This is a genomic window from Streptomyces sp. NPDC058052 (assembly GCF_042885515.1).
In the GTDB taxonomy this organism is placed as follows: Bacteria; Actinomycetota; Actinomycetes; order Streptomycetales; family Streptomycetaceae; genus Streptomyces.
Map to the genome: position 1 here is coordinate 1 of NZ_JBHVRX010000009.1, position 112,480 is coordinate 112,480.

A 112,480-nucleotide genomic window follows, 5' to 3' on the forward strand; every position below is an offset into this window, starting at 1 on the left:
GCCCGGGCGGGATGCCCGGGCCGGCCGTCGCCGTTCGTGCGAGGAGGAGGCGCGTCAGGCGTCGACGCCGGACTTCCCCGCGGGGTGCGCCTCCGCGTCCTTCTCGGCGGCCTCCAGGGCGGCCTTCTCGGACTGCTTCTTGGAGGCGATCAGGCTGGTGATCGTGGTGATGACCAGCACGCCGCCGATGACGGCGAGGGAGACCGGGATGGAGATCTCCGGCACGTGCACGCCCGACTCGTGGAGCGCGTGCAGGACCAGCTTCACGCCGATGAAGCCGAGGATCACCGACAGGCCGTAGCTGAGGTGGACCAGCTTCTTCAGCAGACCGCCGATGAGGAAGTACAGCTGGCGCAGACCCATCAGGGCGAACGCGTTGGCGGTGAAGACGATGTACGGGTCCTGGGTCAGGCCGAAGATCGCGGGGATCGAGTCCATCGCGAAGAGCACGTCGGTCATGCCGATGGCGAGCATGACGACCAGCAGCGGCGTCATGATCTTCTTGCCGCTCTCCACGATGAAGAGCTTGGTGCCGTGGTAGCGGTCCGCGACGCCGAACTTCTTCTCGATGGACTTCAGGAGGCGGTTCTCGTCCCAGTCGTCCTCGTCCTCGTCCGCCATGGCCTCCTTGACGAGCTTCCAGGCGGTGTAGATGAGGAAGGCGCCGAAGAGGTAGAAGACCCACGAGAAGCTGGCGATGATCGCGGCGCCCGCCGCGATGAAGATCGCCCGCAGCACGAGGGCGATGAGCACACCGAACAGCAGCACCCGCTGCTGCAGGTGGGACGGCACGGAGAACTTCGCCATGATCAGGATGAAGACGAAGAGGTTGTCGACGCTGAGCGACTTCTCCGTGATGAAGCCCGCGAAGAACTCGCCGCCCGCCTGTCCGCCGCCCCAGATGGTGATGCCCACGCCGAAGAGGACCGCGAGAACGATCCAGACGACGGTCCAGATCCCGGCTTCCTTGACCGACACGTCATGGGGCTTGCGCCCGATGAAGAAATCGACCGCGATCAGGGCACACAGACCAAGAATGGTCAGCACCCAGATGGTCATCGAAACGTCCACTGCGCCTCCGGCTTCGTACGGCTACTGATCAGCGTCGTCGCTGCCGGAGGTCTCTTCCACCCGGGGCCGCTCACGCGACCGCCGGGCCGACGCCCCGGGACCGGATGTCCTTGATCCGTCCGTATTGACGGGTACGCCGCGCATGGGGAGTACTCCCCTCCGCTCCCCAGAGAGTACCCGAAGAACCAAGAGAAGGTAAAGAGAAGGGTAAAGCGGCCCCAAAAGAGCAGGTCAGTCGAGGTTTCGCCGTCGAGCCTCCGCGACCTGCCCGAGGACCTGCCAGAGCACCGCGCTGCCCGGCGGGACCGTCGGCGGCTCGTACGTCCAGGCGTGTCCGACCCAGGGGTCGGCGAGGTGGTCGTCGGGCACGGGGGTGAGCCGGAGCAGCGAGCGCCACAGCGGGTCGAGCACCGGCCCGTACGCGGCGGCGTCCGCCCGGTCCGCGACCATCAGCAGGTGGACGCCGACGGAGGGCCCCTCGTCGGCGAGGTAACGGAGTCTCGTCACGGCCCGGTCGTCGAAGCCGTGCGGGAAGTCGTGGACGACGAGCAGCTGGCGGGACGGGTCGAAGGAGGGCGGCAGGTCCTCGGAGGCGTCCCCGCGCACCGCCATCTGGAGCAGGTCCACCCGCTCGGTGAGCTGGGCGAGGACGGCGGTCACCCCGGCCGCCCCGTGGGCCGGCGGACCGGCCAGGACGCCGGTCTCGGCCAGCGGGGCGAAGGCGGCGGCCCCGGCGCCCGCCGGGTCCAGGACATGGACCGTGAGGGCGCCGGCGGGGTGGGCGGCGAGCAGCCGGGCGGTGTGCGCGACGGCGCTGTCCAGGGCGAGCCGGCGCAGCTCGGCCTCGTCGAGCAGCCCGGCGGCCGAGGTGCGGCCGGGCCCCGAGTCCACCCAGAGCCCGCGCTCCAGCGGGAGACGGACCAGGAAGGGGATCCTGAGGCCGGTCCGCTCGGGCACGTGGAGGTCGCCGAGGCGGACCGCCATGGGCGGCTCCTCCGGGGCCCGGTAGGCGTGCCAGACGGGGTTGTCCCAGCGGGCGTAGGCGACGGGCAGCGCCGGCTCGACGACCTCGGACTCGGCCGCGAGCTGCGCGAGGTCCCGGTCGAGGACCTCCTGGGCGCGGCTCATCAGCTCCTCGTGCGTGGCGCGGGCCTCGGCCCGGGCGGCGTCGCCGGCCCCGCCGACACGGGTGCCCGGGTCGGCGAGGACCTGGTCGATCGCGCGGTCGAGGCGGTGGTCGGCGAAGTCGCGGGCGCTGCGGTAGGCGGCGACGGTCCGGGCCAGGTCCTCGAACATGCCCCACACCTGGTTGTACAGCCGCTCGTCCATGCTCCAGCCGGTGGCGTCCCCGGCGACCGGAGCCGGGCGGGACTCCGCCGGCCCGGCCGGCGGCTCCTGCGGCGGGGGCGGGACGGCTCCGGTTCCGGTGGCCGGACCCGGCCCCGGCGCGGCCGGCCCGGGGGCCGGGCTGCGGCTCGGGTGGGTGTAGCTGATGGTGGTGGACGAGGAGGCGGCGGAGTCGGCCGGCGCGGTCTCGGGGACCAGGGGCGGCGGCACCGGCGCTCCGGCCGGGGCGACCGCGCCCAGGACGGCCGCGGCGAGGTCGGCCGCGGCCGGGGCGCCCTGGTCGGCGAGGAGGTCGGCCAGCCCGCCCTCGTACCCCTGTCCGACGGCGCGGACCTTCCAGGTGCCCTGGCGGCGGTAGAGCTCCAGGGCGACGACGGCGGACTCCTGGTCGAGGCCGGTGATGGTGTACGTGGCGACGGCGGCGCCCGCCGGGCCGGCGACGGACACGAAGGGGGCGGCGGCGGCGCCGAAGCGTGCCGGGGCACCCGCGCCCGGCGGCAGGGCGAGGAGCAGCGAGAGCCGGTGCACGGTGTCCGGGAGGGCGGCGAGGTCCACCGCGATGCGATGCTCGGCCGCGGCCTCGCCGGGCACCTCGACCCCGGGACGGACGGGGGCGCCGGGGTGGGCGATCCACTCGGCGCCGGCGACGCGGCCCCGCTCGTCGCCGAGGGTGGCCCCGGCGACGACCGGGTGTCCGGCGGACACCCGGAGTTCGAGTCGGGTGTCGGGCAGGGGGTGGTTCTGCCCCCGGACCAGCTCGGCCGTCATCTCGACTCTGTTCCCCTCGGCGCTTCTCGGTCGTTCATGCGGGAAGCTCCCGGCGGGCCGGTGCCCGTCGGGAGCTGCGGTGCGGTGTCGGGGCCGCGGAACCGGCCCCGCGGGTCCGCCTACAGGTGCGGCAGGATCGCCGGCATCAGGTCCTGGAAGGTGCGGCCGTTGGCCGGGTTGCCCAGGGCGGTCATCTGCCAGCCGGAGCCGGCCCGGTGCACCTTCGCCATGATCTGCGCGGTGTACTGGCCGCCGCCGTCCAGGGTGTAGCGCGCGAGCTCCTGGCCGTTCGTCTCGTCGACGATCCGGCAGAAGGCGTTCTGCACCTCCTGGAACGTCTGCCCGGTGAAGGAGTTCACCGTGAAGACGATCTGGTCGATGTGGACGGGCACCCGCTGGAGGTCGACGAGGATGGCCTCGTCGTCGCCGCCCTGGCCCACGCCGCCCACGAGGTTGTCCCCGGTGTGACGGACGGAGCCGTCGTCGCTGACCAGGTGACGGAAGAAGACCACGTCCACGGGCTGCTTCTCGGCGAAGAGCACCGCGGAGGCGTCCAGGTCGATCTCGCGGGTGCGCGAGCCGAAGAGCCCACGGCGCGGCGCCGCCTGCCAGCCGAGCCCCATCCGCACCTGGGTGAGGCTGCCTCCGCCCTGCTTCTCCAGGCTGATGGCCTGCCCCTTGGTCATGTTGACCGTCACGCGCTGCCCCTCTCGTCGTTGTGGCAGCACCCTACGCAGGCCCACTGACAACGTGCCGGGTGCGGCCCGGTTTTGTGTCGGTCTTGCAACACACCGGGCCGCCTCCGTTCACGCCAGTCCCGCCTCCTTCATCTGGCGCAACTCCTTCTTCAGTTCGGCGACCTCGTCGCGCAGCCGGGCGGCCACCTCGAACTGCAGCTCGGCGGCGGCGGCGCGCATGCGCTCGGTCATCTCCTCGATGACCGAGGCCAGTTCGGCGGCGGGGCGGTCGCCGAGCTCCAGCGTCGAGCCGCCCTTGGCGGCCGCCTTGCCGGCCTTCGCCTTCGGGCCGTGGGCGGCGAGCGAGGGCACGGGGGACTTGGCGCCCTTGCCGTCCTTGCCCTGCCGGTAGCCGGTGCCGAGCAGCTGCTCGGTGTCGACCTCCTCGCGCGCGATGGTGGCGACGATGTCGTTGATCTTCTTGCGGAGCGGCTGGGGGTCGATCCCGTGCTCCTTGTTGTAGGCGACCTGCTTCTCGCGGCGCCGGTTGGTCTCGTCGATGGCCTGCGCCATCGCCGGGGTGACGGTGTCGGCGTACATGTGCACCTGGCCCGACACGTTCCGCGCGGCACGGCCGATCGTCTGGATCAGGGAGGTCCCGGAGCGCAGGAAGCCCTGCTTGTCGGCGTCGAGGATGGCGACGAGGGAGACCTCGGGCAGGTCGAGGCCCTCGCGGAGCAGGTTGATGCCGACGAGGACGTCGTACTCGCCGGCGCGCAGCTCGCGCAGCAGCTCGATGCGGCGCAGGGTGTCCACGTCGCTGTGCAGGTAGCGGACCTGGATGCCGAGCTCCAGGAAGTAGTCGGTGAGGTCCTCGGCCATCTTCTTGGTGAGGGTGGTGACGAGGACGCGCTCGTCCCGCTCGGTGCGCACCCGGATCTCGTGGACCAGGTCGTCGATCTGGCCCTCGGTGGGCTTGACGACGACCTCGGGGTCGACGAGGCCGGTGGGGCGGATGATCTGCTCGACGAAGCCGTCGGAGCGGGACAGCTCGTAGGTCCCGGGGGTGGCGGAGAGGTAGACGGTCTGGCCGATCCGCTTCTGGAACTCCTCCCACTTCAGCGGGCGGTTGTCGAGGGCGGAGGGCAGCCGGAAGCCGTGGTCGACGAGGGTCCGCTTGCGGGAGGCGTCGCCCTCGTACATGGCGCCGATCTGCGGCACGGTGACGTGCGACTCGTCGATGACGAGGAGGAAGTCCTCGGGGAAGTAGTCGAGGAGGGTGTTGGGCGGGGAGCCGGGCTCGCGGCCGTCGAAGTGCATCGAGTAGTTCTCGATGCCGGAGCAGGAGCCGATCTGGCGCATCATCTCGATGTCGTAGGTGGTGCGCATGCGGAGCCGCTGGGCCTCCAGCATCTTGCTCTGCTTCTCCAGCTCCGCGAGCCGCCCGTCGAGCTCGCGCTCGATGTCGTTGACGGCCCGCTCCATGCGCTCGGGGCCGGCGACGTAGTGGCTGGCGGGGAAGACGTACAGCTGCTGGTCGTCGCTGATGATCTCGCCGGTCAGCGGGTGGAGGGTGGAGAGGGCCTCGATCTCGTCGCCGAACATCTCGATGCGGACGGCGAGCTCCTCGTACACGGGGAAGATCTCGATGGTGTCGCCGCGGACCCGGAAGGTGCCGCGGGTGAAGGCGAGGTCGTTGCGCGTGTACTGGATGTCGACGAAGCGGCGGAGCAGCTGGTCGCGGTCGATCTCGTCGCCGACCTTGAGCGGGACCATGCGGTCCACGTACTCCTGCGGGGTGCCGAGGCCGTAGATGCAGGAGACGGAGGCGACCACGACCACGTCCCGGCGGGTGAGCAGGGAGTTGGTCGCGGAGTGGCGCAGCCGCTCGACCTCCTCGTTGATCGAGGAGTCCTTCTCGATGTAGGTGTCCGACTGCGGGACGTACGCCTCGGGCTGGTAGTAGTCGTAGTACGAGACGAAGTACTCGACGGCGTTGTTCGGCAGGAGCTCGCGGAACTCGTTCGCCAGCTGGGCGGCCAGGGTCTTGTTCGGCGCCATCACCAGGGTGGGGCGCTGGAGCTTCTCGATCATCCAGGCCGTGGTGGCCGACTTGCCGGTGCCGGTGGCGCCGAGCAGGACGACGTCCTTCTCGCCGGCGCGGATGCGCCGGTCCAGCTCGGCGATGGCCGCCGGCTGGTCACCGCTCGGCTGGAAGGGGGAGACGACCTCGAAGGGCGCCACCGAACGTTCGATCTTGGAAACGGGCCGCATGCCACCACCGTACGACCCGGCACCGACAGTCGGGGGGTGATCGCCGCGCGGCCGGGGCACGGCGGCCCGGTGTCACCAGTCCTGGGAGCGGTGCCCACCGCGCGGGGCGGAGCGGCGGGAGCCGCGTCCTGTGGGGCGGGCGGTCCAGTTCGCGGGCTCTCCGTAGCTGGGGACGTGCCGGGGGGCGGGGACGCCGGGGCGGTACGGCGCGCGTGCCGGGGTCCGCTGCCAGTCGGGGTCGCCCATGACGAGCAGCGGGTCGAACATGACGACGACGGCGGCCAGGATGAGGAAGACGGCGGGGCCGATCAGCATGGGCAGGAGCAGCGAGCCGGCGGTCGCGCCCGTGCCGGCGGCCGGGGTGGCGTGCAGGTGGACGCTGACAGCCGCCATGGCGGTGTAGTGCATGCCGCTGACGGCGATGCCCATGACGAGGCTGGCCCCGAGGCTGGCGAGGAAGCCGTGGACGGAGACCGCCGCCCAGAGGGCGGTGGTGGCGGCGACGACGGCGATGACCACGGAGAGGGCGACGGTGAGGGTGTCGTACTCGATCCGTCCCGGCAGCCGCATCCCGGCCATGCCGAGATAGTGCATGGTGGCGACGCCGAGGCCGGTGATGGTGCCGCCGGTGACGAGGGTGAGGGCGGTGGCGCCCCGGTACCCGACGATGAAGATGCCGATGCCGACCATGACGACGGCGACGGCGAGGCTGGCGAAGGTGATCGGCCGGTCGTAGTCGATCGGCGCCTGCTGGACCGAGAAGCCCATCATGGCGATGAAGTGCATGGTCCAGATGCCGGTGCCGATGGACGTGGAGCCGAGGGCGAGCCAGCCGGCCTTGAAGGAGTCCTGGTGGCGCAGCGAGCGGGTCGTGCATCTCAGCCCCAGGGCACCGCCGAGGCAGGCCATGAGAAAGGCCGCCACCGGCGTGACGAGCCCGTAGCTGAATCCGTCGACCGTGCCCTGCATGAGCGTGTGCCCTCCCACCCCTGGCGCATGGACGTCCGAAAACAGTCGGTACCGCTGGGTAGTACTACCGGGGCGAGATTATGGCCCGTGAGGGGGCCGGCGGGCACCTGACCGGGGATTTTCCGGTCGTGAGACCGGAGCGAGACCGGTCCGTGACCTCCGGAGGGGGTCGCGCCGCCGGATCGCCGCCGTTCGGCCGTTCTGGCCGGAGGGCATCGGTGACCGGGGCCGCCGGCCGGGAGGTGACCCGTGCGACGGACGGGGCTGTCGGTGACGGGCCGTACGGTGGGGGCATGGACATCGAGGACGGACCGCGGGGCGTGACCGCCGAGTGCGCGGTCGTGGGGAGCGGGATCGGCCCGCTCTTCCTGGCGGCCACGGCGCGCGGGCTCGTGCGGGTCGAGTTCCATGCGGACGAGGACCGCCGGGAGCGGATGCCGGAGCGGCTCGCCGCGCAGCTGGGCGCCACGGTCGTGGAGCGCTCCACGGGGCTGCTGGCGGAGCCGGTCCGGCAGCTGGACCGGTACTTCGCGGGCGCGCTGCACGTGTTCGACCTGCCGCTGGACTGGTCCCTGACGACCGGCTTCAACCGCCGGGTGCTGCGCGAGCTGACGGCCGTCCCGTACGGCACGGTGGTCGGCTACGGGGACCTGGCGCGGCGCGTCGGACAGCCGGAGGCCGCGCAGGCCGTGGGCGCGGCGATGGGCGCCAATCCGCTGCCGGTGGTCGTGCCGTGCCACCGCGTGGTGGAGAGCGGCGGCGGGCTCGGGGGCTTCGGCGGCGGCCTGGAGACGAAGCGGAGACTCCTGGCACTCGAAGGCGTGCTGCCGGAGCCGCTGTTCTGATCCCCGGGGCCGCGTCCGGCCGGAGGGCGGGACGAGCGCGGGGGCCGCTGTCGTGATCCCCGGGGCCGCGTCCGGTCGGAGGGCGGGACGAGCGCGGGGGCCGCTGTTCTGATCCCCGGGGCCGCGTCCGGTCGGAGGGCGGGGGGGCGTGCCCGGCGCGGGTGCCGCCGGGGCGCGTCCCCGGGCGTTCCCATCGGATGGGGGGACTGGCACACTCCGGTAGTGACCAAAACGCCCGACGCCCCTGACACGACCGTGTCCGGAGGCGCGACCGCCCCCGTCTCCCCCGCCGCTCTGCAGGCGCTCCGCCGCCGCGTCCAGGCCGTGCTCGTCGCGACCCAGATCCTCGGCGGTCTCGGGATCGCCACCGGTGTCGCGCTCGCCGCCGTCCTCGCCACCGAGGTGAGCGGGACGGACGCGCTGGCCGGGCTCGCCTCGACGGCGACGGTCGCCGGGCCCGCGCTGCTCGCGATGCCGCTGGCGGCGCTGATGGCGCGGCGCGGCCGGCGGGCCGGGCTGGTGCTCGCCTATCTGCTGGGCGCGCTCGGGGCCGGGGTCGCGGTGCTCGGCGCGGTCGTCGGCAGTTTCCCGGTGCTGCTGGTGGGTCTGGTGGGCTTCGGGGCGGGTTCCTCGGCCAATCTCGCGGCCCGGTTCGCCGCCGCCGACCTGGCGGAGCCGGACCGGCGGGCGCGGTCCATCTCGACGGTGGTGTGGGCGACCACGGTCGGCGCCGTCCTCGGCCCGAACATCGCGGCGCCGGCCGGGCGGAGCGTCTCGGGCCTCGGCATACCCGTGGCCGCGGGCCCGTTCCTGTGGGCCGCGGTGGTGTTCGTGGTGTCGGCGCTGGTGGTGGCGGTGCTGCTGCGGCCCGATCCGCTGCTGACGGCGCGGGCGCTGGCCGCCGCGGACGAGGGCGCGGCGGCGGACCTGCCGGAGAACCGGTCGCTGCGGGCCGGCCTGCGCGCGGTCCGGGAGTCGCCGCAGGCGCGGATCGCCCTGGTCACGGTGGCGGCCTCGCACGCCGTGATGGTGTCGATCATGTCGATGACGCCGGTGGCGCTGACCCATCACGGGGCCGGCATCGAGCTGATCGGCCTCGTCATCAGCGTGCACATCGCGGGCATGTACGCGTTCTCGCCCGTCATGGGCTGGCTCGCGGACCGGCTCGGCCGGCTCGCGGTCATCGGTCTCGCGGTCGGGCTGCTGGGGATCGCGGCGCTGCTCGCGGGGACGGCCGGGGCGAGCCACACCCGGGTCACGGCCGGCCTGTTCGTCCTGGGGCTCGGCTGGTCGGCCGGTCTGGTGTCGGGTTCGGCGCTGCTGACGGACTCGGTGCCGCAGGCGGCGCGGGCGGCCGTCCAGGGCCTCTCGGACACGGTGATGAACACGGCCGCGGGCATCGGCGGCCTGGCGGCCGGGGTGATCGTCTCCCAGGCGGGCTACGGGCCGCTCAACGCGGTCGCCGCCTGTCTGCTGCTGCCGATGGCGGCGCTGGCCCTGCGGGGCGTGGCCCGCAGGGCCTGACCACGCGCCCGGTCAGGGCAGCGTGATGTGGTACGCCTTGCGCAGCGTCTCGTGGACGGTCCAGGTGGTCCTGTCGCCCTCGCGCAGGACGCAGGCGTCGCCGGGCCCGATCTCCATCGTGGCGCCGCCCTCGACGGCGACGGTGGCCCGGCCGCTGACGACGACGAAGAGCTCGTTCGCCTCGGTGTCGGTCACGACGCCGGGGGTGATCTGCCAGATGCCGCGCAGCTGCTTGCCGTCGGCGGACTCCCACAGCACCTTGCCGGTCACCTCGGGGGTGCCGGACACGATCTGACCGGGGTCGAGCGGCTCGGCTTCGAGCTCGGCGTCAGGGATGTGGACGGCGAAGGAGGGGAGGTCGTGTGTCGTCATGGGCGGTGACTGTAGCCGGGCTCCCGGTCGGCGCAGAACACCGGGACGGCGGAAGGAATCCCTCCGTTCACTGCTCTGACCAGGCACGTTCTCTCCCGTCCTCGGCGACGACGGATTCCGCACCGGGACCTTGCCCGCCGCTGCGGCGGGGTCCGGCGCGGCGCGGCCCCGCACTCCGGACGCCCGGAAACCGAATCCGTACCTCACTCGCACCCGCGTGCGAAAGGGGGGTGGCGGGAGATCGCCAGAGGTGTTTGCGGGACGGGCGGGCGCGCCAGAAATGGACCATGACCACGACCACACTGGTGTCCGAAGAGGTACGGGACGCGCTCCACGAGGGCCGGCCCGTCGTCGCCCTCGAATCCACGATCATCGCCCACGGCCTCCCCCGCCCGCGGAACCTGGCCGTGGCGGTGGAGCTGGAGGAGTCGGTCCGGGAGCGCGGCGCCGTGCCCGCCACCATCGCCGTCCTCGACGGGGTCGCGCGGATCGGCCTCGACCGGGCGGGCCTGACCCGGATCGCGGAGGACCCGTCGGTGCGCAAGCTCGGCCACCGGGACCTGGCGCCCGCGCTCGCCACCGGCGCCTCCGGGGCGACCACGGTCTCGGCGACGGCCCGGCTCGCCGACGCCGCGGGCATACGGGTCTTCGCCACCGGCGGCCTCGGCGGGGTGCACCGCGAGTGGCGCGAGACCCAGGACGAGTCCGCCGACCTGCGGCTGCTCGCCGAGGTGGGCGTCACCGTGGTGTGCGCGGGCGTGAAGTCGATCCTCGACGTCCCGGCCACGCTCCAGCGCCTGGAGACGCTGGGCGTGACCGTCGCCGGGTACGGCACGGAGACCTTCCCCGGCTTCTACCTCTCCTCCTCCGGGGAGCCCGTCGACTGGACCCTGCGCAGCCCGGCGGAGGTCGCCGCCGTCATACGGGCCCGGGAGGCGCTCGGCCGGCCCTGGTCGGCGCTGGTCGTGGCCAATCCGGTGCCGGAGGCGGAGCAGCTGGACCCCGCGCTGCACGACCGGGTGCTCGCCCAGGGCCTCGCCGAACTGAGGGAGAAGGGGATCGCCGGGCAGGCGGTGACGCCGTTCCTCCTGGAGTACCTGACCACCCACACGGACGGCGCGTCCCTGGAGGCCAACCTGGCGGCGGTGCGGGGCAACGTCCGCCTCGCCGCCGAGATCGCGGGAGCGTACGCCGCGGGCGAGCGGTGAGCGCGCGCACCGGGACGAGGGGGCACGGGAGGTCGGGCCGATGAACCGGACCGGAGCGCTGCTGGTCGTCGGGGACGTCGTCACGGACGTGGTCGCCCGGCACCGGACCCCGCTCGCGCCGGCGACGGACACGGCGGCCGCGATCCGCACCCTGCCGGGCGGCGCGGGGGCCAACGCGGCGTGCTGGGCGGCCCGCTCGGGCCATCGTGACGTGCGGATCCTCGGCCGGGTCGGCACGGAGTCCGCGGGCTGGCACGAGCGGGCGCTGGTCGAGGCGGGCGTCCGGCCGCTCCTCGTGGCCGACCCGGACGCCCCGACGGGCACCGTGATCGCCCTGGTGGACGCGGCGGCGGAGCGCACCTTCCTGACCGACGGCGGGGCCGTGCTGCGCCTCTGCCCCGCCGACTGGTCGGCCGGACTCCTGGACGGCGTGGCGGCGCTCCACCTCTCCGGCTACCTGTTCTTCGCCCCGTCGAGCCGGGCGGCCGCCCTCCTCGCGCTGCGGGACGCCCGGGCCTCCGGGACCCCAGTGAGCGTGGACCCGGCGTCGGCCGGCTTCCTGGCCGGACTGGGACCTGAACGGTTCCTCGCGACCGTGGAGGGCACGTCCCTGCTGCTCCCCAACGCCGACGAGGCCCGGCTGCTCACCGGCGCGCCGGACGCGGAGACGGCGGCCGGAGAGCTGAGCCGCCGCGTGCCGCTGGTCGTGGTGACGCTGGGCGCCGCCGGGGCGCTGGTCGCCGAGGGCGGTGCGGTCACCGCGCGGGTGGCGGCCCCGCCGGTGGCGCCGGAGCGGCGGGTGGACTCGACGGGTGCGGGGGACGCGTTCACCGGGGCGTTCCTCGCCGCCCGGCTGGCCGGCGCGGACCCGGCGGAGGCGGCCGCGGCCGGGTGCGCGGCGGGCGCCGAGGCGGTGACGCTGATCGGCGGCCGGCCGCCGTCAGTCTGAGTCGAGCCCCGGGAGCCCGGTCCAGGCCGGGTGCCGCGGATCGTCCGCCCGGACGACGACGTCGGCCGTCCCGGACGGGTCGGTCTCCGTCTCGTACCGGGCGAAGGCGGGCAGCGTCCAGGACTCCTCGGCGCGCCGCGCGAGGGCGGCGGGCGACAGGCGCAGATGGACGCTCAGATCGAAGGGGAACCAGTGCCCGAGGAGGAACGGCCCGTGGAGCACCAGGACACCGCCGGGCGGCAGCGTCGCATAGGGGGTGCGGGTCGCCCGGTCCTTCACCGGATCCCACAGGTCGGGCAGGATCCGCCCGTCCCCGCCGGGCTCCAGCGGGGTGAACACCTCCCGCCACAGGGCACCGGTGTCGGTCCAGCCGTCGTAGTACGCGTCGGGGTCCTGGCGGCCGTGCTCGTACCGCAGCGACGCGGGCCGCAGGAACCCCCCGGTCCCGACGACGCGCACCGGGCGCCCGCGGTCCTGGAGCTGTTCCGCGAGCAGCGCGGCCAGCTCCTCCCCGTGGGCTGCGGGGGCTCCGTCGACGGCGACCTTCAGCCGGTCGCCGCCGTCGCCGGGCACCAGCCGGTCCACGTGCCTCGCCAGCCGCCCGGCCATCCGGCCCCAGGTGATCGCCTCGTATCGCATCCCGCCCATTCTGCCCTGCGCCCGCCGCCCACCACCGGTCCCGACCGTCCGCCCCGGGCCCCACGGGTCCGCCCCGAGCCGCCCGGCACCGCCCCCGGGCACCGGTACGGCCCCGGCCGCGGGCGTGCGGCGAACGGACTCCGTGGGCCCCGAGCTTGACCTTGTCACTGGCGTCACGGTTCCACCCTCTGCCCCATGGACACCACCGCCACCCCGGCCACCTCCGTCACCCCGACCGACCCCACCGACGGCCACCGCTCCCCCAGGGTCGTCCTCGTCACCGGCGCGGGCACCGGCATCGGCCGGGCCACCGCACGGGCCTTCGCCCGGCAGGGCGCGACCGTCGTCGCCGTGGGCCGCAGGCCCGGACCTCTGCGGGAGACCGCCGCCGAGGCGCCGGCCGCCATCCACCCGTACCCCGCCGACATCACCGCCGAGGGCGCGCCCGAGGAGCTCGTCCGGGCGGTCCTCTCCGCCCACGGCCGTCTCGACGTCCTCGTCAACAACGCGGGCGTCGCCGGCGGCGGCCCCCTCGGCACCCTCGACCGGACCGTGATCGTCCCCCTTCTGGAGACCAACCTGCTCGCGCCCGTGCTGCTCACCCAGGCCGCCGTGCCCGCGCTGCGCTCCTCCCGGGGCGTGGTCGTGAACGTGACGACGACCGTCGGACAGCGCGGCTGGCCGAGCAGCTCGGTCTACCCGGCGACCAAGAGCGCCCTGGAGACCCTGACCCGCTGCTGGGCGGTCGAACTCGCGCCCGCCGGGATCCGGGTGGTGGCCGTCGCCCCCGGCGCGATCGAGACGCCGATCGCCGACCACATGGGCCTGACGCCGGAGCAGCGGCGGGCGACGCGGGCCTGGCAGGTGGCGCACACCCCGCTCGGGCGGGTCGGCCGGCCCGAGGAGGTCGCCTGGGCGGTCACCGCGCTCGCGGCACCCGAGGCCGCCTTCCTCACCGGGACCGTGCTCCCCGTCGACGGGGGCGCGCTGGTCGCGTGATACGACTGGACGGATGCGCATCGGTGAACTGGCCCGCAGGACGGGCACGTCGGCGCGGGCCCTGCGCCACTACGAGCAGGCGGGACTCATCGGCTCGGAGCGCGCCGCCAACGGCTACCGGGTGTACGAGGAGGGCGTGGTCGTCCGCGTCGCCAACATCCGGCACCTCCTCGACGCCGGGCTCACCCTCGACGACGTGGCGGCCTTCCGCTCCTGCCTCGACGGGGACCTGCCGTCGGTGCGCCCGTCCGCCCGCGGCCTGGAGATCGCCCGTGAACGGCTCGCGGTGCTCGACGCCCGGATCGCGGCCCAGACGGCGGCCCGCGACCGGCTGGCGGCGACGCTCGCCGCCCGGCTCGACGGTGACGCGACCACCCCTCGAATGTCATGATCTGACGGACCGAAGGATCTTCGGGCGCTCGGGAACGGCGGTACGGGAGGGGCGACCGGTCATGGACGCGGCACTGATAGCGGTGGCGGGCACGCTCCTCGGCGTGATCGCCACCCACTGGTTCCAGGGACGGATGACCCTGCGCACGGCGGCACTCGCGCGAAGCGAGCAGCTCCGCCAGGAACGGATCGCCGCCTTCAGCTCCTTCGCCGGTGCCGTCGTCGAGTACCGCCGCAGCCAGAACGACCGCTGGTTCCGCGCGGTCGAGGGGCCCGGCTCCGAGGAGGCCGAGGAGTCGCGGCACGCCTCCTACCGACAGCGGACCGCCGCCCACCAGGCCCTCTTCCGGGTCCAGTTGATCTGCGACGACGCGGAGCTCCGGCGGCTCGCCGAGGCCGCGTTCGTGGAGACCCACTGCCTGCACGAGGCGGTCGGCGCCGAGGACCGCGCCCACCGCTCCGAACAGGCCAAGGAGGCCCTGTCCCGGTTCATCGCGGCCGCCGCGCCCGGACTGCGCTGAGGACGGCGGCCATGGACCTCGTCGCCCCCGTCGTCGTGGAGCCGCTGCGCCGCCGCCGCTGCTCGGAGTGCCGGCGGGGCCCGCTGGAACGCATGATCGTCGAGTACGGCCGCCCGGTCTGCCTGGACTGCGCCGACCTCGGCCACCTGGTCTTCCTGCGCCGGGGCGACACCGCGCTCACCCGGCGCGCCCGCGAACGCAGCGCCCTGTGGGCGGTGGTGGTGCGCCACAACCGGCGCCGCACCCGGTACGAGCGGCAGGGGCTGCTCGTCGAGGAGGCGGCCCTCGCCCTGGCGGAGACGGCCTGCCTCGCCGACGCGGAGGCCCGGGCCCGGCGGCGCGCCCGGGACGCGGAGCGGCGCGCGGTCCGGGACGCCGGGATCACCGAGGCCCTGCGGGTGGAGATCCTGCGGCTCTTCCCCGCGATGCCGCCGGAGCGGGCGGCCGAGATCGCCGGCCACGCCGCGGCCAAGGGCAGCGGCCGGGTGGGCAGGACGGCCGCCGGGCGCGCCCTCGACCGGGGCGCCGTGACGGCCGCGGTCCGCGCCTCGGTGCGCCACGTGGACACGCCGTACGACACGCTGCTGATGAGCGGGGTCCCCCGCCACCGGGCCCGCACCACGGTCGCCCCGGCCATCGAGACGGTGCTGCGGACCTGGCGCCCGCCGGACCTCCGGGCGCGTGGACGCGCGGACGCGCCCGGCGTGACGGACACGACGGGCGCGGAGGGGGCGCCGGGCCGGACGGACCGCTGACGGCTCGGACGTCAGCGGGGCCGGCCCCGGCGTGGGAGGTCCGGGGTCAGACCTGGTCGGCCGCGCGGCGTGCGCGGCGGTACAGCAGCGCGCCGCCGAGGAGGAGCGCGGCGCTGCCCGTGGCGGCGTAACCGACGCTCTCGCTGCCGGTGGCGGCGAGCGACACGGTGCTGGTCTCGCCCTGCGGCGCGGGGGCCGGGGCGGGGATCACCGGCTTCTCCTGCTCGGCGACCGGCTTCGGCGTCACGTGGCGCACCGGGGTCTGCGGGCGCGGGGTCGAGATCTCGACCTGCGGCTCCTCGGGGGTGCTCGGGGCGTTGACCCCGGTGTTGCCGACGGCCGGGTTGCCGATGCCCACCACGTTGACCGAGTTGCCGACGACGTTGACCGGCAGGTCGATCGGGAGCTGGAGGCCGTTCCCGGACAGCACGCCCGGGGAACCCTCGGTGTGGCTCTCGGCGGTGGCACCCCCGCCGTTGACCGCGCCGCCGTCGGCGGAGCCGCCGCCGCGGGTGTCCGTCTGCTCGCCGCCGCGCGGGGTCACGGCCTCGTCCTTGTGGGCGCGGCCGGGGCCGGCGTCCCGGGACTCCCCGGCCGGGGCCGAGGTGTTGGCGCACGAGTTGCCCGCGGCCGGGTTCAACAGCCCGACCACGTTGACCGTGTTCCCGCAGAGGTTGACCGGTACGTGGACCGGCAGCTGGATCGTGTTGCCGGAGCCGACTCCCGGCGAGCCGACCGCGGCTCCCTCGGCACCCGAGTCCGCGTGGGCGGCACCCGCCGACAGCGCGAGCGCACCACCTGTGACCAACAGTGTGGCCAGACCACTTCGGCGCATCTGCCTCATGGCTTCCTGCCTTCCGGAGTTGCACGGGCAAGTGCCCGTACCGGAATAAACGCGACGAACGCGTTTGCCGGATCCGGCCGCCGGTGGGTTTCACTCCTTCGAGGGAGGCTCCGTTCGAGTGGCCGCTAGCGTCCGAGGAGTCCGGTGAGGGCTCCGACCGGGTCGGCGTCGGGGATGCCGCGCGGCCACCAGTCCTCGCGGCCGAGGTCCGATTCGTACGGATACCACAGGCCGTCCTTGCCCAGCCGGAGTTGGAGCGACGCCGTGGAGAGGCGGTTGCGCCAGGGGCGGAACGCCGGGAGGTCCGCGGCGAGGAGGGCGGGTCTCGCCCGGTCGAACGGACCGGCGGGCGGGTCCCAGGGCTCCTCCAGGACCGCGAGCCCCTCCGCCCCGCCCTGACGCCAGGCGGCCACGGCGCGGGCGAGGTCGGTGGGGGTCCGGTCGAGCGCGTCGGCCAGGTCCCGGTAGAGCGCGCGGGTCGAGGCGGTGAGCCCGGAGCCGGGGTGGGCGGCGGCGAGCCGGACCGCGTCCTGCCACGGGGTGAGGTCGGCGACCGGGTCGTGTCCGGTGGCGAGGAAGGCGTGGGCGCGGGCGGCCGCCTCGCCGGCCAGCAGGTCGAGCGCGAGGGGGTCCGGGGCGTGCGGGTCCGGCGGGAAGACGGCAGGGCGGCCGGGCCGGTCCGGGAGCGGCAGCGGCGGGGGCAGCGGAAGCACGGGCCGGGTGGCGCTGAGCACGTCCCGGGCGGGCACGGCGGGGAGGACGGGCGCGGTCGTGCCGGACTCGGCGGCGGACCGCGCCGCGTTGCGCCAGGAGAGCTCGGCGAGCAGCTCGCCCTCGCCGCGGCCGCGCATCAGGAAGAGGGCGAACGGGTCCTCGTCGAGGAGGCGGGCGGCCTGGTAGCAGAGGGCGGCGGCGTGCTTGCAGGGGAAGCCGTCGTCGGGGCAGGAGCAGTCGGGCAGCAGGTCGCCGGGGGCGGGCAGCAGCCCCTCGACCGCCTCCAGGGCGTGCGGGACCTCCTTGTCGAGGAGGGCCGCCATGTGCTCGGGCCGGGCGGTGGCCTCGTCGAGGAACAGCTCCCAGCCGTCGTCGCCGAGGGTCCGCATCCGAATCTCGGTGCGGTACGGGCGGATCCGGCTGCCGTGCACATAGGCGACGACCCGGCCGGGGGTGACGGTGATCGCGTCGACGTGGCCGCGCTCCGCGTAGGCCCGGCCGCGGCCGAGGCGGGCCTGGTCGAGCGCGGTGTGCTCCAGCGCGGCCACCCAGGCGTTGCCCCACCAGGTGGCGGCGAAGCGCCCGTCCGAGGTCGCGCGGGGCGGGACGGCCGGGAAGGTGCGGCGGCGGTCGTCGTGACGGGGGCCCGTCGCGCGCGCGGGGCGGGCGGCCCGGGCTCCGGGGCGGTTCACGCGGACCTCCTCAGGGAGACCAGATCGGCCAGTTCGCGGTCGGTGAGTTCGGTGAAGGCGGCCTCGCCGGAGCCCAGGACGGCCTCGGCCAGGGCCTTCTTGGCGCGGAGCAGTTCGGCGATGCGGTCCTCGACGGTGCCCTCGGTGACGAGCCGGTGGACCTGCACGGGCTGGGTCTGGCCGATCCGGTAGGCACGGTCGGTGGCCTGGTCCTCGACGGCCGGGTTCCACCAGCGGTCGTAGTGGACGACATGGCCGGCGCGGGTGAGGTTGAGCCCGGTGCCGGCGGCCTTGAGGGAGAGCAGGAAGACGGGCACCTCGCCGGCCTGGAAGCGGTCGACCATCCGCTCCCGCTCGGCCACGGGCGTCCCCCCGTGGAGGAGTTGGCCGGTGATCCCGCGCGCGGCAAGGTGGTCGGCGAGGAGCCGGGCCATCGTCACGTACTGGGTGAAGACGAGCACGGAGCCGCCCTCGGCGAGGATCGTGTCGAGGAGTTCGTCGAGGAGGGCGAGCTTGCCGGAGCGGGCGGCGAGGCGGGCGGTGCCACCGCCACGCGGGGCACCCTCCTTGAGGTACTGGGCGGGGTGGTTGCAGATCTGCTTGAGCGAGGTCAGCAGCTTCATCACCAGGCCGCGCCGGGCCATCCCCTCGGCGGCCTCGATCAGGCCCAGGGTCTCGCGCACCACCGCCTCGTACAGCGATGCCTGTTCGCGGGTGAGCGGCACCGGATGGTCGGACTCGGTCTTCGGCGGCAGCTCGGGGACGATGCCCGGATCGGACTTGCGGCGGCGCAGCAGGAAGGGACGGACGAGGCGGGCGAGCCGCTCCACCGCCTCCTCGTTCTCCAGCTCCTCGTGGTTCTCCGCCGCGCGGGCGTGGCGCGAGCGGAACGCCTTGAGCGGGCCGAGAAGTCCGGGGGTGGTCCAGTCGAGGATGGCCCACAGCTCGGAGAGGTTGTTCTCGACGGGTGTGCCGGTGAGCGCGACCCGGGCGGGCGCGGGAAGGGTGCGCAGGGCCTTGGCGGTGGCGGAGAAGGGGTTCTTCACGTGCTGGGCCTCGTCGGCGACGATCATCCCCCAGGAACGCTCGGCCAGCTGGGCGGCGCGGGTGCGCAGGGTGCCGTAGGTGGTGAGGACGATCCCGCCGTCGAGGTCGCCGAGGTCGCGCGCGGTGCCGTGGAAGCGGCGGACGGGCACCCCGGGGGCGAACTTGGCCGCCTCCCGCTGCCAGTTGCCGAGGAGGGAGGCCGGGCAGACGACGAGGGTGGGCTCGCGGCGGGCCCGGCGCAGGTGGAGGGCGAGAAGCGTGACGGTCTTCCCGAGGCCCATGTCGTCGGCGAGGCAGCCGCCGAGGCCCAGCGAGGTCATCAGGTCGAGCCAGGCGAGGCCCCGGAGCTGGTAGTCCCGCAGGGTGGCGGTGAGTCCGGGCGGGGGCGCGGCGGGCTCGGGGCCGGCCAGCAGCCGGTCGCGGAGGACGGCGAGCGCGCCGACGGGCACGGCGGGGACGGTCTCGCCGTCGACCTCGGCGCTGCCGGTGAGGGCGGCGGCGAGGGCGTCGACCGGCTCCAGCAGGCCCAGTTCGCGCTTGCGGGCCTTGCGGACGAGGTCGGGGTCGACGACGACCCAGCGGTCGCGGAGCCGGACGACGGGGCGGTGCGCCTCGGCGAGGAGGTCCATCTCGCCCTGGGTGAGCGGATCGCCGTCGAGGGCGAGCTGCCAGTCGAAGCGGAGCAGTTCGGTGCTGTCGAAGAAGCTGGTGCCGTCGGTGGCGGAGCCGGGCGCGGAGCGGGCGGGGCGGACGACGGCGGAGGCGCTGAGCGAGCGGGCCAGGTCGCGCGGCCAGTGCAGGGCGACCCCGGCGTCGGAGAGCCGGGCCGCGGCGGGGCCGAGCAGCTCGTACAGCTCGGCCTCGCCGACGGCGAGGACGTCGGGCGCGTCCCGCTCCAGGAGCCGGCCGAGCGGGGGCCAGACCCGGGCGGCCCGGCGCAGCGCGAGGAGGGCGTCGATGCGGGCGCGGGGGCCGAAGTGCTCGCCCTCCCCCGCCCACAGGGCGGCGGCGTCGATGACGAGGGTCGGGTCGGCGAGGCTGTGCACCTGGAGGATGGCGGCCGCGGCCTGCCGCTCGGGCCCTCCCTCGGCCGCGTCGGCGGTGTCGAAGAGCTCGGCGGCGGAGAGGTCGAGCCGGAGCGAGATCCGTACCCCGGCGTCCATGCCGGCGGCGGCCTCGGCGGCCCAGGCCCGGGCTCCGGGCAGGTGCTGCGGCTCGGCCGCGGCGAAGGGCGCCCCGACCGCGTGCACGGCGGCGGGGGTACGGGGCAGGGTGTCGGCGACCGCGTCCAGGAAGGCCCGCACCAGCGCCTCCGGGTCGGGCAGGCCGAGCGGGCCGGATCCGGCGACGGGCACGGCGTGCGCCTCGTACGGCATGGCGGCGGCGACGGACCGCAGGTGGGCGATGTCCTCGGCGTCGAGCGGCCCGGCGCGCCAGGCGTCCAGGTCGTCGGCGGTGAGGCCGGGCAGGAGCCGGCCGCGGGCGACGAGGTGCAGGGCGTGCAGGGCGGCCGCGCCCCAGCAGGCGGTGGCGGGGTGGGCGGCGGGGCTGTGCCGGGCGGCGACGAGCAGGGGCAGGGCGGTGGCCACGGGCAGGGTGACGGCGGGGACCTCCCGGCCGCGGGCGCCGGTGCCGTGCCGGCGGGCGACGGTGATCCGGGTGGCCTCCGCCCCGGCGAGACCCTCGGGCGCGGGCAGCACCGCCCCGTCCGGGGACCAGAGGGCGACCCGGCCGTCCCGGGGCAGCGCGGCCGGCAGGAAGACGGCGGCACGGGCCGTCCAGAGCTCCGTCATGGTGCCGCCCTCCCTTCCCCCGGGATCCACCGGGCCGGCACGGGGTTTCCGACGCCGGTGTCCTCGACCTTACGGGCGCGGTCTGACAACGCCCGCAGGCGCGCGTCCCCCGACCGGCCCAACAGCGGATGACAGCGGCCCGCGGGGGAGGGAAGGTGGCGTCGACCAGGGCTTTTCGCCGCCGGGGCTGCCGCCGACCGCCTCGCTCGCCCGACCGAAGGGGTTCCGCCATGTCCGTTCGCCGGCGTCTCACGACCGCCACCGGGGCCGTGCTGCTCACGCTCACGGTCGCGGGCTGCTCGGGCCTCGGCCGCACCGCCGTCGGCCCCGTCACCTACGAGACGCGCGGGGAGAAGGTGGTGCGGGTGATGAGCCCGCCCGTGAAGGGCTGCCACCGGCTCCCGCTGGGCGCGACCCGGGTGGAGAACGGCACCCTGATCGACCTGATCCTCTACCGGACCCCGCACTGCCGGGGCGAGGAGCCGATCTACCTGCCCACCAACAGCACCGACTCCATCGCCCCGGGCACCCTGCCCTGGCGCAGTTACTCCCTGGTCCACTGAGCCGCGGGCCGCCGCCTTCCCCCTCGCCTCCGTTCCCTTCGCCGCCGCGCGGGTCCATGCTGGAAGTGCCCACAGGGATCCGACGGGAGAAGGCGCCGTCATGCGTACGGGTAGCGAGCCGGCCACCGCGCGCAGCGCACTGCGGCTGCGGTTCTGGCTGAGTGCCTGGGGAATGGTGTGGGCGGTCTTCGGCACGGTGGTCTTCGTGCTGGTCGGCCGTCCCGGCTGGGCGGTGGCCTGCGGGGTGCTGTTCCTGGTGGTCGCCGTCGACATGTCGATGGTCCTGCGTCATCTGCGCCAGGGCCCGCACTGGCAGCCGGGCCGGGACGTCCCGCCGTACGAGCCGGACCACGGCGACGGACGCTCCCGCGGCCCGTTCGAGGCCGACCGCGGCGGATGGCCCCGCGAGCCGGGGGACGACACCGGGTGGCCCCGGGGGCCCGGGGACGGCGGCCGGGGGCACTGAGGCCCGGCGGTCAGTCCTCGGTGCCGAAGCCGGCGGCCCGGACGTACTCGGGCCTGGGGTCGAGCGCCGCGGCCAGCCGGAAGTGCCGGGTGGCCCGGGCGTCCTGCCCGGAGCGCTGGAGGGTGCGGGCGAGGGCGAAGTGCGCGAAGGCGTTGTCCGGCTCGCGCTCCAGCACCAGCTCGAACTCCAGCTCCGCGGGACGCAGCTGGGCGGCGGCGAAGAACGCCCGGGCCCGCAGGAGGCGGGCGGCGGTGTTCTCCGGGTGCTCGGCGATCACCGAGTCCAGCAGCTTCACGGCGCCACGGGGGTCCCGTGCGGCCAGCAGCTGCTCCGCGGCACGGAAGTCGATGACGTGCGTCTCCGGGTTTCTCTCCGCCATGAACTGCATCCTTCCCACGTTCCGGGCCGGGAACACCGGACAGGGTGTCCCGGGCGCCGGATCCTCTCGTCCGGGTCGGGCAGGTCCGGAGGAAGCCGTCTAGCTCTTCTCCCCCGCCCGTCGTGCCAGCTCGTCCCACACCTTCCGCACCTGCGGTTCCAGCGCGTCGAGCGGGCCGTCGTTGTCGATCACGAGGTCGGCGATCTCCAGCCGGGCCGCGCGCGTCGCCTGGGCGGCCATGCGGGCGCCGGCCTCCCCCTCGGCCATGCCCCGGAGCCGTACCAGCCGGTCGAGCTGGGTCCCGGGGGCGGCGTCCACGACGACCACGAGGTCGTAGAGGGGCGCGAGACCGTTCTCGGTCAGGAGGGGTACGTCGTGGATCACCACGTCCCCGGGGCCCGCCGCGCTCTCCAGCTCGGCCGACCGGGCCCCGACGAGCGGGTGCACGATCGCGTTGAGCGTGGCCAGCCGTTCGGGGTCGGCAAAGACGATGGAGCCGAGCTTCGGCCGGTCCAAGGTGCCCTCGGCGGTGAGGACGTCCTCCCCGAAGGCGTCCACGACGGCCGCGAGCCCCGGCGTGCCGGGCTCGACGACCTCGCGGGCGATCCGGTCCGCGTCGATCAGCACGGCCCCGTACGAGACGAGCAGCCGCGACACCTCACTCTTGCCGGCGCCGATTCCGCCGGTCAGGCCCACCTTCAGCATGGGCGGCAGCTTAGGGCCTGGCCGCGCCGGGCTAGGAGTCGCCCTCCCGTTCGGCGAGGAAGCGCTCGAACTCGCGGCCGAGTTCATCGGCCGAGGGCAGGTCGACCGGTTCGGCGACCAGGCTGCCGCGGGTCTCCGCGCCGGCCATCGCGTCGTACTGGTGCTCAAGGCCCTGGACCAGGGCGACCAGCTCCTCGTCGCCGGCGCCGATCTGGCGGTCGATCTCGGTCTGGGTACGGCGGGCCTCGGTGCGCAGCGTGTGGGCGACGCCCGGGAGGACGAGCCCAGTGGCGGCGGTGACGGCCTCCAGGGCGGTGAGCGCCGCGTCCGGGTAGGGGGAGCGGGCCACGTAGTGCGGGACGTGGGCGGCGACGCCGAGGGTGTCGAAACCGGCCTCGGTGAGCCGGAACTCGATGAGGGACTCGGCGCTGCCGGGCACCTGGGCCTCGTCGAAGGGGCTGCGGTGGCCGGGCATGAGGTCGGTGCGGTTGCCGTGCGGGGTGAGGCCGACGGGCCGGGTGTGCGGGACGCCCATGGGGATGCCGTGGAAGTTGACCGCGAGCCGTACGCCGAGCCGTTCGACGACCTGGGCGACGGCGGCGGCGAAGCGCTCCCACTCGACGTCCGGCTCGGGGCCGGAGAGGACGAGGAAGGGGGCGCCGGTGGCGTCCTGGACGAGGCGGACCTCGATGGTCGGCGTCTCGTACGCGCTCCACCGGTCGCGCCGGAAGGTCAGCAGGGGGCGGCGGGCGCGGTAGTCCACCAGCCGGTCGTGGTCGAACCGGGCGACCACCTGGTTCGGCAGGGTGTCGAGGACCCCCTCGACGATCTGCTCGCCGGTCTCTCCCGCGTCGATGTAGCCGTCGAAGTGGTACAGCATGACCAGTCCGGTCGACTCCTGTGCCAGGGCCAGATCGACCACGGCCAGGCCCTTGGCGTCCCACTCGTACAAATCCTGGGGATCAAGCACGGTTACCGCTCCTCCTCGCGTCTCCCGGAAGAACGCTCCGGAAGGCAAGGTCATTCCCGCCCGGGGCCCGTTCGGCGCCGGACACGCGACCGGGGCCCGCTCCCCCGGGAGGGAGCGGGCCCCGGTGTACTGCTAGCGACTAGCGCCGCTCAGCGGTGAGCCTGTTCAGCTCTGGCCGCCGGCGAGCTTCTCGCGGAGGGCGGCGAGGGCCTCGTCCGACGCCAGGGCGCCGGCGCTGTCGTCCGACTCCGAGGAGTAGGAGCCACCCGAGATGCCCGCACCGGCGTTGCCGGCGGCCGGGGCGGCAGCGCCCTCGGCAGCGGCGGCCTCGTCGGCCTCGCGGGACTTGATGACCTGCGCCTGGTGCTGCTCGAAGCGAGCCTGCGCCTCGGCGTACTGGGCCTCCCACGCCTCGCGCTGGGTCTCGTAGCCCTCGAGCCAGTCGTTGGTCTCGGGGTCGAAGCCCTCGGGGTAGATGTAGTTGCCCTGGTCGTCGTAGGACGCGGCCATGCCGTACAGGGTCGGGTCGAACTCGACCGACGCCGGGTCGGCACCGAAGGACTCGTTGGCCTGCTTCAGGGACAGCGAGATCCGGCGACGCTCGAGGTCGATGTCGATGACCTTGACGAAGATCTCGTCGTTGACCTGGACGACCTGCTCCGGGATCTCCACGTGGCGCTCGGCCAGCTCGGAGATGTGGACCAGACCCTCGATGCCCTCGTCCACGCGGACGAACGCACCGAACGGAACCAGCTTGGTGACCTTGCCGGGGACGACCTGGCCGATCTGGTGCGTGCGGGCGAACTGCTGCCACGGGTCCTCCTGCGTCGCCTTCAGCGACAGGGAGACACGCTCGCGGTCCATGTCCACGTCGAGAACCTCGACGGTGACCTCCTGGCCGACCTCGACAACCTCGGACGGGTGGTCGATGTGCTTCCAGGACAGCTCGGAGACGTGGACGAGACCGTCGACGCCACCCAGGTCCACGAAGGCACCGAAGTTGACGATCGAGGAGACGACGCCGGAGCGGACCTGACCCTTCTGGAGGGTCGTGAGGAAGGTCTGGCGGACCTCGGACTGGGTCTGCTCCAGCCAGGCACGGCGGGACAGGACCACGTTGTTGCGGTTCTTGTCCAGCTCGATGATCTTCGCCTCGAGCTCCTTGCCCACGTAGGGCTGGAGGTCGCGGACGCGACGCATCTCGACCAGGGAGGCCGGGAGGAAGCCGCGGAGGCCGATGTCGAGGATGAGACCACCCTTGACGACCTCGATGACGGTACCGGTGACGATGCCGTCCTCTTCCTTGATCTTCTCGATCGTGCCCCAGGCGCGCTCGTACTGGGCGCGCTTCTTCGAGAGGATCAGGCGGCCTTCCTTGTCCTCCTTCTGGAGAACGAGGGCCTCGATCTCGTCGCCGACCTTGACGACCTCGTTGGGGTCGACGTCGTGCTTGATCGAGAGCTCGCGGCTCGGGATGACACCTTCGGTCTTGTAACCGATGTCGAGCAGGACCTCGTCCCGGTCGACCTTCACGATGACGCCGTCGACGATGTCGCCGTCGTTGAAGTACTTGATCGTCTCGTCGATCGCGGCGAGGAAGGCTTCCTCGTTACCGATGTCGTTGACCGCAACCTGCGGGGTGGTGCTGGTGGCGGTGGTCTCGGTGCTGCTCGTCATGTGGGAAAGGGCTCCGGTTACGGACAGAAAGTCGTAGGTACTGCTACGCCGAGAGCCCGTATCGCACTGAAGAAGCCAGACAGCTGATGAAGCGCCTTCCGAAGATCGGAGGCGCCTCGAAAACCGAGGGGACTGCAACAGGTGCGAGCGCGGCCTGCTCCGTCTGAGGCGCGCAGGCCCGCAGCGCAACCTTTAGCATACGGGGGCGGCCGGACAGGGTCAATGCGCGAAGCGCCCACCCGGGACAGAACCACGCAAACCCGGCATGATTCGTGTCCGTTCGCGTCCACCCGCGCCTCATCGGCGGGGTCCGCCGGCAGGCGGCACTGAGCGCAAACTACATCGGCGGGCGAGATGAACCAAGAGTACGAACACGAAGATCCCCTCTCCTCGGACGAGGAGGAGGCGGAGGCGACCCGGCGTGACGCGGGGGACGCGGAGAGCAGCCGGGCGAGCCGGGGCTGGTGGGACCGGAACGCCGACGAGTACCAGAACGACCACGGCGCCTTCCTCGGCGACGACCGGTTCGTGTGGGGGCCGGAGGGCCTGGACGAGGCCGAGGCCGGGCTGCTCGGGCCGGCGGAGGAGCTGAAGGGGCTCGACGTCCTGGAGATCGGCGCGGGCGCGGCGCAGTGCTCGCGCTGGCTGGCGGCGCGGGGCGCCCGCCCGGTGGCGCTCGACCTCTCGCACCGGCAGCTCCAGCACGCCCTGCGGATCGGCGGGGAGGTGCCGCTGGTGGAGGCGGACGCGGGGGCGCTGCCGTTCCGCGACGGCTCCTTCGACCTGGCGTGCTCGGCGTACGGGGCGGTGCCGTTCGTCGCCGACCCGGTGCGGGTCTTCCGCGAGGTGCGGCGGGTGCTGCGGCCGGGCGGGCGGTGGGTGTTCTCGGTGACGCACCCGATCCGCTGGGCGTTCCCGGACGAGCCGGGGCCGGAGGGCCTGTCGGTCGCCGCCTCCTATTTCGACCGCACGCCCTACGTCGAGCAGGACGAGGCGGGCCGGGCGGTGTACGTGGAGCACCACCGGACGATCGGCGACCGGGTGCGGGACGTGGTGGCCGGCGGCTTCCGGCTGGTGGACCTGGTCGAGCCGGAGTGGCCGGCCTGGAACAGCCAGGAGTGGGGAGGCTGGTCGCCGCTGCGGGGGAACCTGATCCCGGGCACGGCGATCTTCGTGTGCGAGCGGGACGACCGGCCCGACGCCGGCGGCGGAGGGTTCTGACTCCGACAGTCGTACTTATGGGCGGGCCTGTGGACAACGCGGCCCGTCCTTTTCCTTTCGCGTACGAGACTGAGTGCGTGATCCGACACGACGCACTCGATCTGCTTCCCGTCCGCCATGCCGTTCCCGGGCTGCTGGCCGCGCTCGGCGAGCGCGGCACGGCGGTGCTGCACGCCCCGCCCGGCACCGGCAAGACGACGCTGGTGCCGCTGGCGCTCGCGGGGCTGATAGGGGACGGGCCGGAGCGGCGGGTGCTGGTGGCCGAACCGCGACGGATGGCGGTGCGGGCGGCGGCCGCCCGGATGGCGTGGCTGCTGGGCCAGGAGGTCGGAGGGGCGACCGGCGCGGTCGGCTTCGCGGTGCGCGGGGAGCGGCGGGCCGGTCCGGCGACCCGGGTCGAGGTGGTGACGACGGGCATCCTCCTCCAGCGGCTCCAGCGGGACCCGGAGCTCGCGGGGGTGGACGTGGTGCTGCTCGACGAGTGCCACGAGCGGCATCTGGACGCCGATACGGCCCTGGCGTTCCTGGTGGACGTACGGGCCGCGCTGCGGCCGGAGCTGGGGGTCGTCGCGGCCTCGGCGACCAGCGACGCGGAGGCGTGGGCGCGGCTGCTGACCTCCCAGGAGGGCGGCGGTCCCGCGCCGGTGGTGCGCAGCGCGGGCGAGGGGCACGGGTTCGCGGTGCGCCACACCCCGCCGCCCTCGGGGATCCGGCCGGCGCACGGCACCTGGGTGGATCCGGCGCTGCTGCGGCACGTGGCGGCGACGGTCCGCGAGGCGCTGGCGCGGCACGAGGGCGATGTCCTCTGTTTCCTCCCCGGCACCGGGGAGATCGCGCGGACGGCGGGACTGCTCGACGGGGTGGACGCCGAGGTGCTCCAGCTGCACGGGCGGGCTCCGTCGGCGGTGCAGGACGCGGTGCTGCGGGGCGCGGGGCCGGGCGGGCGGCGGCGGGTGGTGCTGTCGACGTCGGTGGCGGAGTCGAGCCTCACCGTGCCCGGGGTGCGGGTCGTGGTGGACGCGGGGCTGGCGCGGGAGCCGCGGATGGACCATGCCCGCGGGCTGGGGTCGCTGGCGACGGTGCCGGTGTCGGCCGCGGCGGCGACGCAGCGGGCGGGCCGCTCGGGGCGTGAGGCGCCGGGCACGGTGTACCGGTGCTGGGCGGAGGCGGAGGAGAGCGGGCGGGCCCGGTTCCCCGCGCCGGAGATCCGGATCGCGGATCTGGCCGGTTTCGCGCTGCGGGCCGCCTGCTGGGGCGACCCCGCGGCGGAGGGACTGGCGCTGCTCGACCCGCCGCCGGCGGGGGCGCTGGCGGCGGCCCGCTCGGTGCTGGTGGCGATCGGGGCGGTGGACGAGGCCGGGAAGGCGACCGGCCGGGGGGTGCGGATGGCCCGGCTCGGCCTGCATCCGCGGCTCGGCCGGGCGCTGCTGGACGGGGCGGCCGAGGTGGGGGCGCGGCGGGCGGCCGAGGTGGTGGCGCTGCTGAGCGAGGAGCCGCCGCGGGAGTACGGGGACGACCTGGCGGCCGCCTGGCGCGAGGCCCGCCGGGGCGGGGACGCGTACGGGGCGCGCTGGCGGGCGGAGGTGCGGCGGCTGGAGCGGGCGGCGGGCGCGGCCGGGGCGGAGGCCGGCGCGGGGGCGGATCCGGGCGCGGGGGCCGGTGGTGGGGACGACCGGGTGGCGGGGGTGGTGACGGCGCTGGCGTTCCCGGAGCGGGTGGCGCGGGCGCGGGAGCAGGGCGGGCATCTGATGGTGTCCGGGAGCGGGGCGCGGCTCGGGGAGGGGTCGGGGCTGCGGTCGGCGCGGTGGCTGGCGGTGGCGGTGGCGGACCGGACGGCGCGGGACGCGACGGCGCGGGTGCGGCTGGCGGCGGTGGTGGACGAGGCCGTGGCGCGGCGGGCGGCCGGGCATCTGTTCCGCGCGGGCGAGGAGGTGCGCTGGGAGGACGGCGACGTGGTCGCGCGGTCCGTGGAGCGGTTGGGGGCGGTCGAGCTGGCGGTCCGCCCGCTGGGGGCGGGGGCGGATCCGGTGCTGGTGCGGGAGGCGTTGCTCGACGGCCTGCGGCGGGAGGGGACGGGGCTGCTGCGGTGGGGGCGGGAGGCGGTGGAGCTGCGCGAGCGGCTGGCGTTCCTGCGCGAGGCGGTCGGCGGGGCGTGGCCGGACGTGGCGGAGGAGGCGCTGGTGGAGCGGGCGGAGGAGTGGCTGGAGCCGGAGCTGTCGCGGGCGGCGCGGCGGGCGGATCTGGGGCGGATCGACGCCGGCGAGGCGTTGCGCCGGCTGCTGCCGTGGGCCTCGGGCGAGGCGGGGCGGCTCGACGAGCTGGCGCCGGAGCGGATCGAGGTGCCGAGCGGTTCGCGGATCCGGGTGGCGTACGGGGAGGGGCGGCCGGTGCTGGCGGTGAAGCTCCAGGAGATGTTCGGGCTGGCGGAGACGCCGAGGGTGGCGGGGGTGCCGGTGCTGGTGCACCTGCTCTCCCCCGCCGGGCGGCCGGCGGCCGTCACCGCCGATCTGGCCTCGTTCTGGCGGGACGGCTACCGGGCGGTGCGGGCGGAGCTGCGGGGGCGGTACCCGAAGCACCCGTGGCCGGAGGACCCGTCGGCCGCGGCGCCGACCCGGCACACGAGCGCGCGGCTCAGACGGGAGGAATGACGGCCTCGGGGAGCGCCTTCGGGGCGGCCGCGGGGGCGGGGCGGCGGGAGCGGGACTCCAGCCAGAGCGCGAGGGCGAGCAGGAGGAGGGCGAGGACGGTGAAGCTCCAGGGGAGCCAGGAGACGAGGAGGAGGACGGTGGTGCGGTTGGAGGAGACGAGCTCGACGGTGTCGGTGACGTAGTCCTCGCGCATCTTCACGTGGCCGGCGAAGACGGTGACGGTGTCGGAGCCGGTCAGGGCCTTGGCGCCGCGGAGCTCCTCCTTGTGGATCTCCTCGCCGTTGACGGGGGCGCCGGTGACGGGCTCGACCCAGAACATCCGCTTGGTGGTGTACCAGCGGGAGAGGCCCATGCTCGCGATGACGTCGGGGGTGATGCCCTCGACCGGCATGGCCTTGGGCATGGGCACCTGGGTCCAGGGGATGGTCTGCTCGTAGTAGTAGACCTCCAGGCCCCGGAAGGTGCGGGTCCCCACGTAGTGGATGGGGGACGAGGTGCGGGTCTGGGCGTCGAAGTAGAGGTAGTCGCGCTTCTCGGTGAGGAAGGGCCACTTGTACTCGATGCCCTCGCGCTCGACCGGGTCGCCGTCGACCATCTCGCCGGGCACGTTCACCGGGTCCTGGGTGTGTGCGTCGAACACGTACCGCTCGGGGATCTTGGAGACCATCTTGCCGTCGGGCCCCATGACGTAGGAAAGGCCGTCCCAGACGACGACGTCGCGGTCGGTGCCGCGCTCGATCCGCTTCGACTCCTCCACGTTGCCCTTGAGGGTCTGGACGATCGTGATCTTCTCGACCTCGCGGGTCTTGAGGGTGCCGTAGTCGAGGAGGGTCGCGGGGCGGGCCTCCAGGACCACCTCCTGGTACTGGTTCGGCGGGATCTTGGCCAGCCGGGGGAAGGCGTACCAGCGCAGGGTGGGGGCCATGGCGGCGAGGAAGACCGCGAGGGAGAGGAGGACGAGGCTGGCTCGGCGGCGCACGGGGGCTCCCTACTTCTTCGGGCCGGGGTCGGCGGTGAGCAGGGGTCTGGGCGAGGTGGGGCCGTCGGGCGGCAGGTCGACCACGGAGACGAGCAGGACGAAGAGCAGGACGGGTACGAGTCCGATGGCTGCGGCGACCAGGGCGCGCATGTCGGCCTCCCGGCAAGTGATCTGATGGGTCGTCAGGGCTGGGGCACCGTAGCAACGCGACCGTGAGATGAGAACAGCTCGTGGCGGGCCGAACCGAAACGCGCGCCGCCCCCGGCGTCCCGGGAGGGACGCGGCGGGGGCGGCGCGGAGGAAGGGAGGAGCGGATCAGCCGGCGGGAGACGGGCTCGTGGAGGGCGAGGCCGACGCGGAGCCGGACGCGGTGGGCGACGGGTCGGCCGTCGGCGCCGGGTCCGTGGTCGGCTCCGGGGTCGGGTCCGGGGAGGCGGGCGGCGTGGTGGCCGGGGCGGTCACGGTGAGCGTGAGCTTCACCGTGGCGCCGCCGGGAGCGGTGAGCCAGAGGACGTAGCCGCCGGCCTTCTCGCCCGCCACCAGGTCCTTGATCGACAGGCGGCCCTGGGAGTCGGTCTTCAGGACCTTGGTGCGGATCGGGTTGCCCGCGGCGTCCTTGCCGAAGGACGGGCCGTCGGCGCTCTGCGCCGAGGAGTCCGTCGAGTCGGTGACCACCGCGGTGACGCTCACACCGGGGGCGAGCGCGCCGCCGAGGCGGGCCTCGACCGTGACGTCGGCGTACCCGGCGCCGGTCTCGGCGGTCAGGGCGGCGTCGCCGACGCGGGCGAGGGCGTCGGCCTTGCGGACCTCGACGGTCGCCTTCACTTCGGCGGCCGGCAGCGAGCGGCCGGGGACGGTGGCGCGGATGGTGAAGGGTTCGGCCTTCACACCGGCGCGGAGGGCGGGGGCCTTGGCGACGCCCTTCGCGTCCGAGACGACGGTGACCGTGGAGGCACCGGCCGGGAAGCGGGCGTCGGTGGTGGCGGGGAGCGCGAAGCGGACGCTGACGCCGGCGACCGGGTTGCCCGAGGCGTCCACGGCGGTGACGGACGCGGCTTCGGCGAAGGTGCTCTCGGTGACCGCGGTCAGCACCGCCGTACCGGCCTTGAGGCGCGCGACCTTGACGGTCGGCGGGACCTCGACGGGCTTGGTGACGGGCGGCCGGGTCGGGTCCGTGGTCGGAGGCTTGGACGGCTCGGCCGGCTTCGACGGCGTGGTCGGCGGCTTGGACGGCTCGGTGGGCCGCGGCGACGGCTTGTCCGGCGACGGGGTGGGGCGCGGGGACGGCGCGTCCGGCGAGGCGGGCGACGTCGGGCGGTGGGTCCCGCCGGGGCGGGTCCGGTCGCTGCGGTCGACCGGGAGCACGCCCGTGCCGTCCGGGACGGTGTGGGCGCCGCGCCCGTAGTACTCGAACCAGGAGAGGACGGTGGTCAGATACTCCGTGGAACGGTTGTAGCTGAGGATCGCCCGGTCGAGGTCGGCCTTGACGGCCAGGTCCCGGCCGCCGGCGCACAGGTACATGCCCGCGGCCTGCGCGGCGTCGTAGATGTTGTTGGGGTCCTTCTTCCCGTCGCCGTTGGCGTCCTGGCCCCAGACGGCCCAGGTGGACGGGATGAACTGCATCGGGCCGACGGCGCGGTCGTGGGTGGTGTCGCCGTCGAAGGCTCCGTCGTCGGTGTCCGAGATGTTGGCGAAGCCGACACCGTCGAGGACCGGGCCGAGGATCGGGGAGAAGGTGGTGCCGTTGCCGTCGACGCGGCCGCCCCGGGCCTGGCCGGACTCGACCTTGCCTATGCCGGCGAGGAGTTGCCACGGCAGGTTGCAGGAGGGGTCGGTGGCGCGGACCGACGCCTCTGCGCGCCGGTAGGCGGCGAGGACGGTCGAGGGTATGCCGGCCTCGGCCGGGCCGGTGACGACCGGGATCTGGGGCGAGGTGGGCGCACCGGCCAGGTTCGGCGGCTTCAGCGGCGGCAGGTCGGTGTAGTACGGCGAGTCGCCGGTCGCCGAGCCGCCGTTCACACCGCCGGCCGGAGACGTGGAGTCGCCGGCGCCGACGGCGTGGTCGCCGTTGAGGCCGTCGGCGGGCGGCGGGATCGCTCCCGGGCCCTGCGAGGCGGCCAGCGCCGCGACCGCGGCGGCCACGATCGCTCCGCTCGTGGCGCCCCTGCGCAGGCGGCGGCCGAATTGCGCTGCCATACGGTGCTCCCCTCCCCAATCGACTGCGGCCGCACGCTCCCCGCGCGTGGCCTCAGGCGACCCTATGCGATGTCCGTATCACAGAGCACCAGGGCCTGACCGGGTTTCACGCTTTCGTCACCCCTTGGTCGCCCGGCGGCCGGACACGGAGGTCCGTATTCCGGAGTCGGGGGGCGGTCCACGGGACCGGGGCGAGTCCACCCGTGAAACGTCATGAGGCCGTCGCGGGAAGCGTCGCGGAGCGGTCCCGGGAACCGTCGCGGGGGTGCGGCGCCTCTTGCCAGGCGGGCCGATCATCCGTACGACCTGGAGGTTCCTTCCGTGCCCTTCACCCTGAGTCACGCCGCCGCCGTCCTGCCGGGGCTGCGGCGGGACGGGACGGCGCGCGGACCGCTCGTCGCCTCCGCCCTGGTCGCCGGCAGCTTCTCCCCGGACCTCACCTACTTCGCGGCGACGGCGGTCCCCGAGGCGATGACGTTCGGGGACGTGACCCACTCCCCCGTCGGGCTCGTCACCGTCGACGTGGTCATCGCGGCCGCCCTGGTGGGGCTCTGGCTGACGGTCCGTGAGCCGCTGGTGGGGCTGCTGCCGGGGCGGTGGCGCGGGCGGGTGTACGCGGTGGTGCGCGGCAGGCCGTGGCGGGAACGGCGGCCGGCGGGGCTGGTGTTCTGGTTCGCCGTGTCGGCGGCGCTGGGCGCGACCACGCACGTCGTCTGGGACACCTTCACCCACATCGACCGCTGGGGGACGCGGACGCTCCCGTTCCTGGCGGAGATCGTGGCCGGGTTCCCGGTCTACCAGTACGCGCAGTACGGGGGTTCGGCGCTGGCGCTGGGTCTGCTCGGCTGGTTCACGGCCCGGGCGCTGCGGTCGGTGCCGGCCGGGACGGAGCCGCCCTCCGCGGTCCCGGCGCCGGGCCGGCGGGGGCGGCGAACGGCGCTGCTGCTGATCGGCGGCTGTGTGCTGGCCGGGATCGCGCACCGGGTGCTGCGCTGGGCGGCGTACTGGGGCTGGGACCGGATCGAGAACCCGCTGGACATCGTCCCGACCGCCTGTTTCGGGGCGGGCGCGGGGCTCTTCGCGGGGCTGCTGCTGTACGGGACGGCGTTCCGGCTGCGCCCGCGGGGAGCGACCCCGGCTCCTGCCCCCGGTCCGCGAACGCGGGAGGCAGGGGAAGGGGAAGGCGCGGGGGAAGAGGGGGACGGAGGGGGTGCGGACCCGGCCGGCCGTACGGCGCGCTCCCGTCCGGGCGCCCGCTGATCCCTGCCTCCGGGGTGCGGACGCCGGGTCGTCGCCGTACCCCGGGCGGGTACGGCGGTGGCCGCACCCCCGCGCGGGGGTGCGGCCACCGGTGGAGCGGGAGGTGATCAGTGCGCGGCGGAGTCCCAGTCCGGGCCGACGCCGACGGAGACGTCGAGCGGGGCGCGGAGGTCGGCGGCGGCCGACATCCGCTCGCGGACCAGCGCCTCGACCTGCTCGCGCTCGCCGGGGGCGATCTCCAGGACGATTTCGTCGTGCACCTGGAGGAGCATCCGGGAGGCGAGGCCGGCCTCGGTGAGGGCCTGGTCGACCTTGAGCATGGCGACCTTGACGATGTCGGCGGCGGTGCCCTGGATCGGGGCGTTGAGCGCCATCCGCTCGGCGGCCTCGCGGCGCTGGCGGTTGTCGCTGTTGAGGTCCGGCAGGTAGCGGCGGCGGCCGAGCATCGTCTCGGTGTAGCCGGTGGCGCGGGCCTCGTCGACGACCCGGCGCAGGTAGTCCCGCACGCCGCCGAAGCGCTCGAAGTAGGTGTCCATCAGGCCGCGGGCCTCGCCCGGGTCGATGTTCAGCTGCTGCGAGAGGCCGAAGGCGGACAGGCCGTAGGCGAGGCCGTACGACATGGCCTTGATCTTGCGGCGCATCTCGGCGTCGACGGCGGACCGCTCGACGCCGAAGACCTGGGAGGCGACCGTGGTGTGCAGGTCCTCGCCGGAGGCGAACGCCTCGATGAGGCCCTCGTCCTCGGAGAGGTGGGCCATCACGCGCAGTTCGATCTGGCTGTAGTCGGCGGTCATGAGGGACTCGAAGCCCTCGCCGACGACGAAGCCGTGCCGGATGGCGCGGCCCTCGTCCGTCCGCACCGGCACGTTCTGCAGGTTGGGGTCGGTGGAGGAGAGGCGGCCGGTGGCGGCGACGGTCTGGCTGAAGGTGGTGTGGATCCGGCCGTCGGCGGCGACGGTCTTGATCAGGCCCTCGACGGTGGAGCGGAGCCGGGCCTGCTCGCGGTGGCGGAGCATGATCACCGGCAGCTCGTGCTCGGTCTGGCCGGCCAGCCAGGCGAGCGCGTCGGCGTCGGTGGTGTAGCCGGTCTTGGTCTTCTTGGTCTTCGGGAGGTTGAGCTCTCCGAAGAAGACCTCCTGGAGCTGCTTGGGCGAGCCGAGGTTGAACTCGTGGCCGACGGAGGCGTGGGCCTCCTTGACGGCCTGCTGCACGGCCCCGGCGAACTGCTGCTCCATCGCCTCCAGGTGGTCGCGGTCGGCGGCGATGCCGTGCCGCTCCAGGCGGGCGAGAAGGACGGAGGTGGGCAGCTCCACGTCGTGCAGCAGCTCCCGGGCGCCGACCTCGTCGAGCTTGGACCCGAAGGCGGTGCCCAGGTCGAGGACGGCGCGGGCCTGGGTCATCAGGGCCTCGGCCTCGGCATGGTCCTCGGCGCCGAAGGCGAGCTGGCCCTCGGAGGCGGCGGCGGGGGCGAGCTCGCGGCCGAGGTACTCCAGGGAGAGCGCGTCGAGGGCGAAGGAGCGGCGGCCGGGCTTGACCAGGTAGGCGGCGAGCGCGGTGTCCATGGTGACGCCGGCGACGCTCCAGCCGTGCTCGGGGAAGACCCGCAGGGCGCCCTTGGCGTTGTGCAGGACCTTGGGGCGGTCGGGGTCGGAGATCCACGCGGCCCAGGCCCGCTCGTCGGCCTCGTCGAGCTCACTCGGGTCGAACCAGGCGGCCTCGCCCCCGGCGCCGGCCAGGGCGACCTCGGAGACGCTGCCGGTGCCCAGCGCCCAGCTGTCGACGGTGGCGACGCCGAGGGGCTGCTCGCCGTGGGCGGCCAGCCAGGGGGCGAGCTCGCCGGCGCCGAGGACGGTGAAGTCGAGCTCGACGCCGGGTGCGGGGGCCGGCTCGGCCTCCTCGGCGGAGCCGGGGTCGACGGCGAGGAGCCGCTCGCGCAGCGAGGGGTTGCGGATCTCCAGGGTGTCGAGGACGAGGGCGACGGCCTTGCGGTCGTACGGCTCGCGGGCCAGTCCGGCGACGGTCAGCGGCAGCTCGACGTCCCGGACCATCTCGGTGAGGACGCGGTTGAGCTTGACGGACTCCAGGTGGTCCCGGAAGTTCTGCCCGGCCTTGCCCTTGACCTCGTCGGCGCGCTCCACCAGCTCGGCGAAGGAGCCGAACTGGTTGATCCACTTGGCGGCGGTCTTCTCGCCGACGCCGGGGATGCCCGGGAGGTTGTCCGACGGGTCGCCGCGCAGGGCGGCGAAGTCGGGGTACTGGGAGGGGGTGAGGCCGTACTTCTCCTGGACCTTCTCCGGGGTGAAGCGGGTCAGCTCGGAGACGCCCTTGGTGGGGTAGAGCACGGTGGTGTGGTCGGAGACCAGCTGGAAGGAGTCCCGGTCGCCGGTGACGATGAGGACCTCGAAGCCCGCGGCCTCGGCCTGGGTGGCGAGGGTGGCGATGATGTCGTCGGCCTCGAAGCCGTCGACGGCGAACCGCGGCGCGTTCATGGCGTCGAGGAGTTCGCCGATCAGCTCGACCTGGCCCTTGAACTCGTCGGGGGTCTTGGAGCGGTTCGCCTTGTACTCGGGGAACTCCTGCGAGCGCCAGGTCTTGCGGGACACGTCGAAGGCGACGGCGAAGTGCGTGGGCGCCTCGTCGCGCAGGGTGTTCGCCAGCATCGACGCGAAGCCGTAGATCGCGTTGGTCGGCTGCCCGGTCGCGGTCGTGAAGTTCTCCGCGGGCAGCGCGAAGAACGCCCGGTACGCGAGCGAGTGCCCGTCCATGAGGAGCAGGCGGGGGCGGGTGTCTGCGGGGTTCTTCGATGCTGTCTCGGCCACGGGACGATCCTGCCACGGACCGCCGACAATCCCGTCCTCACCGGTCGGGGTGCCGGGCTGTCGGCGGCGCGTGACAGGATCGGAGACGTACGCCACAGGTCGATCGCTCAAGGGAGAGCGCGATGGTCAGCAAGCCGCCGGCGGGCGACCCGGTCCAGGACGCGCCGCAGGTCACGTCGCCGCAGCACGCCGCCGCGGGTCTGCCCGCCATCGGGCACACCCTGCGGATCGCACAGGAGCAGATGGGGGCCGTACGGACGGCCCGGACGCTGCTCAAGGTCAATCAGAAGGACGGCTTCGACTGTCCGGGCTGCGCCTGGCCGGAGGGCGACAAGCGTCACCTGGCGGAGTTCTGCGAGAACGGGGCGAAGGCGGTCGCCGAGGAGGCGACGCTGCGCCGGGTGACGCCGGAGTTCTTCGCCGCGCACCCGCTGGCGGAGCTGGCGGAGCGGAGCGGTTACTGGCTGGGGCAGCAGGGCCGGATCACCCGGCCGATGTACCTGCCGGAGGGCGGGGACCGCTACGAGCCGGTGACCTGGGAGCGGGCCTTCGCGGTGATCGCGGAGGAGCTGACCGCGCTCTCCTCCCCCGACGAGGCGCTCTTCTACACCTCGGGCCGGACGAGCAACGAGGCCGCGTTCCTGCTCCAGCTCTTCGCGCGCGAGTTCGGCACCAACAATCTGCCGGACTGCTCGAACATGTGCCACGAGTCGTCGGGCTCGGCGCTGACCGAGACGATCGGCATCGGCAAGGGCAGCGTCACCCTGGAGGACCTGCACCGGGCGGACCTGATCGTCGTGGCGGGGCAGAACCCGGGGACGAACCATCCGCGGATGCTGTCGGCGCTGGAGAAGGCGAAGGCGGCCGGGGCGAGGATCATCTCGGTGAACCCGCTGCCGGAGGCGGGCCTGGAGCGGTTCAAGAATCCGCAGACCCCGCAGGGCATGCTGAGGGGCGCGGCGCTCACCGATCTCTTCCTGCAGATCCGGATCGGCGGCGACCAGGCCCTCTTCCGGCTGCTGAACAAGCTGGTCCTGGAGACGCCCGGGGCGGTCGACGAGGAGTTCGTGCGGGAGCACACCCACGGCTTCGAGGCGTTCGCGGCGGCGGCCGGGGAGGCGGACTGGGAGGAGACCCTCGCGGCGACGGGGCTGTCCCGCGGGGAGATCGAGCGGGCCCTGGAGATGGTGCTGGCCTCGGAGCGGACGATCGTCTGCTGGGCGATGGGCCTGACCCAGCACAAGCACTCCGTGCCGACCATCCGCGAGGTGGTCAATCTGCTGCTGCTCCGGGGGAACATCGGGCGGCCGGGTGCGGGCGTGTGCCCGGTGCGCGGGCATTCGAACGTGCAGGGCGACCGGACGATGGGCATCTTCGAGCGCCCGGCACCGGCCTTCCTGGACGCGCTGGACAAGGAGTTCGGGATCGTCTCCCCGCGCCACCACGGCTTCGACGTGGTGCGGTCCATCCAGGCGCTGCGGGACGGCGAGGCGAAGGTCTTCTTCGCGATGGGCGGGAACTTCGTCGGCGCGACCCCGGACACCGAGGTCACCGAGGCGGCGATGCGGAAGGCGCGGCTGACCGTGCACGTGTCGACGAAGCTGAACCGCTCGCACGCGGTGACCGGCCGGCGGGCGCTGATCCTGCCGACGCTGGGGCGCACGGACAAGGACGTGCAGAAGAGCGGGCGCCAGTTCGTGACGGTCGAGGACTCGATGGGCCTGGTGCACGCCTCGCGGGGCAATCTGCCGCCGGCGAGCCCGCACCTGCTCTCCGAGCCGGCGATCGTGGCGCGGCTGGCGCGGGCGGTGCTGGGCGCCGGGTCGGCGACGCCGTGGGAGGCGTTCGAGGCGGACTACGCGGCGGTCCGGGACCGGATCGCGCGGGTGGTGCCCGGTTTCGAGGACTTCAACGCGCGACTGGCGGCGGACCCGGGCGGCTTCGCGCTGCCGCACGCGCCGCGGGACGAGCGGCGCTTCCCGACGAAGACCGGCAAGGCCAATTTCACGGCGGCGCCGGTGGAGTACCCGGCGGTGCCGGAGGGGCGGCTGCTGCTCCAGACGCTCCGCTCGCACGATCAGTACAACACCACGATCTACGGTCTGGACGACCGCTACCGGGGGATCCGGGGCGGCCGCCGGGTGGTGCTGGTGCATCCGTCGGACGCGGCGGCGCTGGGGTTCGCGGACGGGGACTACGCGGATCTGGTGAGCGAGTGGCCGGACGGGGTCGAGCGGCGGGCGCCCGGTTTCCGGGTGGTGCACTATCCGACGGCCCGGGGGTGCGCGGCGGCGTACTACCCGGAGACGAACGTGCTGGTGCCGCTGGAGTCGACGGCCGACATCAGCAACACCCCCGCGAGCAAGTCCGTCGTCGTCCGTCTGGAAGAATCTCCGCAACCGTCCGCCTAAGCGCTTGCTCAGCCAGCGGGAGGGCGGGAAGGATCAGCCGTACGACGACGAACGGAGCCGGGTCATGGGTGAGCAGCAGCACGTGAAGTTCCCGCAGGAGGTCATCGACGAGTACGCCGCGCTCGGTGTGGATCTGCCGGCGCTCTTCTCGGCGGGACACCTGGGGAACCGGATGGGCGTCCAGATCCTGGAGGCGTCGGCGGAGAAGGTCGTCGGCACGATGCCCGTGGAGGGGAACACCCAGCCGTACGGGCTGCTGCACGGCGGCGCCTCGGCGGTGCTCGCGGAGACCCTCGGTTCGGTGGGTTCGATGCTGCACGGCGGCTCGTCGAAGATCGCGGTGGGCGTGGACCTGAACTGCACCCATCACCGGGGGGCGCGGAGCGGTCTGGTGACCGGCGTGGCGACCCCGGTGCACCGCGGCCGGTCGACGGCGACGTACGAGATCGTCATCAGCGACGAGCAGGGCCGCCGGGTCTGCTCGGCCCGCCTGACGTGCATGCTGCGGGAGATCGGCCCGGGCGACGCGGGCGCCCTGCCGGAGCAGGGGAAGCTCAACGGCGCCTGAGCCGGGGCCGGTCGGCCGGTTTCACCGAAGGGGGCGGTACGCGGAGGCGTACCGCCCCCTTCGGCGTACCCGGGGGCGGATTCCGCGCCGCCGCCGGGACCGCCGGATCCGCGTCCGGTCACCGTCCGCGCTCCGACTCCCGGCCCCGTATGTCGTTTTCACGCCAGCCTCTCCCAACTCCCGGGCCTCGGAGGTACGTTCGAAAGTGGTGGGTTCCGGCCGACCGTGAGGGGGTCCGCGCGTTCCCCCGGCAGGCCGATTTCGTCACGCTCCGTGATCGAGTGCGGGGAGTGTCGGCGAGGGTCCGAAGCTTGACATCCGTCCGCTCAGTTCGGGCGCCCCGTCCGATATCCGGAGAGTCGCCGAAGTTCCCCGTCAGTACCAAGATTCCCTCAAGCCCCTTAGCGGAACTGGGCGTTCTCACGATGTGAACACCGTGTTACAGACCGCTATGCCCTGATTTACCCGGACCTCTCAGCCCCGCTCGACCCGTCGGCATAACAAGACAGTCACATCCTTCCCTCGCCGCTCCCCGACCCTCCCCACCTGCGCTTAGAGTCACCGCCAGTCACCGCGCCACTGGGCGCGACCTACTGCACGGCCTCGTACCAGCTCTGAGTACGGCCCGGCAATCACCAAACGGCACCTCTTGCTCCGCAGCTCCACGGCACCGCCTCGGCAGAGGGGGCCGCGCCAGGGAAAGGACCCTTCGTGCGAAACCGTTCGTTGCTCATACTCACCACCGCGGTCACCGCGGGAGCACTCACCCTCACTGCCTGCGGTTCGCGCGACGACAAGGGCGGCGACAGCTCGGGCGAGGGCGGCGGCGTCACCGTCACCATCGGTCTGGACGCCCCCCTCACCGGCGAGCTCTCGGCCCTCGGCCTCGGCATCAAGAACTCGGCCGACCTCGCGGTCAAGACGGCCAACAAGAAGGAGTACGTCAAGGGCGTCACCTTCAAGCTGGTCACCCTGGACGACCAGGCCCAGCCCTCGGCCGGCCAGCAGAACGCCACCAAGCTGGTCGCCGACAAGAGCGTCCTCGGCGTGGTCGGCCCGCTGAACTCCGGCGTCGCCGAGTCGATGCAGAAGGTCTTCGACGACGCCAAGCTGGTGCAGGTCTCCCCGGCCAACACCAACCCGGCGCTCTCCCAGGGCCCGAACTGGGCCTCCGGCGACAAGAAGCGCGGCTACAAGTCGTACTTCCGCACCGCCACCACCGACGCCATCCAGGGCCCCTTCGCGGCCCAGTACGTCTTCAAGGACGCCAAGAAGACCAAGGCGTTCATCATCGACGACAAGAAGACCTACGGCGCCGGCCTCGCGGGCACCTTCAAGGGCGAGTGGGAGAAGCTCGGCGGCAAGGTCGTCGGCACCCAGCACATCGACCCCGAGACCAAGGACTTCTCCGCGGTCGCCACCCAGGTCAAGAACTCCGGCGCCGACGTCGTCTACTACGGTGGCGAGTACCCGGCCGCCGGCCCGCTGGCCAAGCAGATCAAGGAGGCCGGCGCCAAGGTCACCGTCGTCGGCGGTGACGCGCTCTTCAGCCCCGAGTACGTCAAGCTGGCCGGTGCCACCGCGGCCGAGGGCGACTTCGCCACCTCCGTCGGTGCCCCGATCGAGTCCCTCAACTCCGCCAAGGAGTTCCTGGCCAACTACAAGGCCGAGAACTACAAGGAGGCGTTCGAGGCGTACGGCGGCTACTCCTACGACTCGACCTGGTCGATCATCGAGGCCGTCAAGAAGGTCGTCGACGGCAACGGCGGCAAGCTCCCCGACGACGCCCGCTCCAAGGTCGTCGAGGCCCTGCAGGGCGTCTCCTTCGAGGGCGTGACCGGCTCGGTCGCCTTCGACGAGTTCGGTGACACCACCAACAAGCAGCTCACCGTCTACCAGGTCAAGGGCGGCGCCTTCGCGCCGGTCAAGTCCGGCACCTTCGGCGAGTAACCGAGCACTCCGGCAGCCGGTCCCCGGCTGCACCCCACTCAGCACCACCTTTCATCGCGCGGGGGGCCGCACACAACCGGCACCCCGCGCGGTGTCATATCCGTCGAAAGTCTCGGAGGACAATGCGGTGAACGAACTGCCGCAGCAGCTGGTCAACGGCCTGCTACTGGGATCCATGTACGGGCTGGTCGCCGTCGGCTACACGATGGTCTACGGCATCGTCCAGCTCATCAACTTCGCCCACGGCGAGATCTTCATGACCGGCGGCTTCGGGGCCCTGACGGTCTGGCTCATCCTGCCCGGCGGCACCAGCATGTGGGTCGCGCTGCCCCTCATGATCATCGGTGCCGTGATCGTCGCGACGACCATAGCCGTCGGAGCGGAACGATTCGCCTACCGCCCGCTCCGCGGCGGCCCGCGTCTCGCCCCGCTCATCACGGCCATCGGCCTCTCGCTCGCCCTGCAGTACGCCGTCTGGGTCTGGTACCCGGAGGCGAAGTCCGCCCGGACCTTCCCGCAGATCCCCGGCGGCCCGATCGAGCTCGGCTCGGTCACCATCCAGACCGGTGACGTCTTCCTGGTGATCGCGGCCCCGATCTGCATGGCCTTCCTCGCCTTCTTCGTCATGCGCACCCGCACCGGGCGCGGCATGCAGGCCACGGCGCAGGACCCGGACACCGCGAAGCTGATGGGCGTCAACACCGACCGCATCATCGTGATCGCGTTCGCCCTCGGCGCCATCTTCGCCGCCGTCGGCGCCGTCGCCTACGGCCTCAAGTACGGCGTCGTCGACTACAAGATGGGCTTCCTCCTCGGACTCAAGGCGTTCACCGCCGCCGTCCTCGGCGGCATCGGCAACATCTACGGCGCCATGATCGGCGGCCTCGTCCTCGGCGTCGCCGAGACGATGGCGACCGCCTACGTCGACCAGATCCCCGGTATGGAGCAGCTCGGCGGCCAGTCCTGGGCCAACGTCTGGGCCTTCGTACTCCTCATCGTCGTCCTCCTCGCCAGGCCCCAGGGTCTGCTCGGCGAGCGCGTCGCGGACAGGGCGTGAGCACCATGACCACCATCTCCGAGAACCCCCAGGCACCCGCCGCCGCGGAGACCGTGAAGACCGCCGACCGCGGTCTGATCAGCCTCCTTCCGGAGGGGATCGCCCGCGCCGTCGTCCTCGGCGGCTCCGTCCTCACCGTCGCCAGCTGTTTCCTCGCCTGGACCTGGGACGCCAGCTTCCCGGGCGACCTCACCGTGTACGGCTACCCGGCCGGCCTCCAGCTCCAGGTGCTGGTGCTCGGTGTCCTCACCGCCCTCTTCGCCCTCTCCTCCTACGGGATCAAGGGCACCCGCTGGCTGACCCCGGCCGGCGCCGACGGCGCGATCCGCTTCGCGGCGCTCGCCACCTTCGCCACCGCCCAGTTCACGGTCGACGCGATCAGCCTCGAACTCGGCGGCCTGGTCAACCTGGAGCCCGGCGGCGTGGTCGTCGCCGTCACCACGCTGATCACGCTGCTGGCCGCGCTGTGCCTGCCCTTCACGCGCCCGGACGTGCAGCCGGTCGACCCGGAGGACACCTTCTGGGACCAGCTCACCCAGCGCCGGCGCAACAAGTTCGCCGTCGCCCGGGCCGCCTTCTCCGCCCCCCGCCCGGTGAAGAAGCTCCGCCCGCTGCCCTCGGCCGTCGAGATCCTGATCATCGCGGGCATCCTCGCGGTGGCGCTCGGCGTCTTCACCTACGGCATCGGCACCGAGTACGACGAGCTGTTCCTCGGCTTCCTGATCACGGCCGGTCTCGGCTTCGCCGCGGTCGGCGCCTCCGGTCTCCTCAAGCAGGCCACGCAGCTCACCTCGAAGCACCAGAACCTGTCGATCGCGGGCGCGTTCATCGCCGCGGCGCTGTTCCCCTTCACCCAGACCGACGACCAGTACGCGACGCTCGGCGTCTACATCCTGATCTTCGCCACGGTCGCCCTGGGCCTGAACATCGTCGTCGGCCTCGCCGGCCTGCTCGACCTCGGCTACGTCGCCTTCCTCGGCGTCGGCGCCTACGCGGCGGCCCTCGTCTCGGGCGCCCCGACCTCCCCGTTCGGCGTGCACTTCCCCTTCTGGGCGGCGATCCTGGTCGGCGCCGCGGCCTCCGTGGTCTTCGGCGTCCTGATCGGCGCACCGACCCTGCGGCTGCGCGGCGACTACCTCGCCATCGTGACGCTCGGCTTCGGTGAGATCTTCCGCATCACGGTGATGAACACCGACGGCACCTCGGGCCCGGACATCACCAACGGCTCCAACGGCATCGCGTCCATCCCGAACCTGAACTTCTTCGGGTTCGACTTCGGCCAGGCGCACACCATCGCCGGCTTCACCATCGGCCGCTTCGCCAACTACTTCTTCCTGATGCTGCTGATCACGGCGGTCGTCGTGCTGGTCTTCCGGCGCTCCGGCGACTCCCGCATCGGCCGCGCCTGGGTCGCGATCCGCGAGGACGAGACCGCCGCGCTGGCGATGGGCATCAACGGCTTCCGGGTGAAGCTGATCGCCTTCGCGCTCGGCGCCGGCCTGGCCGGTCTGGCCGGTACGGTGCAGGCGCACGTCACCTACACCGTGACCCCGGAGCAGTACCTCTTCGCCGGTCCCATCCCGCCCAACTCCGCCTTCCTGCTCGCGGCCGTCGTCCTCGGCGGCATGGGCACGATGAGCGGTCCGCTGGTCGGCGCGGCCCTGCTGTTCCTCATCCCGAACAAGCTCCAGTTCATGGGCGAGTACCAGCTCTTCGCCTTCGGCGTCGCGCTCGTGCTGATCATGCGCTTCCGTCCGGAGGGCATCGTCGCCGACAAGCGCCGTCAGCTGGAGTTCCACGAGCACGACGAGCAGCCCGCGGCCGCTACGCCCGCCAAGGCAGGTGCCTGAACCATGACGACGACCACCACCAAGGCCGACACCACCGCGGAGCCGGCCGCCCGCGAGACCGTGCTCGACGCGCGCGGGGTCACCATGCGCTTCGGCGGTCTGACCGCCGTCCGCGATGTGGACCTCACCGTCAACAGCGGCGAGATCGTCGGTCTGATCGGCCCGAACGGCGCCGGCAAGACGACCTTCTTCAACTGCCTGACCGGTCTGTACGTGCCCACCGAGGGCGAGGTCCGCTACAAGGGCCAGGTCCTGCCGCCGAAGTCCTTCAAGGTCACCGCGGCCGGCATCGCCCGTACCTTCCAGAACATCCGTCTCTTCAACAACATGACGGTCCTGGAGAACGTGCTCGTCGGCCGGCACACCCGCACCAAGGAGGGCCTCTGGTCCGCCCTGCTGCGCGGCCCGGGCTTCAAGAAGGCCGAGGCGGCCTCCGAGAAGCGCGCGATGGAGCTCCTGGAGTTCATCGGCCTGGCGCACAAGGCGCAGCACCTCTCCAAGAACCTGCCGTACGGCGAGCAGCGCAAGCTGGAGATCGCCCGTGCGCTGGCGAGCGACCCGGGCCTGATCCTGCTGGACGAGCCGACCGCCGGCATGAACCCGCAGGAGACCCGCGCGGCCGAGGAACTCATCTTCGCCATCCGGGACATGGGCATCGCCGTGCTCGTCATCGAGCACGACATGCGCTTCATCTTCAACCTGTGCGACCGGGTCGCCGTGCTCGTGCAGGGCCAGAAGCTGATCGAGGGCGACAGCCAGACCGTCCAGAGCGACGAGCGGGTCATCGCCGCGTACCTCGGCGAGCCGATCGAGGAGGCCCCGAAGGCGGAGCCCGCGAAGGCGGACGCCCCTGCGGAGGCGGAGGCCGGGACCGAGGCCCCGGCGGAGGCCGAGGCCGAGGCCGACGCCCCGGCGGAGACCGGGACCGACGCCCCGGCGGACGACGAGGCCGACGAGGACGAGGCCCCGGCGGACGACGCCGCTCCGGCCGGGGAGACCCCGGCCGAGGACGACACCCCGGCGGACGCGGCGGACGCCGCGAAGGACGCCGCTCCGGGCAAGGAGAACGACGCATGACCGCACTGCTCGAAGTCGAGGACCTGCGCGTCGCCTACGGAAAGATCGAGGCCGTCAAGGGCATCTCCTTCTCCGTGGAGGCGGGCGAGGTCGTCACCCTCATCGGCACCAACGGCGCCGGGAAGACCACGACCCTGCGGACCCTCTCCGGGCTCCTCAAGCCGGTCGGCGGGCAGATCAAGTTCGAGGGCAAGTCCCTCCGCAAGATCCCCGCGCACAAGATCGTCTCGCTGGGTCTGGCCCACTCCCCCGAGGGCCGGCACATCTTCCCGCGCATGACCATCGAGGAGAACCTGCTCCTCGGCGCCTTCCTCCGGAAGGACTCGGCCGGCATCGCCAAGGACGTGCAGCGCGCCTACGACCTCTTCCCGATCCTGGGCGAGCGTCGCAAGCAGGCGGCCGGCACGCTCTCCGGCGGTGAGCAGCAGATGCTCGCCATGGGCCGGGCGCTGATGTCCCAGCCCAAGCTGCTCATGCTCGACGAGCCCTCCATGGGTCTCTCGCCGATCATGATGCAGAAGATCATGGCGACCATCGCCGAGCTGAAGGCCCAGGGCACCACGATCCTGCTCGTCGAGCAGAACGCCCAGGCCGCGCTGGCGCTGGCGGACCACGGTCACGTGATGGAGATCGGCAAGATCGTGCTCTCGGGCACGGGCGGCGACCTCCTGCACGACGAGTCCGTCCGCAAGGCGTACCTCGGCGAGGACTGACGGTCCCGGTACGACGAACGAGTAGGCCCGCCCCGCATCGCGCGGGGCGGGCCTTCTCGTCGTACGGAGGGCGGTCTCACTGCCCCTTGGCGGCCTTCTTCTCCTCGGCGTCCTCGATGACGGCCTCGGCGACCTGCTGCATGGACATGCGGCGGTCCATGGAGGTCTTCTGGATCCAGCGGAAGGCGGCCGGCTCGGAGAGGCCGTACTGGGTCTGGAGGATCGACTTGGCGCGGTCGACCAGCTTGCGGGTCTCCAGGCGCAGGGTGAGGTCGGCGACCTCCTGCTCCAGGGCGCGCAGCTCGGCGAAGCGGGAGACGGCCATCTCGATGGCGGGGACGACGTCGCTCTTGCTGAAGGGCTTGACCAGGTAGGCCATGGCGCCGGCGTCGCGGGCGCGCTCGACCAGGTCGCGCTGGGAGAAGGCGGTGAGCATGAGGACCGGAGCGATGGACTCGCCGGCGATCTTCTCGGCGGCGGAGATGCCGTCGAGCACGGGCATCTTCACGTCGAGGATGACCAGGTCGGGGCGGTGCTCACGGGCCAGCTCGACGGCGGTGGCGCCGTCGCCCGCCTCGCCGACGACCGTGTAGCCCTCTTCTTCCAGCATCTCTTTGAGGTCGAGGCGGATGAGGGCCTCGTCCTCGGCGATGACGACGCGGGTGGTCAGCGGCGGCACGTGGGACACGTCGGCGTCTTCGGCGGGCTGGGGCGACTCGGGGGCGGTCACAGGGGCTCCTCGTTGCGGGGCAGTGCGCAGCACGAGAAAGCCTACCTAGCTGCTGGCCAGAGTGGTGACCGGGTACACTGCCACTGGCATCGCACGACAATGCCGGGTTGGCGCAATTGGCTGACGCTGAGGTCTCAAACACCTCTGTCCGAAAGGACGTGTGGGTTCGAATCCCATACCCGGCACCACTCCAGAAGCGGACGTTCACTTTCGCGTGATCGTCCGCTTTTCGCTCCGCACGGCCAGGGCCGATCCCGCACAGTGATCGCATGTCCTTCCACAGCGCAGAGGTACGACAGCGAGCGCTCACCCTGCTGCGGGATGGTGCCAGGAATACGGACGTGGCCCGCAACCTTGACATCCCTCTGGGCACGGTCAGTTACTGGAAGCACATGGACCGTGCGAAACGCGGGGAATGTGCAGGCCGGAAGGTTCGGGCCTGCCCACGGTGCGATGGGCGTGAGCTCGACACGTCGGCGTACGCGTATCTCCTCGGTCTCTACCTCGGCGACGGCCACATCAGCCGGCCCCGACAACACCGAACCGCGAGCCTGCGGATCACTCTCGACAATGCGCGGCCAGGCGTGCAGCAGGAGGCCGAAGCATCCGTGCGTGCGGTATTTCCGGACAACGCGACGTGCTGGGTCCAGAAGATCGGGTGCCGCGATCTCAAGGTCTGCTTCAAGCACCTCGTCTGCCTCTTCCCGCAGCATGGGCCTGGCAGGAAGCACGAACGACGCATCATTCTCGAAGCCTGGCAACAGGAGATCGTCGAGGGCCACCCCTGGCGCCTCCTCCGGGGGATGATCCATTCCGATGGCTCGCGGATCACCAACTGGACGGCGAAGACAATCGGCGGCCGGACGAAGCGGTACGAGTACCCCCGCTACTTTTTCACCAATACGTCAGACGACATCGTGCGGCTGTACACCGACGCGCTGGACCGCGTGGGTGTGCCCTGGCGGAGCAGGCGCCGGACGACAGGGGCGCAGGACATCTCCGTGGCACGGCGTGAGGCCGTCGCCCTGGTGGACGCCCACGTGGGTCCCAAGCACTGACCGCCGTCGCCCGGCCCCGGTCGCAGGTCCCGTGTCAGGTCAGGTTCTTCGGGGGCCAGTTGAGGATCCTCTTCGGGCGGGGTGGGGCGTAGGTGCGCACCTTGGAGGTGGAGAGGCCGAGGCGGACCAGGGACTCGGCGATCGTGACGGCGGCGGCCACGCCGTCCACGACGGGGACGCCGGTCCGCTCGACGACGCGCTCGGCGAGGCCGGCCATGCCGCCGCAGCCCAGGCAGATCACCTCGGCGCGGTCGTCCTCGACCGCGCGGGCCGCCTGCTCGACGATCGCCTCGACGGTGTTCTCCTCGTCCTCCTCCAGGGCGAGGACGGGGAGTCCGCTGGCCCGCACGGAGGCGCAGCGGGCGCTGAGGCCGGCGGCGTGCAGCCGTTCCTCGATCAGCGGGACCGTGCGGTCGAGGGTGGTGACGACGGAGTAGCTGCGGCCGAGGTACATCGCGGTGGTCGCGGCGGCCTCGGTGATGTCGACGACGGGGACGTCGAGGAGTTCCTGGAGGCCCTCGCGGCCGTGCTCGCCGTAGCCGGCCTGGATGACGGCGTCGAACGGCTCCGGGTGGGCGCGGACGGTCTCCATGACCGCGATCGCGGCGAGGTAGCTCTCGTAGTTGCCCTCGACGGACTCGGCTCCGAAGGCGGGGGTGAGGGGGACGATCTCGGTGCCGGGCGAGGCCGCGGCGGCCGCCTGGCGGCCGATGGCGTCGGTGATCGACGGCGTGGTGTTGACGTTGACGACGAGGATGCGCATGGGGCGGCTTTCGGTGGGGTGGGCGGGTGGCCGGCTCATTCGGCGGGGACGGCGATGGCCTCGCCGTCCACGTCCCGGATCGGGGCGGTGCGGTCGGCGACGACCGCGTACACCGCGGCGCCGAGGACGGCGCCGACGAACCAGGAGAAGCCGGCGACGGCGTGGAAGGACGGCACGAGGGCGACCGCGACGGCGACGGCGGCGCTGGGCACGAAGGCGGCGACGGCCCGCGGGTTGAAGCCGCGGCGGTAGTGGTACTCGCCGTCCGGGTCCTCGCTGTAGAGGTCGGGCACGTTGACCCTGGCCTTCCTGAGCAGCCAGTAGTCGGCCATGATCACGCCGAAGAGGGGGCCGAGGAGGGCGCCGAGTCCGCCGAGGAAGTAGTTGACGACGACCGGGCTGTCGTAGAGGTTCCAGGGCAGGATCACGAGGCCGAGGACCGCGCTGACCACGCCGGCCCTGCGGAAGTCGAGCCTGCGCGGGAAGAGGTCGATGAGGGCGTAGATCGGCGCCACGAAGTTGGCCAGCAGGTTGACCGCGACGGTGAGGGCGATCAGCGCGAGCGAGGCGGCCGCCAGGAGCGCCATGTTCGGGATGGTCCGGACGATGTCGGTGGGGCTGGTGACGACCCGGCCGTCGAGCGTGAACTGGGCGCCGCTGAGGACGACCACGATGACGGCGAAGAAGAGCATGTTCACCGGGATGCCGACGACGTTGCCGCGGACGATCGAGGCGCGGCTGCGGGCGGAGCGGGTGAAGTCGCAGAAGTTGAGGACGAAGGTGCCGTAGATGACCACCCACAGCGCGGCGGCCTGGAGGATCTGGAGCCACATCTCGCCGCCGGTGAGCGGGGCGTCGACGGAGAAGGAGATCGAGCCGTCGGCGCGGACGAACATCCAGACGGCGAGGGCGCACATGGCGATCAGGGTGGTCGGCGCGGCGAAGGCCATGTAGCGGCGGATCATCTGCATGCCGTAGCTGACGATGGCGAGCTGGACGGCCCAGAGGGCGAGGAAGGTGGTCCAGCCGAGGGCCGACTGGCCGAGGAAGGTGTTCTCGTCCAGGGGGCGCAGGCCGGGGAACATCGCGATCAGCAGGGCGCCGAGGACGGTGGAGGCCAGGTAGGTCTGGATGCCGAACCAGGCGATGGCGACGACGGCGCGGACGGCGGCGGGGATCTTGGCGCCGCGGATGCCGAAGGCGATGCGGCTCATGACCGGGAAGGGGACGCCGGTCTTGTGGCCCATGAAGCCGGAGAGGGTGAGCAGCAGGAAGAGCAGGACCGAGGCGAGGACGAAGGCCGCCAGGATGCCCCAGACGTTGAGGCCGAGGGCGAAGAGGCCGAGGGCGAAGGCGTAGTTGCCGAGGCTGTGCACGTCGTTGGCCCAGAGGGTGAAGACGTTGTACGCGCCCCAGCGCCGGCCTTCCTTCTTGGTGGGGGCCAGGTCGTAGGTGTAGAGGACGGAGCCGGCGGTCCCGTCGGTGGTCCCGGTCCCGTCGGTGGTCCCGGTCCCGTCGGTGGTCCCGGTCCCGTCGGTGGTCCCGGTCCCGTCGGTGTTCCCGGTCTCGTCGGTGTTCCCGGTCCCGGGCGGCCGGGTGGCGTCCACGGCAGTCATCAAGGGCCCTCGCGTGTGCTCGGGGGCCGCCGCGGGACCCGTGGGCGCGCTTCGGGGGAAGCGGCTCCCGGCAGGGGGTCCGGGCGGCCGGTGGAGGTAGGGGGCGGGGTTGGAGCATTCCACAAAGTGGAAGTTGCTTTCCGCCCGACAGAACGTAGTTTTCGCCAGGAGCAGCCGTCAAGGGTTCCGGAGGCGTCACTTCCAGCTTGGTATCCGACCTGACCGGAAACGCGAGAACCCCGCCACCGAAAGCCTGGTGGCGGGGTTCTTCTTGGTATACCGTCGCGCGTACGCGAGGTCCGCGGGCTAGGAGAGCGGGTCTCCGATGTGGTGGACGCGGACCAGGTTGGTGGAGCCGGAGACCCCGGGCGGGGAGCCGGCCGTGATCACCACGATGTCGCCCTTCGCGCAGCGTCCGATCCGCAGCAGCTCCTCGTCGACCTGGGCGACCATCGCGTCCGTGGAGTCGACGTGCGGGCCGAGGAAGGTCTCCACGCCCCACGTCAGGTTGAGCTGCGAGCGGGTCGCCGGCTCCGGGGTGAAGGCCAGCAGCGGGATCGGCGAGCGGTAGCGGGAGAGCCGCCGCACGGTGTCGCCGGACTGGGTGAAGGCGACGAGGAACTTCGCGCCGAGGAAGTCGCCCATCTCGGCGGCGGCGCGGGCCACCGCGCCGCCCTGGGTGCGCGGCTTGTTCCGTTCGGTCAGCGGCGGCAGCCCCTTGGCGAGGACGTCCTCCTCCGCGGCCTCCACGATCCGGCTCATGGTGCGGACCGTCTCGATCGGGTGGCGGCCGACGCTGGTCTCGCCGGAGAGCATCACGGCGTCGGTGCCGTCGATGACGGCGTTGGCGACGTCGGACGCCTCGGCGCGGGTCGGCCGGGAGTTCTCGATCATCGAGTCGAGCATCTGGGTGGCGACGATGACCGGCTTGGCGTTGCGCTTCGCCAGCTTCACCGCGCGCTTCTGGACGATCGGGACCTGCTCCAGCGGCATCTCGACGCCGAGGTCGCCGCGGGCGACCATGATGCCGTCGAAGGCGGCGACGATCTCCTCGATGTTCTCGACCGCCTGCGGCTTCTCGATCTTGGCGATGACCGGAAGGCGGCGGCCCTCCTCGTCCATGATCCGGTGGACGTCCTCGATGTCCCGGGCGGAGCGGACGAAGGAGAGGGCGATGACGTCGGCGCCGATGCGCAGCGCCCAGCGGAGGTCCTCGACGTCCTTCTCGGAGAGCGCGGGGACGGAGACGGCGACGCCCGGCAGGTTGAGCCCCTTGTGGTCGGAGACCATGCCGCCCTCGACGACCCGGGTGTGGACGCGGGGGCCGTCGACGGAGGTGACCTCCAGGGTGACCCGGCCGTCGTCGACGAGGATCCGCTCACCGGCGGTGACGTCCTCGGCGAGGCCGGAGTAGGTGGTGCCGCAGCAGTGGCGGTCGCCCTCCATCGGCTCGACGGTGATGGTGAAGTCGTCGCCGCGTTCAAGGAGTACCGGACCCTCGCGGAAGCGGCCGAGCCGGATCTTCGGGCCTTGAAGGTCGGCGAGGACCCCGACGCTGCGGCCGCTCTCGTCGGCCGCCTTGCGGACCCGCCGGTAACGCTCCTCGTGCTCGGCGTAGGTGCCGTGGCTGAGGTTGAAGCGGGCCACGTCCATCCCGGCCTCGATCAACGCCTTGATCTGGTCGTATGTTTCGGTGGCGGGCCCAAGGGTACAAACGATTTTCGCTCGGCGCATGAGGCGAGCCTAGGGCCTTACCCATCAGTAGCCGGTGGGCTGGGCATGACTACTCAACAACCTTTCCGTGAAACGTTGTTGACAAGACTTGAATCTGTGCGCCGGCGTGCTCCGATGAGCGTTTTCCGTGCCCCCGGACCCTCCGTCTCAGAGTGCGGGCGGCAGCATCGTGAACCGCGCCACGACCTCGGCGGTGACCGTCCGCCGCTGCGGTTCGAGGTCGAGCACCGGTGCCCCGCCCGCCTCCTCCGCCGCGTACCCGACCGCCATCGGCGCGAAGCCGCCGCCCCTCGGCATGCCCGGCTCCGGCAGCCCGGCGTCCGAGAGTTCGAGGAGTGAGCCCAGCGAGGTGCCGAGCGCCTCCGCGTAGGCCCGCGCCCTGCGCACGGCCTCCGCGACCGCCAGCCGGCGCGCCTGCGCGTACGCCTCCGAGTCCGGGCGCAGCTCCCACCACGGCCCGTCCACCTCCGTCTGCTCCCGGTCCGCGAGCTCCGGCACCAGCTCGCCGAGGACCGTGAGGTCGGTGAGCTCGACGCCGATCCGCACCCGTCCCCGGTAGGCCCGCACCTGCTCGCCCCTCCCCCGGCGGGACGGCTCGGGGGCGATCGAGAAGCCGCCCGTCTCCACCTTCCCCACCGCGGTGCCGCGCGCCCTGAGGAGGCCGAGGACCTCGGTGTTGCGGCGGGTGAGGTCGGCGAGCACGGCGGAGCGGTCGCCGCCCCGCGCGGAGACGGTCAGCCAGAACCGGGCCAGCTCCGGCTCGACCTCCAGGCGGCCCTCGCCCCGGACCGTCACCTGGGGCGCCGCGGGGGTGGGGTGGGTGTGCGTCACGGCGGACTCCTCCGGGCCGGGGATCGGTGGCATACGAACACTTTCCCACTCCGTAACCCGATAGGGCTGTTGCCGCGGATGCGTCTGAGCCAGAATCTACGCGCGTTGTGCACCTGAGACAGCGCCACGAACCGAGGAGTACACACATGCCGCTGAACCGCCGGACCTTCCTGGAGAGCTCCGCCGCCATCGGAGCGGGAGCCGCCCTCACCGCCGGTGCCGCCTCCCCCGCGGCGGCCCAGGACCGCCGTCCCAGGCCGGCCAAGCGGTACTCCTTCACCGTCATGGGCACCACCGACCTGCACGGCAACGTCCTCAACTGGGACTACTTCACGGACAAGGAGTTCGACGACAAGGCCCACAACGACGTCGGCCTCGCCAAGATCTCCACCCTGGTGAACCAGGTCCGCGCGGCCAAGGGGCGCCGCAACACGCTCCTCATCGACGCGGGCGACACCATCCAGGGCACCCAGCTCTCGTACTACTACGCCAAGATCGACCCGATCACGAAGGCCGGCGGCCCGGTCCACCCGATGGCCCAGGCCATGAACGCCATCGGATACGACGCCGCCGCGCTCGGCAACCACGAGTTCAACTACGGCATCCCGGTGCTGCGGAAGTTCGAGGAGCAGTGCGACTTCCCGCTGCTCGGCGCCAACGCGCTCGACGCGAAGACGCTGCGCCCCGCCTTCCCGCCGTACAGCATCCACCGGCTGCGCACCCCGCACGGCAAGGACGTCAAGGTCGCGGTCCTCGGCCTCACCAACCCCGGCATCGCCATCTGGGACAAGGCCAACGTCAGCGGGAAGATGGTCTTCCCCGGCCTGGAGGAGCAGGCCGCGAAGTGGGTGCCGAAGCTGCGCTCCCTGGGTGCCGACGTCGTCGTCGTCTCCGCGCACTCCGGCTCCAGCGGCACCTCCTCCTACGGTGACCAGCTCCCGCACATCGAGAACGCCGCCGGGCTCGTCGCCGAGCAGGTCCCCGGCATCGACGCGATCCTCGTCGGGCACGCCCACACCGAGATCCCCGAGTACCGGATCGCCAACAAGGAGACCGGCAAGGAGGTCGTCCTCTCCGAGCCGCTGAAGTGGGGCCAGCGCCTCACCCTCTTCGACTTCGACCTCGTGTGGGAGAAGGGCCGCTGGACGGTGGAGAAGGTCGCCGCCCAGGTCCTGAACTCGAACACGGTCGAGGAGGACCCGAAGATCACCGGCCTGCTCTCCGACGAGCACAAGAAGGTCGTGGAGTACGTCAACACGGTCATCGGCACCTCCACCGCCGTCATGACCACGGCCGACGCGCCGTGGAAGGACGAGCCGATCATCGACCTGATCAACGTCGTCCAGGCGGAGACGGTGAAGGCGGCGCTGGCCGGCGGCGCGTACGCCGCCCTGCCGGTGCTCTCGCAGGCGTCCTGCTTCTCCCGGACCGCCCGCATCCCGGCCGGGCAGATCACCATCAAGGACGCCGCCGGCCTCTACCCCTTCGAGAACACCCTGGAGGCCCGCCTGATGACGGGCGCCCAGCTGAAGGAGTACCTGGAGTACTCGGCGAAGTACTACGTCCAGACCCCGGCGGGCGTCCCCGTCGACACCGCGAAGCTCACCAACGCGGACAACACCCCGGACTACAACTACGACGCCGTCTCCGGGCTGGCCTACGAAATCGACATCGCGAAGCCGGCCGGGCAGCGGATCACCGGCCTCTCCTTCGAGGGCAAGCCCCTCGACCCGGCCGCGACGTTCGTCCTCGCCGTCAACAACTACCGCGCCAGCGGCGGCGGCGCCTTCCCGCACGTCGCCAAGGCCCAGCAGCTGTGGGCGAACTCGGACGAGATCCGCAACACGATCATCCAGTGGGTGCGGGCCAAGGGGACGGTCGACCCGGGGCAGTTCGCGTCCGTGGACTGGAAGCTGACCCGGGACGGCGTGCCGGTCTTCTGATTCCTACTGCTGCACGAGAGGCGTCAGCTTCCGGCCCTGGGCCGGAACGCTCGGCGCCTCTCGCGCGTCCAGGCCGAAACGGGTGAAGGCGGTCCGGCCCGGCAGCGGGTACGGCTCCTTCCCCGTGACCGTGTTGAGGATGACCGCGCTGCGCCAGGCGGCGAGACCCAGGTCGGGGGCGCCCACGCCATGGGTGTGGCGCTCGGCGTTCTGCACGTACACGGCGCCGGTGACCGACGGGTCGAGCACCAGCCGGTACCGCTCGTCGACCTTCGCCCGGCCCGCCGCGTCGTGCCGCAGATACGGGTCGAGGCCGGCCAGCATCCGGTCCACCGGACGCTCCCGGTAGCCGGTGGCGAGGACGACGGCGTCGGTGGTGAGCCGGGAGCGGGTGCCCTGCTGGACGTGCTCCAGGTGCAGCTCGACCTGGGTGGTGGCGACCCGGCCCGCCGTGCGGACCCGGACGCCGGGGGTGAGGACGGCGTCCGGCCAGCCGCCGTGCAGGGTGCGGCGGTAGAGCTCGTCGTGCAGCGCGGCGATGGTGTCCACGTCGATGCCCTTGTGCAACTGCCACTGGCGGGGCATCAGTTCGCCCCGGACCGGCTCGGGCAGGGCGTGGAAGTAGCGGGTGTAGTCGGGCGTGAAGTGCTCCAGGCCCAGCTTCGAGTACTCCATGGGCGCGAACGCCTCGGTGCGGGAGAGCCAGCTGATCCGCTCGGCACCGACCGGGCGGGCCCGCAGCAGGTCGAGGAAGACCTCGGCGCCGGACTGGCCGGAGCCGATGACGGTGACGTGGCCGGCGGCGAGCAGCCGCTCCCGGTGGGCGAGGTAGTCGGCGGCGTGGATCACCGGCACGCCGGGGGCGTCGGCGAGCGGCCGCAGCGGCTCGGGGACGTACGGCTCGGTGCCGACGCCCAGGACCACGTTCCGGGTGTAGGCGCGGCCGAGGGCGGCGGCCTCGCCGTCCTGGTCGAGCTGGGTGAAGTCGACCTCGAAGAGCTTCCGTTCCGGGTTCCAGCGGACCGAGTCGACCTGGTGGCCGAAGTGCAGGCCGGGGAGGCGCTCGCTGGCCCAGCGGCAGTAGGCGTCGTACTCGGCGCGCTGGATGTGGAACTTCTCGGCGAAGTAGAAGGGGAAGAGCCGCTCGCGGGACCTCAGGTAGCTGAGGAAGGACCAGGGGCTGGCCGGATCGGCGAGCGTCACCAGGTCGGCGAGGAAGGGGACCTGGAGGGTGGCGCCCTCGATGAGGAGGCCCGGGTGCCAGTGGAAGGCGGGGCGCTGCTCGAAGAAGGCCGCGGCGAGCCCGCCGGGGACGCCGTCGGCGAGGGCGGCGAGCGAGAGGTTGAACGGGCCGATGCCGACGCCCACCAGATCGTGCGGGCGGTCGAGGTCCTGCTGAGGGGTGCTGCCGGTCATCGGTCGCTGTCGCCTTCCACGAGGGTGATGAGCTGGGCCAGGTCGTCGGGGGTGGTGTGCGGGTTGAGGAGGGTGGCCTTCAGCCAGAGGCGGCCGTCCGCCTCGGCGCGGCCGAGGACGGCCCGGCCGTCGGCGAGGAGGGTGCGGCGGAGGGCCGCCACCCGCGCGTCCTCGGCGCCGGCGGGGCGGAAGAGGACGGTGGTGAGGGCGGGCCGGGCCCGCAGCTCCAGGCCGGGGGCCTTCTCGACCAGGTCGGCCAGGTCCTGGGCGCGCTCCATGCACAGGTCCACCAGGGCGCCGAGCCCGGAGCGGCCGAGGGCGCGCAGGGTGACGGCCGCCTTGAGGACGTCGGGGCGGCGGGTGGTGCGCAGGGAGCGGCCGAGGAGGTCGGGGAGGCCGGCCTCGGTGTCGTCGCCGGCGTTGAGGTAGTCGGCGGTGTGGGCGAGGGCGGTGAGGTCCCCGGCGTCGCGGACGGCGAGGATTCCCGCGGCGACCGGCTGCCAGCCGAGCTTGTGCAGGTCGAGGGTGACGGTACGGGCCCGGTCCAGGCCCGCCAGGAGGTGCCGGTGGGTGCGGCTGAGGAGGAGCGGGCCGCCGTAGGCCGCGTCGGCGTGGAGCTCGGCGCCGTGCGCGGCGCAGACGTCGGCGAGTTCCGGCAGCGGGTCGATCAGCCCCTCGTCGGTGGTGCCGGCGGTGGCGGTGAGGAGGACGGGACCGTCCAGGCCGGCGAGGACGCGGGCCACGGCCTCCGGGTCGAGGACGCCCCGCGGAGTGGGGACGGTGACCGGCTCGGGGAGCCCGAGGAGCCAGGCGGCGCGGCGGACGGAGTGGTGGGCGTGGGCGCCGGCGACGGTGGTGAGGGCGGTTCCGTGCCGTTCGCGGGCGAGGAGCAGGGCCAGCTGGTTGGCCTCGGTGCCGCCGGTGGTGACGAGCGCGTCGGGGCGGGCGGCCCGCGGGAAGACCTCGGCGGCGAGGGCGGCGGTGACCTCCGCCTCCAGGGCGGAGGCGGCCGGCGCCTGGTCCCAGGAGTCCATGGAGGGGTTGAGGGCGGCGGCGGCCAGGTCGGCGGCGGCGGCCACGGCGAGCGGCGGGGTGTGCAGATGGGCGGCGCACAGCGGGTGGGCGGGGTCGGCGGCTCCCGCGGCGACCAGATGGACCAGGGTGCGCAGGGCCTCGTCCGGTCCGCTGCCGGTCTCGGGGAGGACGGTTCCGAGGGTGGCGCGGACCCGTGCCGTGATCGCTCCGGGCCCGCCGGCGGGCAGCGGGCCGCCGCGTTCCTCCGCGCCGGTGCGCAGGGCGTCCAGGGCGATCCCGAGGAGGCGGCTGAGCGGAGTGGGCTGGGCGGCGAGGGGTGGCGGGGGTGCGGCACGCATGGACGACAGCGTGCCGGGGCCGGGCGGGGTCTGTCCGGAGACCTCGGTGACATGACCCGAACGAGGGACGGCGGCTTGCGGCCGCCCGTGCCGCGGGCCCGGCGCGGTGGAGTCGCGCCGGGCCCGCGGGCGGGGGTCAGCTCGCGCGGACGCGCAGGGCGCGGGCCAGGTCGTCGAGCTGGTCGACGAGCTTGCGGTGGAGGGCCGGGATCATGGCCCCGTCGGCGAGCCGGCGCTCGCCGAGGGCGAGGGAGGCGGCGTCGACCGCGTACGCGGGGAAGGCGTAGCGGCCGGCGGCCTCGGCCATGGCGGGGCCGCGGCGGTCGCCGAGGGCGACGGCGTCGTCGTAGAAGCGGTCCACGTACTCCTGGACGAGGTCGGCCTGTTCGGGCTGCCAGAAGCCGAGGGCGGTGGCGGTGAACAGGTAGTTCGACAGGTCGTCGGAGTCGAACATGGCCGCCCAGGCCGCGGCCTTGGCCTCCGGGTCCGGGAGGGAGGCGCGGCAGCGGGCCGCGCCCTCCTGGCCGGTGGCGCTGGGGTCGCGCGCCAGCTCGGCGGCGATGGCGGCCTCGTCGGTGGCGCCGAGGACGGCGAGCCGGGCGAGGATGCGCCAGCGCAGCTCCGGGTCGAGCTCGGGGCCGCCGTGGACGGTGCCCTCGTCGAGCCAGGTGGCGATCTGGTCGGGGGTGGTGGCGCTGTCGACGAGGGTGCGGACGGCGGTCAGGCGCAGGCCGGGGTCGTCGCCGTCCTCGGTGCGGCGGAGCAGGGCGCGGGCGATCTCGCGGAGGCCGGCGAGGGCGGCGGGGCGCTGCTCGCCGGTGACGTACCGGTCGGCGATCTGGGTGCGGGCGAAGGCCAGGACGCCCTGGACGATGCCGAGTTCGGTCTCCTCGGGGAGGTGGGCGAGGGCGGTCTCCAGGTAGGCGGCGGGCTCCAGTCCGCCGTCGCGGACCATGTCCCGCAGGCTGTTCCAGACGACGGCGCGGGCGAGCGGGTCGGGGATGCGGGAGAGGCCGCGGAGGGCGGTCTCCTCGGAGTCCTCGTCGAAGCGGAGCTTGGCGTAGGTGAGGTCGGTGTCGTTGAGGACGACGAGGGCGGGGCGGGGGCCGCCGATCCGGACGGGCTCCTGCTGCGGCACGTCGAGGGCGACGCGCTCGCGCAGGGCGAGTTCGCCGTCGGGGCGGCGGTCGTAGAGGCCGGCCTCGATGCGGTGGGGGCGGCTGCCCGCGCGGTCGACGGTGAGGTCCCAGCGGTTGCCCTCGCCGGTGAGGCGGGGGGTGAGGGTGTCGACGCCGGTGGTGCGGAGCCACTGCTCGGCCCAGGCGTGGACGTCGCGGTCGGTGGCGGCGGCGAGGTTGTCGATGAAGTCGGCGAGGGTGGCGTTGCCGAACCGGTGGCGCTTGAAGTGGATGTTGATGCCGGCGAGGAAGTCCTCCTCGCCGAGCCAGGCGACGAGCTGGCGGAGGGCGGAGGCGCCCTTGGCGTAGGAGATGCCGTCGAAGTTGAGGAGGGCGGAGGCGGTGTCGGGGACGGCCTCCGGGTCCGGGGCGACGGGGTGGGTGGAGGGGCGCTGGTCGGCGTCGTACCCCCAGGACTTGCGGGTGACGCCGAAGTCGATCCAGGTGTCGGCGAAGAGGTCGGAGCACGCCTCGTTGATGGTCTGGTAGCCCATGTACTCGGCGAAGGACTCGTTCAGCCAGATGTCGTCCCACCAGCGGAGGGTGACGAGGTCGCCGAACCACATGTGGGCCATCTCGTGGGCGATGACCATGGCGCGGGTCATCCGCTCGGTGGCGGTGACGGCGGAGCGGAAGACGAACTCGTCGCGGAAGGTGACGAGGCCGGGGTTCTCCATGGCGCCGGCGTTGAACTCGGGGACGAACGCCTGGTCGTAGGAGTCGAAGGGGTACGGCTCGTCGAACTTCTCGTGGAAGCGGTCGAAGCACGCCCGGGTGACGGCGAGGATCTCGTCGGCGTCGGCGTCGAGGTGGGGGGCGAGGGAGCGGCGGCAGTGGATGCCGAGGGGGAGTCCGGCGTGCTCGGTGCGGACCGAGTGCCAGGGGCCGGCGGCGACGCAGACGAGGTAGGTGGAGATCGGCGGGGTGGGTGCCGCGGTCCAGCGCCCTTCCTCCTGCCGCTCGGTGACGCCGTTGGAGAGGACGGTCCAGTCCTCGGGGGCGGTGACGGCGACCTCGAAGACGGCCTTCAGGTCGGGCTGGTCGAAGGCGGCGAAGACGCGCTGGACGTCCTCCATGAAGAGCTGGGTGTAGGTGTAGGACTCGCCGTCGGTGGGGTCGAGGAAGCGGTGCATGCCCTCGCCGGTGTGCGAGTAGCGCATGGTCGCGGTGAGGGTCAGCTCGTGCTCGCCCTCGGTGAGGCTCAGCGGGAGCCGGTTCTCGGTGAGGTCCGCGGGGTCGAGGGACTTGCCGTCGAGGGTGACGGAGTGCAGGGTGTCCGGCTTGACTTCGACGAAGGTGTCCCCGGCGGCGCGGGCGGTGAAGCGGATGCGGCTGGTGGACCCGAAGGTCTCGTCGCCTCCTGTGAGGTCGAGGTCCACCGCGTAGTGGTGGACGTCGAGCAGCTGGGCACGGGTCTGCGCTTCGTCGCGCGTCAGTACGGACATGGGCCCTATGCTGCCCGATCGTCCGGGCGGGGGGCAGGGGTGGTGTCGAACGGGCCCGGGAGGAGGGCCCGGCGGCGGGCCGGGGCGGACCGCCGGGCGTCAGGCGAGGCCGGTGCCGTCGAGGTGGGCGAAGGCGGCGGTGATGCGCGGACGGTCGTAGCCGGCGGGTCCCGCGGCGCCGCTGGAGACGAGGGCGGCGAGCAGCAGCCGGGCCTTGGCGGGGTCGAGCGGGCCGGCCGGGACGAGGCCGTGGTGGAGGAGGTCGTACTCGGAGCCGGGGCCGCGGTAGGTGTCGCTGAGGCCGGTGCCCGATCCGGTGCGGGAGGCGAGGACGACCGGGACGCGGCGGGCGATCCCGGCGAGGGGTTCGACGAGCCAGGAGGGGGCGTGGCCGGCACCGAAGGCGGCGACGACGAGGCCCTGGAAGCGGTCGTCGACGGCGGAGAGGAGTTCGCCGCGGTCGCCGAGGCTCAGGGTGAGCAGGGCGATCCGGACCGTGGGGTCGTAGGAGAGGCGGCAGGGCGCGGTGGGCACGGTGGGGCGGAGCAGGATCCGCGGGGTGCCCTCGACGACGGTGCCGAGGGGGCCGGCGCCGGGCGAGGCGAAGGTGGCGATCGAGGTGGTGTGGGTCTTGCGGGCGTGCCGGGCGGCGTGGATCTCGTCGGCGAGGACGACGAGGACGCCGAGACCGCGGCAGGCGGGGTCGGCGGCGACGGCGAGCGCGGCGGCGAGGTTGGCGGGGCCGTCGGCGCCGGGCAGGTCGGGGCGGCGCATGGCGCCGGTGACGGCGATGGGGGCCCGGTCCGTGGGGCAGAGCAGGTCGAGGAGGAAGGCGGTCTCCTCCAGGGTGTCGGTGCCCTGGACGACGACGACGCCGGAGCCGGCGGCGACGGCCTCGTTCACCTCTGCGGCGAGGGCGGCGAGGTCCTCGGGGGTGAGGGAGGAGGAGGGGAGCCGGCGGAAGTCCCGGAGGTCGACGTCCTCGGGCGCGCCGAGGGCGGCGAGGACCTCGGGGCCGGTCATGCGGCCCAGCTCACCGCCGCGCGCGGAGATGGTCCCGCCGAGGGTGAAGACCGTGACGCGGCTCATCAGCGTGCTCCGTCCGCGATCGTCTCGTGGTGGCGGATGACCTCGGCGATGATGAAGTTGAGGAGCTTCTCCGCGAAGGCCGGGTCCAGTTTCGCGCTCTCGGCGAGTTCGCGCAGCCGGGCGATCTGGCGGGCCTCGCGGGCCGGGTCGGCGGGCGGCAGCTGGTGCTCGGCCTTGAGGACGCCGACCTGCTGGGTGCACTTGAAGCGTTCGGCGAGCATGTGGACGACGGCGGCGTCGATGTTGTCGATCGACTCGCGCAGCCGGGTCAGCTCGGCGCGGACGGACGGGTCGATGTCGCTGGAGTCGTTCCTGGTGTCGCTCATGGTCAGCGAGCCTATCCGGAGTCCCCGGTGAGGGTCGGCGGGTGTTCGGGATCCGGTACGCGGTCGCTCCAGCCGCCGTGGACGGCCCGGCCCTGCTGGTCGCGGAAGCGGACGGGGGCGAGTCCGACCCGTCGGGTGAAGAGCCGGGAGAAGTAGGCGGGGTCGTCGTAGCCGACGCGGCGGGCGACGGCGGCGACGGGCAGTTCGGTGGCGGCGAGGAGTTCCTTGGCGCGGCCGAGCCGGACGGTGAGCAGGTAGTCCTTGGGGCTGCATCCGGCGGCGCGGCGGACGGCGGTGCGGAGTTCGGCGGCGGTCATGCCGTGCCGGGCGGCGTGTTCGGCGACGGAGAGCGGCTGGAAGGCGTCGCGGGCGAGGCCGGTGAGGACGGGGTCGCCGTCGGTGTCGGTGTCGGCGCGGGCGCGGCGCAGGGCGACGAGGAGTTCGTGGACGGCGGCGGCGGTCTCGACCTCCAGGAGCGGGTTGCCGGGGCGGGCGGCGCGGGCGATGCGGCCGATGGCGGCGCGGGCGGGGGCGGCGTCGGCGAGGGGGACGACGGGCCGGTCGGGTTCGATGTAGCCGAGTTCGGTGTAGGTGGCGGCGGCGGGTCCGGTGAAGTCGACGAAGGACTCGTCCCAGCCGGTGGCGGGGTCGGCGCCGTAGTGGTGGGGGACTCCGGGGGTGAGCCAGAGGAGGGCGGGGGCGGAGACGGGGGTGGTGCGGCCGTCCGCGGAGCGGTACCAGCCGCCGCCCGCGGAGACGAGGACGGCGACGTGGTGGTCGAGGGTGCGGGGGCCGACGACGGGGAGCCTGCCGTGCTGGAGTCCGACGCCGAGGCAGACGAGGCCGAGGCGGTGGTGGACCGGTCCGGGCGTGAAGTAGCGCATCCAGGTGTGGTACATCCGCCGGCCTGCCCTTCCCGCGCTTTCTAACGTCCAAACTGCGACGATCTTTGTCCATGGACCGGCCCGCCGCCAGGGGGTCAGGGTGAGGCCATGAGCACGTTCGCTGTGGGTGACGAGGACTTTCTGCTGGACGGGCGGCCGGTGCGGCTGCTGTCGGGGGCGCTGCACTACTTCCGGGTGCACGAGGGGCACTGGGAGCACCGGCTCGGGATGCTGCGGGCGATGGGCCTGGACTGCGTGGAGACGTACGTGCCGTGGAACCTGCACGAGCCGGAGCCGGGCCGGTACGCGGATCCGGAGGCGCTGGGCCGGTTCCTGGACGCGGTGGCGGCGGCCGGGATGCGGGCGATCGTGCGCCCGGGGCCGTACATCTGCGCCGAGTGGGAGAACGGCGGGCTGCCGCACTGGCTGACGGGGCCGCTGGGGCGGCGGGTGCGGACCCGGGATCCGGAGTTCCTGGCGGCGGTGGAGACCTGGTTCCGGCGGCTGCTGCCGCAGGTGGTGGCGCGGCAGGCGCACCGGGGCGGCCCGGTGCTGATGGTCCAGGTGGAGAACGAGTACGGGAGTTACGGGAGCGACTCCCGCTATCTGGAGTGGCTGGCGGGGCTGCTGCGGGAGTGCGGGGTGTCGGTGCCGCTCTTCACCTCGGACGGGCCGGAGGACCACATGCTGACGGGCGGTTCGGTGCCGGGGGTGCTGGCGACGGCGAACTTCGGCTCGGGCGCGGAGGAGGGTTTCGCGGTGCTGCGCCGGCACCGTCCGTCGGGGCCGCTGATGTGCATGGAGTTCTGGTGCGGCTGGTTCGACCACTGGGGCACGGAGCACGCGGCGCGGGACGCGGCGGACGCGGCGGAGGCGCTGCGGGAGGTCCTGGAGTGCGGGGCGTCGGTGAACCTCTACATGGCGCACGGGGGCTCGAACTTCGGCGGCTGGGCGGGCGCGAACCGCTCCGGCGACCTGCACGACGGCCGGCTGCTGCCGACGGTGACCTCGTACGACTACGACGCCCCGGTGGACGAGTGGGGGCGGGCGACGGAGAAGTTCCACCGCTTCCGCGAGGTGCTGGGGACGTACGCGGCGGGTCCGCTGCCGGAGGTGCCGGAGCCGCCGGCCCGGCTGGCGGCCCCGGTGCGGGCGGAGGCGGCCGGGTGGGCGTCGCTCGGCGCGGTGCTGACGGCGCTGGGCGGGGAGGAGACCGGTTCGGGGGTGCCGCCGACCTTCGAGGAGCTGGGCGTGGACCGGGGTCTGGTGCGGTACCGGTTCTCCGTGCCGGGACCGCGGCAGCCGTATCCGCTGGCGGTGACGGGGCTGCGGGACCGGGCACGGGTCTGGGTGGACGGGGTGTTCGCCGGGGTGCTCACGGAGGAGGACGCGGTGCTGCCGGAGCCGGTGGCGGGGCCGGCCGTGGTCGATCTGTGGGTGGAGTCGCTGGGCCGGGTGAACTACGGGCCGCGGCTCGCCGAGCCGAAGGGGATCACCGGCGGGCTGCTGCACGAGCGGCAGTACGTGCACGGGGTGCGGGCCCGGGGGCTGCGGCTCGACGCGTTCACGGCGGAGGCGGTGGCCGGGGTGCCGTTCGGGGCGGTGCCGGAGGGCGGCGGGCCGGGCCTGTACCGGGCCGTCGCGGAGGTGGCGGGCGCCGGGGACGCGGAGCTGCGGCTGCCGGGCGCGGGCCGGGGCTTCGTCTGGGTGAACGGCTTCTGCCTGGGCCGGTACTGGCCGTCGGAGGGGCCGCAGGAGGGGTTGTTCGTGCCGGGTCCGGTGCTGCGGGAGGGCGCGAACGAGGTGTGGGTGCTGGAGCTGGAGGGGGACGGCGCCGGGCGGGTGGAGCTGGCCTGAACCGGGCCCGGACGGCAAAGGCCCCGGGGGCGTGCGGGTCGCGCCGGGCGGGGTGTGCCCGGACGGGGAGGGGCCGGGTGGCGCGGGACCGGGCGGGCGTGCCCGGACGGGGAGGGGCCCCGGGGCGCTGTGCCGCCCCGGGGCCCCCGTCCGTGGGGTTACAGCGTGGCCGCGGCGGACTTGATCGCGGCGGCGAAGGTCGAGACCTCCGTGTAGACGCCGGGGTAGCCGGCGCGGGCGCAGCCCTCGCCCCAGCTCACGATGCCGACCTGGATCCAGGCGCCGGCGTTGTCCTTGCGGAACATCGGGCCGCCCGAGTCGCCCTGGCAGGTGTCGACGCCGCCCTGGCTGTAGCCGGCACAGATCTCCTCGGACGGAACGAGGTCGCTGCCGTAGGAGGACTGGCAGGAGGCGTCCGAGACGAACGGGACGTTCGCCTTGAGCAGGTAGCGCTGCTGGGCGCCGCCCTCGCGGGCCGCGCCCCAGCCGGCCACGGTGAAGGTGCCGCTGTTGTACGCGGTGGTCTCGGCGATCTTCAGGGTGGGCAGCGAGGTGATGGGGCTGGCCAGCTTGATGAGGGCCCAGTCCTTGCCCTTGCCGTTGTAGCCGGGGGCCTGGAGGACCTTGGTGGAGCGGACCTTGATGGCGCTGCTCGACTGGAGGTCCACGACGCCGGCGGTGGCGGTGATGGAGGTGTTGTTGCCGGAGCCGCTGACGCAGTGGGCCGCGGTGAGGACGACCTGCGGGCTGATCAGGGAACCGCCGCAGCCCATCGACAGCCGGACCATCCAGGGGAACTCGCCCTGGGCGGCGCGGGTGCCGCCGACGACGGGCGCGGGGGCGGCGGTGGCGGAGGAGACGGGCTGGAGGCTGAGCGCGGCGAGCGCGACGGCGCCGGCGGCGGCGAGTTTCTGCAGGGTGCGGACGAGTCGGTTCTTCTGCACGGTCTGCCTTCTCTCGTGGGGGGTTCATGGGGGGTGCGGCCCTGACGGCGGGTCGCGCACGGGGACCGCGGGCGGCGACCCTCGGTGTGACATGCGCCCGTCAAGGCATGTCCGGATTATGGACAGCCCTCAACTGCCGCCACAAGGAAGCCTTTTCGGCCAGACGTCACGAGCGGACCGTACAGTGGGGAGCGAGGGGGAACGCCCATGACGGACCGCCACAGGGCCGACCGGGTCGGCCGGGACACCCACGGGGTGGAGCACGGCTTCCCCCACCGCGAGGCCGTACGGGCCTCGCTCACCGCGCTCTACCGGCGCGTCGGCCCCACCGGCGTCGGCCGCTACCCGACCAGCGTGGCCGCCGCCGACGTGACCCTCGGCGCCGGTGAGGACCCCCTGCTCGGCGCCACCCGGGTCGCCGGGGTCCTGGTGCGCCACCTGCGGCTCCCGGAGGCCCCGGCGGTGGTGTCCTTCCGGCGGATGGAGCACGCCGCCACCGTCGAACCCGCCGCGGGACCCGAGTACGTCGTCGAGCTCAACGAGCGCTTCCGGGCCCGCCCCCGGGACATCGGCGCGGCCCTCGCCCACGAGATCACCCACGTCCTGCTGCACCGGCTGGACCTGGGCTTCCCCGACACCGGGCGGAACGAGATCCTCACCGACGTGGTGACCGCCTACCTCGGCGCCGGCTGGCTGCTTCTCGACGCCTTCCGCCAGGACGGGGCCGAGAGCCAGAAACTCGGCTACCTGACGCCCGAGGAGTTCGGCTGGGTGCTCGCCCAGCGGGCCGAGCTCTTCGGCGAGGACCCCTCGCCGTGGTTCACCAGCGCCGTCGCCTACGAGGCGTGGCGGCGCGGCCGGGCCGAGGCCGACCGGGAGCGGCGGCTGCCCCCGCTGGCCGGGGCGGGCTGGGCCGACCGCCGCCGCTACGTCCGCGAGCGGCGCCTGGGCCGGGCCGCGCCCGGCGCCCCGTACGCCTTCGACGGCGGCGCCCCGGCGACCGGCGTCGCCTTCCCCTGCCCCGTCTGCCGGCAGCGGCTCCGCGTCCCGGCCGGCCGGAGCCTCAGGGCCCGCTGCCGGCTGTGCGGGACGGTCCTCGACTGCGCCGGATGACCGTGCCGCCGGACCGAAAATGCCGCGCCTCCCCCGCTCCCGGACGGAACAATGCGGACATGACACGGAGTTTCGAGGACCTGGTGGCGGAGGCCGAGGCGGCGCCGATGGAGGGCTGGGACTTCTCCTGGCTCGACGGGCGGGCCACCGAGGAGCGGCCCTCCTGGGGCTACCAGCGGCTGCTGGGCGAGCGCCTGGGCGCGGCCACCGCCGCGCTGGACGTGCAGACCGGCGGCGGGGAGGTGCTGGCCGGGGCCGGGAAGCTGCCGCCGCTGACGGCGGCCACCGAGTCCTGGCCGCCGAACGTGGCGAAGGCGACCCGGCTGCTGCACCCGCTCGGCGCGGTCGTCGTCCACGACGAGGACGAGCCGCCGCTGCCCTTCGGCGACGCCGCCTTCGACCTGGTCGTCAGCCGCCACCCGGTGACCGTGTGGTGGGCCGAGATCGCCCGGGTGCTGCGGCCCGGCGGCACGCACTTCTCCCAGCAGGTGGGCCCGGCCAGCGTCTTCGAGCTGGTCGAGTACTTCCTCGGACCGCTGCCGGAGGAGGTCCGCCGGGCCCGGCACCCCGAGGACGCGCGGCGGGACGCCCAGGCGGCCGGCCTGGAGGTCGTCGACCTGCGGGCGGAGGAGCTGCGGACCGAGTTCCGGGACATCGGCGCCGTGGTCTGGTTCCTGCGGAAGGTGATCTGGATGGTGCCCGGATTCACCGTGGAGGCGTACCGGGACCGGCTGCGGGAGCTGCACGGACGGATCGGCGGGGAAGGGCCGTTCGTGGCCACGACGACCCGGTTCCTCATCGAGGCGCGCAAGCCCTGAGCCGGCCGGAACGGATTTGCGCCGGGACCCGACGGCGGGTCAGGGTCGTTCCATGACGACGCTGTTCGACGCCATCACGAGCGGGGACGAGGACGCGGTCGTCCGGGCCCTGCGCGCGGGGGCCGACCCCGAGTCCACCGACGACGGGGAGACCGCCCTCTACCGGGCGGCGGTCGCCGGCGAACCGGCGATCGTCCGGCTGCTGCTCGCCGCCGGCGCCGATCCCGCCCGGGCGAGCGGTCCCGGCGCCGGCGACCTCCCGCTCTGCGGCGCGGCCTGCGGCGGGGCCGCGGGGACGGTACGGGCGCTGCTCGCCGCGGGCGCGCCGCCCGACCAGGAGGAGGAGTTCGGCTTCACCGCGCTCGCCTGGGCGGTGCGGCTCGGCCACGCGGAGACCGTACGGGTCCTGCTCGACCACGGCGCCGACCCCGACCGCCCCGGCCCCGACGGCCTCGCCCCGCTGGCCGCCGCCGCCCGGCGCGGCTCCACCGCCTGCGTACGGGCGCTGCTCGACCACGACGCGCGGGGCGCGGCGCCGGCCCTGCGGGAGGCGCGGCGGTGGATCGGCGTGGACATGGCGGCCGAGCTGCGGCGCGGCCTGGTCGCGGGGAACGACAGCGGGGAGACGTACGAGGCCGTGGTCCGGCGGGTCCGGGAGGACGGCGGCGTCACCGTGGTCGTCGAGCTGCTGCGGGAGGACGGCCGGCCCGGGCGCGGCGACGAACGGCAGACCGGGCACGCGGCCGTCGCGACCCTCCTGGAGGCGGCGCTCGGCCGGCGCACCCCGCACGAGGAGCTGGCGGCCCGGGCGCTGCGCCCCGGAGACCCGGAGCTCGACGACTGGACGACGGCGGTGGCCGAACTCGCCGGGCGGGCCGACGAGGAGACCTTCGTGGCGGCGGCCGCCTGGTGCGCCTACCGGGATCCGCTGCGGCGGGCGCTCGGCGCCCGGGTCCTCGGCGCGCTGCCGGGGTTCGCGGCGAGCGCGGTGCCGGTGCTGCGGCGGCTGGCGGCGGAGGTGACGGGCCCGGCGCGGGAACCGGTCCTGTCGGTGGTGACGGCGCTCGGGGCGTGCGCGGACCCGGCGGCCGTGCCGGAGCTGCTGGCCGCCGCGGCCCACCCGGACCCCGAGGTGCGGCGGGCGGCGGCCGGCGCGCTGGCGGGGCTCGTGCCGGCCGGGGACATGGACGCGCTGGGGGTGCTACTCGGGCTGAGCCGGGACGGGGACGCGCGGGTGCGGGACTGGGCGGTGCTGGCCCTCGCCGAACTGCCGGACGACACACCGCTGGTGCGGGAGGCGCTGGCGGAACGGCTCGCGGACCCGGACCCGGAGACGGCGGCGGAGGCGGCCCGGGGGCTCGCGATCCGGCAGGACCCGCGGGCGGTGGACGCGCTGGCGGCGGTCCTGGCGGACGGCGACGCGGACGGCGCTCCCCGCGAGACGGCCCTGGCCGCCCTGGAGTTCGTGCGCGACGCCCGGGTCCGGACCCGGCTGGAGTGGATCCCCCCGCGCGGTCACTGACCGGCGCGGGGGGGGCGGGTCGCTCGTTCTCGGTCACGGCCGCCCGCGGCGGGCCGGGGCTCGGCGGCCCGGCGAGGGCGCGGGCGCCGAGGCCCGCGGCAGGGCGGCCTGTCGAGGACACGTGGCAGGGCTGCGCCTAGGCTCCGTACACCGCCTGCGGGGGCTCCGCGAGGGCCAGGAGCTTGCGGGCGGTGTCGCCGGCCTCCGCCGGGGTCCGGCGGCCGCCGCTGGACTCGCTCGGGCCCGGGCGCCAGCCCTCCATCACCGTCATCCGGCCCCCCTCGACCTCGAAGACCCGGCCGGTGACGCCCGCCGAGCCCGCCGAGCCGAGCCAGACCACCAGCGGCGAGACGTCCTCGGGGAGGGCCTGGAGGCCGTCGAAGACCTGCTCGGTCATCCGGGTGCGGGCGGCCGGGGCGATGGCGTTGACCTGGACGCCGTACCGGGCGAGTTCGGCGGCGGCGACCAGGGTGAGGCCGACGACGGCCGCCTTGGCCGCCGCGTAGTTGCCCTGCCCGACGCTGCCGAGGAGCCCGGCGCCGGAGGTCGTCTGCACGACCCGCGCCTCGGGCGTGCGCCCGGCCTTCGCCTCGGCCCGCCAGTGCGCGGCGGCGTACCGCAGCGGCAGGAAGTGGCCCTTGGCGTGGACGCGCATCACGGCGTCCCAGTCCTTCTCGTCGAGGTTGACCAGCATCCGGTCGCGCAGGAAGCCGGCGTTGCAGACCAGGGTGTCGAGCCGGCCGAAGGCGTCCAGGGCGGCGGTGACGAGCGAGGCGGCGCCCTCGGTGGAGGCGATGTCGCCGCCGTGGGCGACGGCCTCGCCGCCGGCGGCCCTGATCTCCTCGACGACGGCGGTGGCCGGGCTGTCGGGTCCGGGCGTGCCGTCGAGGCCGACGCCCAGATCGTTGACGACGACCCGGGCGCCCTCGGCGGCGAAGGCGAGCGCGTGCGCCCGCCCGAGTCCGCGGCCCGCTCCGGTGACGACCACCACGCGCCCTTCGCAGATCCCCATCTCGACTCCCCTTCAAGGCTGTTTGGACATCACGACTGTTCCCGCCGTACGGGCTTCCGCACACCACGGCCGTGCGGACGTCACGGCCGCCCGGACCTCGCGGCCGCCCGGACGGGGGCGGGCACGACCCTCCCGCCCGGCCCCGTCGACTGCTACCTTCCTCCCCGGGAGGCCGCCTAACAAGCGTTTGGTTGAAAGTGTCCCGGGCGCTGCCGCGCGCCTCCGCCCGCACCCCTTCCCCCCTCAGTAAGGGAGTCCGCCATGTCTCTGTCGAGACGCGCACTGCTGAGCACCGCCGGAGCCGCCGCCGTCGTGGCGGCGGTCGCCCCGCCCGCCGCCGCGGCCCGCCCCCACTCCCCCGGCCCCCTCCGGCAGATCCCCCTCCAGGGCGCGGTGAACGTCCGCGACCTGGGCGGATACCGCACCCACGACGGCGAGCGGGTCCGGCACGGCCTCGTCTACCGGGCCGACCACCTCGGCAAACTGACCGACGCCGACCTGACCACCCTCGGCGGGCTCGGGCTCTCCCGGGCGATCGACTTCCGGATCCCGCTGGAGGTCGCCTCCGACGGGGCCGACCGGCTGCCCGCCGGGGTGACCGCCGTCTCCCGGCCGATCACCGACAACGGCCTCTTCGGGCAGCTGCACGCCGTGATCGGCTCACGCGACCCGGTCCGGCAGGAGGAGGCCCTGGGCGGCGGCCGGGCTGCCGCCTTCATGGCGGCCGTGTACCGCACCTTCGTCACCGACCCCGCGAACCGGGACGCCTTCGGGCGGACCCTGCGCGAACTCGCCGCACCCGGCTCCGGCCCGGTGCTCTACCACTGCACCTCGGGCAAGGACCGCACCGGCTGGACGAGCTGGCTGGTCCTGCGGCTCGTCGGCGTGCCGGAACGCCTCGCCACCGAGGACTACCTGGCCTCCAACACGATCCGCGCCGCGCACGACGCCCGGGTCCGCGAGGGCCTTCGGCAGTCCGGCCTGATGCGGAACCCCGAACTGATCGTGCCGCTCCAGGAGGTCCGCGTGGAGTACCTGGACGCGGCGCTCGCGGAGGTCCGCGCCGGCTACGGCTCCCTGTACCGCTATGTGACGGCCGGCCTGGGCCTGGACCTGCGCACCCTGGCGGGTCTGCGGGAGCGGCTGGCCGGCTGACGCGGGTGCGGCGCGGCCCGTGCGGGGGCCGCGCCCGCCCGCGTACCGCCGGCGGCGGTCAGGCGCGGAGGGCGATGCCGTCCAGGACCATCGACAGGTACTGGCGGGCGATCTCCTCGGGGGTGTGCCGTCCGCCGGGCCGGTACCAGGAGGCCGCGACCCAGACGGTGTCGCGGACGAAGCGGTAGGTGAGCCGGATGTCGAGGTCGGCGCGGAACACGCCGTCCGCGACCCCGCGCTCCAGGGTGCCGAGCCACGCCTTCTCGAACCGGCTCTGCGAGTCCGCGAGGTAGGCGAAGCGGGGCAGGTCGGTGAGGTGCCGGGACTCCTTCTGGTAGATGGCGACGGCGGCGCGGTGCCGGTCGATCTCCCGGAAGGACTCGGTGACGAGGGCCTCGATGGTCTCCCGGGGGCCGAGGCCGGCGGCGAGGACGGCGTCGTACCCCTCCCACAGCTCGGTGAGGAAGGTGGACAGGATCTCGTCGAGCATCGACTCCTTGGAGTCGAAGTGATAGTAGAGGCTGCCGGCGAGCATGCCGGCGGCGTCCGCGATCTTGCGGACGGTGGTGGCGTTGTACCCCTGGGCCGCGAACACCTCGGCGGCGGTGTCGAGGAGTTCGCGGCGCCGCTCGGGCGCGGCGGCGTTCACCGGGTTCTTTTTCTTGGTCGCTGACACCCGCCCATTGTCGTCGCTCCGGGGCCGGCCGCCGCCGTACGCCCTCCGGAACCCGTCCGGGTGCGCCTCAGCCGTCCGCGCGCGGCGGGGCGTCGTCGTTGCCGCGCCGCAGCGTCCGGAGCGGGCGTCCCGGGCGCCAGGTGGTGAAGCAGATCTCCTCGCCCTCCACCCAGGTCCTCACGACCTCGGCGGGCTCGGCCCGGAAGAGGTGGAAGGGCAGCGGCGCCCCGGCCTCGGCGGCGTACCGGGCGAGCTCGTCCGGATCGGTGACCTCGACGGCCCGCCCGGAGATCCGGACGTCCCCGCCGCCCATGTCCGTGCCGCCGCCCGGGTTGGCGAGCAGCGCGAACCGCGGGTCGCGCCGGAGGTCGAGGGCCTTCCGCGAGTTCGGCATCATGCCGAGCCACAGCTCGCCGTCCCGGAAGTCGGCCTCGATGCCGCTCAGCCGCGGCGAGCCGTCCTTGCGGAGGGTGGCGAGGGCGTGGTGGGTGTACTGCCCGAAGCGCTCCCGCACGGTGGCGGCCAGCGCGGGCTCGGCGGTCGCGAAGGCGGCCCAGGTGGTGGTTCCGGTGTCTCGCATGGCTTCAGGAAACACCGGATACCCGACATCCACTGTCCGGATTGCTCCGGACGCCCGCTCCCGCCGGGATCCGGAAGGGGCGGCCCGGGTCCGGGCCGACGACACGACGCGCCGCTCCCTCGTCCGGCCTGATCCGCAAGGGGGGCCTAGGAGCCGGCCCGCTCCGCCTTGCTGCGCTCCACGCAGAACTCGTTGCCCTCCGGGTCGGCCAGGGTCGCCCAGCCCGTGCCGTCCGGGTTCCGGTGGTCGCCGACGAGGGTCGCGCCGAGGGCGAGCAGCCGCTCGACCTCCTCGTCGCGGGTGCGGTCCTGCGGCTGGAGGTCGAGGTGGACGCGGTTCTTGACGGCCTTCGGCTCCGGGACGCGGATGAAGAGGAGACCGGCCCCCTCCGACTCGACGAGGGCCTCGGGGTCGCCGGGCGCGTCGTCGTCGGAGACCTTGGAGTCCAGCACCTTCGCCCAGAACTCGGCGAGGGCGTAGGCGTCGGCGCAGTCGATGGTCACGTGGCGTACGAGAGAACTCATGCGGCCATGATCCTCCGCGCCCGCGGCCCCGGCCACCGCTTTCAGCCGCGGACGATGCCCTGCGCGCGGGCGGCGGCGAGCCACCGGGGGAACTCGGCGACCAGCCGGTCGTACAGCTCCCCGTCCGCGACCCGGCCGGGGTCCTTCCCGGCGTGGAAGAAGCCGGAGTTGTCGACGCACCGGCGTTCGGGGACGGCGAGTTCGTCGAGCCGGCGCAGGAAGTCGAACTGCTTGCTGCCGGGGTCGCCGAAGCCGACGAACTGCCAGAAGAGCGGCAGCCGGGCCGCCTTGCAGACGTACCGCTCGGCGGCGAGCCGGTTGATGGGGCCGCCGTCGGTCTGGAAGACGACGAGGGCGGGCGCGGTGGCCCCGCTGTCGAGATAGTGGTCGATGACCGCGTCCATGGCGAGGTGGTAGCTGGTCCTGCCCATGTGGCCGAGCCCGGCGACGATCCGCTCGACCCGGCCCTGGTGGTCGTCGATCCGGATCTCGGTCTCGGCGTCGACGTCGGTGGAGAAGAAGACGACCGGCACCCGGCCGTCGTCGTCGAGCTGGGCGGAGAGCCCGAGGACCCGGTCGGCGAGGGCCTGGACGCTGCCGTCGGCGTAGTACGGCTTCATCGAGCCGGAGTAGTCGACCACCAGGTAGACGGCGACGCGCTGCCCGTCGACGCCGTGCCGGCGCAGCGACTCCCCCGCCGACTTGTACAGGCTGACCAGCGCGGGCGCGGTCTCCTCCACCTTGCGCAGGCTCAGTGCCATCTCAGCGCTCCCCCTCGGCTCTCTCGATGTCGGCGAGCATGGCGTCGGCCAGGTCGCGTTCGGCGGCGTGGTACCGCTCGGCCCAGGTGAGGGTGAGCAGCGGGTACGCCCACGTCTCGTCCGCCCCCGCCTCGGCCGCGTCGGCGGCGGCGCGCCGGCGCAGGGACTCGGCGTGGTCGCGGTGGGTGGTCAGGATCTCCCGGACCCGGGCGGGTTCCAGGAGGTGGCCGAGCCAGAGCCGCAGCAGCGGCCCGTGCTTGAGGACGGGCGGGTCGACGGGGGCGGTTCCGGCCCAGGCGCGGACGGCGGCCAGGCCCTCGCCGGTGATGCGGTAGACCCGCTTGTCGCGGCTGCCGGAGTCGGGGGCGACGAGGCGGGAGGTGGCGTAGCCGGTGGTCTCCAGACGGCGCAGCTCGCTGTAGATCTGGCTGAAGGACGGGCTCCAGTAGAAGAGTCCGAGCGAGCGGTCGGCCCATTTCTTGCAGTCGTAGCCGGACAACTCCCGTCCGAAGGAGAGCAGTCCGAGCACGGCCCAGCTCGTCGCGGGAAGCTCGGGCACGCTCTGGTCGTCCACCACGACGGCAGTGTACGGCCCTTCCGCCTCCTCCCTATGACTGCTAGAAGTATTTCGATCCGGCATACAGCGGGATCCGCGAACGGGAGGAGCAGCCCGTGAAGTTCTCCATGATCTTCGAAGCACAGCTCGTCGACCCGGCCCCCGCCCATGAGCACCAGGTGCTCCGCGACTGCGTCGAACAGGCCGTCCTCGCCGAGGAGATGGGCTTCGACCGGATCTGGGCGGTGGAGCACCACTCCCTCACCCGGTACGCGCACATGAGCGCGTCCGAGATCTTCCTGACCTGGGTGGCGGCCAGGACCGAACGGATCCGCGTCGGGCACGGCGTGGTGACCATGCCGTTCGGCTACCAGCACCCGGTCCGGGTGGCCGAGCGGACCGCGATGCTCGACGTCCTCTCCGGCGGCCGGGTCGACATCGGCGCCGGGCGGGGCGCGACCCGCCGGGAGATGAGCATGTTCGGGGTGCGTCCCGAGGACACCCGGCCGCAGACCGAGGAGGCGCTGCGGATCCTGGCGGCGGCCTGGCGGGAGGAGGAGTTCGAGTGGCACGGGACGCTCGACATCGGTCCCGGCGCGGTCCTGCCCCGCCCGGTCCAGACCCCGCATCCGCCGCTCTTCATGGCCTGCTCGCAGCACGCGTCGCTGCGGCAGGCCGCCGAACTCGGGATCGGGGCGCTGGTGCTGGGCTTCGCGGGCGCCGACGACGTACGGGCGATGCGGACGGTGTACGACGAGGCGCTGGCCGCCCGGGACGGCTCACGGTTCGTCTCCACGGAGGTCAACGACCACTTCTCGGCGCTCTGTCCGACGATCGTCCTCGACGACGCGGCCCGCGCGTTCCGGCTCGGCACCCGCGGCCAGCGCTTCTTCGCCGAGTCGATCGCCCACTGGTACGGCGGCGGCCCCGCCCCCACCGGGTACGCGGAGGACGAGGACCATACGGCGGCGCTCGCCGGCCGGCGGGACGCCCTGGTGGCGCGGCTGCACGCGGCCGACGTCCCGGCCCGTCCGGTCGACACCGGCACGTACCACACCGATCACGCCTACGGCGACGCGGAGACGGCGGTCGCCTACGTGGAACGGCTCCGCCTGATCGGCGTCGACGAGGTGATGTGCCTGATCCAGATGGGCACGGTGCCGCAGGAGGTCTGCCTGGAGACGATCCGCCAGTGGGGCGAGCGGGTCATCCCGCGCTTCCGCGCGCCACGGGAACCGCACGGGTGACGCCACGACGCCCGCCCCCGGTGTCCTTGGTCGGGGACGGCGGGGCGGGCGTCGTGCAGTTCCGTACGTCGTTGTACGGGACAGCCGGGATGCGTCAGACCAGCAGCGAGCGGTCCGTCGGGCGGATCGGGGCCGGCAGGGAGCTGGCGCCGGTGAGGTAGCGGTCCACGCCGCGGGCGGCGGAGCGGCCCTCGGCGATGGCCCAGACGATCAGCGACTGGCCGCGGCCGGCGTCGCCGGCGACGTAGACGCCGTCGACGTTGGTGGCGAACTCGGCGTCGCGGGCGATGTTGCCCCGCTCGTCGAGGTCGACGCCGAACTGGGCGACCAGGCCGTTCTGGACGTCCGTGCCGGTGAAGCCCATGGCGAGGGTGACCAGCTGGGCGGGGATCTTCCGCTCGGTGCCGGGCTTCTGGGTCAGCTTGCCGCCGACGAACTCGACCTCGACCAGGTGGAGGAACTGGACGTTGCCGTCCTCGTCGCCCTCGAAGTGGGTGGTGGAGACGGAGTAGACCCGCTCGCCGCCCTCCTCGTGCGCCGAGGTGACCTTGTACAGCATGGGGAAGGTCGGCCAGGGCTGGTTGGCGTTCCGCTCCTCGCCCGGCTTCGGCATGATCTCCAGCTGGGTGACGGAGGCCGCGCCCTGGCGGTGGGCGGTGCCGACGCAGTCGGCGCCGGTGTCGCCGCCGCCGATGACGACGACGTGCTTGCCCTCGGCGGTGATCGGCGCGGCCACGAAGTCGCCCTCGACGACCTTGTTGGCGAGCGGCAGGTACTCCATCGCCTGGTGGATGCCCTTGAGCTCGCGGCCCGGCACGGGCAGGTCGCGGGCGGTGGTGGCGCCGGCGGCGACCACGACCGCGTCGAACCGCTTGCGCAGGTCGGTGGCGGTGACGTCGCGGCCGACCTCGACGCCGGTGCGGAACTTGGTGCCCTCCGCGCGCATCTGCTCGATGCGGCGGTTGATGTGGCGCTTCTCCATCTTGAACTCGGGGATGCCGTAGCGCAGCAGGCCGCCGATGCGGTCGGCGCGCTCGTACACGACCACGGTGTGGCCGGCCCGGGTCAGCTGCTGGGCGGCGGCGAGGCCCGCCGGGCCGGAGCCGATGACGGCGACGGTCTTGCCGGAGAGGCGCTCGGGCGCCTGCGGCCTGACGTCGTTGGCGTCCCACGCCTTGTCGATGATGGAGACTTCGACGTTCTTGATGGTGACGGCCGGCTGGTTGATGCCGAGCACGCACGCCGACTCGCACGGAGCCGGGCACAGGCGGCCGGTGAACTCCGGGAAGTTGTTGGTGGCGTGGAGGCGCTCGGACGCCGCCGACCAGTCCTCGCGGTAGGCGTAGTCGTTCCACTCGGGGATGAGGTTCCCGAGCGGGCAGCCGTTGTGGCAGAACGGGATGCCGCAGTCCATGCAGCGGCCGGCCTGCTTGCTGATGATCGGCAGCAGGGAGCCGGGGACGTAGACCTCGTTCCAGTCGCGGAGGCGCTCCGCGACGGGGCGGGTCTCGGCGACCTCGCGGCCGGTGGTGAGGAAGCCCTTCGGGTCAGCCATGGGTCGCCGCCTCCATCATCTTCTCGGTGGTCTCCCGCTCGGAGAGACCGGCGAGCTCAGCGGCGTCCTTGGCGGCGAGCACTGCCTTGTACGTGGTCGGGATGATCTTGCTGAAGCGGCTCACCGCCGCGTCCCAGTCGGCCAGGAGCTTCTCGGCCACGGTGGAGCCGGTCTCCTCCTGGTGCCGGCGCACGACGTCGTGCAGCCAGGCCGCGTCGGTCTCCGACGGGGTCTCGATCGCTCCGAGGTTGCCGGAGTTGACGTGGGACCGGTCGAGGTCGATCACGAAGGCGACGCCGCCGGACATGCCCGCCGCGAAGTTGCGGCCGGTCTCGCCGAGGACGACCGCCGTGCCGCCGGTCATGTACTCGCAGCCGTGGTCGCCCACGCCCTCCGAGACGACCAGGGCACCGGAGTTGCGGACGCAGAAGCGCTCGCCGGTGCGGCCGCGCAGGAAGAGCTCGCCGCCGGTGGCGCCGTACGCGATGGTGTTGCCCGCGATGGTGGAGTACTCGGCCAGGTGGTCGGCGCCGCGGTCCGGGCGGACGATCACGCGGCCGCCGGAGAGGCCCTTGCCGACGAAGTCGTTGGCGTCGCCCTCCAGGCGGAGGGTCACGCCGGACGGCAGGAAGGCGCCGAACGACTGGCCGGCGGAGCCGGTGAAGGTGAGGTCGATGGTGTCGGCCGGGAGGCCGGCGCCGCCGAACTTCTTCGTCACCTCGTGGCCGAGCATGGTGCCGACCGTGCGGTTGATGTTGCGGATCGCGACCTGCGCGCGGACCGGCTGGGCCTCCTCGGCGGAGGCGGCGCCCAGCGCCTCGGCGGCGAGCTGGATCAGCTCGTTGTCGAGCGCCTTCTCCAGGCCGTGGTCCTGCTCGACCAGGGCGTGGCGGACCGCGCCCTCGGCCAGCTCCGGCACGTAGAAGAGCGGCTCCAGGTCGAGGCCCTGCGCCTTCCAGTGGGTGACGGCGCGGCTGGTGTCGAGCAGCTCGGCGTGGCCGACGGCCTCCTCGATGGTGCGGAAGCCCAGCTCGGCGAGGAGCTCGCGGACCTCCTGCGCGATGAACTCGAAGAAGTTGACGACGTACTCGGCCTTGCCGGAGAAGCGGTCGCGCAGGACCGGGTTCTGGGTGGCGATGCCGACCGGGCAGGTGTCCAGGTGGCAGACGCGCATCATGACGCAGCCGGAGACGACGAGCGGCGCGGTCGCGAAACCGAACTCCTCGGCGCCGAGCAGCGCGGCGATGACGACGTCGCGGCCGGTCTTCAGCTGACCGTCGGTCTGGACGACGATCCGGTCCCGCAGGCCGTTGAGCAGCAGCGTCTGCTGGGTCTCGGCGAGGCCGAGCTCCCAGGGGCCGCCCGCGTGCTTCAGCGAGGTGAGCGGGGAGGCACCGGTGCCGCCGTCGTGGCCGGAGATGAGGACGACGTCCGCGTGGGCCTTGGACACGCCGGCCGCGACCGTGCCGACGCCGACCTCGGAGACCAGCTTCACGTGGATGCGGGCCGCCGGGTTGGCGTTCTTGAGGTCGTGGATCAGCTGGGCCAGATCCTCGATGGAGTAGATGTCGTGGTGCGGCGGCGGCGAGATGAGGCCGACACCGGGCGTCGAGTGACGCGTCCTGGCGACCCACGGGTAGACCTTGTGGCCGGGCAGCTGGCCGCCCTCGCCGGGCTTGGCGCCCTGGGCCATCTTGATCTGGATGTCGTCGGCGTTGACCAGGTACTCGGAGGTGACGCCGAAGCGGCCGGAGGCGACCTGCTTGATCGCGGAGCGGCGCGCCGGGTCGTACAGGCGGTCCGGGTCCTCGCCGCCCTCACCGGTGTTCGACTTGCCGCCGAGCTGGTTCATGGCGATGGCGAGGGTCTCGTGCGCCTCCTGCGAGATGGAGCCGTACGACATGGCGCCGGTCGAGAAGCGCTTGACGATCTCGGAGACCGGCTCGACCTCGTCGACGGAGATCGGCGTGCGGCCCTCGCTCGCGAAGCCGAACAGGCCGCGGAGCGTCATCAGGCGCTCGGACTGCTCGTTCACCCGGTCCGTGTACTGCTTGAAGATGTCGTACCGCTTGTTCCGCGTGGCGTGCTGGAGGCGGAAGACGGTCTCCGGGTCGAAGAGGTGCGGCTCGCCCTCGCGGCGCCACTGGTACTCGCCGCCGATCTCCAGGGCGCGGTGCGCGGAGGCGATGCCGGTGGCCGGGTACGCCTTGGCGTGGCGGGCGGCGACCTCCTTGGCGACGACCTCCAGGCCGGCGCCGCCGATCTTGGTGGCGGTGCCGTTGAAGTACCGGGCGACGAACGCCTCGTCGAGGCCGACGGCCTCGAAGACCTGGGCGCCGCGGTAGGAGGCGACCGTGGAGATGCCCATCTTCGACATGACCTTGAGGACGCCCTTGCCGAGGGCGTAGATCAGGTTGCGGATGGCCTGCTCGGGCTCGACGTCGCTGAGGAAGGTGCCGGCGCGGAGCAGGTCCTCGACGGACTCCATGGCGAGGTACGGGTTGACCGCCGCGGCGCCGTAGCCGATGAGCAGGGCGACGTGGTGGACCTCGCGGACGTCGCCGGCCTCGACCAGCAGGCCCACCATGGTGCGCTGCTTGGTGCGGATGAGGTGGTGGTGGACGGCGGCGGTGAGCAGCAGCGACGGGATCGGCGCGTGCTCGGCGTCGGAGTGCCGGTCGGAGAGGACGATCAGGCGGGCGCCGCCCTCGATCGCCGCGTCGGCCTCGGCGCAGATGGCGTCGATGCGGGCGGCGAGGGCGTCGCCGCCGCCGGAGACCCGGTAGAGGCCGGAGAGCGTGGCGGCCTTCATGCCCGGCATGTCGCCGTCGTGGTTGATGTGGATGAGCTTGGCGAGCTCGTCGTTGTCGATCACCGGGAAGGGCAGGGTGACGCTGCGGCAGGAGGCCGCGGTCGGGTCGAGCAGGTTGCCCTGGGGACCGAGGGAGGAGCGCAGCGAGGTGACGAGCTCTTCACGGATGGCGTCCAGCGGCGGGTTGGTGACCTGCGCGAACAGCTGGGTGAAGTAGTCGAAGAGCAGCCGGGGGCGCTCGGAGAGGGCCGCGATCGGGGAGTCGGTGCCCATGGAGCCGATGGGCTCCAGGCCGGAGCGGGCCATCGGGGCGAGGATGACGCGGAGCTCTTCCTCGGTGTAGCCGAAGGTCTGCTGGCGGCGGGTGACCGAGGCGTGGGTGTGCACGATGTGCTCGCGCTCGGGGAGGTCGGAGAGCTCGATCTCCCCGGTCTCCAGCCACTCGGCGTAGGGCTGCTCGGCGGCGAGGCCGGCCTTGATCTCGTCGTCCTCGATGATGCGGTGCTCGGCGGTGTCGACGAGGAACATCTTGCCGGGCTGGAGGCGGCCCTTGCGGACGACCTTGGCGGGGTCGATGTCGAGGACGCCGACCTCGGAGGAGAGGACGACGAGGCCCTCGTCGGTGACCCAGTAGCGGCCGGGGCGCAGACCGTTGCGGTCGAGGACCGCGCCGACCTGGACGCCGTCGGTGAAGGTGACGCAGGCGGGACCGTCCCAGGGCTCCATCATCGTGGAGTGGTACTGGTAGAAGGCGTGCCGCGCGGGGTCCATGGAGTCGTGGTTCTCCCACGCCTCGGGGACCATCATCAGGACGGCGTGCGGCAGCGAGCGGCCGCCGAGGTGGAGCAGCTCCAGGACCTCGTCGAAGGAGGCGGTGTCGGAGGCGTCCGGGGTGCAGATCGGGAAGATCCGGTCCAGGCCCTTGCCGTCGCCGCTCGCGCCGAAGACGTCGGTGGCGAGCTGGGCCTCGCGGGCGGTCATCCAGTTGCGGTTGCCCTTGACCGTGTTGATCTCGCCGTTGTGGGCGACGAAGCGGTACGGGTGGGCGAGCGGCCAGCTCGGGAAGGTGTTGGTGGAGAACCGGGAGTGGACGAGGGCGATGGCGGAGGCCAGGCGCCGGTCCGACAGGTCCGGGAAGAAGGGCTCCAGCTGCCCGGTGGTGAGCATCCCCTTGTAGACGAGGGTGCGGGCGGAGAGCGACGGGAAGTACGTCGCGGCCTCGCGCTCGGCGCGCTTGCGGAGCACGAACGCCTTGCGGTCCAGCGCGATGCCGGTGCTCTCTCCGTCGGTCACGAAGACCTGGCGGAAGACCGGCATGGTGGAGCGGGCGGTGGCGCCGAGCAGGCCGGGGGCGACGGGGACCTCGCGCCAGCCGAGGACGGTGAGGCCCTCCTCGGCGGCGATCGCCTCGATCGCGGCGGCGGCCTCGTCGGCGGTGTCGACGGGGAGGAAGGCGGTGCCCACCGCGTACGCGCCGGCCTCGGGCAGTTCGAAACCGGTGACCTCGCGGAAGAAGGCGTCCGGGACCTGGAACAGGATGCCGGCGCCGTCGCCGGAGTCCGGCTCGGAGCCGGTGGCGCCGCGGTGCTCGAGGTTGCGCAGTACGGTCAGCGCCTGCTCGACCAGCGCGTGGCTGGCCACACCGGTGAGGGTGGCCACGAACCCGACACCGCAGGCGTCGTGCTCGTTACGGGGGTCGTACATGCCCTGGGGGGCGGGGCGACCGTCCATGGGCGACCAGGCGTCGGAACGCATCGGCTCTCCCGTCGTCGTCGTGGCATATGCAGATGCCGAGGGACGACGTTGGCCCTCCGCGAAATTTCGTGCAGGTTACATGATGGCGGGCTTCTCGCCTAGCGGATAGCTCGTTCCAGCATACGGACACCTCCGCCACGGAGCGGTGGTGTGCGTTCACCTGTTTTCTCGGGGTGCGGCGGCAGTGACTGCTCCGTGACTGCTCCGCGGGGGACGGGGCCGGACCGGCCCGTCTCTGGAGGGCTTCATTGCCCAACGACGCTTCTGCCTCTTTCCCGTTGGTCACGGGTTCGAAACCGCCGGGTAACCGGCTACATATGTGGCGTCGTGCATAGTGTCTCACCGCCGCGCGGGTTCCGACCAGGGATATACGTCACAGCGAGAATGCGGCCTTCGTCCGGAAAAGTCACCCCGAAAAGCCCGAAAGGCCCCGTGCGGGGGCCTCTCGGGCTTCTGCGGTGGTACGGATTCCGTTCCCCCGGCCGCGCGGGGAGCGCAGGCGCCGCGACCGCGGCCGGGGGCGCCGGGCCGAGCCCGGCGGGGTCCCGGAGGGACGGCCTAGAGCGCGGCCCCGAAGACCATGCCGAGGCCGTATGTGACGGCCGCCGCGGCACCGCCGAGGACCAGCTGGCGCAGACCGCTGAAGAGCCAGCCGCGCGCGGTGACCCGGGCGACCAGCGCGCCGCAGGCGAAGAGGCCCAGGAGCGCGAGGAGTACCGCCGGCCAGAGCGCGGTCGCGCCGAGCAGGTACGGCAACAGCGGCAGCAGCGCGCCGAGGGCGAAGGAGCCGAAGGACGAGACGGCGGCGACGGCCGGCGACGGCAGGTCGTCGGGGTCGATGCCGAGCTCCTCGCGGGCGTGGATCTCCAGCGCCTGGTCGGGATCCTTCGACAGCTGCATGGCGACCTCGCGGGCGAGCGCGGGCTCGACGCCCCGGGAGACGTAGAGGGCGGCCAGCTCCTCCATCTCGTCGATCGGGTGCTTGCGCAACTGGCGGCGCTCCACGTCCAGTTCGGCCTGGACGAGCTCACGCTGCGAGGCGACCGAGGTGTACTCGCCGGCCGCCATGGAGAAGGCTCCGGCGGCGAGTCCGGCGAGGCCGGTGACGACGATGGTCTGCGAGGAGACGGAGCCGCCGGCGACACCGGTCATCAGGGCGAGGTTCGAGACCAGGCCGTCCATCGCGCCGAAGACCGCGGGCCGCAGCCAACCGCCGTTCACGTCGCGGTGGGTGTGGTTGTCGCGGTGGGCCTCGTGCAGCGGCGCCTGCGCTTCGATGATGGACATGGCTCTCCCCTCGTTCCGGCGGGCCGGGTCGCACCCGCCGCCCCCAACACCCTCGAAAATACGCCCGATGTAAGGGGCCCGCCAGCAAGGCAGGCCGTACTTAGTAAGGCCCGCCTCAGTGTGGCGACCCTTCCTTGACGCTCCGTCAGCAGCACGCGCCCCACTGACAGACGGGTGACAGACGGCGTCCACCGGCGAGTCGTCCGCCGGTCGTGGCACAGATCCAGGCGAAGGGGTACCGCCGAAGAGGTGCCCGCACCGAGGAAGGGGCGCGGAAATGGTGACCACGACATGCGACACCCGTGAACGGGCGAGGGGGGCGCTGCTCGGCCTCGCCGTCGGCGACGCGCTCGGCGCCCCCGCCGAGAACATGAAGCCCTCCGAGATCCGCCGCCGGTGGGGGCGGATCGAGGGCTTCCTGACGGACCGTCCGGCCGGCACGGACGACACCGAGTACGCGATCTTCTCCGCGCTGCTCCTCGCCCGGCACGGCTCGGCACTCACCGTCGCCCACGTCGAACAGGCGTGGCACCGCTGGATCGCCGACCTCGACGAGGGCCCCTTCCGCGGCGCGGGCTTCTCCGAGCGCGGCACCCTGGAGAACCTCCGGCGGGGACTGGCCGCGCCGATCTCCGCCCAGCACCGGCACGCCTGGAGCGACGGACTCGCCATGCGGGCCGCCCCCTTCGGCGTCTTCGCGGCCGGCCGGCCCGAGGAGGCCGCCCGGCTCGTCGCCATCGACGGCAGCGTCAGCCACGAGGGCGAGGGCATCTACGGCGGCCAGGCGGTGGCCGCGGGCGTCGCGGCGGCGATGTCCGGCGCGACCGTCACGTCGGTGATCGCGGCGGCCCTCTCGGTGATCCCCATGGACTCCTGGACGGCCCGCTCGCTGCGCCGCGCCGTGGTCGCCGCCCAGCGCGTCCAGCCGGACCCGCTCACCCGCGAACGCCAGGTCCGCTCGGCGGTCGTCATCGGCGGCTACCCGTGGACCGACCTCGCCCCGGAGGCGGTCGGCCTCGCCTTCGGCGCCTTCGCCGCGGCCCGCGGCGACTTCCGCACGGCGGTCCTGACGGCCGTGAACATGGGCCGGGACGCCGACACCACGGCGGCGGTCGCCGGAGCCCTGGCCGGCGCGGCGGGCGGCACGGCCGCGATCCCGGAGGAATGGGCCTCCGCCATCACCCCGGTGACCGGCAGCTGCCTCCCCACGATGCGCGGCTACCACGTCCTGGACATCGCCGACCTCCTGACCGAAGAGGAAACCCCCTGATGGACGCCGACCTCACCGACACCCCGACGCCCCCTCCGGCCACCCCCGCCGACTCCGCGCCCCCGGCCGGCCTCACCGCCTCCCCGGCCCCCGCGGCCCCCGCGGCCCCGGCCGGCCCCTCTCACCTCACGGCCCCGGCCGCCCCCGCCCGTCTCACCGCCTCCCCGCCCCCCGCCGCCCCGGCCGCCCCGGCGGGCCCGGCGGGCCCGGCCGGGCCCGCCGCCTCCCCGGCCCCCGCCGCCCCCATCGCCCCCGCCGTGGGCCGTCGTTCCGCCGGGCGCGGGAGTCCCCCCTCCGGAGGCGGATGGGCGCGGCCCCCGATGCCGGGCGCCGTCCCGGTGGCCGACGCCCCGGAGGGCCCGGCGCCGGTGCGGGGCGCCGACACCGGGGACCGCGCCCCGCGGACGCCCCCTCGGCCGGGCGCCGCCCACCGGCCGGACGGTGGGGCCGCCCGGGACCGGGGCAGGATCGAGGGCCTCCTCCTCGGCCTCGCCGCGGGCGACGCCGCCGGCTGGCCCGCCGCGCGGCACCGCGCCGCCCGGATGCCGGAGTGGACCCGCCGCCTCACCCGCGAGCTCGACACCTTCGCGGAGCAGAACGCGACGACGACCCTCCCCGTCCCGATCGCCCTGAACCAGCCCCCCGAGCCGCTCCGCCTCGGCCCCTCCGACGACGCCGAGTGGGCGGCCTTCACGGCGGAGGCGGTGCTGGCCTCCGCCGGCCCGCTCTTCGCCTCCCTCCCCCGCGAGCGCCGGCTCCGCGCCGCCGTGGACGTGGCCTGGAACCACCTCGCCGGCCAGATCGCGGCCGCCGCCGACCGCGCCCCCGAGATCGAGTCCGCCGTCCTCCCCCTCCGCGCCCGCATCTCGGTCCGCGCCGGCCTCGGCAATCTGGCCACCGGTCTGCGACCGCCCGCCACCGGCCACGACAACCCGCACTACTTCGACGACGCCGCCTGCGTCCGGGCCGCCGTCCTCGCGGTCGTCCACCCCGGCGATCCGCGCGCCGCGGCCGAACTCGCCGAGTTCGACGCCCGGTACACCCAGGACGGCGACGGCGTGCACGGCGCCCGCGCCACCGCGGCGGCCGTCGCCGCGGCCCTCGGCGGCGCGGACGCCGACACCGCCGTGGCCGCCGCGCTCGCCGAACTCCCGCCCGCCACCGAGATCGGCCGCAACGCCCGGCACGCCGTGGAGCTGGCCCGTACCGCCGGTTCGGCGTTCGAGCTCGTCCCGCTCCTGGAGCACCAGATCGTCGACCACGTCTACAGCTACGGCATCGCCGCCGCCGAGACCGTCCCGGTGGCGCTCGCGCTGACCGTCGCCGCGCGCGGCGCGATGACGGCCGCGGTCCCCGCCGCGGCCTGCCTCTCCCGGGTCGCCGACTCCGCGCCCGCCCTGGCCGGCGCGCTCACCGGCGCGCTGGGCGGCGGCCGTTCGGTCCCGGCGAGCTGGCGGGACGCCTGCCGGACGCTCTCCGGCTGCGCGCTCCCCCGTCTCGCCGGCACCGACCTGGTGGAACTCGCCGGGCTCCTGGGAACCACGGAACCGGCACCCCCAGGTGGACAATTCCGACATGACACCCAATCTGGATGACCGGATCAGCGGAAGTCTCCTCGGGGCCGCCGTGGGCGACGCCCTCGGCGGCCCCGTGGAGGGGTACACCCCCGAGCAGATCACCGAGCGCCACGGCGGCCGCGTCACCGGCATCGTCGGCCCCTGGAACGGCGACTCCTGGCGCACCGCCCGCCCCATCGCGCCGTACCACAAGGGCGACGGGCACGTCACCGACGACACCCTGATGACCCACGCGCTGATCCGGGTGTACGAGAAGGTCCGCGACCACCTCGACGCGTACGCCGTCGCGGACCACCTCGTCCCCGAACTCATGAGCACGCCCGTCTGGATCCCCGAGCTGGAGGCGGAGGCCCTCCCCCTCCAGCGGATCTTCCTCGCCGAGAAGTGGATCGTCGCCCGCCTCCACTACGGTCACGCCGACCCGCGCGAGGCCGGCACCGGGAACATCGTCAACTGCGGCGCCGCGATGTACATGGCGCCGGTCGGCCTGGTCAACGCGGCCGACCCGCACGGCGCCTACGCCGAGGCCCTGGACGTCGCGGGCGCCCACCAGTCCTCGTACGGCCGCGAGGCGGCGGGCGTCTTCGCGGCGGCGGTCGCGGCGGCCTGCCTCCCCGGCGCCACCCCGCGCTCGGTCGTCGACACCGCCCTCTCGCTCGCCAAGGACGGCACCCGGGCCGCGATCGAGGCGGTCGCCGAAGTCGCCGACCGCCACCGCGACTTCGAGTCGGCCCTGGCCCCGCTGCGCCGGGCGGTCGCCCCGTACGACTCCGTCGGCCCCGACTACCGCGCCCCCGGTCTCGGCGCCCGCCGCCCGTCCCGCCTCCACGCCATCGAGGAGCTGCCGATCGCGCTCGGCATGCTGCTCGTCGGCGAGGGCGACTACCGCCGCACGGTCCTGGGCGCGGTCAACTACGGGCGGGACTGCGACTCCATCGCCACCATGGCCGGCGCGGTCGCCGGCGCCCTGCGCGGCGAGGCGGCGGTCCCCGCCGAGTGGGCGAAGCGCGTGGCGGAGGCCAGCCGTCTCGACCTGCGCGCCCCGGCGACCGCCCTGACCGCCGTGGCCCAGGAGGTCTTCGCCCGCGACACGGCCCGCCGCCGCGCCTGCGAGTCCGCCCGCGCCGCGCTGACGGACCCGGCCCGATGACGGACCCCGCACCGCACCGGACCCCGCCCCCGCCGGCCCCGGCCCCCGGGCCCGGCACCGCGCCCGCCCCCGGTCAAGCATCCGCCCACCACCCCCGCGCGACGGCCGATGCGGGAGCCGGTGCGGGGGCGGGTGCCGGGGCCGGTCCCGCCCCGGCGCCCGGCCGGCCGGCCGGGACGAGCGGGCCGGGCCGGGCGGCCCGGGCGAGGGCCTCCCGTCCGGCGCCTCGCGGAAGCGGGAGCGAGCGGGCGCCCGTACCCGTCCGGCTCACCTGGGTACAGCCCGAGGACCTCGTCGGACACGAGCTGCGCCAGGCCGCCGAGGACGGACGGGACGCCCGGGAGATCGCGGCGCGCTGGTACGCGGCAGGCGGGCACCCCGCACCGCCCGCCGCCGGCGCCTCCCCCGTCCCCCGGCCCGACCTCCGGCCGCTCGCCGAGGACCTGCTCGACGCACTCGCCGCCCTCCCCTCCCCCCTCGCCCCCGACGAGCCCACCGCCCTCGACGCGATCGTCGCCGCCTGCCCTGACTGGCCGGCCCCGCCCCGCGACGGCGCACCGCTCCACCGCCCCGGCCGCCCCGCCCCGCCCCGGGGCGACCCCGGCCTCCGCGACCGGCTGCACGCCGCCTGGCTCGGCCGGGCCGCCGGATGCCTGCTGGGGAAGCCCGTCGAGAAGCTGCCGCTCGACGCCATCCGTGCGCTCGCCCGGGCCGCCGGGAACTGGCCGCTCGACGACTGGTTCACCGCGCGCGGGGTCCCGCCGGAACTGCTGGCGGCCCACCCCTGGAACCGCCGCTCCGCCGCCACCTCGCTCGCCGAGACCATCGACGGGATGCCCGAGGACGACGACCTCAACTACCCCCTCCTCGCCCTGCTCCTCCTCCGGCGCCACGGCCGCGGCTTCACCACCGCCGACGTGGCCCGCCTCTGGCTCGACGAACTCCCCGCGGGACGCACCTTCACCGCCGAGCGGATCGCCTACCGCAACCTCCTCGACGGGGTCGAGCCGCCGCTGACCGCGCTCCGCCGCAACCCCTTCCGGGAGTGGATCGGCGCCCAGATCCGGGCCGACGTCCACGGCTGGACCCACCCCGGCGACCCGGCCGCGGCCGCCGCCCAGGCGCACCGGGACGCCGTCCTCAGCCACACCGGGAGCGGCGTCCACGGCGCCATGTTCGTCGCCGCGACCGTGGCCGCCGCCGCGGGCGGCACCGCCGACGTCCACCGGGCCCTCGCCGCGGGGCTCTCCGTCGTCCCGCCCCGCTCCCGGCTGGCGGAGGCCGTCCGGTTCGGCATCGGCACCGCCCGCTCCGTCCCCGCCCTCGACACCGTCGTGGACCGGCTGCACGCCCGGTACGGCGGGTACCACTGGGTCCATGCCGTACCGAACAGCGCGCTGCTCGCCGCCGCCCTCACCCACGCCGGCGGCGACTTCACCCGCTCCGTCTGCGCGGCCGTCTCCGGCGGCTGGGACACCGACTCCAACGGCGCCACCGCCGGCTCGGTCGCCGGTCTCCTCGCCGGGCACCCCGACCGGCTCCCGGACCGCTGGACCTCCCCCCTGAGGAACCGGCTCGCCACCTCGGTGCCGACCTTCGACGGCATCGGTTTCGACGCCCTCGCCGACCTGACCCACCTGGAGGCAGTACGCCCATGACCAGCATCGTGGTGCTCGGGAGCACCAACATGGACCTCGTGGCCTACGTGAACCGGGCCCCGGCGCGCGGCGAGACCGTCACCGGCCGCTCGTTCCGCACGATCCCCGGCGGCAAGGGCGCCAACCAGGCGGTCGCCGCCGCCCGCGCGGGCGGCGAGGTCGCCATGATCGGCGCGGTCGGCTCCGACGACTTCGGATACCGGCTCCGGGACGTCCTGGAGCACTGCTCCGTCGACACCGACCTGCTCCGCACCGTCGAAGGGGCCTCCGGCACCGCGCACATCGTCGTCGACGACGAGGGCGGCAACGCGATCGTCGTCGTCCCCGGCGCCAACGCCTCCGTCACCTCGCTCACCCGCGGCGACGAGGCCCTGATCGCCACCGCCGACCTGCTCCTCCTCCAGCTCGAACTCCCCCTCTCCGTCGTCATCGAGGGCGCCGCCCACGCGCGGGACCGCGGGGTGCGCACCGTCCTCACCCCGGCCCCCGCCCAGCCCCTCCCGCCCGAACTCTTCGACTTCACCGACCTGTTGGTGCCCAACGAGCACGAGGCCACCGCGCTCACCGGCCGCGCCGACCCGTACGCCGCCGCGCTCGCCCTCCTCGAAGCCGTCCCCGAGGTCGTCGTCACCCTCGGCGCCGCCGGCTGCCTCTACGCGACGCGCGGCGCCGAACCGCTCGCCGTGCCCGCCCCGCGGGTGCGGGCCGTCGACACCACCGCGGCCGGCGACACCTTCGTCGGCGCGCTCGCGGTCGCCCTCGGCGAGGGCCGCCCGGCGCCCGAGGCCCTCACCTGGGCGGGCACCGCCGCCGCGCTGTCCGTCCGCCGCGAGGGCGCCTCGACCTCGATGCCGTACCGGGTCGACATCGAAGCGGCCCTCGACGCCCCCGAGTCCCTGGAGGCCGATCCCGTATGACCACCGCACCCCCCGCCACCAAGGCGCCGCCGCTCCAGGGGCTGCGCGTCCTCGATCTGGCGACGCTCTTCGCCGGGCCGCTGGCCGCCACGATGCTCGGCGACTTCGGCGCCGACGTCGTGAAGGTCGAACACCCCCGCAAGCCGGACCCGTCCCGGGGCCACGGCCCCGCCAAGGACGGGGTCGGCCTGTGGTGGAAGGTCCTCGGCCGCAACAAGCGGACCATCACCCTCGACCTGTCCACCCCGGGCGGCCGGGACGCCCTGCTCCGGCTGGCCGCCGACGCCGACGTGATCGTGGAGAACTTCCGCCCCGGCACCCTGGAGCGCTGGGGCCTGGGCTGGGAGGAGCTGTCCACGGTCAACCCCCGGCTCGTGCTGGCCCGGGTCACCGGCTTCGGCCAGTTCGGCCCGTACGCCCACCGCCCCGGCTTCGGCACCCTCGCCGAGGCGATGAGCGGCTTCGCCGCCATCACCGGCGAACCGGACGGCCCGCCGACCCTGCCCCCCTTCGGCCTCGCCGACTCGATCGCCGCCCTCGCCACGGCGTACGCGGTGATGACCGCGCTCACCGCGAGGACGGCCACCGGCCACGGCCAGGTCGTGGACATGGCCATCATCGAACCGATGCTGTCCGTCATCGGACCCCACTCCCTCTGGTACGACCAGCTCGGCTACGTCCAGCCGCGCACCGGCAACCGGTCCCGCAACAACGCCCCCCGCAACACCTACCGGACCTCCGACGGATCCTGGGTGGCCGTCTCCACGTCGGCGCAGTCCATCGCCGAGCGCGTGCTGCGCCTGGTCGGCCGCGCCGAGCTGATCGACGAGCCGTGGTTCGCCGACGGCACGGGCCGGGCCGCGCACGCCGAGGTCCTCGACGAGGCGGTCGGCTCGTGGATCGCCCGGCACACCCGCGACGAGGCCATGGCCGCCTTCGAGAAGGCGGAGGCGGCGATCGCCCCCGTCTACGACGTCCGGGACGTCCTCGCCGACCCCCAGTACCAGGCGCTCGGCACGGTCACCGAGGTCCCGGACCCGGAGCTGGGCCCCCTCCGCATGCAGAACGTGCTCTTCCGGCTCTCCGAGACCCCCGGCGCGATCCGCTGGGCCGGCCGCCCGCACGGCGCCGACACCGACGAGGTCCTGACGGCGGCCGGTCTCACGCCGGCCGAGATCGGCGACCTGCGCGCCCGGGGGGCGGTATGACCTCCCCCGGCACGGGCACCCCGGTCCCGGGCCCGGGGTGCACGGGCGTCCCCGGCTCCGGCGTCCCCGGGACGAGCACCCCCGGCCCGTGGTCCCCGGGCCGGGGACGCCCGGGCGGCGTGAACGGCCGGAACCGCGGCCGGCCGCCGCTCACCTGGCTGTACGCGCCCGGCGACCGGCCCGAGGTGGTCCGCAAGGCGCTCGGATCCGGCGCCGACGTGGTCATCGTGGACCTGGAGGACGCGGTCGCCCAGGACCGCAAGGCGTACGCCCTCGACGCCACCGCCGATCTGCTCTCCGACACCCACCCGGTCCCGGTGCACGTCCGCATCCACACCCCGCGCGACATCCCCGTCCTGGCCTCCCTCCCCGGCCTCGGCGGTCTCCGTGTACCCAAGGTGACACACGCCACCGACATCCACCGGATCAGCGAGCTCGCCCCCGGACTCCCGCTCTACCCGCTGCTGGAGAGCGCCCTGGCCGTGGAGCACGCCTACGCCATCGCCACCGCCCACCCGGCGGTCCGCGGCCTCTCCCTGGGCGAGGCCGACCTCCGCGCCGACCTGGGGGTGCGGGAGGACAGCGGGCTCGACTGGCCGCGCAGCCGGATCGTGGTCGCCGCCCGCGCGGCCGGGCTGCCGCCGCCGGTGCAGTCGGTCCACGCCGACATCGGCGACCTCGACGCCCTCGCGGCCGGCTGCGCGCGGGGCCGGGCGCTGGGCTTCCTCGGCCGGGCGGCCATCCACCCCCGGCAGCTCCCGGTCATCGCGCGGGCCTATCTGCCGACCCCGCAGGAGGTCGACGCGGCCCGCGCGGTGGTGGCGGCGGCCGCGGCCGACCGGGGGGCGCTGGCCCTGGCGGACGGCCGGTTCGTGGACGCGGCGGTGGTGGCGGGCGCCCACCGGGTCCTCGCCCTCGCGGAGCCCGCCCGCTGACCCGGCCCCGCGCACGCGCGAGGGCCGCCGGGACCTGTCAGGTCCCGGCGGCCCTCGTGGCTCGATGAGGCGGTGTCAGCCCTTGGCGGCCGACCCCGCGCCGTTCCCGGCGCCGTTCTCCACGTCGTCGGATCCGGCGGACTCGCCGGCGTCCTCCGGGGCGGCCGTGCCGGAGGCGGCCGGCTCGGTGTCCGTGCCCTCGGCGTCGTCCGCCTCGTCCGTGTCCGCCTTCTCCGTGTCCACCTTCTTCCGGGAACGCGGCTCCACGATCTCCTCGCGGCCCGGGCGGACCCGCGCCGAGACCACCATGTAGACCACGGCGAGCACGAAGACGATGATCGCGGTCCACACGTTCAGGCGCAGGCCCAGGATGTGGTGGGCCTCGTCGACGCGCATGTACTCGATCCAGCCGCGGCCGGCGCAGTAGGCGGCCACGTACAGGGCGAAGGCGCGGCCGTGGCCCAGCTTGAAGCGGCGGTCCGCCCAGATGACGAGCACGGCGACGCCGACGCACCACAGCGACTCGTAGAGGAAGGTCGGGTGGTAGAGCCCGGCCTCGCGGTTGGCGCTCTCGGTGATCTCCAGCGCCCACGGCAGGTCGGTGGGCTTGCCGTACAGCTCCTGGTTGAACCAGTTGCCCCAGCGGCCGATGGCCTGGGCGAGGGCGATGCCGGGGGCGATGGCGTCCGCGTACGCCGGGAGCGGGATGCCCCGGCGGCGGCAGCCGATCCAGGCGCCGACGGCGCCGAAGGCGATGGCGCCCCAGATGCCGAGGCCGCCCTCCCAGATCTTGAAGGCGTCGACCCAGTTCTCACCCTCGCTGAAGTACAGCTGGTAGTCGGTGATCACGTGGTAGAGCCGGCCGCCGACGAGGCCGAAGGGCACGGCCCACACGGCGATGTCCGCCACGGTGCCGGCGGTGCCGCCCCGGGCGATCCAGCGCTTGTTGCCGAGCCAGACGGCGACGAAGACACCGAGGATGATGCAGAAGGCATAGCCGCGCAGCGGAATCGGTCCGAGGTGGATGACACCGGTCGACGGGCTGGGAATGTAGGCAAGGTCCATGGCAGGTCCGACGCTACCCTGCCGGGCGGGCGGGACGGCAGCCCACCCGGCAACGTCTGGGTAACTAAGCCGCTCGGTCAGCTTGCCGAGGGGGAGGCCGAACCGGGCTTCTTGCCCTTGTTGGCCTCGGCGACCCACTTCTTCAGGTTCTCCGGCGAGATCTGCTCGTCGCCCTTGGTCGGGAAGATCGATTCTCCGTTGAGCAGCACGGACGGGGTGCCGCGGAAGCCGCCGGCCTGGAAGGCTTCGTTGGACTTCTCGACCCAGCCGTCGTGCGTGCCGTCCTGGACGCAGGAGCGGAACGACGGCGTGTCGAGGCCGGGGACCTTGGCCGCCAGCTCGATCAGCTTGTCGTTGTCACCGAAGGCGTCGTCGGTCTCCTGCGGCTGGTTGATGTAGAGCGTGTCGTGGTACGCGGTGAACTTGCCGGCGTCCTGGGCGCAGGCCGCCGCGTTCGCCGCGCGCAGCGAGCCGCTGCCGCCCATGTTGCCGTCGATGAGGGTGGCGAGGTGGTACTCGGTCCTGAGGGCGCCGGACGCCTCCAGCTCGTGGATGGAGTCCCGCATCACGTTCTCGAACTGGGCGCAGGCGGGGCAGCGGAAGTCCTCCCAGATCTGGAGGGTGGACGGGGCGTCCGCCTTGCCGGTGGGGATGGCCGGCCTGTCGCCCTCGATCGCGCCGGTGGGGGCGACGACGGGGCCGGCCTTGGCCGAGTCGCTGTCCTTGCCGCTGTTGGCGGCGATCACGCCGACGACGGCGGCGAGGCCGAGGACGCCGACCACTCCCGCCGTCACGATCAGGACCCGCCGCTGCTTCTCGCGGGCCTTCTCGCGCTCGCGCTGCTGCTGGAGGCGCTCCCGCGCGCTCTTGTTACTACCGTCACGGTTCTTCTCGCTCACGCCCACAGCAACGAACCGGGGAGGCGCGTCCGCGCCTCCCCGGTCCGATATCCACCCGAATGGACTACGTCTGGTCAGGAGGTGCGGCGCACGCCCTCCGCGAGTTCGGCCGCCAGTTCCTTTACGGCGGCGAGCCCGGCGGCCTCGTCGCCGTCGGCGTCGAGGATCCGCTGGACGAAGGCCGAGCCGACGATGACGCCGTCGGCGAAGGCGGCGACCTCGCGGGCCTGGACGGCGTTGGAGACGCCGAGGCCGACGCAGACCGGGATCTTCGAGGTCACGCGAGTCCGCCGGACCAGGTCGGCGGCCTGCTCGCCGACCGACGCGCGGGTGCCGGTGACGCCCATGAGGGAGGCGGCGTAGACGAAGCCGGAGCCCGCCTCGGTGATGGTGGCGAGCCGCTCGTCCTTGCTGCTGGGGGCGACGACGAAGACGGTGGCGATGCCGTGCTCGTCGGCGTGCTTCCGCCACTGCGCGGACTCCTGGACCGGAAGGTCGGGCAGGATGCAGCCCGCGCCGCCGGCCTCGGCCAGCTCCCGGACGAAGCGCTCGACGCCGTACCGGTCGATGGGGTTCCAGTAGGTCATGACGAGGACCGGCTTGCCGGTGGCCTCGTGGGCCTCCTTCACCGTCCGCATGACGTCGGCGATCCTGACGCCGCCGCGCAGGGCGATGTCGTCGGCGGTCTGGATGACGGGGCCGTCCAGGACCGGGTCGCTGTGCGGGAGGCCCACCTCGACGACGTCGGCGCCGCCGTCGAAGACGGCCTTGATGGCCTTGATGCCGCCGTCCACGGTCGGGAAGCCCGCCGGGAGGTACGCGATGAGCGCGGCCCGGTCCTCGGCCTTGGCGCGCTCCAGGGTGTCGGCGAGCAGCTGGATGTTTCCGGTGGTCACTTCGACCCCTCCCCGTCGTACAGGCCGAAGTAGCGCGCGGCCGTGTCCATGTCCTTGTCGCCGCGGCCGGAGAGGTTGACGAGGAGGAGCGCGTCCTTGCCGAGCTCCTTGCCGACCTCCAGGGCACCGGCGAGGGCGTGCGCCGACTCGATGGCCGGGATGATGCCCTCGGTGCGGGAGAGCAGCCGCAGCGCCTGCATGGCGGCGTCGTCGGTGACGGCCCGGTACTCGCCGCGCCCGCTGTCCTTGAGGTACGCGTGCTCCGGGCCGATGCCCGGGTAGTCGAGGCCCGCCGAGATCGAGTACGGCTCGGTGATCTGGCCCTCGTCGTCCTGGAGGACGTAGCTGCGCGAGCCGTGCAGGATGCCGGGCTCGCCGGCGGTGAGGGTGGCCGCGTGCTCGCCGGTCTCGACGCCGTGGCCGGCCGGTTCGCAGCCGATGAGCCGGACCGAGGCGTCGGGCAGGAAGGCGTGGAAGAGGCCGATGGCGTTGGAGCCGCCGCCGACGCAGGCGACGGCCGCGTCGGGGAGGCGTCCGGCGCGCTCCAGGAGCTGGCGGCGGGCCTCGACGCCGATGACCCGGTGGAAGTCCCGGACCATCGCCGGGAAGGGGTGCGGGCCTGCGACCGTGCCGAAGAGGTAGTGGGTGCGGTCGACGTTGGCGACCCAGTCGCGGAACGCCTCGTTGATGGCGTCCTTGAGGGTGCGGCTGCCGGACTTCACGGCGACGACCTCGGCGCCGAGCATCCGCATCCGGGCCACGTTGAGCGCCTGGCGCTGGGTGTCGACCTCGCCCATGTAGATGGTGCAGTCGAGGCCGAAGAGGGCGCAGGCGGTGGCGGTGGCGACGCCGTGCTGGCCGGCGCCGGTCTCGGCGATGACGCGGGTCTTGCCCATGCGCTTGGTGAGCAGGGCCTGGCCGAGCACGTTGTTGATCTTGTGCGAGCCGGTGTGGTTCAGGTCCTCGCGCTTGAGGAAGATCCGGGCGCCGCCGGCGTGCTCGGCGAACCGGGGCACCTCGGTGAGCGCGCTGGGACGGCCGGTGTAGTTGGCCATCAGGTCGCCGAGCTCGCGGGCGAACTCGGGGTCGTTCTTGGCCTTCTCGTACTCGACGGCGACCTCGTCGACGGCGGCGACGAGGGCCTCGGGGATGAACTTGCCGCCGAAGGCGCCGAAGTAGCCCTCGGGGGACGGGACCTGGCCCTCCGGGTCCGGGATGAAGAACTCGCTGGTCATGCGGATGGTGCTCCTCGCGGGGCGATGCGGTCGGTGAAGGACGTGACTCGCTTCGTACGCGCGCGTGGCGGTGCCGCCGCCGGGAGCCTCCGCTCCCGCGCCGGTACGGAGCCGTACGGCGGATGCGGGGTCAGGCCCGGAAGCCTGGGCACGGGGCGCCGGGTGCGACCCATGAGGGGGCCGTCAGGAGGTCGCGCGCGTGTCGCGGGGGCGCCATCGCATGCCGGGGACCGTGCCCGGCTCGGAGCCGATGCAGTGGCGGACCCGGCGGCCGTGGACACGGCGGGCCGGCGCTCGGCACCCGCGGGGCCGGCAGCCCCGGGCCAGCCGGGCGTGGACGGCCACGGACACCACGCGCAGGCCGACGGGCCCCTGGGCTGCGGAGCCCGGGGCGGTCGGCACGGCGCGGCGAGGGGTCACGGCCGGGTCAGCTCCGGCCGTGCCGCAGGGCGGGGTGCGCGCCGGCGGCGACGAGGTCGGCGACGGCGGTCTTCGGGTCACGGCCGGTGACCAGGGACTCGCCGACGAGCACCGCGTCGGCGCCGGCGTTGGCGTAGGCGATGAGGTCGTGCGGGCCGCGGACGCCGGACTCGGCGACCTTGACGATGCCCGCCGGGATCTCCGGGGCGACGCGCTCGAAGGTGGAGCGGTCGACCTGGAGGGTCTTGAGGTTGCGGGCGTTGACGCCGATGATCCGGGCGCCGGCGTCGACCGCGCGCTCGACCTCCTCCTCGTCGTGGACCTCGACGAGCGGGGTGAGCCCGATGGACTCGGCGCGCTCGATGAGGGAGACGAGGGCCTCCTGCTCCAGGGCCGCGACGATGAGGAGCGCGAGATCCGCTCCGTACGCCCGGGCCTCCCAGAGCTGGTAGGCGGTGACGATGAAGTCCTTGCGCAGGACCGGGATGTCCACCCGGGCGCGCACGGCCTCCAGGTCGGCGAGCGAGCCGCCGAACCGGCGCTGCTCGGTGAGGACGGAGATGACGGCGGCGCCGCCCGCCTCGTAGTCGGCGGCGAGTCCCGCCGGGTCGGCGATGGCCGCGAGCGCTCCCTTGGACGGGCTGGACCGCTTGACCTCGCAGATCACGGTGACGCCCTCGCCGCGCAGCGCGGCGACCCCGTCCTTGGCCTGCGGGGCCTTGGCGGCCCGGTCCTTGAGCTCGTCGAGGGAGACCCGCGCCTGCCGCTCTGCGAGGTCGGCGCGCACGCCTTCGATGATCTCGTCGAGCACACTCACGCGAGAGGCCCCCTTCCGGGACGGTGACGGTTCCACGGAACCTGATGAACACGGTTCAGCCATGTCCGATGGTATCCGCAGGTGACCCTCTGCTCCGCATCGAGCGGCGCGGTGTCCCAACAGCTGGGACTTCAGGGAGCCAGCGCGGAGCCGAACGGAAGGTTCCGGATCACCGCGAAAAGGGCGGTCAGCGCCCCGATCGCCCACCACCAGGCGGGCTTCGGGGCGATCCGGGTCGGCCTGCCGCGGACGGCGTGAATGAGCCACACCGCCATGAGGACCGCACAGACGGCGTAGCCGGCGACGGCCAGGGCGTTGGCACCGAGCGCGGTCGCGAGGTCGCCGTGGGCGACGGCGTGGGCGCTGCGCAGGCCGCCGCAGCCGGGGCAGTACAGGCCGGTGAAGCGGAGCAGCGGGCAGACCGGGTAGTGGCCGGGTTCGTTGGGGTCGACGGCGCCGACGTACGCGAAGGCGGCGCCGGTGCCGGCGAGGGTGGCGAGCGGGGCGAGCAGCCGCCGGCGGAGCGGGCGGCGCCGGAACTCCTCGGCCTCCCGGAACTCCTCGGCCTCCCGGAGCCCGGGGGCGTACGGCTCGGCGGGCGCGGGGGGCTGCGGCGTGGGCTCGGCGGTCACGCGGCGATTGTCGCCCGGCACGCCCCCGGGACGCACGACGGCGCAGTCCGGACGTGCCGGACTGCGCCGTTCGGGTGATGCTCGGGTCCGCGCGTGTCACACGGCGGACCTCAGGACCGGACCCTGGGGGTCAGGCGCGGGCCCGGGCCGCGGCGGTCGCGGTCTCGCGGGCCGCGGCGACGTCCTGGGACTCCTTCGGCATGCCGAGGCCGGCGACCTTCATGGCACCGCCGACGACGCCGCCGAGGAGGATGACGCCGACACCGGCCCAGAAGCCGGGGATGTTCGCCGCCACCATGAAGACTCCGGCGATGCAGAAGCCGATGAAGGAGATGATGACACCGGTCCAGGCGGCCGGGGTGTGTCCGTGGGCGCTGCCCGCCATGAGTTGCTCCTCGTAGATGTTGCTCGGTGGTGACGTCGAAGACGACGGTCGTCATGTGATGACGGCGTCATTCTTCCGCACATGACCCCGCGGAGGTGACTCGGGGGGTCCTGGACGATCACGCGTCGTGCGTCGGGTCCTCGCCGCGGTCGAGCGCCTTCCACAGGTCCTCGGGCCGGTCGGGGTCGCCCGCGGCGGGACGGCGCGCCGCGCGGGGCGCTCCGGCGCGCTCGTAGCGGCCGCCCATCGCGGGCCAGCTCTTGCCGTAGCGCAGGGCGAAGAGGCCGGCGACGAGGATGAGCACGGCACCGGCGGCGGCGACGTAGGGCCAGGCCGTATGGGTGAGCCCGGCGACGGCGGCGGCGGTGTCGCCGCTGATCCGGGCGGCCTCGGCGTCGAGGGCGGCGCTGTCGGAGGCGCCCAGGAAGGCGGCCAGGGCGGCGCCGGCGCCACTGAGCGCGAGGAGCGCGGCGACGAGGGTGCGGCCGGTGCGGCGGACGGCGAAGACGGCGACGAGGGCGGCGAGGCCGACGATCGCGAGGGCGGTCGGGACGCCGGTGACGGTGCCGCCGTCGGCCTCGACGGGGACGCTGCCCCCGGCGACCGACGCGGTGCCCTCGGCCCAGATCTGGCCGGCGGAGAGCAGTACGACGGTGGCCCCGAGGGCACCGAGGAGCAGGGCGACGGCGAGGCTCCGCCGGCCGCCGGAGGTGACGGCCGCGCGGGCGGCTCGGGGCTGGGGTACGGGTACGGCGCTCACGTACCCCACTATCCCCTACGGCTGCGATGAACCTTTCATCCGGTTGGCGGTGTGTACGGCGCGGAGGACGGCGGCGGCCTTGTTGCGGCACTCGGCGTCCTCGGCGACCGGGTCGGAGTCGGCGACGACACCCGCTCCGGCCTGGACGTACGCGGTGCCGTCGCGGAGCAGCGCGGTGCGGATCGCGATGGCGGTGTCGGAGTCGCCGGCGAAGTCGAGATACCCGACACACCCGCCGTACAGGCCGCGCCGGGAGGGCTCCAGCTCCTCGATGATCTGCATCGCGCGCGGCTTGGGCGCGCCGGAGAGGGTGCCGGCGGGGAAGCAGGCGGTGAGGACGTCGAAGGCGGTGCGCCCCTCGGCGACCCGGCCGGTGACGGTGGAGACGATGTGCATGACGTGGGAGTACCGCTCGATCGACATGAAGTCGACGACCTCGACGGAGCCGGGGGCGCAGACCCGGCCGAGGTCGTTGCGGCCGAGGTCGACGAGCATGAGGTGCTCGGCGCGCTCCTTGGGGTCGGCCAGCAGCTCCTCGGCGAGGTCGTGGTCCTCCTGCGGGGTGGCGCCGCGGTGCCGGGTGCCGGCGATGGGGTGGACCATCGCCCGCCCGTCCTCGACCTTGACGAGGGCCTCGGGGCTGGAGCCGACGACGTCGAAGCCGTTCTCGAAGCGGAAGAGGTACATGTACGGCGACGGGTTGGTGGCCCGCAGCACCCGGTAGACGTCGAGGGCGGAGGCGGTGCAGGGGGTCTCGAAGCGCTGCGAGGGGACGACCTGGAACGCCTCGCCGGCCCGGATGCGCTCCTTGATGTCCTCGACGGCGTCCTGGTAGGCGGGGCCGCCCCAGAGGGCGGAGTACTCGGGCAGCTCGGAGGCGGGGAGGGCGACGGGGGTGGTGGCGACCGGGCGGGCCAGGTCGGCCTCCATCGCGTCGAGGCGGGCGACGGCGTCCGCGTACGCCTCGTCGACGCCGGTCTCCAGGTCGTTGTGGTTGATCGCGTTGGCGATCAGGAGGACCGAGCCGTCCCAGTGGTCGAGGACGGCGAGGTCGCTGGTGAGGAGCATGGTGAGCTCGGGGAGCCGCAGGTCGTCGCGGGTGGAGTCCCCGATCCGCTCCAGGCGGCGGACGATGTCGTAGCCGAGGTAGCCGACCATGCCGCCGGTGAACGGGGGCAGTCCGCCCGCGAGGTCGCGGGGGGTGTGGAGGGTCTCGACGGTGGCGCGCAGGGCGGCGAGCGGGTCGCCGTCGACGGGGACGCCGACGGGCGGGGTGCCGAGCCAGTGGGCCTCGCCGTCCTTCACGGTGAGGGTGGCGTCGCTGCGGACGCCGATGAAGGAGTAGCGGGACCAGCTGCGGCCGTTCTCCGCGGATTCGAGGAGGAAGGTGCCGGGGCGTTCGGCGGCGAGCTTGCGGTAGAGCCCGACCGGGGTGTCGCCGTCCGCGAGGAGCCTGCGGCTGACGGGGATGACGCGGCGGTCGGCCGCCAGCTTGCGGAAGGTCTCGAGATCCATGGCGCCAGACCCTACTCGGATGCCGGGAGCCCGGCGGCGGGCAGCAGCACGTCGGCGTCGAAGCAGGTGCGGGCGCCGGTGTGGCAGGCGGCGCCGACCTGGTCGACCTGGACGAGGAGGGTGTCGGCGTCGCAGTCGAGGGCGACCGACCTGACGTGCTGGACGTGCCCGGAGGTGTCGCCCTTGACCCAGTACTCGTTCCGGCTGCGGGACCAGTAGGTGCAGCGGCCGGTGGTGAGGGTGCGGTGCAGGGCCTCGTCGTCCATCCAGCCGAGCATGAGCACCTCACCGGTGTCGTACTGCTGGGCGATGGCGGGGACCAGGCCGTCGGTGCTGCGCTTGAGGCGGGCGGCGATGGCCGGGTCGAGGTCGCTGGGGGTCCGGGGCGTGCTGCTCATGCCGCCATTGTGCCGTGACGCGGAGGCGTGTCCGGCGGGGCGTCCACTGGGCGGACGGCGCGGCGCCGCCGTACGCTGGCGGTCATGTCGACCCATGCCAAACGTGAACGGCTACTGCTCGCTGATCTGTTGGAGGCCGCGGGCCCGGACGCCCCGACGCTGTGCGAGGGCTGGCGGACCCGGGACCTCGCCGCGCACGTGGTGGTGCGGGAGCGGCGGCCGGACGCGGCGGCCGGGACGCTCGTCCCGGCGCTGAAGGAGCGGCTCCAGCGGGTGCAGGACGAGTTCGCGGCGAAGCCGTACGAGGAGCTGGTCCAGCTCGTCCGCACGGGTCCGCCGCGCTTCTCCCCGTTCACGATCAAGCAGGTGGACGAGGGTGCGAACGTCGTCGAGTTCTACGTCCACGCGGAGGACGTCCGGCGGGCGCAGCCCGGCTGGTCGGCGCGGGAGCTGGACCCGGTCTTCTCGGACGCCCTGTGGTCCCGGCTGGAGAAGGGCGCCCGGCTGCTGGGCCGGAAGGCGCCGGTGGGCCTGGTGCTGCGCCGCCCGAACGGGCAGACGGTGGTCGCCCACCGCGGCACCCCGGTCGTGACGGTCTCCGGGGAGCCGGGCGAGCTGACGATGTACCTGTACGGGCGGACGGAGGTGGCGAAGGTGGGCCTGGAGGGCGAGCCGGACGCCATCGAACTGCTGAACACGACCAAGCAGCTGGGGATCTAGGCCGCTTCTTCCGGATCGGGCCGGAGCCCGGCCCGGGGGCTGCTCAGGACGGGTTCGCCGGGAGTTCGGCGCGGCGGACCGCGCGGACCGCGAGGGCGTACACGCCGGAGAGGGCGCAGACCGCGGCGCTGACCACGAAGACCGGGCCGGTGCCCCACAGGCCGATGGCGGTGCCGGTGAGCGGGTAGCTCAGCGGGGCGATGCCGAGGCTGCCGAGACCGGCGACGGCGCTCACCCGGCCGAGGTACGCGGGGTCGCACTCGGTCTGGATCAGGGCGTTGCAGAGGGCTCCGGAGAGGCCCGCGAGCAGGCCGATGGAGAGGGCCACGAGGACCGCGGGGGCGAGCTGGGGGAGGAAGGCGAGCGCCCCGATCGAGACGGCGCCCAGCACCATCGTCCAGCCCATGACGACGCCGGTGCGGGAGATCCGGCCCTTGACGGTGAGCAGCAGGGAGGCGCCGCCCGCGCCCACGCCGAAGCCGGCGAGGACCCAGCCGATGCCGGAGGCGCCCCAGCCGCGCTGCTCGGAGAGGACGGCGAGGCCGACGTTGAGCGGACCGGTGAAGCCGAGGTCGCTGAGGAGCACGACGATCATCAGGGGGCCGAGCACCCGGTGGCCGCGGAGGTAGCGCAGGCCGTCGGCGAGGTCGCGCAGGGCGGTGCCGCCGCGCTTCTCGTCCTCCCGGGGCAGCGGGCCGAGCCGGAGCGCGGCGAGCAGGGGCAGGGAGAGCGCGAAGAGGACGCCGGCGGCGCCGAAGGCGGTGGCGGTGCCGCCGACGGCGATGGCGAGGCCGCCGAGCGGGGCGCCGAGGACGGAGCCCATGCGGTGGGCGAGGCCGCGCATGCCCTGGACGCGGGCGAGCTGGTCGCGCTCGGCGATCCGGGGCGGCAGGGCGCCGACGGCCGGCAGGAAGACGGCGTCGACGGTGCCGAAGACGAGGGCGACGGCGGCGAGGGCCCACAGGCCCGGCGAGGCGAGGAGCAGGACCGCGGCGAGGCCGAAGGTGACGAGGCAGCGGACGGCGTCGGAGGCGATGACGACGCGGCGCGGGCCGAGGCGGTCGGCGATCACTCCCCCGAAGAGCATGAGCAGGGCGCGGGGGACGGCGGCGACGGCCATGACGAGTCCGGCCTGGGCGGGGGTGCCGCTGGTGACGGCGGTCCAGGAGAGGGCGAGGTGGTAGACGCTGTCGCCGAGGGTGGAGGCGGTGTAGGCGCCGAGCCAGCGCAGGACCTGGGGGCTGCGGTGGGCGGGGCGGGCGGGGGTCCCGGTGAGCGTGGTCATGGGCGGTAGGGGAAGCCGTGGAGGTGGACGGCGACGTTCTCGCGGCCCTCGGTGTCGCCGGCGGCCTCGGCGGCGCGGGCGATCCGGTCGTACTTCTCGCAGACGGCGCCCAGTTCCTCGTTGAGCGCGGCGAGTTCGGCGGCGGTGAGGCGCGGCAGCCACTCGGAGCTGATCGAGGCGGAGCGCCAGGCGTCGGACCAGGTGAGGCGCTCGTCGAGGAAGCGGCGGTGGAGGGCGGAGCGCTGCTCGTTGATGGTGCGGCCGACGGCGTCGCTCGCGGCGGCCAGTTCGGGGCTGTCGCGGACGTCCTCGTCGCGGATGGTGACGCCGTACGAGGAGGGCTGCCACCAGCGCTCGCGTCCGTCGCCGGACCGGGTCTCGGCCTCCTCGATGAGGCCGTGCTCGGCGAGCTTGCGCAGGTGGTAGCTGACGAGGGAGACGGCCTCGTCGACCTGCTCGGCGAGCTGGGACGCGGTGGCGGTGCGGGCGACGAAGAGGTTCCGGTAGAGGCGCATGCGCAGCGGGTGCGCGAGGGCCTTGAGGGTGCCGAGGTCGGTGATCCGGCGGTTCTCCGGTGAGGTCATGAACACGACCGTAGATGCGAAAGAAACCTTGCGCAATGAAGATTGCGCAAATAATCCTGCGCATCGGGGCGGCGAAAAGGGCCCCCGCGGGGGCCCTTCCCGTCAGATGTCCCGAAGCGGAACGCCGCCTCAGCGGACCTCGCGGCCCGCTTCCCGCAGCGCGCCCTTGACCTCGCCGATCCGCAGATCGCCGAAGTGGAAGACGGAGGCCGCGAGCACCGCGTCCGCGCCCGCCTCGACGGCCGGAGCGAAGTCCGCGAGCTTGCCGGCGCCGCCGGAGGCGATCACCGGCACGGTCACGTGCCGGCGCACGGCCGCGATCATCTCGGTGTCGTAGCCGTCCTTGGTGCCGTCCGCGTCCATCGAGTTGAGCAGGATCTCCCCCGCGCCCAGCTCCGCGGCCCGGTGCGCCCACTCGACGGCGTCGATGCCGGTGCCCTTGCGGCCGCCGTGCGTCGTCACCTCGAAGGAGCCGGAGGGCGTGCGGCGCGCGTCCACGGACAGGACGAGGACCTGGCGGCCGAAGCGCTCGGCGATCTCCTGGATCAGCTCGGGGCGGGCGATGGCGGCCGTGTTGACGCCCACCTTGTCCGCACCGGCCCGCAGCAGCTTGTCCACGTCGTCCGCCGAGCGGACGCCGCCGCCGACGGTGAGCGGGATGAAGACCTGCTCGGCGGTGCGGCGCACCACGTCGTAGGTGGTCTCCCGGTTGCCGGAGGAGGCGGTGATGTCGAGGAAGGTCAGCTCGTCGGCGCCCTCGGCGTCGTACAGCTTGGCCATCTCGACCGGGTCGCCGGCATCGCGCAGGTTCTGGAAGTTGACGCCCTTCACGACCCGGCCGTTGTCCACGTCCAGGCAGGGGATCACTCGTACGGCGAGGCTCATGCCGCATCACTCCTGTACGCCTCGACCTCGACCTCGACGACCAGACGGGGGTCGACGAAGCCGGAGACGATGATCATCGAGGCGGCCGGGCGGACCGCGTCGAACAGTTCCTTGTGGGCGCGGCCCACCTCGTCCACGTCCCGCGCGTGGGTGAGGTACATGCGGGTGCGGACGACGTCCTCGGGGCCGAGGCCGAGCTGCTTCAGCGCGCCGAAGGCGACGTCGAAGGAGTTGCGCGTCTGCTCGTAGGGGCCGCCGTCGGCGATCTGGCCGCCGACCACCGAGGTGCAGCCGGAGACGAGGACGGTGCCGTTGGGCAGCTCGACCGCGCGGGAGTAGCCGAACTGCTCCTCCCAGGGGGCTCCGGTGACGACCTTGCGCACGGCCCCGGTCATGCCGACGCCACCGCCCGCAGGGCGTCCTCCAGGGTGAACGCCTCGGCGTAGAGCGCCTTGCCGACGATCGCGCCCTCGACGCCCAGGCGGGTGAGGCCGGCCAGGGCCCGCAGGTCGTCCAGGGAGGAGACGCCGCCGGAGGCGACGACGGGCTTGTCGGTGGCCGCGCAGACGTTCTTCAGCAGCTCGACGTTGGGACCGGTGAGGGTGCCGTCGCGGCCGATGTCGGTGACGACGTACCGGGCGCAGCCCTCGGAGTCGAGGCGGGCGAGCGTCTCGTAGAGGTCGCCGCCGTCACGGGTCCAGCCGCGGCCCTTGAGGGTGGTGCCGCGCACGTCGAGGCCGACGGCGATCCTGTCGCCGTACTCGGCGATGACCTTGGCGACCCACTCGGGGCTCTCCAGGGCGGCGGTGCCGAGGTTGACGCGGGTGCAGCCGGTGGCGAGGGCGGCGGCGAGCGAGGCGTCGTCGCGGATGCCGCCGGAGAGCTCGACCTTGATGTCCATGGCCTCGGTCACCTGGCGGACCAGCTCGCGGTTGTCGCCGGTGCCGAAGGCGGCGTCCAGGTCGACGAGGTGGAGCCACTCGGCGCCGGAGCGCTGCCAGGAGAGGGCGGCCTCCAGCGGGGAGCCGTAGGAGGTCTCGGTGCCGGACTCGCCGTGGACGAGGCGGACGGCCTGGCCGTCGCGGACGTCGACGGCGGGGAGGAGTTCGAGCACGCTGCTAGACGGCACAGTCACAGGGTTCCGATCCAGTTGGTGAGGAGCTGGGCTCCGGCGTCGCCGGACTTCTCGGGGTGGAACTGCGTGGCCCACAGGGCCCCGTTCTCCACGGCGGCGACGAAGGGCTCGCCGTGGGTGGCCCAGGTGACCTTGGGGGCGCGGATGTTGGGGTTGCCGACCTCCAGGGTCCACTCGCGCACCGCGTAGGAGTGCACGAAGTAGAACCGGGCGTCGGTGTCCAGGCCCGCGAAGAGCTCCGTGCCGGCGGGCGCGTCGACCGTGTTCCAGCCCATGTGGGGGACGACGGGGGCGTTCAGCGGCTCGACCGTGCCGGGCCACTCGTCCAGGCCCTCGGTCTCGACGCCGTGCTCGATGCCGCGCTCGAAGAGGATCTGCATGCCGACGCAGATGCCCATGACGGGGCGGCCGCCGGAGAGCCGGCGGCCGACGATCCAGTCGCCGCGGGCCTCCTTGAGCCCCTGCATGCAGGCGGAGAAGGCGCCGACGCCGGGGACGAGGAGTCCGTCGGCGTTCATCGCCTTCTCGTAGTCGCGGGTGATCTCGACGTCCGCGCCGACCCGCGCGAGCGCGCGCTCGGCGGAGCGCACGTTGCCGAAGCCGTAGTCGAAGACGACGACCTTCTTGGGGGTGCTCGTCGTCATGACCACACGTCCAGTCGCAGCACGCCGGCGGCGAGGCACATGGCGGCGCCGACGGAGAGCAGCACGATGAGGCCCTTGGGCATCTGCTGCTTGACGAAGGAGTAGATGCCGCCGAGCAGGAAGAGCCCGACGACGATCAGGATGGTGGAGAGACCGGTCACGGTTACAGCGCGCCCTTCGTGGACGGGAGGATTCCGGCGGCGCGCGGATCGCGCTCGGAGGCGTAGCGCAGGGCGCGGGCGAGCGCCTTGAACTGGCACTCCACGATGTGGTGGGCGTTGCGCCCGTACGGCACGTGGATGTGGAGCGCGATCTGCGCCTGGGCCACGAAGGACTCGAAGATGTGGCGCGTCATGGTGGTGTCGTACGAGCCGATCATCGGCGCCATGTTCTCCGGCTCGGTGTGCACCAGGTAGGGGCGGCCGGAGAGGTCCACGGTGACCTGGGCGAGGGACTCGTCCAGCGGGACCGTGCAGTTGCCGAAGCGGTAGATGCCGACCTTGTCGCCGAGGGCCTGCTTGAAGGCGGCGCCGAGGGCGAGGGCGGTGTCCTCGATGGTGTGGTGCGAGTCGATGTGGAGGTCGCCGTCGGTCTTCACGGTCAGGTCGAACAGACCGTGCCGGCCGAGCTGGTCCAGCATGTGGTCGTAGAAGCCGACCCCGGTCGACACGTCGACCTTTCCGGTGCCGTCGAGGTCGATCTCGACGACGACGGAGGTCTCCTTGGTGGTGCGCTCAACGCGGCCTACGCGGCTCATGCGTCCTGCTCCTTCTTCAGCTCACGAACCGCGTCGAGGAACGCGTCGTTCTCTTCGGGGGTGCCGGCGGTGACCCGCAGCCAGCCCGGTACGCCGTTGTCCCTGACCAGGACGCCCCGGTCGAGGATCTTCCGCCATGCCTCGTGGGAGCCCTCGGCTCCGTCGAAGCGTCCGAACTGGACGAAGTTGGCGTCGGACTCGGTGACCTCGTAGCCGGCCGCGCGCAGCTCGGCGACGAGGCGGTCGCGCTCGGCCTTGAGCTGCTCGACGTACCCGAGGAGGGTGTCGGTGTGCTCCAGGGCGGCGAGCGCGGTGGCCTGGGTGACGGCGGAGAGGTGGTACGGGAGGCGGACCAGCTGCACGGCGTCGACCACGGCCGGGTGGGCGGCGAGGTAGCCGAGGCGGAGTCCGGCGGCGCCGAACGCCTTGGACATGGTCCGGGAGACCACCAGGTGCGGCCGGCCCTCCAGGAGGGGCAGCAGCGAGTCCCGGTGGCTGAACTCCACGTACGCCTCGTCCACCACGACCAGCGAGGGCTTGGCGGCCTGGGCGGCCTCGTACAGCCGCTCCACGACCTCCGCCTCGACGGCGGTGCCCGTGGGGTTGTTGGGCGAGGTGACGAAGACGACGTCGGGCGCGTGCTCCGCGACGGCCGCCTCGGCGGCGTCGACGTCGATGGTGAAGTCCTCGTTGCGCGGGCCGGAGATCCAGCCGGTGCCGGTGCCGCGGGCGATCAGGGCGTGCATCGAGTACGAGGGCTCGAAGCCGATGGCCGTGCGGCCGGGTCCGCCGAAGGTCTGGAGCAGCTGCTGGAGGACCTCGTTGGAGCCGTTGGCGGCCCACACGTTCTCCCGGGCGACCGGGTGGCCGCCGGTGCGGGTGAGGTAGCGGGCCAGCTCGGTGCGGAGCTCCACCGCGTCCCGGTCGGGGTAGCGGTTGAGGCCGCGGGCGGCCTCGGCGACCCGCTCCGCGATCCGGGCCACCAGGGGCTCGGGCAGCGGGTAGGGGTTCTCGTTGGTGTTCAGCTGGACGGGGACGTCGAGCTGCGGGGCGCCGTAGGGCGACTGGCCCTTCAGCTCCTCCCGGATCGGCAGGTCGTCGATTCCGATCTTGTCGTACGCGTTCACTTGTTCTCGGGCACCTTCCAGCCGAACCTGGCCTTGATCGCGGCGCCGTGGGCCGGGAGGTCCTCGGCCTCGGCGAGGGTGACCACGTGGTGGGCCACGTCGGCCAGCGCGTCGCGCGTGTAGTCCACGATGTGCACGCCGCGCAGGAAGGACTGCACGGAGAGGCCCGAGGAGTGGCAGGCGCAGCCGCCGGTGGGCAGGACGTGGTTGGAGCCGGCGCAGTAGTCGCCGAGGGAGACCGGCGCCCAGGGGCCGACGAAGACCGCGCCCGCGTTGCGGACCCGGTCGGCGAGGGCGGCGGCGTCGGCGGTCTGGATCTCCAGGTGCTCGGCGCCGTAGGCGTTGACGACCGCGAGGCCGTCCTCCAGGTCGGTGACGAGGACGATCGCGGACTGCCGGCCGGCCAGGGCCGGGGCGATCCGGTCGTCGACGTGCTTGGCGGCGGCGACCTGCGTCTTCAGCTCGGCCTCGACGGCACCGGCCAGTTCCTCGGAGTCGGTGACGAGGACGGAGGCGGCCATCGGGTCGTGCTCGGCCTGGCTGATGAGGTCGGCGGCGACGTGCACGGGGTCGGCGGTGGCGTCGGCGAGGACCGCGATCTCGGTCGGGCCGGCCTCGGCGTCGATACCGATGCGGCCCTTGAGGAGGCGCTTGGCGGCGGCGACGTAGATGTTGCCGGGGCCGGTGACCAGGTCGACCGGGGCGCAGCCGGGCTCGTCGGCGGTGGACCCGGTGCCGTACGCGAACATGGCGATGGCCTGGGCGCCGCCGGCGGCGTAGACCTCGTCGACGCCGAGGAGGGCGCAGGCGGCGAGGATCGTCGGGTGCGGAAGGCCGCCGAAGTCCTTCTGCGGCGGGGAGGAGACGGCGATGCCCTCGACGCCCGCCTCCTGGGCCGGGACGACGTTCATCACGACGGAGGACGGGTAGACGGCGCGGCCGCCCGGCACGTACAGGCCGACGCGGTCGACGGGGATCCACTTCTCGGTGACGGTGCCGCCGGGCACGACCTGGGTGGTGTGGGTGGTGCGGCGCTGCTCCCGGTGGACGAGGCGGGCGCGCCGGATGGACTCCTCCAGGGCGGCGCGGACGGCCGGGTCGAGCTCGTCGAGGGCGCGGGCGAGCGCGTCGGCGGGGACGCGCAGGCGCTCCAGGCGGACGCCGTCGAACTTCTCCCCGTAATCGATCACCGCGGCCGCGCCATGATGCCGGACGTCCTCGCAGATCGGCCGCACCTTCTCCAGGGCGGCTTCCACGTCGAACTCGGCACGGGGCAGCAGGTCGCGCAGGGCGGAACCCTCGGGGAGGGTCTCGCCGCGCAGGTCGATTCGAGAGATCACGGGTCAATTCTCGCAGACGGCCCTCCGGCCCCGGACGTCCGTATCACTGGCTGATACGTGGCTTGCTGCACGTTGATACGCGCCACAGTGGCGTCTCCTCGCCACTCCTGACCGTTAGCGTTCAGCCCATCACAGTGCGGGAAGAACGACTGTACGAATCCACGACTCCCGGACGGCGGAGTGGTGGGAGCGCATCGGGGAGAGCGAGGGGGCGGCAGTGACCGAGCCGCACGAGGACGGGATGCCGGACGGTCTCACGGGCCCGGAGCGGGCCGTGTGGCAGGCGTTCCGGATCGGCAGGACCTGCGATCTGACGGAGGGGGTGCCGGAGCGGGACGACCCGTTCGGGGAGCTGCCGTGGGGGCCGGAGCGGAGCGTGCGCGCCGACGTGGTGGCGGCGCTGCTGCTCGACGGGCCGACGGCCCGGTCGGGCCGGGTGGCGGCGCTGAAGCTGCGCGGGGTGCGGATCACCGGCGTGCTGGACCTGGCGGGCGGGTCCATAGCGCCGTACGTGGAGCTGCACGGCTGCCGCTTCGACGGCGAGGTGGTGCTGCCCGAGGCCCGTTTCGGGACGCTGCGGATGGTCGGCTGCGCGCTCCCCCGCCTGGAGGCGGCCCGGCTGCACACGGAGGGCGATCTGCACCTGCCCCGCTGCCGGGTGGGGCGGGGCATCCGGCTGACGGACGCCCAGATCGGCACGGACCTGCTGATCAACCAGATCCAGGTGTGGCCGGACGGGCGCGGCCGGGCGATCACCGCGGACGGCATGGTGGTGGCGCAGGACGTCCAGGCGGAGCTGATCGAGACGCACGGCGAGGTCAGTCTGCGCGGGGCGAAGGTCGGGGTCTCGCTCAGCCTGCGCGGCAGCGTGCTGCGCGCGGCCCAGCGCCGCCGCGCGCTGAACGCGCCGCAGCTGACGGTCGAGCGCACGCTGTACCTCAACGCGGCCTGGGTGTACGAGGGCGGCGGCGGCTCCACGGCGACCCCGCCGTACGGCGTGGCGCCGGTCCAGGACGCCCGCCGCAAGCCGGCCGAGTTCCACGGCGGGGTGCGGCTGGACGACGGCCGGTTCGGGGACGCGGTGGACCTGAACCACGCCCGCTTCCTGCTGAGCGGGGCGCGCCGGGAGGAGCTGTCGCTGCGCCGGATCGTCACCCCGGAGCTGCGGTTCAACGGGGAGCGCCCGGAGGAGGGCCGGGTGGTGCTGAACGGGGCGCGGGTGGTGACGCTGATCGACCTCTCCACCAGCTGGCCGGACCCGGGCGGCCTCGCGATGAGCGGGTTCGTCTACGAGAACCTGGTGCCGTACGGGCACTTCCCGCTGGCCCGGCGGATCGAGTGGGTGGCGGCGGCGACCCCGGAGTACGCGCCGGAGCCGTACGAGCGGCTGGCGACCGTGCTCCGCAACAGCGGGGAGGACGCGGACGCCCGGGAGGTGCTGCTCGCCAAGCAGCGGCGCAGACGGGAGACCCTGCCGATCGCCGGGAAGCTGTGGGGGTACGTGCAGGACTGGACGGTGGCGTACGGCTACCGGCCCGGCCGGGCGGCGCTGTGGATGGCGGTGCTGTGGGCGGCGGGCACGCTGGCCTTCTCCCGGTACGAGCCGGTGCCGATCAAGGAGGGCGAGGGCCCGGCGTGGAACGGCACGCTGTACGCCCTGGACCTGCTGCTGCCGGTGATCACGCTCGGCCAGGACGGCTACTGGCGGCTGGAGGGCGGCTGGCAGTGGGCGGCGGCGGTGCTGATCCTGCTCGGCTGGATCCTGGCGACGACGGTGGCGGCGGGCGCGACCCGGCTGCTGCGGCGGGGGTGACGCACGGGTTCCCGCCCCCGGGGTGCGAGGTGCGTGACGACCGGGGGGAGACCGGGTGAGATCCGGGTGAAGGGAGGCCCTCACGGCACGTCCGGAGGGTCCCCCGGTGGGAAGATACGTCCTGCCATGTCCTTCCTCCGCGCCCTGGTCGGCACCGTCCGTTCGGCCCGGCACGCCCCGCGTCTCGCCGCCGGGCTGACGCCGGACGACGACGTGTTGCTGGACGCCCCGGACGGGCGGCTCGCCCCCGCTCTGGTGGCGGCCGCGCTCGGCGATCCGGAGCCCGCGGCGAAGCTGCTCGCGACCACCCGGGACGCCGGCGACTGGGAGGACCGGGACCGTTACGTGGGGCGGCTCGCCACCTTCGCGTACAGCCGCGGCGAGTGGCTGGACCGGTGGGAGGAGGCCGCGCCGCGGGACCCCGACGCCCTGCTGGTGTCGGCGCAGCTCGCGGTGCGCCGGGCCTGGGAGTCGCCGGCCCGCGCCGAGCGGCTGCGCGAGCTGGACCCGCTGCTGCGGCCGCTCACCGAGGAGGCCGGGCGCGACCCGGTGCCGTGGCGGCTCGCGCTGGACCACGCGCGCGGGGCGCACGCCGGGCACGCGGTCTTCGAGCGGCTGTGGGAGCAGGCCCTGCTCCGCTCCCCGCACCACTACGGCTGCCACGTCGCCGCGCTGAAGTACCTGTCGGCGCAGTGGTACGGCTCGCACCGGGCGGCCTTCGACTTCGCGGAGCAGGCGGCCGACGACGCGGCACCGGGCTCGCTGGTGCGGGCGCTGCCGGTGCGCGCCGCCTACGAGGGGCTGCGTCCGCTGCCGGGAGCCGGGCGGGCACCCGCGCCGGGGCCGGCCGCGGACGGGTCGCGGATCGACCGGGCCGCGGACCGGGGCCGGGCGCTGTCGGCCTCGTTCGCGGCGGGCGACCCCTGGCCGGCCGAGGTGCGGAACCTGCTGGCGTACGTCCTGGTGGAGCGGGGGCGGTGGGAGGACGCGCTGGCCGAGTTCGGCCGGACGGGACCGTACGCGACCTCCTTCCCGTGGGCCGTCGGCGGCCATGATCCGCTGCGTCGCTTCCTGGCCACCAGGGACCGGGCACGGGCCGAGGTGGCGCGGCGGACCCCGCTGTGGGAGCGGGCTCGCGGGATCCCCGGACGGAGCGGTGCGCGCGGCCATTAGGCTTGGCCGCTGTGACCACCGCTCGCCTGCCCCTCTTCCCGCTCAACGCGGTGCTGTTCCCGGGCCTCGTGCTGCCGCTCAACGTCTTCGAGGAGCGGTATCGCGCCATGATGCGCGCGCTGCTCGACATCGACGCCTCCGAGCCGCGGCGGTTCGCCGTGGTCGCGATCCGGGACGGGTACGAGGTCGCGCCGACCGCGCCCGGGATGCCGGACCCGACGGCGCTGCCGGAGAAGGGCCCGGCCGCGGGCTTCGGACCGGATCCGCTCAGGAGCTTCCACCCGGTGGGCTGCGTCGCGGACGCGGCGAGCATCCGTCAGCGGGCGGACGGCTCGTACGAGGTGATGGTCACCGGGACCACCCGGGTGCGGCTGCGCGCGGTGGACGCGAGCGGCCCCTTCCTCACCGCCGAGACCGAGGAGCTCCCCGAGGAACCCGGCGAGGAGGCGGAGGCGCTGGCCGAGGGCGTGCTGCGGGCCTTCCGCGCCTACCAGAAGCGGCTCGCGGGGGCGCGGGAGCGGTCGCTGACGACCTCGGAGCTGCCCGACGACCCGTCGGTGGTCTCGTACCTGGTCGCCGCGGCGGCCATGGTGGACGTGCCGACGAAGCAGCGGCTCCTGGAGGCGCCGGACACGACGCTCCGGCTGCGCGAGGAACTGGCGCTGCTGCGCGCGGAGACGGCGGTGCTGCGGCACCTTCCGTCGCTGCCGGCGGTGGAGCTGACCCAGGCGCCCACGTACCCGAACTGACCGACCGAGGGAACCGAGGACGTCCCGGTGGCGAAGAAGAAGCAGAAGAACGGCGGCGGCACCC

The 112,480-nt window shown here is 73.7% G+C and carries 100 protein-coding genes and 1 tRNA gene (1 of these 101 cut by a window edge); 41 read left to right on the forward strand and 60 right to left on the reverse strand.

Annotation, left to right across the window (positions count from 1 at the left end; translation table 11 throughout):
- Window positions 1–54 precede the first annotated feature (54 nt).
- The 5 genes from ACFVU3_RS14775 to ACFVU3_RS14795 all read right to left on the reverse strand — a co-directional run bounded on the left by ACFVU3_RS14775 (window position 55) and on the right by ACFVU3_RS14795 (window position 7,106).
- On the reverse strand, window positions 55–1,059 hold the full coding sequence (locus tag ACFVU3_RS14775) for a TerC family protein (protein WP_390066282.1): 1,005 nt from the start codon (window positions 1,057–1,059) through the stop codon (window positions 55–57).
- Between the two features lie 243 nt (window positions 1,060–1,302).
- Complete coding sequence (locus ACFVU3_RS14780) at window positions 1,303–3,186, reverse strand: TerD family protein (protein ID WP_390066283.1); 1,884 nt, start codon at window positions 3,184–3,186, stop codon at window positions 1,303–1,305.
- Window positions 3,187–3,305: 119 nt separating this feature from the next.
- Window positions 3,306–3,884, reverse strand: coding sequence for a TerD family protein (locus ACFVU3_RS14785; RefSeq protein ID WP_351109003.1), 579 nt, complete (start codon window positions 3,882–3,884; stop codon window positions 3,306–3,308).
- A gap of 108 nt (window positions 3,885–3,992) precedes the next feature.
- Window positions 3,993–6,137, reverse strand: coding sequence for an excinuclease ABC subunit UvrB (gene uvrB / locus ACFVU3_RS14790; protein ID WP_390066284.1), 2,145 nt, complete (start codon window positions 6,135–6,137; stop codon window positions 3,993–3,995).
- A 72-nt stretch (window positions 6,138–6,209) separates the two neighbouring features.
- Window positions 6,210–7,106, reverse strand: coding sequence for an MHYT domain-containing protein (locus ACFVU3_RS14795; protein WP_390066285.1), 897 nt, complete (start codon window positions 7,104–7,106; stop codon window positions 6,210–6,212).
- A gap of 293 nt (window positions 7,107–7,399) precedes the next feature.
- Between ACFVU3_RS14795 and ACFVU3_RS14800 the strand changes: the two genes are divergently transcribed.
- Window positions 7,400–7,951: a methylated-DNA--[protein]-cysteine S-methyltransferase gene (locus tag ACFVU3_RS14800; RefSeq protein WP_390066286.1), complete on the forward strand. Its 552-nt coding sequence runs from the start codon at window positions 7,400–7,402 to the stop codon at window positions 7,949–7,951.
- 222 nt (window positions 7,952–8,173) lie between these two features.
- Window positions 8,174–9,475 carry an MFS transporter gene (locus tag ACFVU3_RS14805; RefSeq protein WP_390066287.1) on the forward strand — a complete coding sequence of 434 codons (1,302 nt, stop codon included), beginning with the start codon at window positions 8,174–8,176 and terminating at the stop codon, window positions 9,473–9,475.
- A 12-nt stretch (window positions 9,476–9,487) separates the two neighbouring features.
- Here ACFVU3_RS14805 and ACFVU3_RS14810 read toward each other — a convergent pair whose 3' ends face one another.
- Entirely contained in the window at window positions 9,488–9,847 is a 360-nt protein-coding gene (locus ACFVU3_RS14810) for a cupin domain-containing protein (RefSeq protein ID WP_362119646.1), read from the reverse strand.
- Window positions 9,848–10,134: 287 nt separating this feature from the next.
- Here ACFVU3_RS14810 and ACFVU3_RS14815 point away from each other — a divergent pair, with 287 nt between their 5' ends.
- On the forward strand, window positions 10,135–11,055 hold the full coding sequence (locus ACFVU3_RS14815) for a pseudouridine-5'-phosphate glycosidase (protein WP_390066288.1): 921 nt from the start codon (window positions 10,135–10,137) through the stop codon (window positions 11,053–11,055).
- Between the two features lie 40 nt (window positions 11,056–11,095).
- Window positions 11,096–12,004, forward strand: coding sequence for a carbohydrate kinase family protein (locus ACFVU3_RS14820; protein ID WP_390066289.1), 909 nt, complete (start codon window positions 11,096–11,098; stop codon window positions 12,002–12,004).
- Here the strand turns inward: ACFVU3_RS14820 and ACFVU3_RS14825 are convergent.
- A complete protein-coding gene (locus tag ACFVU3_RS14825) occupies window positions 11,996–12,643 on the reverse strand; it encodes a uridine kinase (protein ID WP_390066290.1) in 648 nt (215 codons plus the stop codon). The two genes, ACFVU3_RS14820 and ACFVU3_RS14825, sit on opposite strands and share 9 nt — an antisense overlap.
- Before the next feature lie 195 nt (window positions 12,644–12,838).
- On the opposite strand from ACFVU3_RS14825, the gene ACFVU3_RS14830 reads away from it, so the two are divergent.
- From ACFVU3_RS14830 to ACFVU3_RS14845, 4 genes are all read left to right on the forward strand, one after another.
- Window positions 12,839–13,642, forward strand: coding sequence for an SDR family NAD(P)-dependent oxidoreductase (locus tag ACFVU3_RS14830; RefSeq protein ID WP_390066291.1), 804 nt, complete (start codon window positions 12,839–12,841; stop codon window positions 13,640–13,642).
- 13 nt (window positions 13,643–13,655) lie between these two features.
- Window positions 13,656–14,033 carry a MerR family transcriptional regulator gene (locus ACFVU3_RS14835; protein ID WP_390066292.1) on the forward strand — a complete coding sequence of 126 codons (378 nt, stop codon included), beginning with the start codon at window positions 13,656–13,658 and terminating at the stop codon, window positions 14,031–14,033.
- Between the two features lie 61 nt (window positions 14,034–14,094).
- A complete protein-coding gene (locus ACFVU3_RS14840) occupies window positions 14,095–14,553 on the forward strand; it encodes a hypothetical protein (protein ID WP_390066293.1) in 459 nt (152 codons plus the stop codon).
- Between the two features lie 11 nt (window positions 14,554–14,564).
- Window positions 14,565–15,308, forward strand: a complete 744-nt coding sequence (locus ACFVU3_RS14845; protein WP_390066294.1) for a DUF2293 domain-containing protein — start codon at window positions 14,565–14,567, stop codon at window positions 15,306–15,308.
- 46 nt (window positions 15,309–15,354) lie between these two features.
- Here the strand turns inward: ACFVU3_RS14845 and ACFVU3_RS14850 are convergent, their stop codons facing one another.
- The 3 genes from ACFVU3_RS14850 to ACFVU3_RS14860 all read right to left on the reverse strand — a co-directional run bounded on the left by ACFVU3_RS14850 (window position 15,355) and on the right by ACFVU3_RS14860 (window position 20,398).
- The gene (locus ACFVU3_RS14850; protein WP_390066295.1) at window positions 15,355–16,152 is read right to left on the reverse strand and encodes a chaplin; all 798 of its coding nucleotides are present in this window, start codon (window positions 16,150–16,152) and stop codon (window positions 15,355–15,357) included.
- A 125-nt stretch (window positions 16,153–16,277) separates the two neighbouring features.
- Window positions 16,278–17,558: an SWIM zinc finger family protein gene (locus tag ACFVU3_RS14855; RefSeq protein ID WP_390066296.1), complete on the reverse strand. Its 1,281-nt coding sequence runs from the start codon at window positions 17,556–17,558 to the stop codon at window positions 16,278–16,280.
- Complete coding sequence (locus ACFVU3_RS14860; RefSeq protein WP_390066297.1) at window positions 17,555–20,398, reverse strand: DEAD/DEAH box helicase; 2,844 nt, start codon at window positions 20,396–20,398, stop codon at window positions 17,555–17,557. The genes ACFVU3_RS14855 and ACFVU3_RS14860 overlap by 4 nt, the downstream gene beginning before the upstream one ends.
- A gap of 230 nt (window positions 20,399–20,628) precedes the next feature.
- Between ACFVU3_RS14860 and ACFVU3_RS14865 the strand changes: the two genes are divergently transcribed.
- Together ACFVU3_RS14865 and ACFVU3_RS14870 are read left to right on the forward strand one after the other, a co-directional pair.
- Entirely contained in the window at window positions 20,629–20,961 is a 333-nt protein-coding gene (locus ACFVU3_RS14865) for a hypothetical protein (RefSeq protein ID WP_390066298.1), read from the forward strand.
- Window positions 20,962–21,061: 100 nt separating this feature from the next.
- Window positions 21,062–21,427 (forward strand): DUF6343 family protein, encoded by a 366-nt coding sequence (locus ACFVU3_RS14870; RefSeq protein ID WP_390066299.1) that lies wholly within the window; start codon window positions 21,062–21,064, stop codon window positions 21,425–21,427.
- A 10-nt stretch (window positions 21,428–21,437) separates the two neighbouring features.
- Here the strand turns inward: ACFVU3_RS14870 and ACFVU3_RS14875 are convergent, their stop codons facing one another.
- The 4 genes from ACFVU3_RS14875 to rpsA form a co-directional block, all read right to left on the reverse strand.
- Window positions 21,438–21,806, reverse strand: coding sequence for a tetratricopeptide repeat protein (locus tag ACFVU3_RS14875; protein ID WP_390066300.1), 369 nt, complete (start codon window positions 21,804–21,806; stop codon window positions 21,438–21,440).
- Window positions 21,807–21,905: 99 nt separating this feature from the next.
- Window positions 21,906–22,511 (reverse strand): dephospho-CoA kinase, encoded by a 606-nt coding sequence (gene coaE / locus ACFVU3_RS14880; protein ID WP_390066301.1) that lies wholly within the window; start codon window positions 22,509–22,511, stop codon window positions 21,906–21,908.
- 31 nt (window positions 22,512–22,542) lie between these two features.
- Entirely contained in the window at window positions 22,543–23,481 is a 939-nt protein-coding gene (locus ACFVU3_RS14885; protein WP_390066302.1) for a PAC2 family protein, read from the reverse strand.
- A gap of 165 nt (window positions 23,482–23,646) precedes the next feature.
- Window positions 23,647–25,158 carry a 30S ribosomal protein S1 gene (gene rpsA / locus ACFVU3_RS14890; RefSeq protein ID WP_200428028.1) on the reverse strand — a complete coding sequence of 504 codons (1,512 nt, stop codon included), beginning with the start codon at window positions 25,156–25,158 and terminating at the stop codon, window positions 23,647–23,649.
- A gap of 354 nt (window positions 25,159–25,512) precedes the next feature.
- Between rpsA and ACFVU3_RS14895 the strand changes: the two genes are divergently transcribed.
- Both ACFVU3_RS14895 and hrpB read left to right on the forward strand, forming a co-directional pair.
- Window positions 25,513–26,379 (forward strand): class I SAM-dependent methyltransferase, encoded by an 867-nt coding sequence (locus ACFVU3_RS14895; RefSeq protein ID WP_390066303.1) that lies wholly within the window; start codon window positions 25,513–25,515, stop codon window positions 26,377–26,379.
- Between the two features lie 77 nt (window positions 26,380–26,456).
- Window positions 26,457–29,027: an ATP-dependent helicase HrpB gene (gene hrpB, locus ACFVU3_RS14900; protein WP_390066304.1), complete on the forward strand. Its 2,571-nt coding sequence runs from the start codon at window positions 26,457–26,459 to the stop codon at window positions 29,025–29,027.
- Here the strand turns inward: hrpB and ACFVU3_RS14905 are convergent.
- The 3 genes from ACFVU3_RS14905 to ACFVU3_RS14915 form a co-directional block, all read right to left on the reverse strand.
- Entirely contained in the window at window positions 29,011–30,006 is a 996-nt protein-coding gene (locus tag ACFVU3_RS14905; protein ID WP_390066305.1) for a DUF3068 domain-containing protein, read from the reverse strand. The two genes, hrpB and ACFVU3_RS14905, sit on opposite strands and share 17 nt — an antisense overlap.
- 9 nt (window positions 30,007–30,015) lie before the next feature.
- The gene (locus ACFVU3_RS14910) at window positions 30,016–30,156 is read right to left on the reverse strand and encodes an SPW_0924 family protein (RefSeq protein WP_107049178.1); all 141 of its coding nucleotides are present in this window, start codon (window positions 30,154–30,156) and stop codon (window positions 30,016–30,018) included.
- A gap of 165 nt (window positions 30,157–30,321) precedes the next feature.
- Complete coding sequence (locus ACFVU3_RS14915; RefSeq protein ID WP_390066306.1) at window positions 30,322–32,202, reverse strand: lytic transglycosylase; 1,881 nt, start codon at window positions 32,200–32,202, stop codon at window positions 30,322–30,324.
- 321 nt (window positions 32,203–32,523) lie between these two features.
- Between ACFVU3_RS14915 and ACFVU3_RS14920 the strand changes: the two genes are divergently transcribed.
- The gene (locus ACFVU3_RS14920; protein WP_390066307.1) at window positions 32,524–33,462 is read left to right on the forward strand and encodes a DUF4184 family protein; all 939 of its coding nucleotides are present in this window, start codon (window positions 32,524–32,526) and stop codon (window positions 33,460–33,462) included.
- Window positions 33,463–33,569: 107 nt separating this feature from the next.
- Here the strand turns inward: ACFVU3_RS14920 and polA are convergent, their stop codons facing one another.
- Window positions 33,570–36,227, reverse strand: coding sequence for a DNA polymerase I (polA, locus tag ACFVU3_RS14925; protein ID WP_390066509.1), 2,658 nt, complete (start codon window positions 36,225–36,227; stop codon window positions 33,570–33,572).
- Between the two features lie 176 nt (window positions 36,228–36,403).
- Between polA and ACFVU3_RS14930 the strand changes: the two genes are divergently transcribed.
- The 7 genes from ACFVU3_RS14930 (at window position 36,404) to ACFVU3_RS14960 (ending at window position 45,907) form a co-directional block, all read left to right on the forward strand.
- The gene (locus tag ACFVU3_RS14930; protein ID WP_390066308.1) at window positions 36,404–38,692 is read left to right on the forward strand and encodes an FdhF/YdeP family oxidoreductase; all 2,289 of its coding nucleotides are present in this window, start codon (window positions 36,404–36,406) and stop codon (window positions 38,690–38,692) included.
- Between the two features lie 64 nt (window positions 38,693–38,756).
- On the forward strand, window positions 38,757–39,260 hold the full coding sequence (locus tag ACFVU3_RS14935; RefSeq protein ID WP_390066309.1) for a hotdog fold thioesterase: 504 nt from the start codon (window positions 38,757–38,759) through the stop codon (window positions 39,258–39,260).
- Window positions 39,261–39,971: 711 nt separating this feature from the next.
- Complete coding sequence (locus ACFVU3_RS14940; RefSeq protein WP_390066310.1) at window positions 39,972–41,210, forward strand: branched-chain amino acid ABC transporter substrate-binding protein; 1,239 nt, start codon at window positions 39,972–39,974, stop codon at window positions 41,208–41,210.
- A gap of 127 nt (window positions 41,211–41,337) precedes the next feature.
- Window positions 41,338–42,267 (forward strand): branched-chain amino acid ABC transporter permease, encoded by a 930-nt coding sequence (locus ACFVU3_RS14945; protein ID WP_390066311.1) that lies wholly within the window; start codon window positions 41,338–41,340, stop codon window positions 42,265–42,267.
- A gap of 5 nt (window positions 42,268–42,272) precedes the next feature.
- Window positions 42,273–44,117 (forward strand): branched-chain amino acid ABC transporter permease, encoded by a 1,845-nt coding sequence (locus ACFVU3_RS14950; RefSeq protein ID WP_390066312.1) that lies wholly within the window; start codon window positions 42,273–42,275, stop codon window positions 44,115–44,117.
- Between the two features lie 3 nt (window positions 44,118–44,120).
- Entirely contained in the window at window positions 44,121–45,194 is a 1,074-nt protein-coding gene (locus ACFVU3_RS14955) for an ABC transporter ATP-binding protein (RefSeq protein WP_390066313.1), read from the forward strand.
- The gene (locus tag ACFVU3_RS14960) at window positions 45,191–45,907 is read left to right on the forward strand and encodes an ABC transporter ATP-binding protein (RefSeq protein ID WP_043219280.1); all 717 of its coding nucleotides are present in this window, start codon (window positions 45,191–45,193) and stop codon (window positions 45,905–45,907) included. The genes ACFVU3_RS14955 and ACFVU3_RS14960 overlap by 4 nt, the downstream gene beginning before the upstream one ends.
- A 76-nt stretch (window positions 45,908–45,983) precedes the next feature.
- Here ACFVU3_RS14960 and ACFVU3_RS14965 read toward each other — a convergent pair whose 3' ends face one another.
- On the reverse strand, window positions 45,984–46,637 hold the full coding sequence (locus tag ACFVU3_RS14965) for an ANTAR domain-containing response regulator (RefSeq protein WP_390066314.1): 654 nt from the start codon (window positions 46,635–46,637) through the stop codon (window positions 45,984–45,986).
- Between the two features lie 101 nt (window positions 46,638–46,738).
- Here ACFVU3_RS14965 and ACFVU3_RS14970 point away from each other — a divergent pair.
- Window positions 46,739–46,825: transfer RNA gene (locus tag ACFVU3_RS14970), tRNA-Leu, on the forward strand.
- 81 nt (window positions 46,826–46,906) lie between these two features.
- Entirely contained in the window at window positions 46,907–47,695 is a 789-nt protein-coding gene (locus ACFVU3_RS14975; protein WP_390066315.1) for a helix-turn-helix domain-containing protein, read from the forward strand.
- 34 nt (window positions 47,696–47,729) lie between these two features.
- On the opposite strand, the gene ACFVU3_RS14980 is transcribed toward ACFVU3_RS14975, so the two are convergent.
- From ACFVU3_RS14980 to ACFVU3_RS14995, 4 genes are all read right to left on the reverse strand, one after another.
- Window positions 47,730–48,458: an aspartate/glutamate racemase family protein gene (locus ACFVU3_RS14980; RefSeq protein ID WP_390066316.1), complete on the reverse strand. Its 729-nt coding sequence runs from the start codon at window positions 48,456–48,458 to the stop codon at window positions 47,730–47,732.
- 35 nt (window positions 48,459–48,493) lie between these two features.
- Window positions 48,494–50,074 (reverse strand): NCS1 family nucleobase:cation symporter-1, encoded by a 1,581-nt coding sequence (locus ACFVU3_RS14985; RefSeq protein WP_390066317.1) that lies wholly within the window; start codon window positions 50,072–50,074, stop codon window positions 48,494–48,496.
- A 306-nt stretch (window positions 50,075–50,380) separates the two neighbouring features.
- On the reverse strand, window positions 50,381–51,808 hold the full coding sequence (gene pyk / locus ACFVU3_RS14990) for a pyruvate kinase (protein WP_390066318.1): 1,428 nt from the start codon (window positions 51,806–51,808) through the stop codon (window positions 50,381–50,383).
- Window positions 51,809–51,955: 147 nt separating this feature from the next.
- A complete protein-coding gene (locus ACFVU3_RS14995; protein ID WP_390066319.1) occupies window positions 51,956–52,672 on the reverse strand; it encodes an SIMPL domain-containing protein in 717 nt (238 codons plus the stop codon).
- A gap of 113 nt (window positions 52,673–52,785) precedes the next feature.
- Here ACFVU3_RS14995 and ACFVU3_RS15000 point away from each other — a divergent pair, with 113 nt between their 5' ends.
- Window positions 52,786–54,582 (forward strand): bifunctional metallophosphatase/5'-nucleotidase, encoded by a 1,797-nt coding sequence (locus ACFVU3_RS15000; RefSeq protein WP_390066320.1) that lies wholly within the window; start codon window positions 52,786–52,788, stop codon window positions 54,580–54,582.
- A gap of 3 nt (window positions 54,583–54,585) precedes the next feature.
- On the opposite strand, the gene ACFVU3_RS15005 is transcribed toward ACFVU3_RS15000, so the two are convergent.
- The 6 genes from ACFVU3_RS15005 to ACFVU3_RS15030 all read right to left on the reverse strand — a co-directional run bounded on the left by ACFVU3_RS15005 (window position 54,586) and on the right by ACFVU3_RS15030 (window position 62,308).
- Window positions 54,586–55,998: a lysine N(6)-hydroxylase/L-ornithine N(5)-oxygenase family protein gene (locus ACFVU3_RS15005; RefSeq protein WP_390066321.1), complete on the reverse strand. Its 1,413-nt coding sequence runs from the start codon at window positions 55,996–55,998 to the stop codon at window positions 54,586–54,588.
- A complete protein-coding gene (locus ACFVU3_RS15010; RefSeq protein WP_390066322.1) occupies window positions 55,995–57,371 on the reverse strand; it encodes a pyridoxal phosphate-dependent decarboxylase family protein in 1,377 nt (458 codons plus the stop codon). Before ACFVU3_RS15010 ends, ACFVU3_RS15005 begins: the two co-directional genes overlap by 4 nt.
- A 136-nt stretch (window positions 57,372–57,507) precedes the next feature.
- Window positions 57,508–59,994: an aminopeptidase N gene (gene pepN, locus ACFVU3_RS15015; RefSeq protein WP_390066323.1), complete on the reverse strand. Its 2,487-nt coding sequence runs from the start codon at window positions 59,992–59,994 to the stop codon at window positions 57,508–57,510.
- 99 nt (window positions 59,995–60,093) lie between these two features.
- Window positions 60,094–61,083, reverse strand: coding sequence for an asparaginase domain-containing protein (locus ACFVU3_RS15020; RefSeq protein ID WP_390066324.1), 990 nt, complete (start codon window positions 61,081–61,083; stop codon window positions 60,094–60,096).
- Entirely contained in the window at window positions 61,083–61,409 is a 327-nt protein-coding gene (locus ACFVU3_RS15025) for a chorismate mutase (protein WP_031002643.1), read from the reverse strand. Before ACFVU3_RS15025 ends, ACFVU3_RS15020 begins: the two co-directional genes overlap by 1 nt.
- A gap of 11 nt (window positions 61,410–61,420) precedes the next feature.
- Window positions 61,421–62,308 carry an AraC family transcriptional regulator gene (locus tag ACFVU3_RS15030; RefSeq protein WP_390066325.1) on the reverse strand — a complete coding sequence of 296 codons (888 nt, stop codon included), beginning with the start codon at window positions 62,306–62,308 and terminating at the stop codon, window positions 61,421–61,423.
- Between the two features lie 93 nt (window positions 62,309–62,401).
- On the opposite strand from ACFVU3_RS15030, the gene ACFVU3_RS15035 reads away from it, so the two are divergent.
- Window positions 62,402–64,150: a beta-galactosidase family protein gene (locus ACFVU3_RS15035; RefSeq protein WP_390066326.1), complete on the forward strand. Its 1,749-nt coding sequence runs from the start codon at window positions 62,402–62,404 to the stop codon at window positions 64,148–64,150.
- Between the two features lie 158 nt (window positions 64,151–64,308).
- On the opposite strand, the gene ACFVU3_RS15040 is transcribed toward ACFVU3_RS15035, so the two are convergent.
- Window positions 64,309–65,094 carry a serine protease gene (locus tag ACFVU3_RS15040; protein ID WP_351100059.1) on the reverse strand — a complete coding sequence of 262 codons (786 nt, stop codon included), beginning with the start codon at window positions 65,092–65,094 and terminating at the stop codon, window positions 64,309–64,311.
- Window positions 65,095–65,301: 207 nt separating this feature from the next.
- Here ACFVU3_RS15040 and ACFVU3_RS15045 point away from each other — a divergent pair, with 207 nt between their 5' ends.
- From ACFVU3_RS15045 to ACFVU3_RS15055, 3 genes are read left to right on the forward strand one after another with little or no spacing between them, the layout of a single operon-like run.
- Window positions 65,302–66,207, forward strand: coding sequence for a hypothetical protein (locus ACFVU3_RS15045; RefSeq protein WP_390066327.1), 906 nt, complete (start codon window positions 65,302–65,304; stop codon window positions 66,205–66,207).
- 59 nt (window positions 66,208–66,266) lie between these two features.
- The gene (locus ACFVU3_RS15050; RefSeq protein ID WP_390066328.1) at window positions 66,267–67,025 is read left to right on the forward strand and encodes a class I SAM-dependent methyltransferase; all 759 of its coding nucleotides are present in this window, start codon (window positions 66,267–66,269) and stop codon (window positions 67,023–67,025) included.
- A 52-nt stretch (window positions 67,026–67,077) separates the two neighbouring features.
- Entirely contained in the window at window positions 67,078–68,547 is a 1,470-nt protein-coding gene (locus ACFVU3_RS15055) for an ankyrin repeat domain-containing protein (RefSeq protein WP_390066329.1), read from the forward strand.
- A gap of 136 nt (window positions 68,548–68,683) precedes the next feature.
- Here the strand turns inward: ACFVU3_RS15055 and ACFVU3_RS15060 are convergent, their stop codons facing one another.
- Window positions 68,684–69,559 carry an SDR family oxidoreductase gene (locus ACFVU3_RS15060; protein WP_390066330.1) on the reverse strand — a complete coding sequence of 292 codons (876 nt, stop codon included), beginning with the start codon at window positions 69,557–69,559 and terminating at the stop codon, window positions 68,684–68,686.
- Between the two features lie 261 nt (window positions 69,560–69,820).
- On the opposite strand from ACFVU3_RS15060, the gene ACFVU3_RS15065 reads away from it, so the two are divergent.
- Entirely contained in the window at window positions 69,821–70,714 is an 894-nt protein-coding gene (locus tag ACFVU3_RS15065) for a tyrosine-protein phosphatase (protein WP_390066331.1), read from the forward strand.
- Window positions 70,715–70,772: 58 nt separating this feature from the next.
- On the opposite strand, the gene ACFVU3_RS15070 is transcribed toward ACFVU3_RS15065, so the two are convergent.
- The 5 genes from ACFVU3_RS15070 to ACFVU3_RS15090 form a co-directional block, all read right to left on the reverse strand.
- Window positions 70,773–71,390 (reverse strand): TetR/AcrR family transcriptional regulator, encoded by a 618-nt coding sequence (locus tag ACFVU3_RS15070; RefSeq protein ID WP_390066332.1) that lies wholly within the window; start codon window positions 71,388–71,390, stop codon window positions 70,773–70,775.
- 67 nt (window positions 71,391–71,457) lie between these two features.
- Complete coding sequence (locus ACFVU3_RS15075; protein ID WP_390066333.1) at window positions 71,458–71,970, reverse strand: pyridoxamine 5'-phosphate oxidase family protein; 513 nt, start codon at window positions 71,968–71,970, stop codon at window positions 71,458–71,460.
- Window positions 71,971–72,116: 146 nt separating this feature from the next.
- The gene (locus tag ACFVU3_RS15080; protein WP_390066334.1) at window positions 72,117–72,494 is read right to left on the reverse strand and encodes a VOC family protein; all 378 of its coding nucleotides are present in this window, start codon (window positions 72,492–72,494) and stop codon (window positions 72,117–72,119) included.
- Window positions 72,495–72,535: 41 nt separating this feature from the next.
- Window positions 72,536–73,255, reverse strand: a complete 720-nt coding sequence (locus ACFVU3_RS15085) for a VWA domain-containing protein (RefSeq protein WP_390066335.1) — start codon at window positions 73,253–73,255, stop codon at window positions 72,536–72,538.
- 1 nt (window position 73,256) lies between these two features.
- Complete coding sequence (locus ACFVU3_RS15090; RefSeq protein ID WP_390066336.1) at window positions 73,257–73,832, reverse strand: PadR family transcriptional regulator; 576 nt, start codon at window positions 73,830–73,832, stop codon at window positions 73,257–73,259.
- 95 nt (window positions 73,833–73,927) lie between these two features.
- Between ACFVU3_RS15090 and ACFVU3_RS15095 the strand changes: the two genes are divergently transcribed.
- Window positions 73,928–75,058, forward strand: a complete 1,131-nt coding sequence (locus tag ACFVU3_RS15095; RefSeq protein WP_390066337.1) for an LLM class flavin-dependent oxidoreductase — start codon at window positions 73,928–73,930, stop codon at window positions 75,056–75,058.
- A gap of 94 nt (window positions 75,059–75,152) precedes the next feature.
- Here the strand turns inward: ACFVU3_RS15095 and ACFVU3_RS15100 are convergent, their stop codons facing one another.
- The 3 genes from ACFVU3_RS15100 to ACFVU3_RS15110 all read right to left on the reverse strand — a co-directional run bounded on the left by ACFVU3_RS15100 (window position 75,153) and on the right by ACFVU3_RS15110 (window position 82,467).
- Window positions 75,153–76,613: a glutamate synthase subunit beta gene (locus ACFVU3_RS15100; protein WP_390066338.1), complete on the reverse strand. Its 1,461-nt coding sequence runs from the start codon at window positions 76,611–76,613 to the stop codon at window positions 75,153–75,155.
- On the reverse strand, window positions 76,606–81,180 hold the full coding sequence (gltB, locus tag ACFVU3_RS15105; RefSeq protein WP_390066339.1) for a glutamate synthase large subunit: 4,575 nt from the start codon (window positions 81,178–81,180) through the stop codon (window positions 76,606–76,608). The genes ACFVU3_RS15100 and gltB overlap by 8 nt, the downstream gene beginning before the upstream one ends.
- 558 nt (window positions 81,181–81,738) lie before the next feature.
- Window positions 81,739–82,467, reverse strand: coding sequence for a VIT1/CCC1 transporter family protein (locus ACFVU3_RS15110; RefSeq protein ID WP_390066340.1), 729 nt, complete (start codon window positions 82,465–82,467; stop codon window positions 81,739–81,741).
- A 277-nt stretch (window positions 82,468–82,744) separates the two neighbouring features.
- On the opposite strand from ACFVU3_RS15110, the gene ACFVU3_RS15115 reads away from it, so the two are divergent.
- From ACFVU3_RS15115 to ACFVU3_RS15145, 7 genes are all read left to right on the forward strand, one after another.
- The gene (locus tag ACFVU3_RS15115) at window positions 82,745–83,737 is read left to right on the forward strand and encodes an ADP-ribosylglycohydrolase family protein (RefSeq protein ID WP_390066341.1); all 993 of its coding nucleotides are present in this window, start codon (window positions 82,745–82,747) and stop codon (window positions 83,735–83,737) included.
- Window positions 83,737–85,332 carry an ADP-ribosylglycohydrolase family protein gene (locus ACFVU3_RS15120; RefSeq protein ID WP_390066342.1) on the forward strand — a complete coding sequence of 532 codons (1,596 nt, stop codon included), beginning with the start codon at window positions 83,737–83,739 and terminating at the stop codon, window positions 85,330–85,332. The genes ACFVU3_RS15115 and ACFVU3_RS15120 overlap by 1 nt, the downstream gene beginning before the upstream one ends.
- Entirely contained in the window at window positions 85,313–86,464 is a 1,152-nt protein-coding gene (locus tag ACFVU3_RS15125) for an ADP-ribosylglycohydrolase family protein (RefSeq protein ID WP_390066343.1), read from the forward strand. Before ACFVU3_RS15120 ends, ACFVU3_RS15125 begins: the two co-directional genes overlap by 20 nt.
- A complete protein-coding gene (locus ACFVU3_RS15130; protein WP_390066344.1) occupies window positions 86,461–88,122 on the forward strand; it encodes an ADP-ribosylglycohydrolase family protein in 1,662 nt (553 codons plus the stop codon). Before ACFVU3_RS15125 ends, ACFVU3_RS15130 begins: the two co-directional genes overlap by 4 nt.
- The gene (rbsK, locus tag ACFVU3_RS15135) at window positions 88,119–89,039 is read left to right on the forward strand and encodes a ribokinase (RefSeq protein ID WP_390066345.1); all 921 of its coding nucleotides are present in this window, start codon (window positions 88,119–88,121) and stop codon (window positions 89,037–89,039) included. Before ACFVU3_RS15130 ends, rbsK begins: the two co-directional genes overlap by 4 nt.
- On the forward strand, window positions 89,036–90,247 hold the full coding sequence (locus ACFVU3_RS15140; protein ID WP_390066346.1) for a CaiB/BaiF CoA transferase family protein: 1,212 nt from the start codon (window positions 89,036–89,038) through the stop codon (window positions 90,245–90,247). Before rbsK ends, ACFVU3_RS15140 begins: the two co-directional genes overlap by 4 nt.
- Window positions 90,248–90,366: 119 nt before the next feature.
- Window positions 90,367–91,182, forward strand: coding sequence for an HpcH/HpaI aldolase/citrate lyase family protein (locus ACFVU3_RS15145; protein ID WP_390066347.1), 816 nt, complete (start codon window positions 90,367–90,369; stop codon window positions 91,180–91,182).
- Window positions 91,183–91,257: 75 nt separating this feature from the next.
- Here ACFVU3_RS15145 and lgt read toward each other — a convergent pair whose 3' ends face one another.
- The 11 genes from lgt to hisI form a co-directional block, all read right to left on the reverse strand.
- Complete coding sequence (lgt, locus tag ACFVU3_RS15150; RefSeq protein ID WP_390066348.1) at window positions 91,258–92,247, reverse strand: prolipoprotein diacylglyceryl transferase; 990 nt, start codon at window positions 92,245–92,247, stop codon at window positions 91,258–91,260.
- 77 nt (window positions 92,248–92,324) lie between these two features.
- Window positions 92,325–93,146 (reverse strand): DsbA family protein, encoded by an 822-nt coding sequence (locus ACFVU3_RS15155; RefSeq protein ID WP_390066349.1) that lies wholly within the window; start codon window positions 93,144–93,146, stop codon window positions 92,325–92,327.
- A gap of 74 nt (window positions 93,147–93,220) precedes the next feature.
- On the reverse strand, window positions 93,221–94,042 hold the full coding sequence (trpA, locus tag ACFVU3_RS15160) for a tryptophan synthase subunit alpha (RefSeq protein ID WP_390066350.1): 822 nt from the start codon (window positions 94,040–94,042) through the stop codon (window positions 93,221–93,223).
- Window positions 94,039–95,277: a tryptophan synthase subunit beta gene (gene trpB, locus ACFVU3_RS15165; protein ID WP_390066351.1), complete on the reverse strand. Its 1,239-nt coding sequence runs from the start codon at window positions 95,275–95,277 to the stop codon at window positions 94,039–94,041. Before trpB ends, trpA begins: the two co-directional genes overlap by 4 nt.
- Window positions 95,278–95,460: 183 nt before the next feature.
- The gene (trpM, locus tag ACFVU3_RS15170) at window positions 95,461–95,637 is read right to left on the reverse strand and encodes a tryptophan biosynthesis modulator TrpM (RefSeq protein WP_390066511.1); all 177 of its coding nucleotides are present in this window, start codon (window positions 95,635–95,637) and stop codon (window positions 95,461–95,463) included.
- A 67-nt stretch (window positions 95,638–95,704) separates the two neighbouring features.
- Window positions 95,705–96,514, reverse strand: a complete 810-nt coding sequence (trpC, locus tag ACFVU3_RS15175) for an indole-3-glycerol phosphate synthase TrpC (RefSeq protein ID WP_390066352.1) — start codon at window positions 96,512–96,514, stop codon at window positions 95,705–95,707.
- A gap of 131 nt (window positions 96,515–96,645) precedes the next feature.
- Window positions 96,646–97,146, reverse strand: coding sequence for a DUF2752 domain-containing protein (locus ACFVU3_RS15180; RefSeq protein ID WP_390066353.1), 501 nt, complete (start codon window positions 97,144–97,146; stop codon window positions 96,646–96,648).
- Window positions 97,147–97,276: 130 nt separating this feature from the next.
- Window positions 97,277–97,531 (reverse strand): HGxxPAAW family protein, encoded by a 255-nt coding sequence (locus tag ACFVU3_RS15185; RefSeq protein ID WP_390066354.1) that lies wholly within the window; start codon window positions 97,529–97,531, stop codon window positions 97,277–97,279.
- A 118-nt stretch (window positions 97,532–97,649) separates the two neighbouring features.
- Entirely contained in the window at window positions 97,650–98,300 is a 651-nt protein-coding gene (locus ACFVU3_RS15190; RefSeq protein ID WP_390066355.1) for a TIGR02234 family membrane protein, read from the reverse strand.
- Window positions 98,301–98,306: 6 nt separating this feature from the next.
- Entirely contained in the window at window positions 98,307–99,806 is a 1,500-nt protein-coding gene (locus ACFVU3_RS15195) for an anthranilate synthase component I (RefSeq protein ID WP_390066356.1), read from the reverse strand.
- An 11-nt stretch (window positions 99,807–99,817) separates the two neighbouring features.
- Window positions 99,818–100,204 carry a phosphoribosyl-AMP cyclohydrolase gene (gene hisI, locus ACFVU3_RS15200; RefSeq protein WP_390066357.1) on the reverse strand — a complete coding sequence of 129 codons (387 nt, stop codon included), beginning with the start codon at window positions 100,202–100,204 and terminating at the stop codon, window positions 99,818–99,820.
- An 84-nt stretch (window positions 100,205–100,288) separates the two neighbouring features.
- Here hisI and ACFVU3_RS15205 point away from each other — a divergent pair, with 84 nt between their 5' ends.
- Window positions 100,289–100,924, forward strand: coding sequence for a TIGR03085 family metal-binding protein (locus tag ACFVU3_RS15205; RefSeq protein ID WP_390066358.1), 636 nt, complete (start codon window positions 100,289–100,291; stop codon window positions 100,922–100,924).
- Window positions 100,925–100,967: 43 nt separating this feature from the next.
- Here ACFVU3_RS15205 and ACFVU3_RS15210 read toward each other — a convergent pair whose 3' ends face one another.
- From ACFVU3_RS15210 to hisD, 10 genes are all read right to left on the reverse strand, one after another.
- Window positions 100,968–102,209: an MFS transporter gene (locus ACFVU3_RS15210; RefSeq protein ID WP_390066359.1), complete on the reverse strand. Its 1,242-nt coding sequence runs from the start codon at window positions 102,207–102,209 to the stop codon at window positions 100,968–100,970.
- The gene (locus tag ACFVU3_RS15215; RefSeq protein ID WP_390066360.1) at window positions 102,206–102,793 is read right to left on the reverse strand and encodes an ArsR/SmtB family transcription factor; all 588 of its coding nucleotides are present in this window, start codon (window positions 102,791–102,793) and stop codon (window positions 102,206–102,208) included. The genes ACFVU3_RS15210 and ACFVU3_RS15215 overlap by 4 nt, the downstream gene beginning before the upstream one ends.
- 129 nt (window positions 102,794–102,922) lie before the next feature.
- A complete protein-coding gene (gene hisF, locus ACFVU3_RS15220) occupies window positions 102,923–103,678 on the reverse strand; it encodes an imidazole glycerol phosphate synthase subunit HisF (RefSeq protein WP_390066361.1) in 756 nt (251 codons plus the stop codon).
- On the reverse strand, window positions 103,675–104,073 hold the full coding sequence (locus ACFVU3_RS15225; RefSeq protein ID WP_390066362.1) for a RidA family protein: 399 nt from the start codon (window positions 104,071–104,073) through the stop codon (window positions 103,675–103,677). The genes hisF and ACFVU3_RS15225 overlap by 4 nt, the downstream gene beginning before the upstream one ends.
- Window positions 104,070–104,807, reverse strand: coding sequence for a bifunctional 1-(5-phosphoribosyl)-5-((5-phosphoribosylamino)methylideneamino)imidazole-4-carboxamide isomerase/phosphoribosylanthranilate isomerase PriA (gene priA, locus ACFVU3_RS15230; RefSeq protein ID WP_390066363.1), 738 nt, complete (start codon window positions 104,805–104,807; stop codon window positions 104,070–104,072). Before priA ends, ACFVU3_RS15225 begins: the two co-directional genes overlap by 4 nt.
- 2 nt (window positions 104,808–104,809) lie before the next feature.
- Window positions 104,810–105,457, reverse strand: a complete 648-nt coding sequence (gene hisH / locus ACFVU3_RS15235) for an imidazole glycerol phosphate synthase subunit HisH (RefSeq protein ID WP_390066364.1) — start codon at window positions 105,455–105,457, stop codon at window positions 104,810–104,812.
- Window positions 105,454–105,618, reverse strand: coding sequence for a hypothetical protein (locus ACFVU3_RS15240; RefSeq protein ID WP_189850151.1), 165 nt, complete (start codon window positions 105,616–105,618; stop codon window positions 105,454–105,456). Before ACFVU3_RS15240 ends, hisH begins: the two co-directional genes overlap by 4 nt.
- A gap of 2 nt (window positions 105,619–105,620) precedes the next feature.
- The gene (gene hisB / locus ACFVU3_RS15245) at window positions 105,621–106,214 is read right to left on the reverse strand and encodes an imidazoleglycerol-phosphate dehydratase HisB (RefSeq protein WP_030205445.1); all 594 of its coding nucleotides are present in this window, start codon (window positions 106,212–106,214) and stop codon (window positions 105,621–105,623) included.
- On the reverse strand, window positions 106,211–107,341 hold the full coding sequence (locus ACFVU3_RS15250; protein WP_390066365.1) for a histidinol-phosphate transaminase: 1,131 nt from the start codon (window positions 107,339–107,341) through the stop codon (window positions 106,211–106,213). Before ACFVU3_RS15250 ends, hisB begins: the two co-directional genes overlap by 4 nt.
- On the reverse strand, window positions 107,338–108,681 hold the full coding sequence (gene hisD, locus ACFVU3_RS15255; protein ID WP_390066366.1) for a histidinol dehydrogenase: 1,344 nt from the start codon (window positions 108,679–108,681) through the stop codon (window positions 107,338–107,340). The genes ACFVU3_RS15250 and hisD overlap by 4 nt, the downstream gene beginning before the upstream one ends.
- A 217-nt stretch (window positions 108,682–108,898) precedes the next feature.
- Here hisD and ACFVU3_RS15260 point away from each other — a divergent pair, with 217 nt between their 5' ends.
- From ACFVU3_RS15260 to ybaK, 4 genes are all read left to right on the forward strand, one after another.
- Window positions 108,899–110,494 carry an oxidoreductase gene (locus ACFVU3_RS15260; protein WP_390066367.1) on the forward strand — a complete coding sequence of 532 codons (1,596 nt, stop codon included), beginning with the start codon at window positions 108,899–108,901 and terminating at the stop codon, window positions 110,492–110,494.
- A 126-nt stretch (window positions 110,495–110,620) separates the two neighbouring features.
- On the forward strand, window positions 110,621–111,667 hold the full coding sequence (locus ACFVU3_RS15265) for a hypothetical protein (protein WP_390066368.1): 1,047 nt from the start codon (window positions 110,621–110,623) through the stop codon (window positions 111,665–111,667).
- Between the two features lie 11 nt (window positions 111,668–111,678).
- Window positions 111,679–112,416: an LON peptidase substrate-binding domain-containing protein gene (locus tag ACFVU3_RS15270; RefSeq protein ID WP_390066369.1), complete on the forward strand. Its 738-nt coding sequence runs from the start codon at window positions 111,679–111,681 to the stop codon at window positions 112,414–112,416.
- A gap of 27 nt (window positions 112,417–112,443) precedes the next feature.
- Window positions 112,444–112,480, forward strand: partial view of a Cys-tRNA(Pro) deacylase gene (gene ybaK, locus ACFVU3_RS15275; RefSeq protein ID WP_390066370.1) — the start only. Its footprint extends 461 nt past the window's final position; 37 of the gene's 498 nt are visible here — the first part of the coding sequence; the start codon lies at window positions 112,444–112,446; its stop codon lies beyond the right edge, outside the window.

Bases quoted from the DNA above. Each gene is read 5' to 3' on its own strand.
- ACFVU3_RS14775 (WP_390066282.1), bottom strand. From the start codon at position 1,059: ATGACCATCTGGGTGCTGACCATTCTTGGTCTGTGTGCCCTGATCGCG.
- ACFVU3_RS14780 (WP_390066283.1), bottom strand. From the start codon at position 3,186: ATGACGGCCGAGCTGGTCCGGGGGCAGAACCACCCCCTGCCCGACACC.
- uvrB (WP_390066284.1), bottom strand. From the start codon at position 6,137: ATGCGGCCCGTTTCCAAGATCGAACGTTCGGTGGCGCCCTTCGAGGTC.
- ACFVU3_RS14795 (WP_390066285.1), bottom strand. From the start codon at position 7,106: ATGCAGGGCACGGTCGACGGATTCAGCTACGGGCTCGTCACGCCGGTG.
- ACFVU3_RS14800 (WP_390066286.1), top strand. From the start codon at position 7,400: ATGGACATCGAGGACGGACCGCGGGGCGTGACCGCCGAGTGCGCGGTC.
- ACFVU3_RS14810 (WP_362119646.1), bottom strand. From the start codon at position 9,847: ATGACGACACACGACCTCCCCTCCTTCGCCGTCCACATCCCTGACGCC.
- ACFVU3_RS14815 (WP_390066288.1), top strand. From the start codon at position 10,135: ATGACCACGACCACACTGGTGTCCGAAGAGGTACGGGACGCGCTCCAC.
- ACFVU3_RS14820 (WP_390066289.1), top strand. From the start codon at position 11,096: ATGAACCGGACCGGAGCGCTGCTGGTCGTCGGGGACGTCGTCACGGAC.
- ACFVU3_RS14825 (WP_390066290.1), bottom strand. From the start codon at position 12,643: ATGCGATACGAGGCGATCACCTGGGGCCGGATGGCCGGGCGGCTGGCG.
- ACFVU3_RS14830 (WP_390066291.1), top strand. From the start codon at position 12,839: ATGGACACCACCGCCACCCCGGCCACCTCCGTCACCCCGACCGACCCC.
- ACFVU3_RS14835 (WP_390066292.1), top strand. From the start codon at position 13,656: ATGCGCATCGGTGAACTGGCCCGCAGGACGGGCACGTCGGCGCGGGCC.
- ACFVU3_RS14840 (WP_390066293.1), top strand. From the start codon at position 14,095: ATGGACGCGGCACTGATAGCGGTGGCGGGCACGCTCCTCGGCGTGATC.
- ACFVU3_RS14845 (WP_390066294.1), top strand. From the start codon at position 14,565: ATGGACCTCGTCGCCCCCGTCGTCGTGGAGCCGCTGCGCCGCCGCCGC.
- ACFVU3_RS14850 (WP_390066295.1), bottom strand. From the start codon at position 16,152: ATGAGGCAGATGCGCCGAAGTGGTCTGGCCACACTGTTGGTCACAGGT.
- ACFVU3_RS14860 (WP_390066297.1), bottom strand. From the start codon at position 20,398: ATGACGGAGCTCTGGACGGCCCGTGCCGCCGTCTTCCTGCCGGCCGCG.
- ACFVU3_RS14865 (WP_390066298.1), top strand. From the start codon at position 20,629: ATGTCCGTTCGCCGGCGTCTCACGACCGCCACCGGGGCCGTGCTGCTC.
- ACFVU3_RS14870 (WP_390066299.1), top strand. From the start codon at position 21,062: ATGCGTACGGGTAGCGAGCCGGCCACCGCGCGCAGCGCACTGCGGCTG.
- ACFVU3_RS14875 (WP_390066300.1), bottom strand. From the start codon at position 21,806: ATGGCGGAGAGAAACCCGGAGACGCACGTCATCGACTTCCGTGCCGCG.
- coaE (WP_390066301.1), bottom strand. From the start codon at position 22,511: ATGCTGAAGGTGGGCCTGACCGGCGGAATCGGCGCCGGCAAGAGTGAG.
- rpsA (WP_200428028.1), bottom strand. From the start codon at position 25,158: ATGACGAGCAGCACCGAGACCACCGCCACCAGCACCACCCCGCAGGTT.
- ACFVU3_RS14895 (WP_390066303.1), top strand. From the start codon at position 25,513: ATGAACCAAGAGTACGAACACGAAGATCCCCTCTCCTCGGACGAGGAG.
- ACFVU3_RS14910 (WP_107049178.1), bottom strand. From the start codon at position 30,156: ATGCGCGCCCTGGTCGCCGCAGCCATCGGACTCGTACCCGTCCTGCTC.
- ACFVU3_RS14915 (WP_390066306.1), bottom strand. From the start codon at position 32,202: ATGGCAGCGCAATTCGGCCGCCGCCTGCGCAGGGGCGCCACGAGCGGA.
- polA (WP_390066509.1), bottom strand. From the start codon at position 36,227: ATGGACGGGCACTCGCTCGCGTACCGGGCGTTCTTCGCGCTGCCCGCG.
- ACFVU3_RS14930 (WP_390066308.1), top strand. From the start codon at position 36,404: ATGGTCAGCAAGCCGCCGGCGGGCGACCCGGTCCAGGACGCGCCGCAG.
- ACFVU3_RS14935 (WP_390066309.1), top strand. From the start codon at position 38,757: ATGGGTGAGCAGCAGCACGTGAAGTTCCCGCAGGAGGTCATCGACGAG.
- ACFVU3_RS14950 (WP_390066312.1), top strand. From the start codon at position 42,273: ATGACCACCATCTCCGAGAACCCCCAGGCACCCGCCGCCGCGGAGACC.
- ACFVU3_RS14955 (WP_390066313.1), top strand. From the start codon at position 44,121: ATGACGACGACCACCACCAAGGCCGACACCACCGCGGAGCCGGCCGCC.
- ACFVU3_RS14960 (WP_043219280.1), top strand. From the start codon at position 45,191: ATGACCGCACTGCTCGAAGTCGAGGACCTGCGCGTCGCCTACGGAAAG.
- ACFVU3_RS14975 (WP_390066315.1), top strand. From the start codon at position 46,907: ATGTCCTTCCACAGCGCAGAGGTACGACAGCGAGCGCTCACCCTGCTG.
- ACFVU3_RS14980 (WP_390066316.1), bottom strand. From the start codon at position 48,458: ATGCGCATCCTCGTCGTCAACGTCAACACCACGCCGTCGATCACCGAC.
- ACFVU3_RS14985 (WP_390066317.1), bottom strand. From the start codon at position 50,074: ATGACTGCCGTGGACGCCACCCGGCCGCCCGGGACCGGGAACACCGAC.
- pyk (WP_390066318.1), bottom strand. From the start codon at position 51,808: ATGCGCCGAGCGAAAATCGTTTGTACCCTTGGGCCCGCCACCGAAACA.
- ACFVU3_RS14995 (WP_390066319.1), bottom strand. From the start codon at position 52,672: ATGCCACCGATCCCCGGCCCGGAGGAGTCCGCCGTGACGCACACCCAC.
- ACFVU3_RS15000 (WP_390066320.1), top strand. From the start codon at position 52,786: ATGCCGCTGAACCGCCGGACCTTCCTGGAGAGCTCCGCCGCCATCGGA.
- ACFVU3_RS15005 (WP_390066321.1), bottom strand. From the start codon at position 55,998: ATGACCGGCAGCACCCCTCAGCAGGACCTCGACCGCCCGCACGATCTG.
- ACFVU3_RS15010 (WP_390066322.1), bottom strand. From the start codon at position 57,371: ATGCGTGCCGCACCCCCGCCACCCCTCGCCGCCCAGCCCACTCCGCTC.
- pepN (WP_390066323.1), bottom strand. From the start codon at position 59,994: ATGTCCGTACTGACGCGCGACGAAGCGCAGACCCGTGCCCAGCTGCTC.
- ACFVU3_RS15020 (WP_390066324.1), bottom strand. From the start codon at position 61,083: ATGAGCCGCGTCACGGTCTTCACCCTCGGCGGGACCATCTCCGCGCGC.
- ACFVU3_RS15025 (WP_031002643.1), bottom strand. From the start codon at position 61,409: ATGAGCGACACCAGGAACGACTCCAGCGACATCGACCCGTCCGTCCGC.
- ACFVU3_RS15030 (WP_390066325.1), bottom strand. From the start codon at position 62,308: ATGTACCACACCTGGATGCGCTACTTCACGCCCGGACCGGTCCACCAC.
- ACFVU3_RS15035 (WP_390066326.1), top strand. From the start codon at position 62,402: ATGAGCACGTTCGCTGTGGGTGACGAGGACTTTCTGCTGGACGGGCGG.
- ACFVU3_RS15045 (WP_390066327.1), top strand. From the start codon at position 65,302: ATGACGGACCGCCACAGGGCCGACCGGGTCGGCCGGGACACCCACGGG.
- ACFVU3_RS15050 (WP_390066328.1), top strand. From the start codon at position 66,267: ATGACACGGAGTTTCGAGGACCTGGTGGCGGAGGCCGAGGCGGCGCCG.
- ACFVU3_RS15055 (WP_390066329.1), top strand. From the start codon at position 67,078: ATGACGACGCTGTTCGACGCCATCACGAGCGGGGACGAGGACGCGGTC.
- ACFVU3_RS15060 (WP_390066330.1), bottom strand. From the start codon at position 69,559: ATGGGGATCTGCGAAGGGCGCGTGGTGGTCGTCACCGGAGCGGGCCGC.
- ACFVU3_RS15065 (WP_390066331.1), top strand. From the start codon at position 69,821: ATGTCTCTGTCGAGACGCGCACTGCTGAGCACCGCCGGAGCCGCCGCC.
- ACFVU3_RS15075 (WP_390066333.1), bottom strand. From the start codon at position 71,970: ATGCGAGACACCGGAACCACCACCTGGGCCGCCTTCGCGACCGCCGAG.
- ACFVU3_RS15080 (WP_390066334.1), bottom strand. From the start codon at position 72,494: ATGAGTTCTCTCGTACGCCACGTGACCATCGACTGCGCCGACGCCTAC.
- ACFVU3_RS15085 (WP_390066335.1), bottom strand. From the start codon at position 73,255: ATGGCACTGAGCCTGCGCAAGGTGGAGGAGACCGCGCCCGCGCTGGTC.
- ACFVU3_RS15100 (WP_390066338.1), bottom strand. From the start codon at position 76,613: ATGGCTGACCCGAAGGGCTTCCTCACCACCGGCCGCGAGGTCGCCGAG.
- gltB (WP_390066339.1), bottom strand. From the start codon at position 81,180: ATGCGTTCCGACGCCTGGTCGCCCATGGACGGTCGCCCCGCCCCCCAG.
- ACFVU3_RS15110 (WP_390066340.1), bottom strand. From the start codon at position 82,467: ATGTCCATCATCGAAGCGCAGGCGCCGCTGCACGAGGCCCACCGCGAC.
- ACFVU3_RS15115 (WP_390066341.1), top strand. From the start codon at position 82,745: ATGGTGACCACGACATGCGACACCCGTGAACGGGCGAGGGGGGCGCTG.
- ACFVU3_RS15120 (WP_390066342.1), top strand. From the start codon at position 83,737: ATGGACGCCGACCTCACCGACACCCCGACGCCCCCTCCGGCCACCCCC.
- ACFVU3_RS15125 (WP_390066343.1), top strand. From the start codon at position 85,313: ATGACACCCAATCTGGATGACCGGATCAGCGGAAGTCTCCTCGGGGCC.
- ACFVU3_RS15130 (WP_390066344.1), top strand. From the start codon at position 86,461: ATGACGGACCCCGCACCGCACCGGACCCCGCCCCCGCCGGCCCCGGCC.
- rbsK (WP_390066345.1), top strand. From the start codon at position 88,119: ATGACCAGCATCGTGGTGCTCGGGAGCACCAACATGGACCTCGTGGCC.
- ACFVU3_RS15140 (WP_390066346.1), top strand. From the start codon at position 89,036: ATGACCACCGCACCCCCCGCCACCAAGGCGCCGCCGCTCCAGGGGCTG.
- lgt (WP_390066348.1), bottom strand. From the start codon at position 92,247: ATGGACCTTGCCTACATTCCCAGCCCGTCGACCGGTGTCATCCACCTC.
- trpB (WP_390066351.1), bottom strand. From the start codon at position 95,277: ATGACCAGCGAGTTCTTCATCCCGGACCCGGAGGGCCAGGTCCCGTCC.
- ACFVU3_RS15185 (WP_390066354.1), bottom strand. From the start codon at position 97,531: ATGGCGGGCAGCGCCCACGGACACACCCCGGCCGCCTGGACCGGTGTC.
- ACFVU3_RS15195 (WP_390066356.1), bottom strand. From the start codon at position 99,806: ATGGATCTCGAGACCTTCCGCAAGCTGGCGGCCGACCGCCGCGTCATC.
- hisI (WP_390066357.1), bottom strand. From the start codon at position 100,204: ATGAGCAGCACGCCCCGGACCCCCAGCGACCTCGACCCGGCCATCGCC.
- ACFVU3_RS15205 (WP_390066358.1), top strand. From the start codon at position 100,289: ATGTCGACCCATGCCAAACGTGAACGGCTACTGCTCGCTGATCTGTTG.
- ACFVU3_RS15210 (WP_390066359.1), bottom strand. From the start codon at position 102,209: ATGACCACGCTCACCGGGACCCCCGCCCGCCCCGCCCACCGCAGCCCC.
- ACFVU3_RS15215 (WP_390066360.1), bottom strand. From the start codon at position 102,793: ATGACCTCACCGGAGAACCGCCGGATCACCGACCTCGGCACCCTCAAG.
- hisF (WP_390066361.1), bottom strand. From the start codon at position 103,678: ATGAGCCTCGCCGTACGAGTGATCCCCTGCCTGGACGTGGACAACGGC.
- ACFVU3_RS15225 (WP_390066362.1), bottom strand. From the start codon at position 104,073: ATGACCGGGGCCGTGCGCAAGGTCGTCACCGGAGCCCCCTGGGAGGAG.
- hisH (WP_390066364.1), bottom strand. From the start codon at position 105,457: ATGACGACGAGCACCCCCAAGAAGGTCGTCGTCTTCGACTACGGCTTC.
- hisB (WP_030205445.1), bottom strand. From the start codon at position 106,214: ATGAGCCGCGTAGGCCGCGTTGAGCGCACCACCAAGGAGACCTCCGTC.
- ACFVU3_RS15265 (WP_390066368.1), top strand. From the start codon at position 110,621: ATGTCCTTCCTCCGCGCCCTGGTCGGCACCGTCCGTTCGGCCCGGCAC.